The sequence below is a fragment of the Phnomibacter sp. genome (genome assembly GCF_036803085.1).
In the GTDB taxonomy this organism is placed as follows: Bacteria; Bacteroidota; Bacteroidia; order Chitinophagales; family Chitinophagaceae; genus Phnomibacter.
Window position 1 is genome coordinate 461,372 of record NZ_DAIRUZ010000002.1, and the last position, 115,343, is coordinate 576,714.

The 115,343-nt window shown below is 46.6% G+C and carries 82 protein-coding genes, 1 pseudogene and 1 riboswitch (1 of these 84 cut by a window edge); of the genes and pseudogenes, 45 read left to right on the forward strand and 38 right to left on the reverse strand.

The features are described from left to right. Positions 1-292 precede the first annotated feature (292 nt). From V7Q13_RS05795 to V7Q13_RS05805, 3 genes are all read right to left on the reverse strand, one after another. Positions 293-2,380: a T9SS type A sorting domain-containing protein gene (locus V7Q13_RS05795; RefSeq protein WP_333799734.1), complete on the reverse strand. Its 2,088-nt coding sequence runs from the start codon at positions 2,378-2,380 to the stop codon at positions 293-295. Between the two features lie 107 nt (positions 2,381-2,487). After that, the gene (locus tag V7Q13_RS05800; RefSeq protein WP_333799735.1) at positions 2,488-3,288 is read right to left on the reverse strand and encodes a hypothetical protein; all 801 of its coding nucleotides are present in this window, start codon (positions 3,286-3,288) and stop codon (positions 2,488-2,490) included. Positions 3,289-3,632: 344 nt separating this feature from the next. Next, on the reverse strand, positions 3,633-6,401 hold the full coding sequence (locus V7Q13_RS05805) for an outer membrane beta-barrel protein (protein ID WP_333799736.1): 2,769 nt from the start codon (positions 6,399-6,401) through the stop codon (positions 3,633-3,635). Positions 6,402-6,594: 193 nt separating this feature from the next. On the opposite strand from V7Q13_RS05805, the gene V7Q13_RS05810 reads away from it, so the two are divergent. Beyond that, positions 6,595-7,962, forward strand: a complete 1,368-nt coding sequence (locus V7Q13_RS05810) for a chloride channel protein (protein WP_333799737.1) — start codon at positions 6,595-6,597, stop codon at positions 7,960-7,962. A 26-nt stretch (positions 7,963-7,988) separates the two neighbouring features. Here the strand turns inward: V7Q13_RS05810 and V7Q13_RS05815 are convergent, their stop codons facing one another. The 6 genes from V7Q13_RS05815 to V7Q13_RS05840 form a co-directional block, all read right to left on the reverse strand. Then, the gene (locus V7Q13_RS05815) at positions 7,989-8,501 is read right to left on the reverse strand and encodes a hypothetical protein (protein WP_333799738.1); all 513 of its coding nucleotides are present in this window, start codon (positions 8,499-8,501) and stop codon (positions 7,989-7,991) included. Next, entirely contained in the window at positions 8,501-12,253 is a 3,753-nt protein-coding gene (locus tag V7Q13_RS05820; protein WP_333799739.1) for a DEAD/DEAH box helicase, read from the reverse strand. Before V7Q13_RS05820 ends, V7Q13_RS05815 begins: the two co-directional genes overlap by 1 nt. 236 nt (positions 12,254-12,489) lie before the next feature. Continuing rightward, complete coding sequence (locus V7Q13_RS05825) at positions 12,490-13,869, reverse strand: efflux RND transporter periplasmic adaptor subunit (protein WP_333799740.1); 1,380 nt, start codon at positions 13,867-13,869, stop codon at positions 12,490-12,492. 39 nt (positions 13,870-13,908) lie between these two features. Next, on the reverse strand, positions 13,909-15,342 hold the full coding sequence (locus tag V7Q13_RS05830; RefSeq protein WP_333799741.1) for a TolC family protein: 1,434 nt from the start codon (positions 15,340-15,342) through the stop codon (positions 13,909-13,911). A 137-nt stretch (positions 15,343-15,479) separates the two neighbouring features. Then, complete coding sequence (locus tag V7Q13_RS05835) at positions 15,480-16,655, reverse strand: trans-sulfuration enzyme family protein (protein WP_333799742.1); 1,176 nt, start codon at positions 16,653-16,655, stop codon at positions 15,480-15,482. After that, positions 16,648-17,982 (reverse strand): APC family permease, encoded by a 1,335-nt coding sequence (locus tag V7Q13_RS05840; RefSeq protein ID WP_333799743.1) that lies wholly within the window; start codon positions 17,980-17,982, stop codon positions 16,648-16,650. The genes V7Q13_RS05835 and V7Q13_RS05840 overlap by 8 nt, the downstream gene beginning before the upstream one ends. Positions 17,983-18,022: 40 nt before the next feature. Between V7Q13_RS05840 and V7Q13_RS05845 the strand changes: the two genes are divergently transcribed. From V7Q13_RS05845 to V7Q13_RS05895, 11 genes are all read left to right on the forward strand, one after another. After that, entirely contained in the window at positions 18,023-20,077 is a 2,055-nt protein-coding gene (locus V7Q13_RS05845) for a TonB-dependent receptor (RefSeq protein ID WP_333799744.1), read from the forward strand. Positions 20,078-20,165: 88 nt separating this feature from the next. After that, a riboswitch (cobalamin riboswitch) is annotated at positions 20,166-20,376 on the forward strand. 127 nt (positions 20,377-20,503) lie between these two features. Beyond that, entirely contained in the window at positions 20,504-22,438 is a 1,935-nt protein-coding gene (locus V7Q13_RS05850; RefSeq protein WP_333799745.1) for a TonB-dependent receptor plug domain-containing protein, read from the forward strand. Positions 22,439-22,496: 58 nt separating this feature from the next. Next, positions 22,497-22,724 (forward strand): cysteine-rich CWC family protein, encoded by a 228-nt coding sequence (locus V7Q13_RS05855; RefSeq protein WP_157479814.1) that lies wholly within the window; start codon positions 22,497-22,499, stop codon positions 22,722-22,724. Continuing rightward, positions 22,721-23,422: a diphthine--ammonia ligase gene (locus V7Q13_RS05860; RefSeq protein ID WP_333799746.1), complete on the forward strand. Its 702-nt coding sequence runs from the start codon at positions 22,721-22,723 to the stop codon at positions 23,420-23,422. Before V7Q13_RS05855 ends, V7Q13_RS05860 begins: the two co-directional genes overlap by 4 nt. Positions 23,423-23,456: 34 nt before the next feature. Continuing rightward, positions 23,457-24,797: an exodeoxyribonuclease VII large subunit gene (xseA, locus tag V7Q13_RS05865; RefSeq protein ID WP_333799747.1), complete on the forward strand. Its 1,341-nt coding sequence runs from the start codon at positions 23,457-23,459 to the stop codon at positions 24,795-24,797. Beyond that, positions 24,790-24,978 (forward strand): exodeoxyribonuclease VII small subunit, encoded by a 189-nt coding sequence (xseB, locus tag V7Q13_RS05870; protein ID WP_333799748.1) that lies wholly within the window; start codon positions 24,790-24,792, stop codon positions 24,976-24,978. The genes xseA and xseB overlap by 8 nt, the downstream gene beginning before the upstream one ends. Beyond that, a complete protein-coding gene (locus V7Q13_RS05875) occupies positions 24,959-25,444 on the forward strand; it encodes a GNAT family N-acetyltransferase (RefSeq protein ID WP_333799749.1) in 486 nt (161 codons plus the stop codon). Before xseB ends, V7Q13_RS05875 begins: the two co-directional genes overlap by 20 nt. 251 nt (positions 25,445-25,695) lie before the next feature. Further along, positions 25,696-27,948 (forward strand): hypothetical protein, encoded by a 2,253-nt coding sequence (locus tag V7Q13_RS05880; RefSeq protein ID WP_333799750.1) that lies wholly within the window; start codon positions 25,696-25,698, stop codon positions 27,946-27,948. Between the two features lie 163 nt (positions 27,949-28,111). Beyond that, positions 28,112-30,244: a ferrous iron transport protein B gene (gene feoB, locus V7Q13_RS05885; protein WP_333799751.1), complete on the forward strand. Its 2,133-nt coding sequence runs from the start codon at positions 28,112-28,114 to the stop codon at positions 30,242-30,244. Between the two features lie 611 nt (positions 30,245-30,855). Then, complete coding sequence (locus V7Q13_RS05890; RefSeq protein WP_333799752.1) at positions 30,856-31,062, forward strand: hypothetical protein; 207 nt, start codon at positions 30,856-30,858, stop codon at positions 31,060-31,062. A gap of 88 nt (positions 31,063-31,150) precedes the next feature. Beyond that, on the forward strand, positions 31,151-32,311 hold the full coding sequence (locus V7Q13_RS05895; RefSeq protein ID WP_333799753.1) for a TlpA disulfide reductase family protein: 1,161 nt from the start codon (positions 31,151-31,153) through the stop codon (positions 32,309-32,311). Between the two features lie 71 nt (positions 32,312-32,382). On the opposite strand, the gene V7Q13_RS05900 is transcribed toward V7Q13_RS05895, so the two are convergent. Beyond that, the gene (locus V7Q13_RS05900) at positions 32,383-32,733 is read right to left on the reverse strand and encodes a helix-turn-helix domain-containing protein (RefSeq protein ID WP_333799754.1); all 351 of its coding nucleotides are present in this window, start codon (positions 32,731-32,733) and stop codon (positions 32,383-32,385) included. A 169-nt stretch (positions 32,734-32,902) separates the two neighbouring features. Here V7Q13_RS05900 and V7Q13_RS05905 point away from each other — a divergent pair, with 169 nt between their 5' ends. From V7Q13_RS05905 to V7Q13_RS05945, 9 genes are all read left to right on the forward strand, one after another. Next, the gene (locus V7Q13_RS05905) at positions 32,903-34,570 is read left to right on the forward strand and encodes a vitamin K epoxide reductase family protein (protein ID WP_333799755.1); all 1,668 of its coding nucleotides are present in this window, start codon (positions 32,903-32,905) and stop codon (positions 34,568-34,570) included. A gap of 132 nt (positions 34,571-34,702) precedes the next feature. Continuing rightward, positions 34,703-34,921, forward strand: coding sequence for a hypothetical protein (locus V7Q13_RS05910; RefSeq protein ID WP_333799756.1), 219 nt, complete (start codon positions 34,703-34,705; stop codon positions 34,919-34,921). Between the two features lie 61 nt (positions 34,922-34,982). After that, positions 34,983-36,353 (forward strand): TlpA family protein disulfide reductase, encoded by a 1,371-nt coding sequence (locus V7Q13_RS05915; RefSeq protein WP_197428632.1) that lies wholly within the window; start codon positions 34,983-34,985, stop codon positions 36,351-36,353. Positions 36,354-36,491: 138 nt separating this feature from the next. Next, a complete protein-coding gene (locus V7Q13_RS05920; protein ID WP_157479823.1) occupies positions 36,492-36,719 on the forward strand; it encodes a hypothetical protein in 228 nt (75 codons plus the stop codon). 106 nt (positions 36,720-36,825) lie between these two features. Next, the gene (locus tag V7Q13_RS05925; RefSeq protein WP_333799757.1) at positions 36,826-37,986 is read left to right on the forward strand and encodes a TlpA family protein disulfide reductase; all 1,161 of its coding nucleotides are present in this window, start codon (positions 36,826-36,828) and stop codon (positions 37,984-37,986) included. A 99-nt stretch (positions 37,987-38,085) separates the two neighbouring features. Continuing rightward, positions 38,086-40,299 carry a peptidase domain-containing ABC transporter gene (locus tag V7Q13_RS05930; RefSeq protein WP_333799758.1) on the forward strand — a complete coding sequence of 738 codons (2,214 nt, stop codon included), beginning with the start codon at positions 38,086-38,088 and terminating at the stop codon, positions 40,297-40,299. Beyond that, positions 40,286-41,626 (forward strand): HlyD family efflux transporter periplasmic adaptor subunit, encoded by a 1,341-nt coding sequence (locus V7Q13_RS05935; protein WP_333799759.1) that lies wholly within the window; start codon positions 40,286-40,288, stop codon positions 41,624-41,626. Before V7Q13_RS05930 ends, V7Q13_RS05935 begins: the two co-directional genes overlap by 14 nt. Before the next feature lie 476 nt (positions 41,627-42,102). Continuing rightward, positions 42,103-42,306, forward strand: coding sequence for a hypothetical protein (locus tag V7Q13_RS05940; RefSeq protein WP_333799760.1), 204 nt, complete (start codon positions 42,103-42,105; stop codon positions 42,304-42,306). A gap of 41 nt (positions 42,307-42,347) precedes the next feature. Next, complete coding sequence (locus V7Q13_RS05945) at positions 42,348-43,574, forward strand: TlpA family protein disulfide reductase (RefSeq protein WP_333799761.1); 1,227 nt, start codon at positions 42,348-42,350, stop codon at positions 43,572-43,574. 262 nt (positions 43,575-43,836) lie between these two features. Here V7Q13_RS05945 and V7Q13_RS05950 read toward each other — a convergent pair whose 3' ends face one another. From V7Q13_RS05950 to V7Q13_RS05965, 4 genes are all read right to left on the reverse strand, one after another. Continuing rightward, positions 43,837-44,805 carry a class I SAM-dependent methyltransferase gene (locus V7Q13_RS05950; RefSeq protein WP_333799762.1) on the reverse strand — a complete coding sequence of 323 codons (969 nt, stop codon included), beginning with the start codon at positions 44,803-44,805 and terminating at the stop codon, positions 43,837-43,839. Positions 44,806-44,858: 53 nt separating this feature from the next. Next, positions 44,859-46,766 (reverse strand): RecQ family ATP-dependent DNA helicase, encoded by a 1,908-nt coding sequence (locus V7Q13_RS05955; RefSeq protein WP_333799763.1) that lies wholly within the window; start codon positions 46,764-46,766, stop codon positions 44,859-44,861. 77 nt (positions 46,767-46,843) lie between these two features. After that, positions 46,844-47,008, reverse strand: coding sequence for a hypothetical protein (locus tag V7Q13_RS05960; protein ID WP_333799764.1), 165 nt, complete (start codon positions 47,006-47,008; stop codon positions 46,844-46,846). 36 nt (positions 47,009-47,044) lie between these two features. Then, the gene (locus tag V7Q13_RS05965) at positions 47,045-49,171 is read right to left on the reverse strand and encodes a heavy metal translocating P-type ATPase (protein ID WP_333799765.1); all 2,127 of its coding nucleotides are present in this window, start codon (positions 49,169-49,171) and stop codon (positions 47,045-47,047) included. Between the two features lie 189 nt (positions 49,172-49,360). Between V7Q13_RS05965 and tsaE the strand changes: the two genes are divergently transcribed. After that, complete coding sequence (gene tsaE, locus V7Q13_RS05970; protein WP_333799766.1) at positions 49,361-49,780, forward strand: tRNA (adenosine(37)-N6)-threonylcarbamoyltransferase complex ATPase subunit type 1 TsaE; 420 nt, start codon at positions 49,361-49,363, stop codon at positions 49,778-49,780. A 61-nt stretch (positions 49,781-49,841) separates the two neighbouring features. Beyond that, a complete protein-coding gene (locus V7Q13_RS05975; protein ID WP_333799767.1) occupies positions 49,842-51,041 on the forward strand; it encodes an alanine dehydrogenase in 1,200 nt (399 codons plus the stop codon). 1 nt (position 51,042) lies between these two features. On the opposite strand, the gene V7Q13_RS05980 is transcribed toward V7Q13_RS05975, so the two are convergent. Continuing rightward, the gene (locus V7Q13_RS05980; protein ID WP_333799768.1) at positions 51,043-51,414 is read right to left on the reverse strand and encodes an iron chaperone; all 372 of its coding nucleotides are present in this window, start codon (positions 51,412-51,414) and stop codon (positions 51,043-51,045) included. A gap of 264 nt (positions 51,415-51,678) precedes the next feature. Between V7Q13_RS05980 and V7Q13_RS05985 the strand changes: the two genes are divergently transcribed. Both V7Q13_RS05985 and V7Q13_RS05990 read left to right on the forward strand, forming a co-directional pair. After that, positions 51,679-52,050, forward strand: coding sequence for a BlaI/MecI/CopY family transcriptional regulator (locus V7Q13_RS05985; protein WP_333799769.1), 372 nt, complete (start codon positions 51,679-51,681; stop codon positions 52,048-52,050). Positions 52,051-52,053: 3 nt separating this feature from the next. Next, positions 52,054-54,123 carry a TonB family protein gene (locus tag V7Q13_RS05990; protein ID WP_333799770.1) on the forward strand — a complete coding sequence of 690 codons (2,070 nt, stop codon included), beginning with the start codon at positions 52,054-52,056 and terminating at the stop codon, positions 54,121-54,123. Between the two features lie 127 nt (positions 54,124-54,250). On the opposite strand, the gene V7Q13_RS05995 is transcribed toward V7Q13_RS05990, so the two are convergent. Beyond that, positions 54,251-55,570, reverse strand: coding sequence for a D-alanyl-D-alanine carboxypeptidase/D-alanyl-D-alanine-endopeptidase (locus tag V7Q13_RS05995; protein ID WP_333799771.1), 1,320 nt, complete (start codon positions 55,568-55,570; stop codon positions 54,251-54,253). On the opposite strand from V7Q13_RS05995, the gene V7Q13_RS06000 reads away from it, so the two are divergent. Further along, complete coding sequence (locus tag V7Q13_RS06000) at positions 55,556-55,810, forward strand: hypothetical protein (RefSeq protein WP_333799772.1); 255 nt, start codon at positions 55,556-55,558, stop codon at positions 55,808-55,810. The two genes, V7Q13_RS05995 and V7Q13_RS06000, sit on opposite strands and share 15 nt — an antisense overlap. A gap of 38 nt (positions 55,811-55,848) precedes the next feature. Here the strand turns inward: V7Q13_RS06000 and V7Q13_RS06005 are convergent, their stop codons facing one another. Together V7Q13_RS06005 and V7Q13_RS06010 are read right to left on the reverse strand one after the other, a co-directional pair. Next, positions 55,849-58,080, reverse strand: a complete 2,232-nt coding sequence (locus V7Q13_RS06005; protein WP_333799773.1) for a cation:proton antiporter domain-containing protein — start codon at positions 58,078-58,080, stop codon at positions 55,849-55,851. 76 nt (positions 58,081-58,156) lie between these two features. After that, on the reverse strand, positions 58,157-59,272 hold the full coding sequence (locus tag V7Q13_RS06010; RefSeq protein WP_333799774.1) for an arginase family protein: 1,116 nt from the start codon (positions 59,270-59,272) through the stop codon (positions 58,157-58,159). A gap of 133 nt (positions 59,273-59,405) precedes the next feature. On the opposite strand from V7Q13_RS06010, the gene V7Q13_RS06015 reads away from it, so the two are divergent. Continuing rightward, positions 59,406-61,235 (forward strand): BatD family protein, encoded by a 1,830-nt coding sequence (locus tag V7Q13_RS06015; protein ID WP_333799775.1) that lies wholly within the window; start codon positions 59,406-59,408, stop codon positions 61,233-61,235. On the opposite strand, the gene V7Q13_RS06020 is transcribed toward V7Q13_RS06015, so the two are convergent. From V7Q13_RS06020 to V7Q13_RS06065, 10 genes are all read right to left on the reverse strand, one after another. Continuing rightward, positions 61,225-61,935, reverse strand: coding sequence for a response regulator transcription factor (locus tag V7Q13_RS06020; RefSeq protein WP_333799776.1), 711 nt, complete (start codon positions 61,933-61,935; stop codon positions 61,225-61,227). The two genes, V7Q13_RS06015 and V7Q13_RS06020, sit on opposite strands and share 11 nt — an antisense overlap. 2 nt (positions 61,936-61,937) lie before the next feature. After that, on the reverse strand, positions 61,938-62,924 hold the full coding sequence (locus tag V7Q13_RS06025; RefSeq protein ID WP_333799777.1) for a sensor histidine kinase: 987 nt from the start codon (positions 62,922-62,924) through the stop codon (positions 61,938-61,940). Positions 62,925-62,956: 32 nt separating this feature from the next. Continuing rightward, positions 62,957-63,445, reverse strand: coding sequence for a gliding motility lipoprotein GldH (locus tag V7Q13_RS06030; protein WP_333799778.1), 489 nt, complete (start codon positions 63,443-63,445; stop codon positions 62,957-62,959). An 18-nt stretch (positions 63,446-63,463) separates the two neighbouring features. Then, positions 63,464-64,351 (reverse strand): YicC/YloC family endoribonuclease, encoded by an 888-nt coding sequence (locus tag V7Q13_RS06035; protein ID WP_333799779.1) that lies wholly within the window; start codon positions 64,349-64,351, stop codon positions 63,464-63,466. 103 nt (positions 64,352-64,454) lie between these two features. Next, positions 64,455-65,594, reverse strand: a complete 1,140-nt coding sequence (locus V7Q13_RS06040; protein ID WP_333799780.1) for a SusE domain-containing protein — start codon at positions 65,592-65,594, stop codon at positions 64,455-64,457. A 28-nt stretch (positions 65,595-65,622) separates the two neighbouring features. Continuing rightward, the gene (locus tag V7Q13_RS06045; protein ID WP_333799781.1) at positions 65,623-66,456 is read right to left on the reverse strand and encodes a SusE domain-containing protein; all 834 of its coding nucleotides are present in this window, start codon (positions 66,454-66,456) and stop codon (positions 65,623-65,625) included. A 62-nt stretch (positions 66,457-66,518) separates the two neighbouring features. Further along, on the reverse strand, positions 66,519-68,105 hold the full coding sequence (locus V7Q13_RS06050) for a RagB/SusD family nutrient uptake outer membrane protein (protein WP_333799782.1): 1,587 nt from the start codon (positions 68,103-68,105) through the stop codon (positions 66,519-66,521). A gap of 24 nt (positions 68,106-68,129) precedes the next feature. After that, positions 68,130-71,096: a SusC/RagA family TonB-linked outer membrane protein gene (locus V7Q13_RS06055; RefSeq protein ID WP_333799783.1), complete on the reverse strand. Its 2,967-nt coding sequence runs from the start codon at positions 71,094-71,096 to the stop codon at positions 68,130-68,132. 258 nt (positions 71,097-71,354) lie between these two features. Then, positions 71,355-74,306: an alpha-amylase family glycosyl hydrolase gene (locus V7Q13_RS06060; protein ID WP_333799784.1), complete on the reverse strand. Its 2,952-nt coding sequence runs from the start codon at positions 74,304-74,306 to the stop codon at positions 71,355-71,357. 153 nt (positions 74,307-74,459) lie between these two features. Further along, positions 74,460-75,200, reverse strand: coding sequence for an NUDIX hydrolase (locus V7Q13_RS06065; protein WP_333799785.1), 741 nt, complete (start codon positions 75,198-75,200; stop codon positions 74,460-74,462). A 183-nt stretch (positions 75,201-75,383) separates the two neighbouring features. Here V7Q13_RS06065 and ligA point away from each other — a divergent pair, with 183 nt between their 5' ends. After that, on the forward strand, positions 75,384-77,516 hold the full coding sequence (gene ligA, locus V7Q13_RS06070; protein ID WP_333799786.1) for an NAD-dependent DNA ligase LigA: 2,133 nt from the start codon (positions 75,384-75,386) through the stop codon (positions 77,514-77,516). A 15-nt stretch (positions 77,517-77,531) separates the two neighbouring features. Then, on the forward strand, positions 77,532-78,209 hold the full coding sequence (locus tag V7Q13_RS06075) for a DUF2461 domain-containing protein (RefSeq protein ID WP_333799787.1): 678 nt from the start codon (positions 77,532-77,534) through the stop codon (positions 78,207-78,209). 51 nt (positions 78,210-78,260) lie between these two features. Here the strand turns inward: V7Q13_RS06075 and V7Q13_RS06080 are convergent, their stop codons facing one another. The 3 genes from V7Q13_RS06080 to V7Q13_RS06090 all read right to left on the reverse strand — a co-directional run bounded on the left by V7Q13_RS06080 (position 78,261) and on the right by V7Q13_RS06090 (position 80,895). Then, entirely contained in the window at positions 78,261-78,629 is a 369-nt protein-coding gene (locus V7Q13_RS06080; protein ID WP_333799788.1) for a hypothetical protein, read from the reverse strand. A gap of 69 nt (positions 78,630-78,698) precedes the next feature. Then, the gene (locus tag V7Q13_RS06085) at positions 78,699-79,688 is read right to left on the reverse strand and encodes an aspartate-semialdehyde dehydrogenase (protein WP_333799789.1); all 990 of its coding nucleotides are present in this window, start codon (positions 79,686-79,688) and stop codon (positions 78,699-78,701) included. 208 nt (positions 79,689-79,896) lie between these two features. Continuing rightward, complete coding sequence (locus V7Q13_RS06090) at positions 79,897-80,895, reverse strand: LacI family DNA-binding transcriptional regulator (RefSeq protein WP_333799790.1); 999 nt, start codon at positions 80,893-80,895, stop codon at positions 79,897-79,899. 362 nt (positions 80,896-81,257) lie between these two features. Here V7Q13_RS06090 and V7Q13_RS06095 point away from each other — a divergent pair, with 362 nt between their 5' ends. The 5 genes from V7Q13_RS06095 to V7Q13_RS06115 all read left to right on the forward strand — a co-directional run bounded on the left by V7Q13_RS06095 (position 81,258) and on the right by V7Q13_RS06115 (position 92,679). Continuing rightward, positions 81,258-81,695 carry a carboxypeptidase-like regulatory domain-containing protein gene (locus tag V7Q13_RS06095; RefSeq protein WP_333799791.1) on the forward strand — a complete coding sequence of 146 codons (438 nt, stop codon included), beginning with the start codon at positions 81,258-81,260 and terminating at the stop codon, positions 81,693-81,695. A gap of 26 nt (positions 81,696-81,721) precedes the next feature. Continuing rightward, on the forward strand, positions 81,722-84,229 hold the full coding sequence (locus V7Q13_RS06100) for a SusC/RagA family TonB-linked outer membrane protein (RefSeq protein WP_333799970.1): 2,508 nt from the start codon (positions 81,722-81,724) through the stop codon (positions 84,227-84,229). A gap of 33 nt (positions 84,230-84,262) precedes the next feature. Continuing rightward, on the forward strand, positions 84,263-85,849 hold the full coding sequence (locus tag V7Q13_RS06105; RefSeq protein WP_333799792.1) for a RagB/SusD family nutrient uptake outer membrane protein: 1,587 nt from the start codon (positions 84,263-84,265) through the stop codon (positions 85,847-85,849). A gap of 161 nt (positions 85,850-86,010) precedes the next feature. Beyond that, positions 86,011-89,346, forward strand: coding sequence for a VCBS repeat-containing protein (locus tag V7Q13_RS06110; protein WP_333799793.1), 3,336 nt, complete (start codon positions 86,011-86,013; stop codon positions 89,344-89,346). Between the two features lie 6 nt (positions 89,347-89,352). Beyond that, entirely contained in the window at positions 89,353-92,679 is a 3,327-nt protein-coding gene (locus V7Q13_RS06115) for a VCBS repeat-containing protein (protein WP_333799794.1), read from the forward strand. Positions 92,680-93,074: 395 nt separating this feature from the next. Here V7Q13_RS06115 and tnpA read toward each other — a convergent pair. Together tnpA and V7Q13_RS06130 are read right to left on the reverse strand one after the other, a co-directional pair. Next, positions 93,075-93,571, reverse strand: a pseudogene (tnpA, locus tag V7Q13_RS17415) (IS200/IS605 family transposase). 82 nt (positions 93,572-93,653) lie between these two features. Next, positions 93,654-94,562, reverse strand: a complete 909-nt coding sequence (locus tag V7Q13_RS06130) for a hypothetical protein (RefSeq protein ID WP_333799797.1) — start codon at positions 94,560-94,562, stop codon at positions 93,654-93,656. Between the two features lie 203 nt (positions 94,563-94,765). Between V7Q13_RS06130 and V7Q13_RS06135 the strand changes: the two genes are divergently transcribed. From V7Q13_RS06135 to treF, 6 genes are all read left to right on the forward strand, one after another. Next, positions 94,766-96,802, forward strand: a complete 2,037-nt coding sequence (locus V7Q13_RS06135; protein WP_333799798.1) for a glycosyl hydrolase family 95 catalytic domain-containing protein — start codon at positions 94,766-94,768, stop codon at positions 96,800-96,802. Positions 96,803-96,858: 56 nt separating this feature from the next. Then, complete coding sequence (locus V7Q13_RS06140; RefSeq protein ID WP_333799799.1) at positions 96,859-97,413, forward strand: hypothetical protein; 555 nt, start codon at positions 96,859-96,861, stop codon at positions 97,411-97,413. Positions 97,414-97,513: 100 nt separating this feature from the next. After that, positions 97,514-98,839: a vanadium-dependent haloperoxidase gene (locus V7Q13_RS06145; RefSeq protein WP_333799800.1), complete on the forward strand. Its 1,326-nt coding sequence runs from the start codon at positions 97,514-97,516 to the stop codon at positions 98,837-98,839. Between the two features lie 188 nt (positions 98,840-99,027). Then, positions 99,028-99,954: a hypothetical protein gene (locus V7Q13_RS06150; protein WP_333799801.1), complete on the forward strand. Its 927-nt coding sequence runs from the start codon at positions 99,028-99,030 to the stop codon at positions 99,952-99,954. 145 nt (positions 99,955-100,099) lie between these two features. Next, positions 100,100-101,653, forward strand: a complete 1,554-nt coding sequence (locus V7Q13_RS06155; protein ID WP_333799802.1) for a phosphatase PAP2 family protein — start codon at positions 100,100-100,102, stop codon at positions 101,651-101,653. A 111-nt stretch (positions 101,654-101,764) separates the two neighbouring features. Beyond that, positions 101,765-103,402: an alpha,alpha-trehalase TreF gene (gene treF / locus V7Q13_RS06160; RefSeq protein ID WP_333799803.1), complete on the forward strand. Its 1,638-nt coding sequence runs from the start codon at positions 101,765-101,767 to the stop codon at positions 103,400-103,402. Positions 103,403-103,406: 4 nt separating this feature from the next. Here treF and V7Q13_RS06165 read toward each other — a convergent pair whose 3' ends face one another. The 3 genes from V7Q13_RS06165 to V7Q13_RS06175 all read right to left on the reverse strand — a co-directional run bounded on the left by V7Q13_RS06165 (position 103,407) and on the right by V7Q13_RS06175 (position 107,753). Continuing rightward, positions 103,407-105,353, reverse strand: a complete 1,947-nt coding sequence (locus V7Q13_RS06165) for an alpha-amylase family glycosyl hydrolase (RefSeq protein ID WP_333799804.1) — start codon at positions 105,351-105,353, stop codon at positions 103,407-103,409. A 7-nt stretch (positions 105,354-105,360) separates the two neighbouring features. After that, positions 105,361-106,320 (reverse strand): carbohydrate kinase family protein, encoded by a 960-nt coding sequence (locus V7Q13_RS06170; protein WP_333799805.1) that lies wholly within the window; start codon positions 106,318-106,320, stop codon positions 105,361-105,363. Between the two features lie 98 nt (positions 106,321-106,418). Continuing rightward, positions 106,419-107,753, reverse strand: coding sequence for an MFS transporter (locus V7Q13_RS06175; RefSeq protein WP_333799806.1), 1,335 nt, complete (start codon positions 107,751-107,753; stop codon positions 106,419-106,421). A gap of 59 nt (positions 107,754-107,812) precedes the next feature. Here V7Q13_RS06175 and V7Q13_RS06180 point away from each other — a divergent pair, with 59 nt between their 5' ends. Both V7Q13_RS06180 and V7Q13_RS06185 read left to right on the forward strand, forming a co-directional pair. Next, complete coding sequence (locus V7Q13_RS06180; protein ID WP_333799807.1) at positions 107,813-109,543, forward strand: lamin tail domain-containing protein; 1,731 nt, start codon at positions 107,813-107,815, stop codon at positions 109,541-109,543. 83 nt (positions 109,544-109,626) lie between these two features. Further along, entirely contained in the window at positions 109,627-110,787 is a 1,161-nt protein-coding gene (locus V7Q13_RS06185) for a hypothetical protein (protein WP_333799808.1), read from the forward strand. Between the two features lie 235 nt (positions 110,788-111,022). On the opposite strand, the gene V7Q13_RS06190 is transcribed toward V7Q13_RS06185, so the two are convergent. Next, positions 111,023-111,946 (reverse strand): PfkB family carbohydrate kinase, encoded by a 924-nt coding sequence (locus V7Q13_RS06190; protein WP_157476040.1) that lies wholly within the window; start codon positions 111,944-111,946, stop codon positions 111,023-111,025. A 113-nt stretch (positions 111,947-112,059) separates the two neighbouring features. On the opposite strand from V7Q13_RS06190, the gene V7Q13_RS06195 reads away from it, so the two are divergent. The 3 genes from V7Q13_RS06195 (at position 112,060) to V7Q13_RS06205 (ending at position 114,410) form a co-directional block, all read left to right on the forward strand. Beyond that, the gene (locus tag V7Q13_RS06195; protein WP_333799809.1) at positions 112,060-112,539 is read left to right on the forward strand and encodes a cupin domain-containing protein; all 480 of its coding nucleotides are present in this window, start codon (positions 112,060-112,062) and stop codon (positions 112,537-112,539) included. A 70-nt stretch (positions 112,540-112,609) separates the two neighbouring features. Continuing rightward, the gene (locus V7Q13_RS06200; protein WP_333799810.1) at positions 112,610-113,608 is read left to right on the forward strand and encodes a DNA cytosine methyltransferase; all 999 of its coding nucleotides are present in this window, start codon (positions 112,610-112,612) and stop codon (positions 113,606-113,608) included. After that, on the forward strand, positions 113,547-114,410 hold the full coding sequence (locus V7Q13_RS06205; protein WP_333799811.1) for an NgoMIV family type II restriction endonuclease: 864 nt from the start codon (positions 113,547-113,549) through the stop codon (positions 114,408-114,410). Before V7Q13_RS06200 ends, V7Q13_RS06205 begins: the two co-directional genes overlap by 62 nt. A 16-nt stretch (positions 114,411-114,426) precedes the next feature. Here V7Q13_RS06205 and V7Q13_RS06210 read toward each other — a convergent pair whose 3' ends face one another. Further along, positions 114,427-115,343, reverse strand: the 3' portion of a protein-coding gene (locus V7Q13_RS06210) for a hypothetical protein (RefSeq protein ID WP_333799812.1). The gene runs 196 nt beyond the window's last position; the window shows 917 of its 1,113 coding nt (coding positions 197-1,113); the start codon falls outside the window, past its right edge; its stop codon occupies positions 114,427-114,429.

Here is a 115,343-nt window from a genome sequence, read left to right on the forward strand (position 1 = left end):
CTTCGGATGTGGCGACAAGCGTCGCAGCACTAGTGCATCCCCGACAGGAGTCGGGGACAATGAGCATAGTCCTCGTCTCCTGACGAGGATTCCGTGGTTAACAGATTTCATCTGGAATGTATTTGTGCTTTTGCGACTGTAGTCACAATACCAAGAATCACCGACAGGAGTCGGGGACGAGACATTACCTACAACAAAAACGTCCCCAACAATTATTGGGGACGTTTTACTGTATTGCAACTTTCTTATTTTTTATTCCTTGTTACATGTTATCTCGACATGCCCATCATTTTTAGCGCAATACTTGTAGTTTTTTTACTTCTCTGTTTGTGCCTTGCGCTACAATAATGAAATACTGACCGGAAGCAATTCCACTGGTGTTTAAGCGTAATGTTCTGAACCCTTTTTCTGTAATGCCACTAAATAGCGTCACTATTCGTTTGCCCGAAATATCCGTTACAAATACATCTGTATAACCCGCAGACGCCATATTCAATAACACATTCGTACTATTAACAGCAGGGTTAGGATAAACCAAGGTTTTGCCTGCTGTAATGCTTGTTAGCGTTGAATCAATTGTTTTCTTAATTGATTGCTGGCGGTTTGTTTTATACAGGTTGCTTGTACACATACTATCCGTTTCAGCAGCAGAGGCATGTAAAAATATATTGTTGCAAGCAGCAGGGTTGGGTGTGGTAAATGAGCTTACCATTTTGGGTGTAAGCGGATACTTCACAACTAGCAGCACATTTTGAGCATTTGCTGTATCTAATTGCCGTTTTAGATTGATGAGTAATTTTATAAAGATGGGGCCTTGTGGTAACCAATTAATATTACCTGCGGATGAATTTGCTCTGATTCTGAAAATGGTATTTTGAATACAACTAACATCTACATAGGGACTGCGGTACTGCCAATAACCAGTTTTTTGGTCTTTGGCTTCCATTTCCCAACTCATGCCAGCCGGGCCATACAAACCTGCCGAATCTCCCTGCACTACTATAGCAGCCTGCACTTCTTGAATGGTAAGCCTTGATGCAGGGTTAAGCACATATTTAATCGGGTTCTCGAACCGATAATCAATATCTGTTTTCCAATAAAAACCATCTCTTGTACTGCCCATCCGCTCTCTTTTAAATGTCTGGTTCACTTCGGGTGTTTTCAGTAGATTAAACACGCCCATGATTTCATTATAGTATGGGTAATCTTCTGGGGTATTATTACCCTGTTGGCTGCCAGGATTTTGGAAAATGATATCTCCATAAGGATATGTTGTAGTAATCGTACCATTTAAAGTCATCGTCATATCCAACGCCATGGGGGTTAATTCAACTTGCTGCGGACCTGCGGGTGTAGTCTTTTTGCCACCTGCTATAAAAAAATCCAAAAGACTAACTGCTGCACCTATATAGGGAATGGCACTCAGGCCCTGTTTGAGAAAATTATTACTTAGCAAGCCTTGCTGCAAAGCTGTTAAGCCAGCTGGTTTGTTGCTGCCGGGTATCAGATTTGGGGCTAAAAAATTGCTGACAGCAGTGGTCTGGTCAGTTTTGAACTGTGCAATGGTTTTATACGTTTTCATTGCTTTTTGTGCGCCGCCCAATAAATCTTTAAAACTTAAACCAGTGCTTGGTTGGGAAAGCTGTGCAGGTGTAATGTTTTGTGCGGTTAAGTTTCCAGTTGCAGAGCCTCCTAGCGAAACGGTAGAGGTTGTAATGAAATTAACATAGATGCCTAATCGGGAAGAGTAATAACAAGTACAGGGATCATACTGCATAGGGTAGTCAACATAAAACCATTGGTACATATTGTTATTGAAAGGTGATGGGGATTGATAGATTTTATCTTTAGTAAATACCTTATCAATCGGTATTGCACCATCGGATAAATCTAACAAGGAAGTTTGATATTGCGAAAATTCTGCAAATTGCAAAGTCACTTTTGCACTGCTAAAAGCAGGCAGGTTTGTACCTCCTCTTGCATAGAATATTCTTAATACGCTACTGTACTTATTATACATCACAATATACAATTGTTCTGGTTTTGGATTTTGCAAACTGCCGTTTTGAAGAAACCCGAATTGTCTTCGAATTAATTCCCATCCATCAGTTGGCTTCATATCAAGTGCAAGCCTCAAGTTGTCAATAATGCTATTGTCAGGCTGGTAAACGGGGTTAAAAATGGAATCATTTCCCGGGGTTGCACCTTGCGCATTGGTAAGATACTTTCGAGCCATCCAATTGAAATTGTTAATCATGGAGGGATTCTGTGTATTAATGGCAGAATCTGGCCGCGTAAAAATGCCATTTACTAAACATTGTGCTTGCATCACATTCTGAAATAACGTGAAGAGTAAAAACAAAAGGTAGATTTTTTTCAATTTTATGAAATTTGGTGGTGAATTTTATGATAAAATGGGCAAAGCATCCGCAGCCCTCTGGTCAGAAAGCACTTTATACTTTATGAATTCAATAAGTGGGAAGGAATTTAGCGTTGCCTAATTCCAATAAATTTTTTGAAAACTGGAGTAGTAGAATAGGTATAATCGTTACTGTCAGAAATGTTTGTCCTTGGCCAATGTTTATAATTTATCAATAAGGTATCCCTATTAATTAAATAGCCTCTTGCTTCTAATTCACCGCACCTCCAGGCACCTCCTTTTGAGACAAAACCATTATATGCCTGTACAGCGGCTATTCCAAAGTCATAAACGGTGTATCCTTCGGATGGATTTATGTAACCGTTGCAACCTTTTGGAAGGTTTTTTAAAAATAACCAATAATCATTTCTTTGTAAGGTAACCGTAAATGTATCAGCAGGGTTATCGGTATTGTATCCATGAAATTTTCCAATAGCTGCAGCTAAAGTTTCTGGTACAATGGTCAGGTATTTTGTGACAGTTTGCACGGTAGGAGTTGCAGGAAAACAATTGGCCCCTTTGGTATTGTATCCTGTAAACTTTACAGGTATCCGGTTTTCGAGCACATTAAAGTAAAGGCTGACGCTAGATTTTTTGAAAACGTTTTGGCTATTACCAATTTCCCATTTTACTGAGTCGTATTGCCCTATAGCTTTGAAAGTGATGAATTTAAAAACAGTTGCAGTATCCTTGACTTCAAAGGCAGTGTCTGAAACTTGTTCCAGCATCACAAAATCTGCTTTAAAAGGGGTAATATCAGCACAGGGGTCGGGTGCTTCAGGTATAGGGTCTTTGCTACATTTGGAAGAAAGCAGCATGCCCATTACAACAATAGCCAAGGCAAAACGTGTGAGGTATTTCAGTGTCATGCGTGAATGTTTAGAAAGTGTAACCGTTAATGCTTATGCAATGTAGGCACAATTACCCTCCTTTTCTACTAAAGCCCGTATAATTGAAAATAATCAAAAATGGGGGGGGTATTTTTAAAATGATTCAGCATTTTTGATACTAAGCCTATCAGTTTCACCCAATTCTTCAATAAAAGGTGTATACACAATAGTTGTTGAATGATTGCAATTGTACTGTATTTGTGTTTTGCGACGGTAGTAGCAGCACCAAAGCATCCCCCGACAGGAGTCGGTACGAGATAAAGAAATGGGGTTCAGCATCATGAATGCTGAACCCCAAACTATAAACTAAAAACAGGAAATTGCTATCTCGGCATACCCATCATCATCATGCGTTGGCCGCTGCCGCTTTGGGCGGCGCCAAACTTGCTGAGATTGAAGGTGAAGGTGAGCATGAAGTATCGCTTGAGTACCGTGTAGCGATTGTCTTCTACATAGTTGCCACTCGTTACACGGCTGATGCCGGTGTTTTGGTTGAGCAAATCGTAGGCACGTAAGCGAATTTCGCCCCGCTTGTTTTTCAATACCGACTTAGCAATGTAGGCATTCCACAACGTAAAGCTTTGGTTGAAGCCATCGGCACGGCCGGTGTTGGCAGTGAACGTCACATCGCTTCCCAAGGTGAAATTTTTAGGCAGGTACCAGTTGGTTTCAAAAGTGGAACTGTAGGTAAAGAAGTTGGTGTTTTGTGCTTCTTGCAACGAATAACGGGCACGGGTCCAGGCTACGTTTCCACCGAGGCTTACATCAAACAATTCTTTGAAATTGTAGTTGGCGCTTACACCTTGAGACAGGTTGATATTGGTGATTTCGTTCTGTGCTTTGTTCAGCAAATTCACATTTCGGCTGTAGCCGGCACCAGTGTTCAAATTAATATTGGCACGGGTTTCGCCGAGTGGCAAAGGCAAGCCAATGCTCATGTTTACGTTGGCATTGAAAATACCATTCACATTTTCGTAGGTGGTGTAGCGGCCACCAAACTGACCAATGCTATCGCTGTTCACAATGCCATTGAGCGTTTGACGAACGTTGGCAAAAACGAAGAAGCTCTTCATGGTGTAAGGATCGAAACTGGAGTAGTTAGCCCTGAAGTTGTTGGTGAAAGCCTGCTTCAAATTGGGGTTACCCTTGGTAATGTTGAGCGGATCGCTAATGTCTTCAATAGGCTGCAATTGCGTAACCGATGGGTTTTGCGTAGCTCCGTTGTAAAACAACCGGAAATTGCGATAGCGGTTCTTACCTATTTGTATTTGTGCAGCCGGCAAAATGTTGAAGAAGCTTTGTGAGATAGGTTCTGTTTTGCCTTGCACCAAACTACTCAGGGTAGCCTGTTGTGCTTTGGCACCAATGCTGTAGTTCCAGCCTGTGCGGTTTTCTTTGAAAGTCAAACCACCACCTGCATAGGTATACTCATTATCAAAAAAGTTGGTGAGGCGGCCATTTACTTTGTCGTACGCCTGTGTACCGGCATTGTAGTCAAAAGTTTTTCTATCGTTGGTACTCTCATTGGCCCGATAGAACGCATTCAGCTCTATGATGGAGCGACGACTCATTGGCTCTGTATAACTCAAATCAACACCATAATTGCTGGCAATGGATTTGGTGGTATTGATTTGCCGAATGGTATCTCTTGTAATGTTCGATCCTTTGTAGCGGTTGTTGATGGTGTACTGGCTTCCATCGGCATCGCTTTCGTTGCGGCCAAAGTTGAGTTGTGCACTAAAGGTGCGGCCGGCACGGTCGAATTTGTGGCGCCACAACGCAGAGCCACTCATATTGTAACCACTGCTGTTGCTCTTGGTGAGGCTTTCACCATCACTCAGCAAGTTGCCGCTGGAGCCAACAGTATTGTAGGTTTTACGGGTTTCACTTTCTGTATTTTGGAAAGTAACTGCAGGACGAACGATGATGGAATTGCTACTATCCATTTTCCAATCGATCGACATATTGAGGCGATGATTGTTGTTGTTGCGACCAGTGAAGCCGGGCTCTTTGTAATTCTGTGTGGTATCGCCCACATAGCTCAGGCGCTGCAGGTCGTAGTTGTTTTCCAGCTGTGTGCCATTGAAAAAATAACTGGTATTGAGGTCGAGCTTGCTGCTCTTAAAGTTGTTGTAGTTGAGGCCAATGGCTTGTGTAGCCGTAATACCCTGGGCATTGCCTCCGCCAAAGTTGGCGCCACCACGACCGCCACCACCGCTAAAGCTCAATGCATCCATTACACTAAAGCCTTGCTGGTTTACATTGTTGGCTTGTCCTATCAAAGAAATCTGTTCGCCTTTCTTAAAACTGTTGAGGTTGGTATTGGCCTGATAGCGATTGTCGGTGCCATAGCCGGCAGCTATTTTACCAAACACACCCTGGCGTTTATCATTCTTGAGTGTAAGGTTGATGGTGGGTTCTGCATTGCCATCATCAAAACCAGTGAACTCACTTTTGTCGCTTTTCTTTTCGTACACCTGCACTTTGTTTACCATATCGGCCTGCAGGTTTTTGGTGGCCAGCTTCGGATCGTCTGCAAAAAACTGTTTGCCATCCACCAATATTCTCTTCACTTCTTGTCCGTTGGCCTTAATAGTACCATCGGCTGCTACTTCTACACCCGGCAGTTTTTTCAGCAGGTCTTCAACCACGGCATTGGGTTTGTTTACCTTAAATGACGCCGCATTAAATTCTACAGTATCACCTTTAATAGCTACGGGAGCAGCCACCACCACTACGCCATCGAGTGTAGCATTGCTGCTCATAGCAATGGCCGGAAACTCAACCACTGGTTGTTCATTGCTAATGCTGAAAGGTTGTTGCACTTTATCGAAGCCGGTGTAAGTAACCAACAGCAGGTACTTGCCTACTGCCAGGCGGCCTATTTCAAAAGAGCCATTTTCCTTACTGCGGCCAAAAGAAACCAGTGTGCTGTCTTTGGCATCCAGCACATTAATGGTAGCGCTGGGCAAAAACTTTTTGCTGGCGGTGTCTATCACGTTGCCTTTTACAGTACCAATTTTTGCCTGTCCAAAGCTGGACGCTGCCAGTAAGAAAAAAACGAAACTCAACAGAAAACGAAACGACCTCATGTGTGTAGCTATTTGTTGCATATGACGGCAAAACTATATCTGCCAATCCACACACACCGTTAAGTGCCACAGAAGTATTGTTAATGAAGGTTAATGGCTACACCAGTGGATTTAAGTATGGTTCAACGGTAAGAAATAACACTATGCTGAGCCAGTAAAACAGCCTTTGAGCACAGATGCGTATTTTGCAGGCATGAAAACTCCGGCAATGCTGCAAAAAGCCTGGAATCGCTTGGCCATGCAGCTCGAAAACGGACAGGTCAAAAAGAACCTCTTGCAATCGCTACCATTTTGGATTGCCAGTATCATTACGGGTGTTATTGCGGTGCTGTATGCCAAAATGTTTGCCTTTGCCGAAAATCTATCAGTTCAATTATTACAATGGAAATGGTGGTCGTTGCTAGTTCTATCTCCATTGGCTTTTTTCTTCAGTTGGTGGCTGGTGTACAAAGTAGCTCCATTGGCCAAGGGTAGTGGCATACCACAGGTAATGGCCGCTATTGAATTATCCAATCCACGTCAGCATTTGCTTACCAGGCATTTGCTTTCATTAAAAGTGATGTTGGTAAAAATTGCATCCAGCCTTGTGGCTGTATTGGGGGGCGCAGCCATTGGCAGAGAAGGGCCCACCATTCAAATTGCAGCATCCGTATTTCGCCAGGTAAATGCATTGTTGCCTGCCAGCTGGCCAAAAAGCTCAAAAAAAAATATGGTATTGACAGGTGCTGCTGCAGGTTTAGCGGCGGCTTTCAATACTCCGCTTGGTGGTATAGTGTTTGCCATAGAAGAGTTGTCCAAAAATCACATTCGTCATTTTCGTACCGCACTATTTGTAGCGGTGATTATTGCAGGGCTTACCGCACAAGCATTTATGGGTTCGTACCTCTATCTGGGCTATCCAAAAGTAAACAGCCATTTTGGCTGGTTGCTTTTACTCATCATTCTGGCGGGTACAATTGCAGGTGTTTTTGGTGCCTGGCTGGCCAGAGGCATTCTCGCTATTTTACAGTGGCGCAGTAAACTAAACAAACAACAGCAGGCCATGCATACCATTGCGGCGGGCTTGTGTATGGCGGTACTGGCCAGTGTTGTTTCACATCAGGTGCTTGGTTCGGGTAAAGAATTAATGATTGATGTATTGTTTAATCAACAGCAGCAAGCCTGGTACGCTCCACTGTTGCGTGTTGCTGGTCCTTTATTATCGTTTCCTGCTGGCGGAGCTGGTGGTGTATTTGCACCTTCCTTAAGTGCCGGTGCAGCCATTGGCGCATCAACGGCGCAGCTCTTTACATTGGATGCTGCCACTACCAATGTGGTGGTCTTAGCCGGCATGGTGGCTTTTCTTACAGGCGTTACACGTAGCCCATTTACCAGTGCTATTCTGGTGTTAGAAATGACTGACCGGCATTCCGTAATTTTTCACTTAATGCTGGCAGCATTGGTAGCCAACGGGGTAGCATTTTTAATTGATCGCCACTCGTTGTACGACCATCTGAAACATAAATACCTGCACGAAGCCCAGCAAGAGGAGCAAAAAAGTAGCTTAACTGCAAAAGCTTGATAGTGCCTGTACAACTATGATTGAGCTTATACTATGGTAAACTTTTTCACAAGCCAGCCCATGATTTTTTGAGCCAGCTTTATGATAAGCACCGTGAGTAAAGCACCGCTGAGTACACCGCCGCCTACTCCAATCATTAATCTGTATTCGCTATTGATATTCCAATGAAAAATGCCGTTCAACGCCCACAATACCACCCAACCTGTAACGGCTGCCGTAGCGGGAATAACCAACCAGAGCAATGCTTTAAAACCTGCACTAAAAGACCGTTTCTGAAAGCCGTACAACGTGGCAACGGACACTACTCCGGCAGCAGCCAATGCCACAAATATGGCCACTGCTGCTAATATCAATATGAGCAACGCTACAAATACAGCAGAGAAGACCAGCGAAAATGAAATTAAAATGATGCTAAGACCCAATGCATAGAGTGGCCCTTCTCCGGCAGCCTCTGCTGCTTTTTGTGCACTGTCTTCCTGTGCCAACAGCACAGTGGCGCAGAGCAAAAAAAGGCTGAGTAAAAAATGTTTCTTATTCATTAGCTAAACAGGTATTCAATATCATCTCTTGTGAGCTTCTTCACAAAACCTGCATCATCTGCAATGAGCTCTTTGGCCAGCATGCGTTTCTTTTCCTGCAGTTGAATAATCTTGTCTTCCACCGTGTCTTTACAAATCATGCGGTAGGCAAAAATGTTGCGGGTTTGGCCAATGCGGTGCGTACGGTCAATGGCTTGCTGCTCTACCGCAGGGTTCCACCACGGATCTACAATGTACACATAATCGGCAGCAGTCAGGTTCAAACCCACTCCACCTGCTTTGAGTGAAATAAGGAATACCCGGCACTCCGGATTGTTCTGAAAATTTTCAATGGCTTTTTGTCGGTCATTCACATTCGTACTTCCATCAAAATATTCATACTTCACACCTTGCTCATCCAGCTTTTGGCGTATTAAACTCAGCATACCCAAAAACTGAGAGAACACCAATGCCTTGTGATCGCTAATGTTTTCAGTGATTTCACGGGCCAGTTCTTCCAGCTTAATGCTGTGGTTGGGATAACGTTCGTCTTCGTTCAGAATAGCAGGGCTGTCACAAATCTGACGTAGTTTCATAAGGCCCTGCAAAATGGTGAGCTGGCTGCGTTCCATTCCCTGCTTGTCGATTACGCCCAATACTTTATCTCTAAAGTCGTTTCTGTAGGCATCGTAAATATTGCGTTGTGCTTCGCCCATTTCGCAATACAACACGGTTTCTGTTTTCTCCGGCAAATCTTTGGCCACCTGCTCTTTGGTACGGCGCAGGATGAATGGAAAAATGAGTTTGCGTAAATGTTCTTTTTGCTCCTGCTCACCAAACTTATCAATGGGTGTAGCAAATTCATTGCGAAAGAAATCGCTGCTGCCCAGCAAGCCGGGATTGAGGAAATTCATTTGCGCATAAATGTCGAACGTATTGTTTTGCAGCGGTGTACCACTCATGCAAATACGATGCTTGCTTTGTAGCAAACAAGCAGCACGGGCTACTTTGCTATTCGGATTTTTAATGGCCTGGCTTTCATCCAGAATCACAAAATCGAAAGCAATTTCTTTCATCAAAATCAAATCGCTACGCAAGGTGCCATAGGTGGTAATGATGATGTGGTGAGGTTCCAAATCTTTCAACTCACGTGAACGCTGCCCGCCATGATGAATGAAATATTCCATCTTCGGCGTAAACTTCTTGATTTCATTTTCCCAGTTGTAGAGCAATGTGGTGGGGCAAACAACCAGTGCTTTTAAACCACCGGTTTTGTTTTCATAATGCTCCAGCATCGTAAGGGCCTGAATGGTTTTACCCAAACCCATATCGTCAGCCAAAATGCCGCCACACTCTGCATCTTTCAAAAAATTGAGCCACTGAAAACCCGACACTTGGTAAGGTCGCAACACGGGTTGCAAATGCTTGGGGGGCGCCACTTTTTTGATGCGTTTGAAATCCCGCAGCCGGTCAAATTTTTCTTCCAGTTCTACCAGCAACTCCATTTCATCGCGTTGCTCATACAACTCATCTATTACACCAAACTGATAGCGGCTGAGGCGCAACTGGCTGCCATGGCTTTCGCCCACTTTAAACAGCAGCGAATATTTCTTCAACCATTCTTCGGGTAAAATACCCAATGAACCATCGCCCAGATGCACAAAACTTTGCTTGGCTGCCAGTGCTTTTTTAATATCCGATATGCGAACGTGCTGATCGCCAAACTGTACATCCACCTTGGCATCAAACCAATCCACCCCACTACTAATGCGTATTTGTGTAGTGGGTCTTGCAGCATTAAAACGGAAATTGCGGAGCGTATCAAACCCCTGCACCGGTACTTCCATTTCCTGCATCGATTCCATGAACAGGAAGAACCAGTTGTTGCGCAGCACATCGGTGCCCTTCAGCACCAGTTGCCTGCTTCTTTCTGGTCGTATAAAATTGGTATGCAGGTTGCTCAGCTTTTGAAAAAACTGATGCTCTTTTTCCAGCATGCGATGAATGACCATAATGCGGCCATTGTGCAAGGAAGTAAGTGTAGCTTGTTCATTTTGCGGCGCTACCACACTTCCATATCTGAACTGAGGTACAAAGGCCAGAAACTCACCTTTCTCTTGCAACTGTACGCTAATACCGGGCTCTTGGTCCCGCAGCTGTGCCGTAATCGATTTATCGAAAATGACTTCGTATTCGCCGGTAATGGGCAGCAACTTTTGTTCAGCAAATTGTGGCCAGTCTTCTTTGCTGATGAGCTGTGGCTGTGCAAAGTGCATGGCCACTTGTATGTCTTCTGCTTTTTGCCAACAATACAAAGTGCCTTGCCGCAGCATAATGAGCATAGATGCCCATTCGTTATCTTCCAAAGGCCACTGTTCGCCACTGGCTTTGGCTATGCAGGTTACTTCAAATGATTCGCCTTCAGCCGTTACTGTAATTACTGGCCGTATCAGGTCTTCACTCATGTGAGCCGGTTGCAATTGACCGGTTACAAATTTTTTTCCTTCGCCCAATACAAAGCAGGGATTTGCCTGATTGTCGGCCCAAATGCGGGCCAGTTTGGGATGCAAATATTCATGAATGAGTACCCGGGTTTCATCGGGCAAATCATCGCCGTTGGTTTGTACAATGTTGTCCCAAATACCGCTAAATGGTGAGTTGCGGTTGAGGTATTTATTTACTTCACTGTCACTGAGTTTGCGCAGTTGTTGCAGCAGTTGTTTGTCTTCCTCGCCAAACACTTCTGTATCTACAAATTTGCCGAGGTCGATGCGTTCTACTTTGCCGGCAAAATTGCCTTCATCATTCAAAGTACCCTGCACCGCATCCACTACAAAAAACGGATAGTTCTGGCCTTCGGGGCGAAACACCAATCCAAGAGATTTCAAATCTCGCTGCACGGCGGGCAAGGCTGCAGGTGTTTCGCTAGCCTTAGCTATGGCAGGCTCTGCCACTGGCTTGGGCACTGCTGTATTGGGCATATTCACCCGTTTGATGGAGGCATCCAACACCCGCAAAAAAGGCTTGCCGTCTTTGTAAGTAAATTCAAACTTGCCGGTCAAATCATCATCCAACGTATAGCCATACAAGCCGAGCAGTTTTTCTTTATCCCGGTCGTAGTTGCGAATGCTGTCGAAGTAATGGGCGCCATATGCATTGAGCAGCTGCAAAAACAATGCAGTTTTATGCTTGCATAAAATGTGGTCTTCATCGTTGCAAGTACAACTGGTGTCAAAGTAGCGTTCATCGTTTTTTCGAATCACCAGTTTGTATGCTTGTCCTTCCAACACCAGTTCTGCTTCTACTTTTTCGTTGGCAGCACTGGTAATAGTAGCCGAGTGGGTACGCAAAATTTCTTCGGCTGCATCATAGTTATCATTGCCGGTAAACATGCGAATCATTTTAAGATCGATGTGCCGGATTTTGATAAGAGTGTGGGCTTGCTTATACCGCATAATTTGCCCGCCCAGCAAGCCCTGTTCACTCATTTCTTGCAGTTGAATGAGAGCAGCAGCCTTGTGCCTGCACACTTCGGTAAGGTTGTAAGGGCAGGTACAGCGCAGCGTCATGGTACGTGGCTGGTTGTAGTGGTCTATTTTCACCTTGTACCAGGTGTTGTACATATCATCTTTTATGCGAAAAGAAACCGACTCCAAAATGGGGTTGTGTTCCAGCAAATCCATTTGCCCGAGGGCATGAATGCGTTTGCCTCGCTTAATCACTTCCTCGCTGGCGTTGTTGTAAATATGCTTTATAAAAAAAGGGAGCGACATATCTGGTGGCCGGGCATGTACACCCGGCAATATCTATTTGGTTTGCTATTGTTACCTACAATTTTGAAGAGTGCCGGGTTAGCACTGCTTCGAAAAGGGCAATTGGCAAAAGTAACGGAAAAAGTGAGGCATAAACAAATGCTGTTGAATGCCCGCCATACGGGCAATAAAATACCCCGAAAGCCATAAGCTCCGGGGTATTCAACAATTTCGTGTAGTTACAATACTTTTTTGAGTTAATCTTTTACCTCAAACAGTTTTGCTTTATCTACCACAATTACTTTCATACCATCGTTGAGGGTGCGGAAAATAACGTTGTAAGGTTCGCTTACCACTTGTTGGCCCTTGGTAAGGCCGCTGGTAATTTCAATAAAACGGGTATCCTGAATACCGGTTTTTACAATCACTTTTTTTACTGTACTGGTAGCTTTATCGTACACAAACACTACCACATCTTTTTCTTCATCTTCGCTGCTGGCAGGTGCTGCATCATCCATACCCGCTCCCTTGGGCTGATCTCCTTCTTTCTTTTCGGCGGCTTTTTTATCGCCTTTATCACGGGTAGCTACTGCATTAATGGGCACACCCAGTACATTGGCTCTGATTTTGGTTTGAATATCTGCACTGGCTGTCATACCAGGGCGGAAAGGAAAGTTGCGAGGCTTAGTAGGGTCAATCAAATCGGCATAGCTTTCGGGTAACAGGCGGATGTACACTTTATAGTTTGTTACCTCATTACTGCTGGCTGCACCTGCAGTAACGGCTCCTGTATTGCTGCTGGCTATCTGGTACACAACGCCTTTGAATTTACGACCCAAATAAGCATCCACACTAATCAATGCACTATCGCCAATGTGTACTTTTGGTACATCGTTTTCTGTTACATCTACCCGTATTTCCAAACGGCTCATGTCGGCAATGCGCATCATTTCAGTGCCGGCCATTTGTGCGGTACCTACCACACGTTCGCCCTTCTTTACGTTCAGCAGGCTTACCACACCATCCATAGGCGATACAATAGTGGTACGGCTTACATCTTTACTGGCCCGCTGCAGGTTGGCCTGTGAGCTGGCTACTTGTGCTTTGGCAGCATCAATAGAACGCAAAGCGGCGTTGTAGCTTGCTTTTGCATTGTTGTAGGCATTTTCTGCTACTTCAAATTCCTGGCGGCTGATGACTTTGCCATCCAGCAATTTTTTCTGGCGGTTGTATTGCGCTAAAGTTTGTTCCATAGCACTTTTCAAACCCTGTAATTGTGCCTCTGTATTGGCTACCTGAAACTGGTTTTGATTGACAACGGCCGCAGCTTGCTGCTGTTGAATATTGTAAATATCAGCATATACCCGGGCCAGCACCTGACCACGCCGAACGCTATCGCCTTCGGCTACAGTGAGCTCGGTAATTTCGCCACTCACGTCGGAGCTCATTTTTACTTCTATTTCCGGATAAATTTTTCCGCTGGCATTCACGGTTTCAATAATGGTGCGGCTATCGGCCAGTTCTACTGCTACTTTCACGCCATCTTCGCCACCAATAGTACCCGTTTTTTTGAGTACCACCAGTGTAACCAGGGCTACTACTAAAATGCTGACAATCCAAATTGTTTTCTTCTTCATAATAATTACTTATGCGGTGTTGCAATGGTATAGACTGGCTTACAGACTGATGCCTGAGCCGCGATAGAATTCTAAGATTTTGGTACGAAATACATATTCAAAACGGGAAGTGAGCTGATCAATGAGTGCCCGCTGTACGTTGTTTTGCAATGTAATTAATTCAAACACAGGCAACAGGCCTACTTCGAAGCGCTGCTGGCCGAGGCTGTAGCTGTAGGCAGCAGTTTCATACGCTTTTTTGCGGCTGTTGTAAGTGGCCAATGCATTGATAGCATTTTGATACGCCGTGTAAATATCCTGCTTCAGGGTAAGGCTATCTGCGGTCATTTGCAGCTGAATATTTTCCTGATTAATGATGGCCCGCTTGTAGTTGGTACGTGCCTGATGGCCATTAAAAATTGGCACCTGCAAACTCAACCCCACCGACTGGCGAAAGTTGTAATCCAGCTGGCGGAAATAATTAGCATCTACAAATCGGCTTGGCACAGAAACCGGCGTATTTACAAAATAAGACTGGCCCTGTACCGATACAAAAGATTGAGTAGGCACAACTGCGCTTACGTTGGTACCCTTAGGCAAGCGTGACAACGCACTGGAATAAGCACTTTGAATGTTGCCAAATGCACTAATGGTGGGATACATGCTGGCTTTGGCTACAGCAGCATTTTTTTCTGCAGCTTGCAAACGCAGTTTGTTGGCTACTTGCAATGGACGCAATTGCACAGCAGCAGCATATACAATTTCCGGCTGCAGGTCTGCAATAGCAGCTACAGGTATTTGATCGATAGGCGGGGTAGTGATTTCGAAGGGGGTACCTGCATCCAGCATCAAAAGGGCTTTCAGTTGCAACAAATTGAGGCGGTAAGTACTTTCTGCAGTAACAATGGTTGCACTATCCCGGGCCAGTTGGGCTTCGAGTTCGGCTGCATTCAGCTCCGGAACAGAACCTGCATCTACCCGCTTACGGGTAATAACGAGCTGCTCCATGGTTTGTGCAGCCTGTACCTGAGCCGTACGTTTTTGCTCACTGCTCAGCAGCGCCTGTAAGTACGCCGCTGCTACGTTCAGCGCAATATCGTCCTGCACTTTTTTGGTTTGCACTTTGCTGGCTTCCATCGTCAGGCGGTTGGCCTCAATGGTATTTTTCTGGCTAAACCAGTTGAACAACGACACACCCGTTTGGATGTTCATGTTGCTGAATGTGATGTTGTTTTGGGTAAACTGGTTGGTGGTGGGGTCAATGCTTCGGCCAAACTGCTCACCCAGCGATGTGCTGAAGTTGAGGGTGGGCCAGCGACCGTCGCGGCTTTGCTGGTACACCAGCTCATTAAGCCGGGCCTGCACATCCGTTTGTTTTACTGAAATATTGTTGGCAATGGCATACTCCACGCAGCGGCGCAGGTCCCATTTATCTTGGGCAGCAGCTGTTTGCATAACCATGATTCCCAAAAGCAGGTATCCAAATTTCTTCATACCGCAAATGTAGCCCCGCCATGGGCTCAGCCCACGGTTTTTGGATAAGTGGCGGGTGAACCCGTTCAACGCATGATAAAACGGATGGGAATAAATAGCCAACCGCGGCCGTAAAACCCGCCCCTTAAAAATGTCTGCTACAAACCGGCATGCTGTGCTGCCTGAGTTAAATCTTGTTGTAACACCTCCGCATCTTCCAGCCCAAAGTACACCCGCACCTGCCGGTGTGTGGCATTGCTGGCATCAAAATCCGCTGCAGGCATGCCTGCACATTTTGGAATGATGAGGCTCTCGTGACCGCCCCAACTTACTGCCATGCGAAAGCGTTTTAAGGCGTTGCAAAAGGTTTCCATTTGCTGTACCGTTTTTACTTCGAGAGCAAACGTGAGCAATCCTCCGGCATCTTTCATTTGGCTTTTGGCCAATGCATATTGCGGATGCTGCGCATCAAGCGGATAAATAATATTGGACACCCAGGGCTGTTGTTTCAACCAGACAATCATGGTATGTGTGGTGCGGGTAACACGTTCTAAACGGATGGGCAACGTACGCAAACCACGGAGCAACAACCATGCATGAAAAGGAGTGGCTCCGGCGCCTGTTGTCATGTATTCGCTGTAAAAAATTTTCGACATGTGGGCTTTGCTACCGCTTACCACACCGGCTACCACATCGCTGTGGCCACCAATGAATTTAGTGGCACTCTGCAGCACCAAATCAATGCCGTGTTTGATGGGCTGCTGATACAATGGCGTACAGTAACTATTGTCAATAACGGTCACAATGTTGTGCTGTTTGGCCTGCGCCGCCACGGCCGACAAATCTTGCAATTCGTAAGTCCAGCTGTTGGGGCTTTCGAGATAGTACAACACCGTATTAGATTGCGTAGCTGCCTTCCAGTGTTCAATGGCGGTGCCATCTATGTATGTAGTGGTTACTCCAAAGCGGGGCAGTATTACTTCAAACAACCGCTGTGCCCATGTGTAAGGAGCTTTCACACTTACAATATGATCGCCACTTTTTACGTATGGCAATACCGAACAAAAGATAGCCGATGCGCCACTGTTAAATACCAGTGCATCTTCTGCGCCATCCAAAGCCGCCAGTTTTTGCTTCAGAATTTCTACTGTAGGGTTATTGCCACGGCTGTACAAAAACGCATCATACTCCGCTGCAAAAGCCTGCCGCAAATCATCAACAGTATCAAATAAAAAGTTGCTGGTTTGCACTATCGGTGGCGATACCGCATTGAAGTATTCTTCATGTTGTTCGCCCAGTTGATTGAGGATATACGACAGGTCTAAGTCAGACATCTGATTTGCTTTTTTGAATAAACACAAAATACACCGCTACAAACAGCAGCAGCAGGCCCACACCTGTGAGGGCAGCCTTCCAGTTGTCGAGCACTACAGCAGTGGCTACTACTCCGTAGGCGAGCATAAATACAATAGCGATAGCCGGAATGATTTTGCTGATAAAGCCGGGTTGCACCAGTTCATCATTTACTTTCCGATACCGCAAAATGAGCAGCGCCAATGCACAGGTGATAAAGCCCATGCTATCCAAGAAAATGGAGAAGCCCAAAATATTATCAACGCCTTTACCGAAAAAAGTAACAGCAACAGTAATCACGGAAAAAGTAATCAAGCCCGGCACCAACGCTTGTGTTTTGGGATGCTGATAACTGAATATTTTCGGCAACACACCATCCTTACTCATGGCGTACATTACCCGTGGATTACTCATCAGCAAAATATTGACGTAAGCCAACACGCTGATGAACATAGCAAAGTCGAACACCTTGCCGCCTACTTTTCCAAACAAAGCCTGAAACAACAACGATCCAATTGATGTGGCATTTTTCATGTTGTCGTAGCCAATCACCTGCACATATGCATAATTCACAGTGAGGTACAGTAAAATGATGATGATGATGCCAATGAAAATGCCTTTTTGTAACGTGCCCTGCTTGCTCACTTCACCACCAAAATTGATGGTTTGCTGATAGCCACCGTAAGTAAAAGAAACCGCCACCATACTAATCACCAACAGCAACAAACCATTGTCGCCGGTGTAGGTGCGAATGGGATCGGTGCTGTAATCGGTGGGAGTTACATGCTGGCCGGTAAACATGGCAGCAATCAACAACAAGATGAGTCCCACTTTTACAATCATCAGGATATTTTGGGTGCGGCTGCTCGTTTTCAAGCCCATCAAATTCACCAGAAAAAATATGCCCACTGCTACAATGGACAAGGTCACATTGAAAGCGAAACCCATTTGCTTATCAAACAACATGTGACTGCAGTACTCAGCCCCAATCAATGTAACCACCGCCAGCGAAGCAGCATTACTAATGAGGATGAGTGTATTGACAGTAAAGCCAACCGCAGGATGATATGCATAAGAAAACACTTTGTAGTAAGCGCCGACTACGGGTAACCTGGCGCCAATTTCTGCAAACACGAAGGCCCCCAGCATGGCCATCAATCCACCAATCAGCCAGGCACTGTAAAAAATAGTTTCGGTGCCACTTTTGGCGGCAATACCGGCAGGCGTTTTAAAAATGCCCATGCCTATCACCAGGCTAACCACAATGATGGTGAGGTCAAACAAACCCAGCTTATTCGAATTGTTCATGTACCTGTATTTTTACAACTTTCTAACTACCCGTTTTCTTATGCCACTAAAAATAGGGGTTTGCCTTATTGCATGCTTTTTTTTCCAAACCCTAAAGGCGCAGTCCATTGTCAGCGATACCCTCACCGGCACAGATAGTGCCAGCATTACGGCCAATCCGTTTGGCTTGCAGCAGCGCAGTTTGAGCACTGCCAGCATCAAGCGATATCAAACCAATGTTTTGCAACTGGCAGCACCCGGCAATCTGGTCACTGCGTTTAATACTTTGCCAGGCATTCGCATGGAAGAACGGTCGCCCGGCAGCTATCGCCTCAACATTCGGGGTAGTTCATTGCGCAGTCCCTTTGGTGTGCGCAATATCAAAATGTATTACAACAACCTGCCGCTGACCGATGCCGGTGGCAATACCTACTTCAACCAAATGACCAGCAATAGTTTTGGCACCGCCACTATTGTGCGTGGCCCCGCCAGCAGCATGTATGGCGCAGGCACCGGTGGCCTGGTGTTAATGGAATCTATCAGCAACGATCAGCCATTGGTGCAGGCAGAATACAGCACGGGTTCGTATGGTTTGCTCAACCAGATGGCGGCAGTAAACTTTGGGCAAAAAGAAAACCGCAACCGCATCAGCTATGCTCACAATGAAAGCCGTGGCTACCGTGACCAAACAGCTATGCGCCGCGACCAACTGGCATGGACCAGCCAGCTGAAAGCCAGCGATAAACAAACGCTTACAGCAACGCTGTTGTACAGTAATATGTACTATCAAACACCGGGTGGATTAACACTGGCAGAGTACAACAGCTATGCAACAGCTGCCCGACCTGCAGCGGGCGGTTTCCCTTCTGCACAGCAAGTGAATGCAGCCATTTATCAGCAGAACTTATTAGCAGGCATCAGCAGCCAGCTCAAACTCAACGGCAATTGGAGCAATACCACAGCTTTGTACGGTTCGTTCGCCACCATTAAAAACTCAGCCATCCGCAACTACGAAAACAGAAGCGAACCGCACATGGGAACCCGAACTGTTTTTGCTTATGAAAAAAAACTCGACAACTCCAGCATCAAATGGCAAAGCGGCGCAGAATTTCAGGCAGGATTTTTTAATACACAGGTAAGCCGCAACAAGCTGGGGCAAAGAGATTCTTTGCTGACGAACGACGATCAAACTTTTTATACCGGCTTTGCATTTACGCAAGTGGAATGGGTATGGAAGAATGGCTTTTATGCCAATGCCGGCGCCAGTCTCAACATCAACAAAGTGAAGATTGCCCGTTTGTCGAGCTTGCCCATTGTAACACAAGAACGTACTTACAACAATGAAGTAGCACCCCGCCTGAGTGCCGGCTACAAATGGAAAAACAATTGGGAAACACAGATAACGGTGAGCAAAGGATTTTCGCCGCCTACCGTGAGTGAACTGCTGCCCAGTACGGGTCGCATCAGCACCGATTTGGAAGCAGAAACCGGCTACAATGTTGAGCTGTCTCAAACTGTTCGGCTATTCAAAACCCTCAGCCTTACGAGTACCGGTTTTATTTTTAACCTTAACAATACGCTGGTACAACAAAGAGACCTGAGTGGTGGCGATTTTTACATTAATGCCGGCAGTACCCGCCAGGCTGGCGTAGAAACGGCAATTGATTACGTTCATGCATTTGTGCAAAAAAGTTTCATTCAATTTCTGAACGTTTCGGTAGCACATACTTACAGCGCATTTACCTACAATGATTACAACAAACTCGGTGTAAACTACAACGGCAAACAACTACCGGGTGTACCCAAAAACACGGTAGCCATGCGGGCCATGTTGCAAATGAAATATGGCTTCTACTTCAATGCCAACTATTACCACAACAGCAGCATCATGCTCAACGATGCCAATACCTTTAGGGCAACTGCCTTTCAGGTGGTGGGTGCCAAGGCAGGCTACAAAGGCAAGCTGGGCAACAAACAACGCTGGCATGTATTTGCCGGTGCCGACAATTTGCTCGATACCAAATACAGCCTCGGCAACGATATCAATGCAGCAGCCAACCGCTTTTTTAATGTGGCACCCGGCCGCTTGTGGTATGCAGGTATCGGGATTGAATAAACCATCCAACTGGTTTCGTTGCCAATTTTCCGCTACAGGTTTTACACCTGCGGGTAAATATTTATTTGCCTTTTGTTGAATGCACTCCCATATTTGCACCGCATTTGGTTCACATAGTTCAACTGTGTGATTAAAAGGGAAGTCCGGTGCAAAACCGGCGCTATCCCCGTAGCTGTAAGGCCACCCTTCTTTTACCAGAAGGCACTTCATTGCTTACACTCCATGCCACTGAACATTGTTTCGGGAAGGCAGTGAGCAATTGGCTAAGCCAGAAGACCTGCCCGATGCAATAGCAACCATAGCTTTCGGAGGAAAAGCCGGGAATGCATCGCAACCACGTGTTGACCTGCAGGCAACACCCGTTCGTGTCTTCTCATCACTTCATTTCTGAAAGCGGAATTCATCACCAACCAAACTCATTCAAACATGAGCATGAGATTCGCATTGGTGGGAGCCGCTGTAGTATTCGCTTCCACTTCTTTTGGCCAACGGGCCGACAGTACACAACCGTCAACACTTGACGATGTAACCGTAACGGCCAACAAAATGTTGCAGAAACAAAGCCAGACAGGCAAGGTTGTTTCTATTATTTCCAGAGAACAAATTGAAAAAAGTGCAGGCCGCACCGTAGCTCAGTTGCTCAATGAGCAGGCGGGCATTACCATCAATGGTGCGCTGAGCAATGCAGGCACCAACCAAACCCTGTACATGCGTGGTGCCAACAGTGGCCGCACCCTTATTTTGGTGGATGGCATACCTGTGTACGACCCTTCTGTTATCACCAACGATTTCGACCTCAACCTCATCAGCCTCAACGATGTGGAGCGGGTAGAAATATGCCGTGGTGCACAAAGCACCTTGTATGGTAGCGATGCTGTTGCCGGCGTCATCAATATCATTACCGTTAAAAAAGACGTCAGCAAACTCATCAATGTAAAAGCCACCGGCAGCTATGGCAACCTCAATACATTCAGAGGCAACCTGCAGGTATACGGCAAGGCTGGCAAACTCACTTACACCACCCGCTATGCCAAGCTGAAGACCGATGGATTTAGCGCAGCACAAGACCTCGCTGGCGATAAAAACTTTGAAAAAGATGGCTACAACAGCGATGCCGTAAATGCAGCCATTCAGTACCAGGCTTCTGCTAAGTGGTTGCTGAAAACCTTTGTGCAACGCAACCAATACACTTCTGATATTGATGCCGGTGCTTACAACGATGAAAAAGATTACACGCTGAAGAATAAAAACCTGATGGCTGGTACCGGCTTTCAGTACAAAGGCGAAAACATTACGGTAACGGGTAATTATCAGTACAGCGAAATCGATCGTTTTTACCGCAACGACAGTACGCATGTACCCGGCTTTAGCAAGTACAGTGAAGATGCATATTATGGCCGCAATCAGTTCCTGGAGCTCTTCACCAATATCAATCTGGGCAAGGGTTTCAGCACGGTGTATGGTGTTGACTATCGCTTCAGCAATATGAATAACCGCTTTTTATCCATTAGTTCTTTTGGCCCCTACACCAGTAGTTTCAGAGATACTTCGGTAAGCCAGGCCAGTGCCTATGGTTCTGTACTGTTTCAACACAAGGGTTTGTTTATTGAGCTTGGTGGCCGCCTGAATGTGCATGACCGCTATGGCAGCAACGTCACTTACACTTTCAATCCATCTTACAGCATCAACCAGCATTTTCGGATATTTGGTAGCATTGCCACAGGCTTTAAAGCGCCATCGCTTTACCAGCTGTACTCATCGTACGGCAACCTGCAATTGAAAGCTGAAGAATCGAAAAACTATGAACTGGGATTGCAGCAAACACACGGCCGCATCAGCAACCGGGTAGTGTACTTCGACCGCGATATTGACAATGGACTCGACTTCAACAACAACACTTTCCGGTATTTCAATATTGTGAAGCAGCGGGTAAAAGGATTGGAAATTGAATCTTCTGTTGGCATTACAAAAGATGTAAAATTCACTGCCAATTACACACTACTTTCAACTCAAGAAATTGCACAAAGCCGTGTTACGTTTAAAGACACCACCTACAATTATTTGCTGCGTCGCCCCAAGCATAGCCTCAACGCTACTGCGGGTTGGCAAATAACCAAACAGTTGTACGCCAGTGTAACCGCTAAGTACGCCAGCAAACGCTACGATGTGGGTGGATACAAAGTAAAAGACGTAGCACTCGACAGCTACTTTATTGTAAATGCTTACGCAGAATACAAGCTCAATGAGCAGGTACGCTTTTTTGCCGATGCACAAAACCTCACGAACAAAACGTTTTACGAAGCCCGAGGCTTCAATGCTATACCCTTTGTGGTAAACGCCGGCGTTACAGTTCAGCTTTAATTTTTATCGGGCGAAACAACAACTTCACTGTTTCGCCCGATATGTAATACCTCTCCACATGAGTAGCACACACAAACATGAACCACGCAACTGCCCCCGCTGCAACAAAACTTTTGAATGCAAAGTGGGCAATATTGCACAATGCCAATGCAGTAGTATTGTATTAAGCGAAGAAGAAAAGGCATTCATTGCTGACCGATATCAGGATTGTCTTTGTTTGGGCTGTTTGTTGGATTTACAAAACAAATACACCTTCTTTAAAGAAAAATACCGCATCGGACAATGAGCAAAATACCCATTGCACTAAGCTGGAGCGGAGGCAAAGATTGTAGCTACGCACTGCACCTGATACAACAGGAAGGCAAGTACGAAGTGAAATATTTACTCAGCACCTGCAATACCCACACCAGAGAGCTCAACATGCATCACCTGCACGAAACGCTGATGGCTGCACAAGCAGCTGCTATTGGCATTCCGCTCAAAGTGTGGTATGTAAATGCCGCTCAAAATGCTTCCTATGAAGCGGCATTCAAAACCATTGCAGCAGCACTGCAGCAGGAAGGCATTTACCACATTGCTTTTGGTGATATTTTTTTGGCAGACATCCGCCAATACAGAGAACAATTATTGCAACCATTGGGCATGCATTGCATTTTTCCATTGTGGCAAAAGCCTACCAACTTGCTTATACAGGAAATCATTGCAGCTGGTTTTAAAAGTATCGTTTGCTGTATTGCTTCCCTCCAAATGGAACAGCACTGGCTTGGCAAAACATTAGACAATACAAACATTGCAACGTTGCCAAAAGAGATAGATGCCTGTGGCGAAAATGGCGAGTACCATACCTTTTGCTATTATGGCCCCGTGTTTCGGTATCCGCTATCTGTGCTGGCTACAGAAGTAAGTTCGCAACGAATGCCACTGCATGCCAATGAATTGACCATTTTTAGCTGGGTACATTTACACTTAGTACCGCAAGGCTGAGTACAGCCACATTTTTCTGTAGGTTTGAACCACCATGACCAGAAGGCTACCATTATCCATTCTTGCTACGCTCATTCAGGAAACCATTGAACAGGTTTTTGAAGCGGAAACTTTTTGGGTAATCGCAGAAATAACGGATGTAAAAAAATACGCCCATAAACGCTGGTGTTTTCTTAAGCTCATCGAAAAAAACAAAGAGCACATTATAACTGAAATGCAAGCAGTGCTCTGGGCCAATGCATTTGCAGAGCTACAACAATTTGAACGCCGCACCGGTCAGGCATTTGCCGATGGTTTGGAAATCAGTTGTCGGGTAGCTGTTCGCTTTCATCCCCGCTACGGATTGAAACTGGAGATACTCGAAATAGACAGTGCTTTTACACTCGGGCAAATAGAACTGCAGCGACAGCAAACACTCGATTTGTTGTTGCGTCAGTATCCTTCACAAATACAACTCGTAGATGGCGATTACATTACTGCCAACAAACAGTTGCAGTGGCCGAAAGTATTGCAGCGCATTGCCCTTATAGCCGCCACCGGCAGCGATGGGGAACGAGATTTTTTACAAGAGTTGCAACACAATGCTTACGGATACGATTTTAACGTACAGGTATTTACGGCAAGTGTACAAGGCCAGCAAGCCGTGCAGGAGATAACTGCACAGCTCGATGAAATAAGACAGCAGGCTTCTTCTTTTGATGTGGTGGCCATTGTACGTGGTGGTGGTAGCAATACCGACTTTGCCGCTTTCGATCATTTCGATATTGCCCGCCGCATTGCGTTGTTTCCCATTCCCGTGTTTACCGGCATTGGGCACGACCGCAACACCAGCATAGCCGATATGATGGGCTGGCAATTTAAAACACCCACCAAGGTAGCCGCTGCCATAGTAGCCGTAAGCTTGCAGTTCGACAGCGACTTGATGCAGCTGAACCAGCAACTGACCGAAACCGTAGAAGACCGCATGGCGGGCATACAACAGCAATTGCAACACTGGCAGCAAAAGTTGTCGTTACTGGTGCCGCACCGCTTGCAGCGCCAGCGGGAAAGACTGCACGACCTGCAACTACTGATAGACCGCAGCAGCAAAGACCAATGGAAAATGGCAAATGATGCCCTGCAACAAATGCAACTGCGGGTAAAACAAAGCTGGCAACATCAGCTGCGCAATCAGCAAGTATTGCTGGAGCAAACCAGCAGGCTGATTGAACAAGTAAGCCCCGACAAAATTTTGAACCGAGGCTTTGCCATGCTCCTGCAAAACGACCGCATCATTACTGATGCCTCTCAACTCGATAAGGACAAACCCCTACAAACGGTACTAAAAAACAATACCATTCACAGTCAGATTTCAGATATTCGCCACCATGAATGAACGCACTTTCGACGAGGCCTGGCAAGAACTGCAACAGCTCGTCAGCGACATAGAAGATGAAACATTGCCGCTGGATGCATTGGCTGCTAAAGTAAAAGCTGCCAAGCAACTCATTCGCATTTGTGAAGAAAAGCTCCGCAACATCGAAAAGGATTTACACGATGCCAGTAGCGAAGCCTGATACAGCAAGCCTCATTCAGGCCATGACGCCTGAGTTGTATGCCATGGCCAAAGATCTGTTCATGGCGTATCAGCAATACCTCAACGTAGATTTATGCTTTCAAAGTTTCGAAGCTGAGCTCAACGATTTGCCCGCTATGTACGGACCGCCACGTGGTGCATTGCTGCTGGCTTTTTACAAACAAGACATTGCGGGTTGCGTAGCCCTTCGGACAAAAGCAGATGGTATTTGCGAAATGAAACGCTTGTATGTATTGCCGGCTTTTCAGGGCAAGGGCATTGGCAAGCAGCTGGCCACAGCCATTGTAGCAGCAGGCCGCCAGCTGGGTTATACAAAAATGGTGCTCGATACACTCGACCGTTTGCAACCCGCCATTCAACTGTATGAGCAGCTCGGCTTTAGTCGTTGTTCCCCCTACTACCACAATCCTTTGGAAGGCGTTGTGTTTATGGAAAAGGCGTTGTGAGCCTTGCACAAAATACCCTGTTATTTTAAGTAGAACACTGCTCCAATTACAGTATAAATACGGTTGTGGCCATGGCTACTGCCTGATACTTTTGTATTGCATACAACACGCTGCAGCCCACACATCAATACCCACACCATTAGCAAAACCCTGCCCTCCTTAAGCTCCCTTAACCCCAACCACCCTATTGAAACATGCTGGCGCATGGCAACATGCACCAGCTATTCATTCACACTTTCAACCGATACACCATGCCTAAGAAAATGCTTTCTTTTCCGGTACGCTTCGACAGCCAACCGGCAGAGCCCATCCAACTCACCGCTTTTTTATTTCACCGCAGCGGCAAGCTGTTACAAAAAACAACACTTACAAACAAAGGAATGGCCGACTTCAAAGAAGTGGACTTTCCGATGGATGAACTGCAACTGGTAATTGTACCCACCCTCGACAAACTGGTAGCCCGTGCCACCACACTGGATGAACTGGAAAAATACCGGCCTTATAAGCCCGTATTGAAATGGGACAAAGAACTGAATATTCAGCTGCTACCCATCCCCGACAGTTTGCTCAAATTCTGGAAACTCCGCTTTTGCAGGGTGCTGGGCAATGTGGCCAAAAACTTTATTATTGATGATAAAGTAGTAAAGCTGCCCCTGTGCAAAGCACGGGTGCACATTTGTGAAGTAGATAAAATTTCACTGGTACTGCCCCGCATTCCCGATGATATTCTGGTACGTATACCCGATATCATTTTCAACCCGCCCATTCCACCGGTGGTAGTACCATGGCCACCAAAGCCGCCCATTCCTATAGATCCCATAGGGCCGGTTATTTTTGATCGCCTTCGTCCGGATGTTTTCCGACCCGACATTATTCGCCCCGATGTGATCCGGCCAAACAGAGTTGCCGTTGGCACAGACGGCATAAATTCAGCTGCGTTATCGGCACCACTCAGTGCATTGCCCCCTATCAACGATGAATTGAAACGGGTGCTGGTAAGTAAAAACACTGAGCTCATTCGTCAGTCACTCATCAAGCACATTGATGTATTGCATCCTTACTTCTGTCTGGCACCATGGATATGGCCTTACCTCTACCGCTGCGATGAAATTAAAACCGTGTACACCGATGAAAATGGCCGCTTCGATACCAGTATCATTTACTGGTCGGGGGGCGATGTACCCGATTTGTATTTCTGGGTAGAGTACCTGATTGATGGCAACTGGGTAACTGTGTACCGCCCGTCTGTTCCTTGCCACACCCATTGGGATTATGCCTGTGGCACAGAAGTAAATATTTTGGTAAGCGATGGACGGGTACGTCCCGGTTGTGGCATGGTAATGGCCAAAGATGCCCTGTGGGTTCGCCGTATTGGTGCCAGCTCCATTTTAAATGTACAGCAGCAAGCCATCAACACGCCCATTCAGGGTGTGCCATTCAACCGAATGGGCTTGTTTAAATATGGCACCGATCACCGTTCGCCCTTGGGTACTACGCACAGCAGCAGCCGAATGCATTTCATCATCAAGTTTGGCAGCATGCTGCCCAATGTAAGTGCCAGCTATTTCAGGTGGGCATGTCGCAAAGTAGCCAATGAAAACATGCTGCCCGTAGCCGGCCCCGTTATATACCTGAGCGACAGCATATCCAAAGGCTACACCACCGAATGGACAGACGCGCTGGGCGACACCCATTTCCGCAGCCAGAGCATTGGCCTTGGCCCTGTAAATGTGGGTACCGGCACCGAGCTGTTTTTTATACCGCCCGCCAGCCCCATTGGTTTCCGTGGTATAAGCGATGCCACTGCCCGCTGGGATAGCACTGACACCTACACCTGCAACCTCGATACCCGCAGCCTCAGTGGCGATGGCCTTTACGAGTTTTGGCTGGAAGTATTTGACAATGCAGGTAATCAGGTAAACAAGCCGGATGCATTTTTCCAGATACCCAAAGCCGGCGATGAAGGCAACAGCGTAAATGCCACGGCACCATGGGTAGGTGTAAACAATGGTTTCAATGGCTTCAACATGGTGGTACGGATAGACAACAATGCCTGCCAGTCGGCCATTTACCCGGTACAGCTTAGCACAGTGCCGGTACGTACGGCCAACCCATGCGGGTTTATTAAGTACACCGGGCCTGCTGATAAGAACATATCCATTTCGTTCAAAGCCTTTCACAGCAATGATTTTGCCGACTTTAGCTTTGCTGTAGTACGTGGCAATACCGGTGTAGGTGGCGCAGGTACACCAGCATCAGTAAGCGGCATGGTGATTGGCCCTGTGGGCAGATATGTGCGGGATAGTGCCGGTGTATACCGCCCCGGTACCAGCCCTACCGACCTCGAGTTTTCGCCTGCAGAACTGATGGGCCCATGCCTGCCGGGAGGAAAAGCTGCCTTTGCACAAAGCCTGCAGGTAGTAGCCCTGCATACGGATGGTTACCGCCGCCTCAATGAATTGGATGCCGGCTCTTTGGCTGCTTTTGCCCTCGAAGCTCCATAAGTCAGATAAGATTTTCACCCCACACCCCCACCAACCACTCACTACGAAGCCACCCACTCTCACGGGTGGCTTTTTTTATGGTCCTTTTTCCGCATTGCTACTTTGCGTTTCCCCTATTCGCAAGTTGGGAATGGTGCAGTCAATTACCTTTGGCGCCCCCAAGATGAGCACAGTAGCAAACACCGTATTGAACATAGCCCTGGTGGGCAACCCGAACAGTGGTAAAACCTCGCTGTTCAATTCCCTCACGGGCCTCAACCAAAAGGTGGGCAATTTTCCGGGTGTAACGGTCGATAAAAAACAAGGTCGTTGCGAGATTTCGGAAAACATGGTGGCCAATATTATTGACCTGCCGGGAACCTACAGCCTTTACCCCAAGCGGGGCGATGAATGGGTGAGCTACAAAGTGCTGCTACAGCAAGACACGGACGTACAACCCGATATGGTGATACTGGTGGCCGATGCCAGCAACCTGAAACGCAACCTGCTGTTTTGCTCTCAAATTCTCGATTTGAAAATACCCGTGGTGGTAGCCCTGACCATGATGGATCTGGCCCGCCAAAAAGGTACCCAAATCGACATCAAAGGATTGGCGCTGGAATTGGGTGTACCCGTGGTGCCCGTCAATCCACGCAAGGAAAAAGGCATTCACCACCTCAAGCGGTCGATAGAAGTAATGGCAGCCAACATCGACAACTGGCAGGCCAGAACTTTTTTTGATACCGCAGCCCTGGCCGCCGAACCGGTAGCCGCCGTACAGCAATTGCTGCCCGACCTCAGCGATTACCGGGCCATCCACTACCTCATCAATCACGAACAATTTGCACTGCCCGCCGCATTGCAAGCACAAATAGAACAGGTGGAAACCGACCACCAGTTTAACCACACCAAAACGCAGGCCGAAGAAATCATGGGCCGGTACCAACGCATTCGGCAGATTATGCAGAAGACCGTGGTAGAAGCCGACCCGTTGGCGAAAAAAATGTTTACCGAGCGGCTCGATAATTTGCTCTTGCACCGCACCTGGGGTTATCTCATTTTGCTCAGCGTATTGTTCCTGTTGTTCCAAAGTATTTTCTGGCTGGCCTCTTACCCCATGGATGCCATCGACTGGACCTTTGGCGAATTAAGCGGCTGGCTAGGCTCAGTATTGCCCGAAGCCTGGTGGAGCGACCTGCTCATCAACGGTGCGGTGGCCGGCCTGGGCGGCATCCTCATTTTCGTTCCGCAAATCATGATTTTGTTTGGCCTGATCACCCTGCTGGAAGACAGCGGTTATATGGCCCGCATTAGTTTTTTAACCGACAAACTGATGCGCAAAGTGGGGCTCAACGGCAAAAGTGTGATGCCCATGATTAGTGGCTTTGCCTGTGCCGTGCCCGCCATCATGACGGCCCGCAACATTGAAAACAGTAAGGAAAGATTGCTCACCATTTTGGTAACACCGCTCATGAGCTGTAGTGCCCGGCTGCCGGTGTTTACCATTCTTATTTCGCTCACCGTTCCCAACAAATACTTCCTCGGCTTTTTGAGCCTGCAGGGTTTGGTAATGATGTTTTTGTATGTGTTTGGCACGGCCATGGCTTTGATGATTGCCTGGATTGCCAAGTGGTTCATCAACATCAAGGAGAAGAGTTACTTCATTTTGGAGCTGCCGATATACCGTGCTCCCCGCTGGAAAAACGTGGGCCACACCATGATAGAAAAGGCCCGCATTTTTGTGTTTGATGCCGGTAAAATCATCATGATCATCAGCCTGGTGCTGTGGGTGCTCAGCACCTACGGCCCGCCCACACAAATGGAGCAGCTCAATGCCCGCTACGAACAATTGCGCCAGCAGCCCAATGCCAATGCCGAAGAAATAGACAAGCAATACCAGGCCGATCATTTGGCCAACAGTTATGCTGGTGTTATGGGCAAATGGATTGAGCCCGTGATAGAACCGCTGGGCTACGATTGGAAAATTGGCATTGCCCTCATTACCTCTTTTGCTGCCCGTGAAGTGTTTGTGGGCACCATGGCCACACTCTACAGTGTAGGTGCCGATGCCGATGAAAACGATCAGACACTGCGCAACAAAATGCAATCGGCCGTACGTGCCGATGGCAGTAAAGTGTACACGCTGGCCACGGCTTTATCGTTGATGGTGTTTTACCTGCTGGCCATGCAGTGCATGAGTACACTGGCCATTGTAAAAAGAGAAACCAAAAGCTGGAAATGGCCCGCCATACAACTGGGCTACATGACTGTGCTGGCCTACAGCATGAGCTGGCTGGTGTATCAGATTTTTAGCTAGCGTTTTTTTGAACAACAAAGGTATTTTGAACCACGAAGGCACTAAGGGCACACAAGGGGCACGAAAGGTTTGTGCCTTTCTCGTTTATGACTTCTCCTCTTCCCTTTTCCTCCTTATTTCTTATTCCCATTATTCATACTGAATTTACCATTTCTCTATTCTAGTCTTGTGCTGGGGTAGTTGTACAAGCTGCACCGTAATTGCATGTTCGCATTGCAACATTTATCGCTGATGACTTTGTGCTATAATGGAAGGAATATGCTAAATTCATAAGTAAAAGACCTCCCGCAACACAACTGCATGTACATTACCTACACTTAAGGTGTAGGTAATGTACAGTTTACATGCCCGCTCCGGTTATGATGAATGATTTTTTATATCGACATTTAACCAACGCATCCATAGCACCAATCTGCAACCGTTAGCAATGGTATTGCAGTGTGTGATAGGATGGTCTTCCATTTTCCGCAGGAGTAGTGCCCTGTGGAAAAAAGCCCGGGAAGCACTCATTTGCAATGCATGGCAAATGCCCGGCGGCCCAGTACCCTGTATGGCCATAAATACGAGGGTAATAAACCAATTTTAGAAACCGTTTTAAACTGGTAATAACCATGGAAACAAAAAAAATGAGCCTCGCTACTGTTGCAGGCAAACTCAGCCGGGCTGAGATGAAAAATGTGATGGCAGGTAACGATCAAACAGATGGCAGCATTGACAACCCCAAATGCCTACATAGTTGCGATACTGATGCCGACTGTGGTACAGACTGCCCAAAATGCAAAAAAGGTGCAACTGCTAACTTTTGCGAAATGAGTTAACCTCAAGATGGGATTGTAAACAGCAATTGCTTACAATCCTATCTTTTTATTAAAGTTTATATAACGAGATTTCAATATTTATAATACCATGTCTCAGCGCACTTGGCTATATTACTGCATTTGCTTTGCGGTGAATATTGGCATTTCAAGCAATGTTATAGCTCAACAAAAAGCCTACCAGATAGAAGGGCATGCAAATGGTTTGAATGGCAAAAAACTGATACTATATATACCTGATACAACTGGTGTATATCAAAAAGATACTTGCTTGATTACCAATAATCGATTTGCTTACAGTGGGAAGATACCACATAGCGTATTATGCTTCTTGAAGATGCCTGATGACTCAAATGCACTAGAATCCCGTCAGTTTTTTATTGACACGGGCAAAGCACTTGTAGAAATCACAAAAACCTATTTTGAATCCCCTAAAATATCAGGAAGCAAAACGGATTCACTATTTCAGCAATACTTCATCCGTAAAAACAACCTTAACATTGAAATAAAAAATAAAAGGAATTCGCTACAAGAGAGAGGCTTGTCTGACTCCTTGATAGATTCATTGCTTTCTCAAGATTACTTGTCTGTTATGCAATTAGCAATGGATGTAGTAAAAGCAAATACAAACAATGTGTTATCAGCATATTTATTACGCTATTACATGGATGATATTAACGATGTCACATTAGCTTCATTTTTCAACTCCCTGGATGCAACTATAAAAGCAACCTTTTATGGAAAAATGATAGAAAAAAGAATACAAGTTAGTAGCGGGGGCGTTGCGCCATTATTTGATGGCTTCACAATCGATAACGTGTATTATTCTTTAGAAAAAAACATCAAGGATGGAAAAGTTATTCTGTTGATGTTTTGGGCAAGCTGGTGCAAACCCTGTAGAGAAGAGATGCCTTATTTCTTGAATATGCTATCCAAATATAGTCATAACGGTTTTGAAATTGTGGCTATCGCTAATGAACGTAGCAGTATAGATACATGGAAACAAGCTATAGAAAAAGATCACTCAAAACCCTTTATTCATCTGTTGCAACGAACAACTATACCAAAAGATGCGGGTGAAATGTATTCTGTAATGCCTATTCCTACCATCATATTAATTGACAGAAAAGGCATCATAAAATACAGAAAAACAGGTGGCCCATACACAGGATTAGAAGATATTCTTTTATCTTGTTTAATTACTAATAACAAAATTGTCAATCAAAATCATCACAAAAAAGCCGTCAATTAGGATGGCCAATACAATTATTTGTGTACTTCCAGCATTGCTGCCATACCAGCAAAGCAAACAATTGTAAAGACCTACCCATTAGAGGAAAGTGTTTCCGTATGTTGCGGGGGGGGCGTCTTCTTTAGTTCGGCTTCTATTTGCGCCACAAATTCGGCAGCTGACATATTTAATATAGGAGCCAGCCTTATAATGTCCGTCAGTTTAATATGATACACCCCTTGCTCCATCTTATCTATGGCGCTTTTACTAATATTGAGAGATGCTGCCAGTGCCTCTCTTTTGAGTTTTGCTGAAATACGTGACCGACGTAAAATTGTTGCGGCTATTTGTTTCAGGATAGCATCGCTGTGCATGATTAAAAGTGTAAGGTGTATAGAGCGTAATAGCATAAATATAGGTGGTTTAAAAAAAAATTCGTTCACCACAATACTTTTTTTGACAAATGTCAAACCAACTGCAGGTAACCTACAGTTAAGGTGTACATAAGCTACAGTTTTTGCATGCTTAAAAAGATTGTTGTATTAGTTATATGCCTGACATTCACAGTAGGTTATCAGCATCACTCCAGAACTGTGAAAATTGTTGCTTTGTATGAACAAATTGACGACACACTTACAACACCCAAATGTACAAGCTACCGACTGCCTGCTGCGGCTGCTCCAAGTGCCAGTACACAGCTTTACTGTAGAGCAGCAATTAGAAGAACACCCCGACTGGCCCAGCCTGCTCTGCATTAGCGATGCCCTGCACCAATGGCATATACCCCATCTGGCTGCAAAAGCTGCCGACCAACAATTGCCCGATACTCATTACCCCTTGTTGGCAGTAACCAATCATCCTGAGCGGCCCTTAGCCGTGGTAGTGGGGGTTCACAATGATGTGGTTCACTTTTACCAATACAGCTACCGCCAACAGCATCAGGAACCGCTGAAAGACTTTTTGCAACGCTGGACGGGTATTTACCTGATAGCCGAAGCCACCCCGCAAAGCGGCGACCCAGAATATGCTGCTGCTGCCCGCAAACGCCGCTGGCAACTGGCGCTGCCCATTACAGCTTTGCTGCTGGCCCTCACAGCTTTGGGCGGCTTGTGTTGGCCACGGCTGCAACACCTGACAGGATCTGCGAACCTGTCAGGCGGCGGAGCCACCATTGCAGCCATCATCGCCATCTTTATATTGTACTTAGCAGGCCTTGCCGTTAGCCTCATGCTGCTGTGGTACGATATAGACAAACGCAACCCACTGCTGCAAAAAGTGTGTACCGGCCTTGTTAAAACCAATTGCAACGCCATCCTCAATAGCAGTGCCAGCAAACTGTTTGGCTGGCTCAGCTGGAGCGAAATAGGCTTTGCCTATTATGCAGGTGGCCTATTGCTGATGGCCTTTCCCACCCAGGCCCCTTGGGCCTTGCAGTGGTTGGGCTTAGTGGGCGTGGCTGCCTTGGTGTACCCCATCTTCAGTATTTACTATCAGTGGCGCATTGCCAAGCAGTGGTGCATGCTTTGCCTTGCCGTGCAAGCTGTATTGGTGCTGCAAGGCACAGCCTTATGGATGGGCAATTACTTACCTGCATTATCGTTAGACACCCTCACTACATTCCTCATTCCTCAATCCGCATTCATCATTGCTACCGTTTACATTCTCCCGCTATTAGCTTGGCTCTTCCTCAAGCCCTGGTTGCTGCGGCACCAAACCGCTCTGCGGGAGCAGCGGGCCTACCGACGCCTCAAGTTTAACCCCGAAGTATTTACCAGCCTGCTACACAAGCAAAAAGCCATAGCCACCCCAACCAATGGGTTGGGTATTGTATTGGGCCCTGCCAATGCCCCGCATAAACTGGTGAAAGTATGCAACCCATACTGCGGGCCCTGCAGCAAGGCACACCCCAAAATAGAGCAACTGCTGCACCGCCACCCCAACCTGCAGGTCCAAATACTGTTTATGGTGCCCAATGTACCCGGCGAAAAATACCATACCGCTGCCAGCCACCTGATGGCCATAGCGCATACCGCTGCCGGGCAGGCGCAGGTGCAGCAGGCATTAGACGATTGGTACCTGCCAGAAACAAAAGATTATGAAGCCTTTGCCACCAAATACCCGCTGAACGGTGCCGTAGCGGCTGCTGCGCCAACTATTACCGCTATGGAGCAGTGGAGCAAGGCCAATGACATACGTTATACCCCCACCCTATTTTACAACGGCTACGAGCTACCGCCGGAGTACGATTTGGAGGACCTACCGTACTTTCTGCAGGAGTAGTGACCTGTGGAAAAAAGCCCGGGAAGCACTCTTTGGTTACACCATAACCAATGCCCGGCGGCCAACCACCTCGTATGGCTCAAACTACCGGGGTAAACACCTATTTTTAAAACCGTTTAAATTGTACAAACAATGGAAACAAAAAAAATGAGCCTCGCTACTGTAGCAGGCAAACTCAGCCGGGCTGAGATGAAAAATGTGATGGCGGGGAATTCATCTTTTGAAGATACTGGGGATGAAACAATTGAATGCAACGATACTTGCCTGACAACAGCTGATTGTCCACGAGATAGAAAGTGTACAACAGGAACATGTGGTGGGAAATCAATCAAGGCTTGTTTCCTTTATTAGTAATTAATGAATACTTCGACAAATGATTTGTCGAAGTGTTCATTTAATATTAAGATACTCCATGCAACAAAAATTAATACTGATTTTTTTAAAAGTAACAGCCATAATTCCACTATGGTCTATTTCATCATTTGGACAAAAGAATATAGATAATGTAATTATCAAGGGGAACATAGTCAATATTAGCAATCAAATTGAATTGGAGGATATGTCTGCAGTGGGAAGGATTTCCGCATCTAATCCTGAACGTTATTTTTTGCCAGATAGTCTTGGGAATTTTTCAATCAAAACACATGTAAAAAGTCCAGGATATTTTCGACTAGGCAGAAATATTATTTATTTGAGCCCTGGAGATAACATAAATGTACAAATCGACTTCAATCTTCCTGAAAAGGCAAAGTTTGAAGGGAGTAATTGGAAATTAAATGATTATTTAAAAAATACAGCCTTCCCAAAAGCAGGGTCCTATTGTGAATATTCTAGTTTAATAAAATCTACAGTTAATGAGACTATTGACGCTTTCGTTGATTATGGCAAAAAAAGGCATCAAAGTTTATTAGCCCTGCCAGATGCTAGCCCTCTATTTATTGAGCTTGAAGAAGCCAGAATAAAAGCAGATATCATCAACAGTATAGTGAGTTTAACTTGGTTTTATCCAGAGAGACACAAGTTATCTATGGACTCGAGTAAACGCTTCCAACAAACGTTTATGCCTCAAATTGGTAAACTAATAGAGCCGTTCATTAACAAATTCGTCAACAGTGACTATCTCGATCTTGTAGTTTATCAAAAAATTGCCGGGTATGTAATCAAATACAATAAGCAAGACTCTGCTAGCACATCCTCTTTAACTATAAAAGAATGGATTACGGCTAGTTCAATTTTTGCAGAAATGAATTACCAGTATGAAAATGCTGACTTTGAAAAGATAAATGATCGTATTAACCTAATAGTTAAAGAAGAATATCGTTACCCATTACTTGAATTTCTAAAGTCAAAATCAATTTTCGCAAATGGGAGTCAAGCCCAAGATTTTGCAGCACTCAACATTAATAAAAAGTCGGTCAAATTAAGCGATTTAAAAGGTAAAGTCATCTTACTCGATTTTTGGGCTACATGGTGTGGCCCTTGTATTCAAGCATTTCCACAAATTGAGGCAATTAAACAACACTTTATCAATGACAGTAACGTAGTCATTCAATCTGTTTCTATAGATGAGAATACAGCTAAATGGGAATCGGCAGTATCAAAATATAATCTTGGAAAAAATACTTGGATTATAAACAGGTATGCTATCCCTGAATATCAATTGTACTCATTACCCCGTATTGTAATTGTAGATAAAAACTTCAGGGTGGTCTCATTTAGCGGTTTCGAACCGAGCGACAAGGAAGGATTAATTCAATTCATTGAAAAATTATTAATAGAATAATCAGACATCATAACGATTGGTCAATGCACATGATCTACTACCAGATCATTTTTTTGAAAACTTAAGCTGAAATACTTGGTACTCTAATGATAAGAGACCTGAAATCAACTTTTACTAAATCAATAAATATTAAACACCATGGAAGCAAAAAGAATGAGCCTTGCTAATGTGCAGGGCAAACTCAGCCGGGCTGAGATGAAAGATGTATTGGCGGGAAATTCAGGGGATTCATCACTTGAATTTGAAGACGATTTAAAGCCAATTTGCACAGCTTGTACTAGTGATTCACAATGTGGTATCAAAGTATGCAGAAGTTCACCATCTTGCATAGAACTTAAGGTTTGTGCAAAGCCTCTTATTTGTTAATCCTATTGGGGAGTTTCATTCATTCTTATAAATGAAACTCCCATTATTCAGATGAGACAAGAAAAAAATCGGCAGTAAACGTATTCAAAATTATTAATATTCAACTTTGAAAAAATCAATAATATCTCTGGTTCTCTCTTTGAATTTTGCTATCTGCATTTCACAACCATTAGATTATATCATTGAGGGTTATGTAAGCAATGTAGATTCTGGAATGATTTACATAGTGCCGGTGATAAATGAAGCAAAATATTACGGCCCTAATAGCATGAAAGATTCTGCAATAATAAAAGATGGATTATTCAAGTTTAGAAGAATACATAACAATAATAATACATATGCTTACAGGTTGTATATTCAAAGTAATATTTCCAGTGGGTCTACAGATTTTGTTTTCATTAATGGAGAGAATGTTTTTATAGAAATCGACTCGATTGATGAACACATTTCTCCAAAAATTGCTAACTCTACATATCAAAATGAAATAAAATATGAATACAATGATTTCTTTGAAAAATTTATTGTAGATGTAAATAGATATTTCGAATACGAAGAAGGCATTTACAATAAGTTTGATGGCAATATACCTAAAGAAATTGTTCTTGAATTTGAAGCAAAGCAAAAGCTGATATCGCATCAGTCAGACTCATTATTTCAATTGTATGCAGAATTACATCCAAACTCTCATGTAACCTTATGGAAAATGATTGAGAGACTCAAGAATATTGGGCATAACAGTTCTTACAGAAGCATTTTCAATAAGTTCCCTGTTGAAATTCGAAATTCACAAATAGGATTGATCTTTTTACAAGATCTATATGCAAGTGAATTGCTTAGCATTAATTCGGTTTTTCCAGAACTTCAATTTCAAAATATACAGGAAGAAATTACAGTTATAGATAAATCTAAACTAGGGAGTTCATTTACCTTGGTTGACTTTTGGTTTACAGATTGTATACCTTGTAGAAAGCAGTTTCCAGAACTTAAGCGCTTATTCAAAATATACAGACAATATGGTTTTCAAATCATCGGAATTTCTATTGATGAAGAATCCAAAATTGACACTTGGCGCAATTTAATTCAGAAAGAGTCTCTCAATTGGCTACACTTATTGGATAAAAGCGGTAAGACTACAACAAAGCTTGCAATCAACTCTTTCCCTACGAACTTCTTGCTAAACAGTGATGGAGTGATACTTAAAAAAAATATTACTATTTCGGACTTAGCAACATTACTGTTAGAGAGTTATAAAAAAATAGGCAAATGATTGCTTTAAAGCTATTATCAAAAAAAAGCCTGTGCACGACTATTAAGTCCAGTCATTTCATAATTCGAATGTTAGCTCTCAATAGTAATTATTCATCCCATGCCCTTCCCCCTCTACCGCCAGCTCGATGCCATGGATTGTGGCCCTACCTGCCTGCGCATGGTGGCGCAGCACTATGGGCGTAGTGTAAGCTTAGAGTACCTGCGTAGCAAAACGGAGTATGGCAAGCTGGGTGCCAGCCTACTGGGCTTGGCCAATGCGGCAGAGGCGTTGGGCTTTCATGCAGTGGGGGCCAAGCTTACCCTGGAGCAGTTACTGCAAGAGGCGCCACTGCCCGCCATCTTGCATTGGGATCAGCAGCATTTTGTAGTGCTTACACCGGCCACCAAAAAGGGGCAGGTGCAAATAGCCGATCCGGCCAAGGGGCTGCTGTGGCTTAGCCATGCACAACTGCAGCAGCACTGGCTCAGCACCCAAGAGGGCATGGAGGCCAAAGGCATTGCCCTGCTGCTGGAGGCTACACCCGCCTTGCATACCCAGCAAGAAGATGATGCTGCGGAGGAGCAAGCCGCCCCCAAGGTATTTGGCTGGTGGCACATGGTGCAGCAGTTGGGCAGGTACCGCCGCTACCTGCTGCAAGTGGGGCTGGGCCTGCTATTGGGCAGCCTGTTGCAGCTCATCTTTCCTTTTCTTACCCAAAGCCTGGTAGATACGGGCATCAACACCCGCAACCTCCATTTTATCCAAATTATTTTAGCGGCACAGCTTATGCTGCTGCTCAGCCAAACACTGGTAGAGTTCATCCGCAGCCGCATACTGCTGCATGTAAGCACACGGGTAAACCTGCAATTGCTGAGTGCTTTTTGGGCCAAGCTGCTGCGCCTGCCCATTCATTTTTTCGATACCAAGCACCCCGGCGATATTTTGCAACGCCTCAGCGATCAGCAGCGGATTGAGCAGTTTCTCACCGGCGCTGCACTCAGTACCCTGTTTAGCCTTTTTAATTTGCTGGTGTTTTCGGTAGTGCTGCTGCAATACAACGCTCAAATATTTATGATTTTTGCCGCAGGCAGTTTATTGTACTTTTTATGGATTCGCTTGTTTTTGCGTTTTCGGCGCCGGCTCGATTATCAGCGCTTTGCCATTATGGCCCGTGAAAGCAATGCCAGCATGCAATTGGTGTATGGGGTGCAGGAGATAAAGCTGAACAACGCCGAGCACAGTTTCCGCTGGAAATGGGAGGGCTTGCAGGCGGCGGTATTCCGGCTCAATTTCAAAAGCCTGTCGCTCAACCAGTATCAGCAGTTTGGTGCCTTGTTTATCAATCAGGGTAAAAACATCCTCATCACTTTTTTGGTGGCGCAGCAGGTGGTGGAGGGCAAGCTAAGCTTGGGGGTAATGCTGGCGGTGCAGTACATTATTGGTCAGCTCAACGCTCCCATTGAGCAGCTCATTGGCTTTACCCAGCAGGCGCAAGATGCCAGCATATCACTGGAGCGGATGAACGATATACAAGTGCTGCCCGATGAAGAACCGGCAGCGAAGCAATTTCAACACCGGCTACCGCAGGAGTACAGCATCCACATCAACAATCTCAGTTTTACCTATCCCGGGGCGGGCAATGAGCCGGTGCTACGCCAGCTATCGCTTACCATACCGGCACAGCAAACCACCGCCATAGTAGGCATGAGTGGCAGCGGCAAAACCACCCTGCTCAAGCTACTGCTTCGCTTTTATGAAACGTACAGCGGCAGCATTACCATTGGCGCTACCGCTTTTAGCAGCATTAGCCCAAGGTATTGGCGCAGCCGCTGCGGGGTAGTCATGCAGGATAGCTATGTATTCAACGATACCATTCTCAAAAACATAACCGTAACCGAAGAACCGGTAGATATGGAACGGGTGTTGGAAGCCTGCAGAATAGCCAACATACTCGACTACATAGAAGCCTTGCCACTTGGCTTTTATACCAAGCTGGGGGTCGAAGGGGTAGGCATGAGCGGCGGCCAGCGGCAACGCTTGGCGCTGGCAAGAGCGGTGTACAAGCAGCCGCAATTTATTTTTTTAGATGAAGCCACCAACTCGCTGGATGCCAACAATGAAAAAGTAATTGTAGAAAACCTGCAACGGTTTTTTGCCCACAAGACGGTGCTGGTAGTAGCGCATAGGCTGAGCACGGTGAGGCATGCCCATAAAATAGTGGTGATGCACAACGGAGCCATAGCCGAAGAAGGCACTCATGAAAGCCTCGTAAGCCTTCGGGGCCGATATTATGAACTGGTAAAAAACCAATTAGAACTTGGCAACGAATAACCACGATACAGAAAGTCCGTTACAAGCCGCCCCGGCCGTGCATACCACACCGGCGATGGAAGATTCTTTTACGGCCTTGCTGAGCCACCGGCCACCGTGGTTGGTACGCTGGGGTATCGTGTTGTTTGGGGCATTGCTGGGCTTACTACTGGCCGCAACCTGGTTCATTCACTATCCCGACAGGGTGCAGGCTACGGGTACGCTTATGGCTACCCATTTGCCGCAAGAGCTGGTGGTGCGTACCGATGGCCGCCTGCAGCACCTGTTTGTGTCCGAAGGCGATAGTGTGCCACAAGGCCGGCTGATAGCTGTCATGCAAAGCACTGCAAATTATGAGCACCTGTTGCGGTTGCAGCAAATGACGGATAGCCTGCACCATGAAATGGCCAATGCCAACCCTACAGCAGCGCTGCATTGGTACCATCAATTCCAAGAAATAGCGGGCAGCTTTCGCATGGGTGAAGTGCAGGCCGATTTTCAACAACTGATGGCTGCGTTACAAACCTTTACACAATACATGCAGCAGGGGTACTATCAGCAAAAAATGCAGATGCTTCGGCAAGACATTGCTTTTTTACAAGCACAGCAAAAAATACTGCAACAGCAGCAGCAACTTACCCAACAAGATATTGCCCTGGCAGCCGACAATTTTGCTGCCAGCAACAAATTGGCCAACCAGCAGGTAATAGCGCCGGTGGAGTTTCGCAACGAGCAGAGCAAATGGGTAAACAAACAACTGCAAGGCCCACAAGTTTCGGCAGCACTGCTCAACAACAACATGCAGGCCCACGATAAGCAAAAAGAAATAGCCCAACTGAACAACGAGATAGCCCAACAAACAGAAATTTTCAAACAGGCACTGCAGCAGTGGCAGGCTAAGCTGGCCGCATGGCAGCAGCAATACCTGATAGTGGCCCCCTGTAATGGGCGGCTGTCGCTGAACGGCTTTTTGCAAGCAGGTGCCAACATGCAGCGTGGCCAATCCATTGGGAGTGTAGTGCCGCCCAATGCGGGCTATTACGTAGCGGTCACGCTTTCGCAATACAACTTTGGCAAGCTAAAAATTGGTCAACAGGCAAGGCTGCGTTTTACCGCCTACCCGTATGAAGAATTTGGTACTGTAGCTGCCCAACTTACCGGCATTAAAACCCTGCCCACCGATAGTGGCTATATGGGCAAATTAATGCTGCCCAATGGCCTTGTTACGGATAAGCATATTGCCCTCAGCTACCGGCATGGCCTGCAAGCGCAGGTAGACATTGTAACCGATAACAGGCGCCTGCTTCAGCGGCTGCTGGATGGCATTGATAAAGCAGTACGGAGATAACTCATTTGTTATGTGCTAAAAATATCCTCATGCATCTTGCTCTCTGTAAAGTATTGCTGTCTTCATCCCTCATAGCAGACGTACAAATATGCATTGTAACACTTTGCACTCATCACTTTATTGAACAAATGAAAGCGACTATCAGAAGCATCTACAAAACAACCTTTCACAACACAACTGCATGTACATTACCTACACTTAAGGTGTAGGTAATGTACAGTTTACATGCCCGCTCCGGTTATGATGAATGATTTTTTATATCGACATTTAACCAACGCATCCATAGCACCAATCTGCAACCGTTAGCAACGTATTGCAGTGTTTGATAGCATGGTCTTCCATTTTCTGCAGGAGTAGTGCCCTGTGGAAAAAGCCCGGGAAGCACTCATTTGCAATGCATGGCAAATGCCCGGCGGCCCAGCACCCTGTATGGCCAAAAACTAACGGGGTAAACACCTATTTTAAAACCGTTTAAATTGGCAAAAACCATGGAAACAAAAAAAATGAGCCTCGCTACTGTAGCAGGCAAACTCAGCCGGGCTGAGATGAAAAATGTAATGGCGGGAAATGACTCATCTCTTGAGCCTGGTGATGGCAAATGCGTTGAAGATGGAAAAGATTGCCCCGTTTTTGGAAAATGCTGTAACGAGTGTAAAGCAACTTTCAAGTGTGGTAAATAACATCCACAATTGTTCCCGACACTAATAGCAATGATCAGCCTATGCTGGTCATTGCTAATTATAATTCATCAATACGCTATTCACAGCAAATGCGAACACTAATCAATCATTGCATTTATTGTATTTTCCTTTTTTTATCTCTTTCAACGGGGGCGCAATCGGGCACATTTTATGCTCAAATATCAGGTAGTTTTTCAGGCCTTGATAGTGGAACTGTTCAAATTTTATCGGAAGATGCTGATGACACTTTATGTCAATCTGTAATACTTGCAGGGCATTTTAAAATTCAACATCAGTTTGCTACAGCCAAGCAATATTTGTGGCGGATAACACCCGGTAACTGGCATTTTAAAGCATTTGTAGAACCAGGCAATAGCACATTACATATAGATACAACCGGTGCAAAAAGAAACGGTAAAGGTGTAAATGACCCCAATGCTTGGGCACTTATTTGGCAGGTGGAGCAAAGCGGCACACCTATGGCAACTGACTATAGCAGATACCTGCAACAAACCCGGCAGCAATGGTTTAGGGAACAATTGCTAAAGGCAATGGCTCAACAAGACATAGCAGTAAATAAAAAAAACTACACCCGGTTGATAGATTCTCTACAAAAAGAAGCCCAACAAACTCAACTTCTTTGGATAGAGCAATTTATGACAACCAAACCTGACGTACCATCAGCGTCCTTTATCATCTTACAATACATCATGCAAGCAATCCAACCCGATTGGACTGTTTGCAACCGTTGGTTCCATCAATTGAAAGTTGATGAAACGCCAACATATTATTACCAACAATTGAAAGAAAAATTGCTGGCGCAGCACAATCAATCAGCTGGTGCAATGATGCCTGATCTCCGTTTACGCCAAGCAAATCATCAACCATTCTCTTTTAGTTCACTACAAGGCCAATACGTATTATTGGATTTTTGGGCCAGTTGGTGTGAACCATGTAGAAAAGAAATTCCTGCCTGGAAAAAAATCTATGAAAAATACCGGCCTCAAGGTTTAGAGATAGTGGGTATATCAGGCGACAGATATGATAAGGACTGGCGAAAGGCTTTAGCCAAAGAAAAAATGCCTTGGATACAACTGATAGACTCCTTCCCTTCAAAAAATCAAAGCGCCATGCTGTCTGATTATTTTGGTATTCGGCTCATTCCTCATTACATTTTACTTGATAAAACCGGTAAAGTTCTGTTGTCCACTGATGATCCCGCTCTAATCAGACAAAACATTACTCAACTCATAGAGAAAAAGGATTGAAGTAATCGTATCATCCCATGCCCTTTCCCCCACTACCGCCAGCTCGATGCCATGTACATACGCTATACCCCAACCTATTTTACAACGGCTACGAGCTACAACCGGAGTAAGATTGGGATGTCTTCAATTAAACAATCAGTACTCCGCTATTTCGAAGATTTCGAAAAATAGAAAACGAGTGATATCTAACTGCACTTTGCCTTGTCTAATCCTTACTCAATAGTTGCCTTTACCTACTTCCTTATTCATCATTCCCCATTCATCATTCCGCCTTGTGCAGCTTGTAGCACCAGCGAAACAATTTACCTTCAAAATCGAACGGCGTGGTGGCACGGGTAATGTCTTTGATGTGTGCTGCCTTTAGCTCATCGGCCGCCAGTTGAAACCGGCGAAAATTGGTGCTGAAATACAACACGCCTCCCGGCGTAAGCGCCTGCATACATTGGTTGATGAGCCGCACATGATCCCGTTGTATGTCGAGGAAATCTTCCATGCGTTTGCTGTTGCTAAACGTAGGCGGGTCCATCACAATCAAATCAAAAGATTGCGCAGGAATGCTTTGCAAATACTGCAACACATCAGCATGAACGATCTTGTATTTGTGTTCATCAGTAAAACCGTTCAGTTGCAAATTGCGTTCGGCCCAGGCTAGGTAGGTTTTGCTGAGGTCAACGGTTTCTACATAGCTGGCGCCACCTGCAGCCGCATACACGCTAAACGAGCCGGTGTAGGCAAACAGGTTCAACACCTTTTTGCCGGCACATTGCTCCCGCACCATTTGGCGGGTCAGCCGGTGATCGAGAAACAAACCGGTATCGAGGTAATCACTGAGATTGACGATGAACTGCAATCCGTTTTCTGAAACTGCAAACCCGATAGCTATCGGGTCATGTTGCTGCGCATCTACTTTTTGGTATTGGCCCAACCGACCCGGCTTGCGTTGGCGCAGTTTCAAAAACACATTTTCTTTTTGCACACTCAGTACGCTGCAAATGGTTTCGATGCAAGCTTCCATCCAATCGTCGTGGGCTTCATCGGTCATGCCGTGGTTGCGTTTGTATTCGGCTATGTACAGGTTGTCGCCATAAAACTCTATGCACAACGGAAATTCGGGCAGGTCGTGGTCGTACACCCGGTAGCAACTCACCTGCTGCTTGCGGGCCAACTTGCCCACATGCTTGTACACCTTGCTCAGGCGGTTGATAAACATTTGTTGTTTGGCGGCATCCATGTGGCAAAGATGTGGCAGCGGGTTGAATAAAAAAGAATGAGGATGGCCACAGCTTACCGCTGCACAAAACTGCCATCCGCCGTTTGCACAATCAGTTCTTCTTCCAGCAATTGCTGCAGGGCGGCATCAAATACCTGGCTGCTGATGTGCAGGCAACTGCGTCGCAACTGCAATGATGTAACCGGTTTGTGCAACAGCGCTACAATGCTGGCTTTAGCGGTTTGCAAAGCTTCGTTGCTGGCGGGTTGTTGCTTTGCCGCCAGGCAGTTGTCACAAATACCACAATCGGTAATATCGGTATCGCCAAAATACCGGCGGATAATGCTGCTCCGACATTGCTGCTCAGCCCGTGCATACTCCACCATTGCTGCTATCTGCGCTTTGTACAACGCCTTGCGTTGCGCATACAATGCCGCATCAATCACTACCTGTGCAGCGGGTACACGGTTGTATAAAAAATATAACTGTGGTGTATCCCGCAAGGGTTCGTATTCCAATACCTGATAGCCCGCCAGTTGTTTCAATTGCTGTTGTACAGCTTCTACCGAAATGCGTAAATACGAAGCGAGTTGTTTTTCGCGGATGCTCACAGGAAAATCAAGAATGCCTTCGTAAGTACGCAGCAGCAGTTTGATGAGTGGCTCCAGTGCAGGCTTGTCATTTTCCAACTGTTCTAAATACACCCGGCCCGCAGTAATTTGCACCCGGCTTGGAATGAACACCTGTTCGGCAAAACTTACGTAGCCAGCGGTTTGCAAGGTTTGCAGGGCATGCATCACTTGCGTAGCATCCAGCTGAAAGCTGTCACAAAAGCGGGTCAAATCGAACCCGAAATATTGCTGCTCTCCCTGCCCTACCGGTAGCTGCAAATAGTTGCCTATCTGCTGGTAAATGTTTTGTATTTGTGCAATGGGCAAAAACTTTTGTTCGGGTAGTTGTTGCAACCGGTCCAGCTCTTCCAGATTGTACAGCAGCACGGCATAGGCCCGTTTGCCATCACGCCCCACCCGACCCGCCTCCTGATAGTAGGCTTCCAAACTATCGGGCACATCCATGTGTATCACGGCCCGTACATCTGGTTTGTCGATACCCATGCCAAAGGCATTGGTACACACCATTACCCGCACTTTGTTTTGTATCCAGTCGTCTTGCCGGCTGCTGCGTTCTTCGCTGCTCAATCCTGCATGATAGTAGGAAGATGCAATGCCTTGCAGCTGCAACAACTCTGCAATTTCACGGGTACGTTTTCTGTTGCGGCAATACACCAATGCCGTACCCGGCACCGACTGCAGCACCTGCAGCAACTTGTTTATTTTTTGCGGCAGCGCAAATGCACTGAACGATACATTGGGCCGTGCAAATGATTGCTGAAAATGCTGGCGGGCCATGGAGAACTGCAGCTTCTCCATTATGTCTTGCTGCACGGTAGGCGTGGCCGATGCCGTAAGTGCCAGTATGGGCACGGTAGGCAACTCTTCGCGGAGTTGTGCAATTTGCAAATAAGAGGGCCTGAAATCGTAGCCCCATTGCGATACGCAATGCGCTTCATCCACAGCTATCAGGTTGATGTCCATGGCGGGCAGGTACTCTTTGAAGAGATTTGTTTGCAACCGCTCCGGCGATACATACAAAAATTTGAAGTGACCACTGGCTGCATTTTCCAGTGCCTTTTTTACTTCGAAAAAAGCCATGCCGCTATGGATAGCCAGTGCTGATACATTGCGCCGGTGCAGTTGTCGCACCTGGTCTTTCATGAGGGCTATGAGCGGGGTAACAACGATGCAAATACCAGGCATAGCCAAGGCCGGCACCTGATAACAAACCGATTTACCGCCACCTGTTGGCAGCAGTGCCAGCGTATCATTGCAATCGAGTACCGATTCTATAATGGCCTGCTGCCCCGGCCGAAACTGATCGTACCCGAAAGTGGATTGTAAAATGGAATGAATGGAAGCGGACATGTAATCAGGGCTCAATCAATAAGAGAGGCAGTTGTTGTAGAGCAAAATGTTGATGTCGGCAAGAAACTTACTTCCACTCATTTCTTACTTTTTTTTTGATAAGCCAGTGGATTGGTTTCTTGAGGCTCCGCACCAAAGAAATCAGCCAGCGTTTTTTTCTGCTTTCCAAACTGCTGCTGCATAGCAACAGCTTGTTGTATCAAAGCGGCTTTCTTTTTCTTTGAATACTTCTTTGATTTCAATCACCATACCATTCATTTGCTCACAAATTACAACTTCTACTTCAACTTTCTGACGCCCAGCCACAGGCTGTTGATGGCCAGCACCACATCGCTACCGCCCATAATGAGGGCACCGAGTGTTGGATGCAAAAAGCCAAATGCCGCTACAGGTATAGCAATGCTGTTGTAGAAAAATGCCCAGAACAAATTGCTCTTTACCGTGCCATAGGTAAGCTTACCCAACTGCATGGCTTTGGGCAGGTTTTTCAGTCCGTGGCTGGTGAGCACCACCCCCGCACTTTGTATGGCCAGCTGCGATGCTTCGCTCAATGAAACACTGATGGTAGCCTTTGCCAAAGCCGGTGCATCGTTGATGCCATCGCCTACCATTACGGTGGGTTTGGCTGCTACCAGCTCATCAATGATCTGCAATTTTTCTGCAGGGCTTTTGGCTGCATGCACTACATCAATACCCAGTGCGTTAGCTACCACAGCGCATTTTTCTTCACTGTCCCCACTCAGCAAAATGGTAGTGATGCCTTGTGCTTTGCAATAGTTGATGACGTCTTTTGCCTCGGGCCGTATTTCGTCTTCAATATCAATCCAACCAATGAGTGCATCGTTTTTAGTTACATACAAACTATGGATTTGTGCAGGCACTTCTTTCAATATTTTGGCCGAACCAATGCGGTACACATTGCCCTCATTATCGGCGGCTTTCATGCCCTCGCCTTTTACTTCTTCTACCTGCTGCAAACGAATGGCATCTTTACTGCGCCAGGCATCCGCAATGCTTTTGGCAATGGGGTGATTAGAAAATTTCTCGAGTGAAAACACCAGCTTTTTAAATGCAGCTTCATCACCTTCGAGTGCTGCAAATGCGGCAATGGAAAACTTGCCCGATGTAAGGGTTCCTGTTTTATCAAACACCATCTGGCGAATGTCTTTAAACAGCTCCATGCGTTTTACATCGGTGTACAAAATGCCGTAGCGGGCTGCACGGCCAAGGCCTACTGCAATAGCGGCCGGCGTAGCCAAGCCCATGGCACAAGGACAGGCAATCACCAACACGGCTACACAGCGCATCAAACTTTCTTTGAAGGTTTGCTCACCAATGAAGTAGTTACCCAACAAGGTAATCAAGGCAATGCCCAACACAATAGGAATAAAAATGCCGCTGATTTTATCGGCCAGCTGTTGCACCGGTGGTTTTTCTGTCTGGGCTTTCTTCATCATTTCCTGAATGCCGCTCATCACCGTGTCTTTACCCACCGCCGTTACATAGGCTTTCAGGTTACCATTTACCACTACACTTCCGCCCACCAATACATCACCCTGTTTTTTTAATACGGGTGTGGCTTCACCACTCAGCAAAGCTTCACTTACTTCGGCTTCACCACTTAGCATTTTGCAGTCGGCGGGCACTTGTTCACCGGTACGTATCAAAATCAAATCGCCGGTACGCAAAGCCGTGCTATCCACCTCAAATACTTGTTCCTGATGCTGATCGTCGTAGGCAATCATGTTAGCTTTTACTACCTGCGTTTTGGTGAGTTCCTTGATGACTTTTTGCGTACGGTTTACACTCACATCTTCCAGCCAGTTGCCAAAAAATACAATGGTGATAATGCTGGCGGCTGTTTCAAAAAACAGGAAGTCTTCGGGCTTCGGAGTAAACAACCCATAGGTACTATATGCAAATGCCGACAAAGAGCCAATGGTAATGAGCACATCCATGTTGGGAACGCCACTGCGAATGGAGTTGAAGGCGCTTTTACCAAAATACTCCATGCCAATTACAAACACAGGCAAGGCCAATCCAAACTGCACCCAGGGCTGCATCAGCCAATGCACATGCACACCAGGAATCATGTGCAGCATCAGCAGCAATGTAAACGGAAGGCTTATCCAAAAGCGCAGCATGTATTTGCTCATGCTGCCATGCTTGTGGCCGTGGTGGCTATGGTCGTGAGCCGCTTCACCACTGTGCACTTTATAGCCCAATCCTTCTACTTTTTTAATCAGCTCTGTTTCTACTGCGGCATCTACCGTTTCAAAACTTACATCGCCGCTAATAGCATTGACTGAAATATTCGTCATGCCTTTATTGGCCAGTGTTTTATTGATACTCAGTGCACAGTTGGCACAGGTCATTCCATCTACTTTCCACGCTATTTTTTCCATACGTCATCCTCAACTGCGCATGGCTGAATTGCTCATGCCACATGTTGCAAATTTACCCCTTCCTGTTGCAAAAAAGCTGTCAAACATGGGCGATTACTGCAACGCCGTGGCAGATGCACCACATTTATCCGTATTTCGAAAAAGCGGAGGCTCAATCATTTACCCGCATTTTCTACCGAAATTGCACCCATGGAATTGCTGTACCAACAACACGAAATTCAAAAGGCTGCGCAATGGCTGCTGCAACAGGCAGGCCACCGCAAAGTGCTGGCTTTTTTTGCGCCCATGGGTGCCGGCAAAACCACGCTGAGTGCGGCGCTGTTGCAACTGCTGGGCAGCACCGACCATGCGGGCAGTCCTACCTTTTCCATTATCAATGAATACGTCCTTCCCAACGGCGAAACCTTGTACCACATGGATTGGTACCGCCTGCGGGATGAAGAAGAAGCCATAGCCGCCGGCGTAGAAGATGCCCTGTACAGTGGCCACCGCTGCCTGGTAGAGTGGCCCGAAAAAGCCCCCGGCCTGCTGCCGCTCGATACACTTTCGGTACGCATAGAGCCGGTAGATGAAGAAAGCCGTCGCTTAGTTGTGCTGGCAGAACAGTAATTTTATAGCCCTGCGGGAAATAGTCCGCAACCCATCACCAACATTTTAGTCAACCGTCGCCATGTCGAAACCAATCATTAGCGGATCGTTCAACTACGAAACACTCGAAGAAACCCTCGATATTAAAGCCAAGGGTGCCGACTTATTTATTGGTGTGCCCAAAGAACATGCCTTTCAGGAAAACCGCGTAGGCCTCATACCCGAAGCCGTAGGTGTACTCGTAGCCAATGGCCACGATGTGTGGGTAGAAACAAAAGCCGGTGCCGAAAGCGGCTACCACGACAAAGACTACGCCGAGGCAGGTGCCAAAATAAAATACGATCACAAGGAAATTTACAACTGCGATATACTGGTGAAAAGTGCCCCGGTAGTGGATGATGACCTGCCCCTGCTGAAGCCCAACCAGATTGTGATTTCGCCTATTCACCTGAGTGTGATGAAGGCTTCCATTTTGCAAAGCATGATGGATAAAAAAATAACCGGCCTCAGTTTTGAAAACCTGAAAGACGACAGCGGCACATACCCCATTGTACGCAGCATGAGCGAAATAGCCGGCAGTGCCAGCATGCTCATTGGTGGTCATTACCTCAGTCAGGGCAAAGGCATTTTGCTGGGCGGCATTAGCGGCATACCGCCTACCAAGGTCATTATTTTGGGCGCCGGGGTAGTGGGCGAATTTGCAGCCCGTGCAGCCCTTGCCATGGGCAGCAGTGTAAAAGTGTTCGACAATAACGTGTACCGATTGAAGCGGCTGCAAGACACACTCGGTCATCGGGTGTGGACCTCAGTAATAGAACCTAAAATTTTGGCTAAGCAACTCAAGACCTGCGAAATAGCCATTGGCGCATTGGGCTCTGCCAATGGCCGTACACCTGTAGTAGTAAGCGAAGACATGGTAGCCAACATGCGCCCCGGTAGTGTGATTATTGATGTAAGTGTAGACCGTGGCGGGTGCTTTGAAACCTGTGAAATAACCAGCCACGAACGCCCCACGTTTATTAAGCACGGGGTAATACACTATTGTGTGCCCAACATACCGAGCGGCTATGGCCGTACTGCCAGCCATGCGGTGAGTAATGTGCTCATGCCCTTGCTGCTCAACATAGCCGATGCCGGCGGTTTAGATACTTACGTGTGGAATAATTTCAACATCCGTACCGGCATTTACATGTTCAAAGGAGCCCTCACCAATTTTCATTTAAGCGAACGCTTCGAACTCAAATACACCGACCTGAATTTGCTGATGGCGAGTATGGGTTAGGCTATTTTTTCTTGGTTGGTTTACTCAAATTTTCCAGCAACCGATACTTGGTGATCTGTGCTACCAACCGCTTGGGTATGGGCTTGCTCAGCGGAAATTGTATAGCACCTTTTGAGGTAGTATACACTTGCAGTTCATCGGCAAACGCTTGTATGCCAGATGATGTTGGGTAAAACCCGATGTGCTTTTTTTGCGCTGCAAAATACACCAACACTCCAGCCTGTTTGTAGGCCGGCATACAGTAGCTGATGCACTCTTCTGCCAGCGGTACAGCCTTGCGAATCACCTGCCGCATCGTCTGCAATTTTGCTTGCACCTCCGGCACCTGGTCGGCTATGTACTCATCCACCGAGGTATATTTTTTGTTAATCATGACCAACCCTTTTATAGCGGGTAATTTAATCATTCCATTGCTGCTTGCTTCATACACACCAATAAAACTTTAACAACTAAAGAATTAGTTATTTCACTAAGAAATTAGTTATATTCGGTTTGGAATTCCAATCGGGTGGTTGCAAACGCCCGAAAAAAAGTACGAAGTACGAAACAGGAAGTGCGAAGGAAAACATTTGAAAATGCAACAACAACTTCTTGCAACCACATGTGTTATGCCGACGCCTTTTAGTAAAATGAAACCATGGCAAAATCAACCGTAAAGACACTGACCAAGGCCGAAGAACAGGTAATGCATGCCCTGTGGCAAATAGGCGAAGGCTTTTTAAAAGACATTATAGAAGCCATGCCGGCACCACAGCCGCACAGCAATACAGTGGCTACGCTGCTCAAAATTTTGATGGACAAAGGCTTTGTAACCTCACAAGCCGTAGGGCGCAACAACCTGTACCAGCCAATCATGAGCAAAGCGCAATACAGCAAGCAAAGCCTGGGCTCATTGGTAAGCAGCTATTTTGATGGCTCATACAGCAGTGCCGTCAGCTTTTTAGTAGACCAAAAAAAGCTGAGTGTGCAAGACCTCGAAATGTTGTTGAAGGAACTCAAAAACAAGTAGCCTATGCATCCGGTATTGGTATACCTCTTGAAAATGCTGCTCTGCAGTGCCATACTATTGGGCTATTACTGGGTAGCCTTGCGCAACGAACGGTTTCATCAATGGAACAGGTTTTACCTGCTGAGTGCCATGCTGCTGAGTGTGCTGGTACCATTGATGAACATACCGCTGCTGCAACCGGCCAAGCCAACCGCTGTGGTAGATATGGTAGCAGCCTTGCCCTGGAACAATGTGGTGTTGAAGTATCAACCCAACACTGCCTGGGGCTGGAAGGAATATGCCAGTTTGAGCATGCTCATCGTATCGGGCTTGCTACTGCTGCATTTGCTGCGCAGTGTATGGAAGGTGGTGCGTTTGTACTGGCGCAATACACCCACTTATTTTCACGAAGTAAGTGTGGTGATTACAGAAGAACCTTCAGCACCCTTTTCATTTTTTAAGTGGCTGTTTTGGCGCAGCGATATCGACCCCGATAGCAGCAATGGCCAACGCATGCTGCAGCATGAACTCACCCACATCCACGAAAAACACAGTGCCGATAAATTGTTTGCCGAACTGCTCTTGATTGTGTTTTGGATGAACCCGTTTTTTTGGTTGATGCGCCGCGAATTGTATGCCATCCACGAATTTTTAGCCGATCAGCAAGCTATTGAGCGTTATGATGGCGCCGCGTTTGCCGCCATGATATTGCAAGCGGCCACCGGCACACCCGCACCTGCACTCAGCAATCCCTTTTTTACTGCTCATCTCAAAAGAAGATTACACATGATAACCGCTTCTCATGAACCGAAATACAGTTACCTGCGCCGCATCAGCGGACTGGTGCTGATGATTACTACTGCCGCCGTATTAGTTGTAAGTATTGATAAGGCTTATGCGCAAGACAAAAAGAAAGGACCGCCACCTCCACCGCCACCCAAGGCACCAGCAGCTACGGTCAAAAAACAATGGATAGCTATACCAGATAGCACCCGCAAGGCAGAAGTGATTGAAAAAAACGGCCTCCCTTACATCATATACGAAATGAAAGATGGTCGACAATTCACGTACCAATTGGATACTGCCATCAAAAAGGGCTATTTTATTCCACCACCTCCTCCACCAACTGCACCCAAAGCACCGGCTGTGCCTGCTGAGCAACCCACAACGCTCAAGCTCACTGGCATGGGCAGCGATCCTGAAAAACAACCCTTGGTGATTTATGCAGGCTTAGAAATTACGCAAGCTCAACTACAACAAATCGATCCCAATACCATTGCCAGTATTGATGTGCTGAAAGGCGAAAGTGCTACGAAGCTGTATGGTGAAAAAGGGAAGAATGGGGTAATTATGATTCAGCCAAAAACGGTAGCCGGAGCTATGCAAAATGAAGTGGTGGTTCAAGGTAAACCACTCACAAAAAACAGCAAGCCGGCAACAGCCAGCAACGGACCAGGTGAAGTAGTAGTGGTGGGCTATGGCAAACCAAGTGTACAAGTGCAGGGGCAGACTACAACCCTTCATGCAGATGAAGTAGTAGTCACCGGTTATCCATCTGCCAAAAGTAAACCAACAGTTGTACTGCGTGGTGAGGCCACTTCAGGCAATATGCCAGCGCTTATTTTTCTGGATGGCAAACGTATTACCGCAGCAGAAATGCAACAGATTTCTCCCGACCAAATTGGCAGCATCAATGTATTGAAAGATGGTACAGCAGTAGCCAAGTATGGTGCAGAAGCAGAGAAAGGGGTGATAGAAATTTACAGCAAAAAAGCTGGTACTGTGTTCTCTGAAACTGAGACACCACCTACCTTTCCGGGCAACTACGATGGTTGGAGAAGATACCTGGAGCGGAATTTACAATACCCGAATGAAGCTCAAGAAAAAGGCATACAGGGTAAAGTAGTAGTACAGTTTGTAGTGGATACAGAAGGTAACCTTTCTGACATTTATGCTATGAACGACCCTGGTGGCGGTTTGGCGCAAGAAGCGGTACGCATTATTAAATCCGGCCCCAAGTGGGTACCTGCTGTACAAAACGGACAAAAAGTAGTAGCACGTACTTCGCAAACCATTACTTTCCGTTTGGAGTAATCCTGTCATCTCTATTCTAATGCATATAAAAGGGACCGCATGATGTGGTCCCTTTTATATTATGGTTACATCAAATCACTTGGTACTCTTCGTGTTTTACTTTGTGCCTTCATGGTTCAAAAAATCGCTAGTTATGCTCCCACACATGCAGCAGGTATTTTTCTACCGCTCTTCTCACAGCTGCTGCCGAACCATTGTGATTGTTAACTTGTACACTCAGCAGTAACAGCCGCCCTTGCTTGCTGGTCATATAGCCGCTTAGGGCTACTACCCCAGCCAGTGTGCCGGTTTTAGCAAACAGTTTTCCTTCCAGTGGTTTGTAATAATTGGTGAGTGTACCATTGTTGCCGGTAGGCAAAATATTTTGTAAGCGAGCCATGGAAAATTCGCTGCGGCATTGCTGCAACAGCCATATAAAATCGGCAGGTGTAAACAAGTTGTACCGACTCAATCCACTGCCATCTACCCAACGCGGTTTATCTGGCATGGCCTGCAAATCAGTTTGCAGCAAACTATCAATTACATCTCCTTCATTCATGTAACCAAACCACTGCTGACTAATCATGAGTAGGGTTTGCTCTGCAAAAAAATTATCGCTGCGATGCATCAGTGGTTTCAGCATGCTGTCGGTTGGTTGCGAGTATATCTTCTGCCAGCGCAGGTTATCGGGCACTGACGAATGCTCGAAATACCAGTCGTTACCAAAATGTGTGGAAGCCAGTTGTGCCGTAGATAACGGCGTCATATACAAAGTAGTATTGGCTCTCTTGGTTTTGCCCGGTTGTAGGGTAAACTCCGGTTGATCAAACAGTCGCTGAATACTGAAGCCAGTATCTTGAAACTGGTTAATGTTCGTCACCAATCCAGCCACGTTTGCCGGGTTGCTTTTTACATAGCCATTGGTCTGCAATGTAAAGCTGGCCACATTGCTGTACATAGGCATACTGCTGCGGGGTGCCATGTAGGTAGCATCGTAATCGTTCCAGCTCCAGCCATTGCCATAGGCGGTGGTGGCCATGCCGGCATTGTACCAATTCACTTGCTTGTATTGCTGCAGCACAGTTGCCAATGGTTGATGCTTGTAATCGGGATGCAGAAAAGTAGGATCGGCATGCGAACGGAAATGCACAACACTGTCGTTGGATTTGGCCACGTAGCCAGCTATCAGACTATCGCCGAGGTATTTCAAACCGGCGTACATAGTCCAGAGTTTGGTATTGCTGGCGGGTACAAAATATTTGTGCTCATTGTGTGCAGCTACTACTTGTTGTGTTTCGGCATCGGCTATCATTACACCCACATGTGCGTATTGCAAGGTGCTATCTTCAAGCAATGTTCTTATGGCATCTTGCCGCTCCGTAGCAGGTTGCATTTGCTTACCCGTGGCACATGCCATCAACAGCAAACTCATCGCCAACACCTGAATAATAACATGCCGCCTGTTCATATTCCCGCTTATTTTTATGTGAGTCAAACTAACAACAAAAGCCTTACAACGCTGCTGCCGTGTCAAAAAAAAATAACCAGATGGCTATTGCTCCGCAAGTTTATTGCGCCGGTGTTATTGCTGGCAGCATTAACCGTGGTGGGAACAGTGGGTTATGTGTTTATAGATGGCTATAGTTGGATTAATGCGTTGTATATCACCATCATCACCGTTGGTACAGTAGTGTTTGGGGAAAGATGACAACAAATAACCAAGGCCAAAAAACATTCGCAAGAACGTTACACATGACTGAGCTGTGCAATTTTATGTCTGTCGCCCACCAGCCATATCACATCGTTCCATTCAAACGTAGTAGCCGATGATGGATTCAACATACGTTCTCCGTCCCGCTCAATACCCACTACCAAGCCATTCGTCATTTCACGAATGCCACTATCCCTAATACTCTTGCCCCGAAGGCCGTTGTGTTCATCCACCACTACCTTTTCCAAACTTATTTGCTGTGCCAGCAAATCTGCCACAGGCGCTTCTTCATTTTGCTCTTCTACCAATACGGTAAACTTCTGCAATTGATGGTCGTTACCTATCACTCCAATTTCATCGTAGGGAAATAATTTTTCGAAACGAGAAGGAGCATACAAGAGTTTGTTGCCCCTTTCTATAAATGCAATGTTGACGCCGTACTGCTCCCGCAGGGCCAGCTCTTCCAGCGTTTTGCCAATAAAGGGCGAAGTAGCACAAATACGGATTTTACTCAAGTGAGCATCCCAAGGCGTTAGCAGCTTGGGTGCCTGTTTGGCTGCTTTTTCTTTTTCGTGCAGGTTGTTTAAAAATCGTTGTTCTATGCGTTGGTAAAAACGCTGCAACCGCTGGCGAAAAACAATCATCACCACTGCAATAACCGCAATGGTAACGCCCACAGCTACGGTCGTACTAAAATGCTGTGCCAGCAGTACCGCTACAAATGATACCGCCAAAGCATTCCTGAAAACTTCCACTGCTACCAACGGCCCATGGTTGTATTTGCTATCGAGCCACAACTGTCGGTAAGCACTATGCTGAATTTTTTTAGCCATGAGTGCCCACACAAACGGCATCATAGCCATGAGGGTAATGGCAATAGTGACCAAACTGGCAACGAGCTGCTTATCAATCATGGTATGCATAAATGGATACAGCAGGTATTTGGATGCCAGCAATATAGCTATGATGACCACCACATTGATGAGTACCATTTGCATGAGTAAACGCACCACGATGCGCCAATCGCTTTCACCCTTCAGTACCTGTGTACCGGCACTGTACTCATGCAGCCTTTGCTGCCAGCTGTCTGGCAATATTTTTTCGAGCCAGCCAATCAGCGGATCGGCCAGGCGTATCATGTATGGAGTAGTGAATGTAGTGAGTACCGACACCCCTACAGCGATGGGATACAAGAACGAGCTGGTTACTTTGAGGGTTACGCCCAACGTAGCTATGATGAATGAAAATTCACCAATCTGCGTCATGCTGGTACCCGCTTGCACAGCTTGCTTCAGCGGCCGGCCGGCTACCAATGCACCAGTGCCTACAAAAATGATTTTACCCAAAATAACAGTGAGCGACAGCAGCAATACAGGGCCTGCATTTTCCCACAACAAGGTTGGATTGATGAGCATGCCCACCGATACAAAAAAGATAGCGCCAAACAAATTTTTCACTGGCTCCAGCAAGTGCTCAATCTTTTCGGCATACACAGTTTCTGCCAAAATAGACCCCATAACAAAAGCACCCAAAGCCGCACTAAAACCCACTTTATCAGCAAACACCACCATGCCCAGACAAAGCGCAATGGCCGCCACCAGCAGGGTTTCGCTGCTCAATAATTTTGAAGCTCTTTTTAAAAAAGTGGGGAGAATGAAAATGCCGGCCAAAAACCAAAGACTTAAAAAGAACAAGAGTTTACCAATAGCCATCAGCATTTCGCTACCGGCAAATTCTTTGCTCACGGCCATGGTACTCAGCAATACCATCAGCAATACGGCCACTAAATCTTCTACAACTAAAATGCCCATTACCAAGCCGGTAAACTGTTTCGTTTTTACAACCAGCTCATCAAAAGCCCGAAAGATGATGGTGGTAGAAGAAATGGCAATGATGCCCCCTAGAAAGAGGCTATCCATAAACGACCAATCCATGAGCTGGCCCATGCCAAAGCCTATAGAGACCATGGCCAAAATTTCGATGGTACCTGTAATACCGGCCGTAGGACCAATCTTAGCCAGTTTTTTAAAGCTAAATTCAAGACCGAGGGCAAAGAGTAAAAAGATAACGCCGATCTCGGCCCATGTTCTTACACCTTCTAAATCGGTAACCGTTGGAAAGACCGAAAAATTGGGTCCTACCAGCAATCCGGACAGGATATAGCCCAATACAACGGGCTGTTTCAACCGCCGAAAAATCAAAGTAGTAATACCTGCAGCACCCAAAATGAGTGCCAAATCTGTAATAAGGTTTGGCAAATGGCTCATCCCCAAAAATAACCAATACCGTCAGATAGCAGCCAAGAGCTTGTTCCATACCCTTGGAAAAAAACTATGCTGATTGTCACATCCGCTCTTGTGCACGAAGCCAGCGTTCGGGCAAATCGTTGTGACTGGCCACCAGGTAGTCGGCGTAAGTGCATGGAATGAATGTTTTATCGGGCAGTTGCATCCACCAGCGGCCGGTGTTGCGGCTTTGCAAAAACAGGGTTTCTATTTCGGCACACATCAGGTGGTATTCGTTGTAGCCGGTGCGGTCGTCCAACAGCACTTCGTGCTTGTCGCGTTGCATGCCATCAATAAAATACCAAATCATGTGGGCCACCTGCATGGCTGTAAGGCCCATGGGGTCTTTGGCCATAAAACCGAAAATACCTGCTACCCGGTTGGTGCCACTCATGCCGGCATACTGCATGAGTTTGCAAGCTTCTTGTCCGGTAAAACCATTGGGCGATAAAGTAGTAGCCGGCGCAAATGCATGTGCGATAGCGGCAATATCAAATGAGACCAAATGACTGCTGCGGATGGCAGGCTCCACTTCATCCATTTTTTCCTGCACCTTGCCTACTCGGAAGCAATCGAAACGCAACTTATCGATGGTTTCGAGCAACTGCGGATTTACAAAATAGCTTTGAAAGCCAATGAGGTTAAACTGCTTTACGTAGTTAGGTTCGCTGGTGAGCATTTCCAGCAAAAACTTATGTTCCGGAAAAGGACTTTCACTATCCAGGTCTATCAATGCATCTACTGCTGTAGCTTCGAGCAACATTTTTTCTTCGGCAAATGCCTGGTACATGGCCAGCGTAATATCGTGGCTGCCACCAAACAACAATACCCGCTTGCCGGCTTTCAGCAATTCACGAATCACCATTTTCACTGCAGCATAAGTGTCGGCCAGTTGTGCACCGGGCTTTACATTGCCGGCATCTGCAATGCGAATGGCATTGTGCCAGAGGTATAAATTGTAGAGTTGTTTGCGTACCGCATCGGCACTGCGTGGGGTAGCTTTTGAACCTTTTCCCCGCCATTCATCGCAACCGAGCAACACCAAATCTGCTGCATCAAAATCGTTGGCCTCCAGCAGCATGCCGCCAATTTGCCCCGGCTTATAGCCTTCGTCTTCCGAAATTTCAAATGGGTTGGCCAGCTCTATCAGTTCTTGTATTTGATGCAGTAACATGTGGTGCGTTGCTTGTATTACTTTGTCGAAAAAAAAATCGGGGTGAAGATAACAGCCTGCATGTGGCTATGTGCCATGCAGTTTTTTAACAAGGGTTGATAATACATTGCTGCGGTGCAGCAGCTGGTTAAAAATGATACACAAGCAGCGAGTAGCCCCGATTTGCGCTATTTTGCCAACCATGTTTGCGGCACCTGATTCTACTTCATTTTTACAGCGCTGGTTGTGGTACCTCTGTTGCAGCCTGCTGCTGCCACTGGCCGGCATGGCACAGCCCGATTGGCAGCTGCTCACATCGGCCAATGCCATAGCCAGCCATGAGCAAATTACCATCAGCTACACCTTGGTAAATGCATCCGGCACGGGGGTAAAATTTCCTGCCTTTAAAGATTGGGATGTACTCAGCGGCCCCATGACCACTACCAGTACCAACATCTTCAACGGTGTACAATCAACAGCGCAGCAATACAGTTTTCAACTGGCGCCACGGCGTACCGGTAGTTGCACCGTACCCGCTGCCAGCATTGTAGTAAATGGCAAAAGCTACCAAACCAACACACTGGTTATAGAAGTAACCAAAGGTGCTCAGCACAACAACAGTCCTTACCCACCCAACGAGCACGGATTTACGTACGATGCATTTGTGCTCTATAGTAAAGAAAATGCACAGGAAAAAATAAAACGCAACCTGCTGCTGAAAACCAAACTCAGCAAAAACACTTGCTACGAAGGAGAAACAATAGTGGCAGAATACCTGCTGTACTCCAGGGTAAACCTGAGTGCAGAGCTCGACAAACGCCCAGGTTTCGAGGGCTTTTCTTCTATTGATTTACCGGCCGAAGACCCCGGCAGCGAGTTTCAATATGCTACGGAAAATGGAAAGGTATACAAAGTGTATACCCTGCGCCGGGTGCAATTGACAGCACTGCGGTCGGGTGAGCTCAAACTGGCACCCATGAGCATTTCGGGTACTGTTTCATTTTTACGCACCCACAACGGACAACCCATTGCTGCAGACCCCTATGCACAGCAGCGTTCTGCAGAAGAACCATTTTCGGTAGCAGGAAATGTAGAAACCGTGCAGGTGACGCCTCTCCCTGCCAATGGCCGGCCTACTGATGGTGCCATTCCTGTGGGTGAATTTGCATACAGTGTACAAATGCCCAAGCAGCCACTGGCTGCAGGCGATGCGGCCGAGTTAATTGTGGCGGTAAGCGGTCTCGGACAGTGGAGCATGCTACAGGCGCCACAGATTGAATGGCCCAAAGGCATTACCGGTTACGAACCCCGCATGGATGAGCAACTCGATAGTCAACGGGTACCGGTGCAGGGTGTGCGGCGGTACATTTATCGCTTTGCAGCCGATAGCATGGGTGATTATAATATCCGCATCAAAGGCTTTCATTATTTCAATCCATCCGAAGTAGTATACAAGCAAACGGCCGATAGCGATGTGAACCTGCACATTGGCGCAGCGGTGGCTCGTTCCTCTTTTGCCAATGATCCGGTGAATGACCCAAGCAGTTTTAAACTCACCGAATGGTTTACCCGTTTTATGCCTGTAGTGGCATTGAGTGCTGCATTGATACTGGTGATTGTACTCATGCTGTTGGGCAGGGCCAAACGTAAAAAACGATTCGCAGATCAGGTACTCGATCCCATATTTACACAAGGCCTAGATGACCCCATGTATCAGGTAACAACTGCTGCTGGCAACCGGCCATTGGTGGTAGAAAAAAGAGGCGTTGTAAAAAACACAACCTTGCAGCAGGATACTGCTGATATCAAAGCTTTGGCTACACGTATGCTGGCAGAAGTACAGCAAGAAAATACCGGAGACAATGTGGCTGCACAACAATTGTTGCAGTTATGCAACGATGTATTGTATGCTCCTTTCGGGCATCAGCACAGCGTAAATGATTTGCAGCAGGCCTATGCCGAATGGAAGCAGACTAAGGCGTAAACTTATAACCTACACCACGTACACTGTGGAAGTATTGCGGATTGCGGGAGTCTTCTTCGAAGTACTTGCGAATGTTCAACAGAAAATTATCGATGGTGCGGGTGGTAGGAAAAACGTTGTAGCCCCACACTGTTCTTAAAATCGTTTCTCTTGTAACGACCTCGCCACTATGCTCAATGAGCAGTTGCAGCAGCATGGCTTCTTTTTTACTCAGCGCCACGGTTTCACCATTTTTCAGCACGGCTTCCTGTGCTTTAAAATTGATGGTATGCCCGCCAAAACTATACGTACTGGCAGGCGTATGATCGGCCTGCTGACGTTTGTTTTTGAGCAACAGTTTTTCAATACGCAGTAGCAGCTCTTCGAGGGCAAATGGTTTGGTGAGGTAATCGTCGGCACCTTTTTTTAAACCGAGAATGCGATCGTTGGTAGAGTTGCGGGCACTCAGTATGAGCACCGGCGAATCAATCTTTTTAATGCGCATGGTTTCCAATACGCCAATGCCGTCTATTTCGGGCAGCATAATATCGAGCAGCACCAAATCGAAATATTCGCCATCCAGTTTTTCGAGTGCCTGTTGGCCTGTGTACGCCGACACCACATCGTAGCCTTCCAGCCCAAGGTTCATCTTGAGTGTTTCGTGCAATGCTTCTTCATCTTCTACCAACAATATGGAGGCAACTGGTGCAGGAATTTTCATGTCTAAACTGTTGAATCGTCTAAAGGAAAACGGATGGTAAAAATACTACCCTGTGGCACATTGTCGGTTATTTCTACCGTGCCATCGTGCCGCTCGGCAATGCGCTTTACCAGGTACAAACCCAAGCCTGTGCCCTTGGTGTTTCTGGTTTGCTCATTGCCCATGCGGTAAAACTTATCAAATACTTTTTTCTTTTCTTCTGCCGGAATGCCCTTGCCCTGATCGGCTACTCTCAATTTGGCTACCTGATTTTTGAGCTTCAGCGAAACATCAATGGTACTGTTTTTTGGCGCATACTTCATGGCATTATCAATGAGGTTGTTGAGCAACAACCGAATCAAAAACGGATCGCCATACACCCATATTTGCGGTTGCACTGTACACGAAAAATCACGGTCAGGAAAACGCATGTTGTACTGGTCTACAATATCATTCACCAACTGATCGAGGGAAAATCGTTCTTGCTGTGCACTTTGCTGACCACTATCAAAACGGGAGGCCAGCAAAATATTATCGCACAAATCGTTGAGTCGTTCGGTTTCGTTGAGGGTCATTTGCAAGAGCCTGTCCCGTTGTGCATCGTCGAGCTTGCGGCGTTGCATGGTTTCAATGTTGAGGCGGGCAACAGCAATCGGAGTTTTCAATTCATGCGTCACCGCCATCATAAAATTTTGCTGCTGCTGGCCCAATCGTAAATACCTTCTCGTGGCTAAATACACAAACAACGCACCTACCCAAATGAGCAACATAAAAATGATGCCCTCGCCTACATACTGACCATGCTTTCGACGTTGATAATCGAGCACATCTGCTTTACGGGCAGCATAGTTTGCTTCAGCAGGGTTCAGCTCCGATAAACGCAGCAGAGCCATGTCGTTGTTTTGCTGATCGAGGCTTACAAACCACCACACCAAAGCGGCCATAATGTAGGCCAGCAAAAACCAGAAAATGACCGTAACAAAGGCGAGTTTCTTTTTTGCTGATTGCATACACTCAGGTGTTGAAGAAAATGTGGATGCGATTATTCGGCCACGGGCTCAACCCGTATGCCGGCCTGCAGTATATGCGGCAGCGGATCGATGCGCATTTGCTGTTGCAGGGTAAATTCTATACTGCCGGTTTTATTAAATTTTACAGGCCGTGGCAGCAAGAGCACCCGGCGTTCAAAAATATCATCCATACCTACGCCCAGCCATTTGTCGCTGGCGGCCAACGGCAGGTCGAAGGCTTGTGTACGCATGCTATCCTGCGGATTGCGAATGCCCACATTCAACCAGATATTTCTGTAGGGATAACTATTGCTGTGCCGCAGCACTACAAATACTCTGTAATAGCGGGTGGTATCAGTAATATCGAACTTATAGGTTGGCACAAAACTGCGCTGCCATTGGGCACCGGGTATATTGGTCAATCTCTCGTACAACTCCACTTGTTTGCAACTGCACAACAGCAAAGTCGTTACGAGCAAACTCAGCACACTTATCTTCCAGTTGATTCTTCTCTGCATCATGTGGTATTGCCAAATGGCTTACAAAATATTCAATACCTGTTCTTTGGCTTTTTCCAGTTCGTCTTTCATCAGCACTACCGATTTCTGAATTTCAGCATCGTTGGCTTTAGAACCGGTGGTATTTATTTCGCGGCCTATTTCCTGCAAAATAAAACCAAGCTTTTTGCCCTTGGCAGGATCGGGCTCAGCCAAAATGCTGAAGAAATAATCGCAGTGATTGTTGAGGCGCACCAGTTCTTCGCTGATGTCAATTTTTTCGATGTAGTAAATGAGTTCCTGTTCCAGGCGGTTGGCATCTACGTTTTCCTTCCCCACCCATTCTTCGAGTTTACGTTCGAGGGTTTCTTTCAAACGCACTTGTCTTTGTGGTGCCAGTACCGCTATCTCCTGTGCCAGCTGCCCTATGTTTTGAATGCGGGTGCTGATGTCTTGCTGCAATACGGCACCTTCTTCAGCACGGTGTTGCAATACATCGTTTACCGCCAGTTCAATGGTTTGCATCACCATTTGCCAGCTGGCATCATCGAGCACTTCGTTTTGTGGTGTTACCACTTCGGGTAGTTTCAACAGTGCCCCGAGTATTTGTGAGGTATCGAGGTTGAGCTCCTGTGCCAGCCCACTGATATTTTGATAGTAAAAACGGATGAGATCGGGGTTGATACTGACGGGTTTACTGGCACCATTCATTTTGAGGGTAATGGAGCAGTCCACACTGCCGCGTTGCAATTTGCCCGAAATAAAATTGCGGATATCGAACTCAAAAGATTTGAGCAATGGCGGCAGTTTCAGGTTCATGTCGAACTGTTTGCCATTCAGCGATTTTATTTCGACCAGTACATGGTTTTCGCCGGCTGATTTTTCGGCACGGCCAAAGCCTGTCATGGAGTGCAAAGCATTTTCAATCATAGTGCGGTAAAAATAAGGCAAACGGCTGTCGGGCCAGCATGTTGCACAAGAAAACGGCCCACCCCATTGGGCAGGCCGCATCCGTTATGTATCGTACCAATTGTTATTGCTTGGTAAGGGTGTATGTCATTGTGTAGAAGTTCACCTGGATTTTATACGTTCCGCTTGATGGAACTGAAATTGCACCAGGGTCATTGCCACCACCATAGTTATATCCCAATTCACCGTCTTTTGAGCCTTTGCCAAATTGAGGTTGCCATTGAGACACTTGAGAAATAAATTTCACATTAGCGCCGCCAGTTAAAGTTTGAGTGCCTTCGAAAACCCATGGACTTACACGTGTCAGATATTGTGATTTCAATGTAGTATTTGAGTTTACATTATCCCAACCACCTGCTGTAGCATCACCAATAGTATAGATACTGTCAGGCAAAGCTACACTTGAGGACACCTTAAATTTTCCTTTTTGAAAATCAAATACCAGCTTGTACCAACCATCTACCGGAGGTGCAGGGAAATTGTCTCTCAGTTCGCTACCGAAATCGCCACCTTCCCACAAGCCAGCCAAATCACCTTTGGCTACAGAGTACTTGCCCCACTGTCCGTTTTCGGGCAGAATGAGGTATGAAGCACCACCAAAGAGATTGAATACGCCACCAAACGTCGTCTCATCAATTCTGCTTAATTCTTGTGATGGCACAGGAACCGGATTTGACCAGCCACCCTGTGTAGCATCACCTATAATAAACAGTTTACCGCTGGCAGGCAACACCACTTTAGGTGGAATTTTATACGGCGTAACTTTCAGGGTTACTACGTTGCTGTTGTACTGCTCGTTGTTGTTGCGGTACGAAGAAATGACCCGCACATCTACAGAGTATTGCTTATTGAATTCAAAGCCATAGTTCAACAACATGGTGTTGAGGTCTTTGGCAATGAGGCTATAAGAACGAACCGCATTAATCTCAATAGAATTGGCCTTGCTGAAGTTGCGACCTGCAGAGTCGATTTGCAACACATACTTGTAGCTGCTGGAATCGGTAGAGTACAAGGGACTGGTCCAGCTGAACGTTACTGCGGTTTTGTTGCTGTCTGCAGCAGTAGGCGCAATAGTGGTAGCTGAAGCAGACAACACCGTGGCTGTGCCCTTGGCATAGTAAGGCAGGTTATCGGTCTTCTCGCAAGAAGCCAAACCAACCACCAATGCCAGTGCCGCCAGTTGTATTTTTTTGAAAAGTTTCATGATTCAAAATTTTTTGGTTGAACAGGCATTATTGACGGGTGATAGAAAAGCGTCCGGTTTGGAAATCAACTACCAGTTTGTACGTTCCATCAGCTGCTGGCACTTTAATGTCGCCACCACCTCTGCGCAGTTTATCGCCTTCGGCAATGTTTTCATTGTTGTTGCCATCAAAACCATACTTTTCGCCCCAGTCGCCATTTACTGGCAAAAAGAGAATGCTACCACCAGCTGTCAACGGAATAGTGATTTCATATTTGGTGTTGCTGATTTTGGTGAATTCCTGGTTGGCAGGTACCGGGTTGCTCCAACCGCCGGGTGTAGCACCACCTACCAAAAACAGTTTGCCAGATGCTGGCGGAATAACAGCAGGAGGAGGACTGTATGGCTTAGCGGTAAAGGTTACCACGTTGCTCTCCAGTTGTACTGAACTGTTGCGCAGTGAAGAGATAACACGTGCCTGGAATGTATAGCTGCGATCTGGAGCCAGGTTCATAAAGTTGGCGCCGCTCAACAACACGTTGAGATCATACACTGTGTATGATTTCGCCAGGTCGTTAGAGATAGCCACCACTCCTTTAGACGCACTGCCGAAATTGGCACCCAGGGTATCAATTTCCAACCGGTAGTTTACATCATGTGAGCTAATACCGGTGGTAAAGCTGTAGTTAGGATTGGTCCAACGGAAGCCGATGGCCAAATCCTGCTCTTTGGTGGGATCGAGCACCGGAGCCGTGTTGCTGAGTGAAAGCACCGGAGCCGTACCGCCTTCAAAAAAGACTTTGGCGTCTTTCTTTTCGCAGCCGGCAAGCGCAAACACAGCGAGAGCTACTCCCATGTATATGTAGTGAATGAGCCGTTTCATAGTTGCAATTTTTGTGGTTTTCTTTTAAGAAATCGTCATCAACCATTTAGGTGTCCGACGGCTTAGTATCCGGTGTTTTGTTTAAGGTTCGGATTGGCAGAAATATCGATGGAAGGAATGGGGTACAAATTGTACTTCGCATCAACAGCAGTACCGTTTCTTACACCCCCTTTCCAAGCCCACAAATACGTGTTCGTGGTAAACTGTCCAAAGCGGATCAGGTCGGTACGACGATGACATTCCCACATCAGTTCACGACCTCTTTCATCAATCAGGTAAGGCAGGGTGAGCTCTACAGATGCTGCAGCGGCAGGATCGTTGGGGCGAGCCCTGCGAGCCAATGCCTGCAGGTAACCAACAGCTGTGGAAGTAGAACCACCAGTACCACCACGAAGTACGGCTTCAGCATAAATCAGATAGATTTCTGCCAGGCGGAAAACCGGAAAATCGATATCGGCAAATGTGCCACCAGCATCCATGTTGGGTGCTGCAGCGCCGGTCTTGGTTTTGTTGGTAAACTTGGTGCTGCTGTAGCCTTTTCTGGCATCGCCCAGCAATACATCCATGGTTTTGGTTTGGCCTGTTGTCCAAAACTGACCGCGAATGTCTTGAGCGTTGAACTTATCTACAAACTGCTCGGTAATGCGGATACAATCCCAGGTACCATTGCTACCACTTACGCTACCCGGTACACCTGCAGGGCCATGCACCAGGAAGGTAGTGCCGCTGTAAGATTGTGTATTGGTACCGTCGTAGCGAATGGTCCAGATGAACTCATTGGTGAGTGTATGGTTGTCGGCCAGCATCAGCTCATTGTAATTGCTGTGCAAAGTGTAACCAGCACCAATTACTCTGTTGGCATAAGTGATGGCTTCTGTATACTTGGCAGCGCCGGTATATACTTGAGCGTTGAGATACAAACGAGCCAGCAATGACCAGGCAGCAGCTTTATCAGCACGGCCTGCAGGTGCAGCTTTGGGTTCATTCAAATCGGCTTCAACAGCTTTCAGCTCATTTTCGATGTAGGTAAACAGTTCTGCACGGGTAATTTGCTTGGGCAATACACCACTACCGATCTGGTAGTTTTCATCGGTAAATGGAACGTTACCAAAGTTGTCGAGCAGTATCCAGTAAGCATAAGCTCTTACAAAACGGGCTTCTGCACGGAACTTGCGGATTTCAGCAGCATCTGCGCCACCAATACCACGGTCAGACAGTTTTGCATCAGAAGCTTCTTTGATGAAGTTGTTGCACAGAGTAACAATGAAGAAGCTACGGTAATACAAACCGGCAACTACCTGAGTGCTGGGCGACCATTCCATTTGGTGAATGCCAATGGGGTCGGTATTGCCACTGTAGGTCCAGCCAGCTTCGTCGGTAGACAAGCACTGCAGGTACCAGAGAACACGCAAGAAGCCGGTGTTACCTTCATCACTTACAATTTCGCCGGGAATGTCTCTGGAAGGGCTGCCCGTAACCGCCATGCTGGCGTATACTTTAGCCATGGCTTGCTTATAACCGGCAGCCGTAGCAAACACCTTTTCGTTGGTGATGTCATTGGTAGGTGTGAGGTCAAGCTTCTTTTGACAGGCCTGCATCATACCCAAAACAGCCACCAGTAAGATCCATATTTTATTATTGATTTTCATAACAATAGTATTTCGGTGGTTGAATTAAAAATCAAGGTTTACAGAAAGCGAGAAAATGCGTGGGCGTGGGTACAGGTTGTTGTCGATACCACCACCGTGTTCAGGATCGGTGCCCTTGTACTTCGTAACTGTAAACACGTTTTGTACAGCCGCATTTACACGCAGAGAAGTGCCATTCTTCATCACTTTACCAAAGTTGTACCCTACAAACAGGTTGTCCATTCTCAGGAATGAAGCATTCTGTACGTAGTAATCACTCATCATGGCGATGTCGTTGCCACCTCTGAATGCTGTTGTCGTATAGTTGGTAGAAGCGTTGCCCAGTACATAGTTGCCCAATACCTGATTGAGGCGACCACGGTTGGCAAACGTACCGTTGAATACGTAGTTGCCCAGGCTGGCACGCAGTACTGTTCCGGCAGTCCACTTCTTCCAGTTTACATTGGTACTGAAACCAAACAACCAGCTGGCTACGGCACTGTGGCGCAGGTAGCGGTCGTTATCGTTGATGATGCCATCTCTGTTTCTGTCTTCAAACAGCCCTTCAATGGGGTTGCCCCAGCTGTCATAAATCTGCTGATAGAGATAGAAAGTATTACGAGAATAACCTACAGAATGCATTTGCACAAAACCGTTAACACCTTCTGAACCACCAGTAGGTAAGCCTTTGTAAGTAGGATCATCAGGTACGACAGTCAGGTTCAAAATCTTGTTTTCATTGTAGGTAGCGTTCATGTTTACATCCCAGCTGAAATCTTTCTTCTTAATGATGGTGCTGCTGAGGGTCATTTCTACACCACGGTTTTCGAGGCTACCAATGTTAGCCAGTACAAACGGGCTAAAGTTGGTACCGGTGGCTTGAGGAACACTGTTCAGCAGGTCGCGGCTTTCACGCTTGTAGAAATCAACACTACCAGTAATACGGCCATCAAAAAATCCGAAGTCCAAAGCGGCGTTGTAGCTCACCAGTTCTTCCCACTTCAGGCCACCGTTGTAGCCAAAGGGTCCGTAGGTAAGTACATATTCATTACCCAACTGATAAGCAGAGCTAAGACCACCCAAGCCATAACGGGCCTGATAATCGTAGTTGCCGATACCATCCTGCTGGCCAGTTTTACCATAACCAACACGCACTTTCAAATCGCTAACCACTTTGCTGTTCTTCAGGAAGGCTTCGTTGGCAATGCTCCAGGCCACACCCACAGATGGGAACCAGCCCCAACGGTTTTCTTTAGCGAAACGGCTTGAACCATCACGACGCAAAGTAGCGGTGAGGAAGTAGCGGCTATCATAGTTGTACAGCAAACGACCCCAGTAAGACATGAGGGTGTTTTCGGGAATATCATACGCAAAGTTGGGAGGCGTAGAACCTACAATGGTATCCTTGTTGGCATTCAAACCACGGTAGAAGAAGTTCTTCGTCCAGAAATTGTTGTAAGAATAACCAGCGGTGAAATCAACACGGCTCTTAATAGATTTGAAATCTTTTGCATAGTTCAGATAGAAGTCTGCAATAGTGTTTCTGCGGATTTGCTGGTTTTGAGAGAAGCTACCTTTTTGGCGATACTGACTGGCAGCACTATCAGGCACTAAATAAGTGCCGGTGTTTTTAGCTACGTCGAAACCCAGGTTTACGTTGGCACGCAGTTCGGGCAGAAAATGAAACTTATAATCCAACTGCAGGTTACCAATAGCACGACGGGGCTTTTGATTGTCGAATGTTTGATACAGCATACCCAGTGGGTTGCGGCCGGCATTCAATTCTGGCAATCCGTCTACACCAACCCATTCCTGATAGCCGCCAAAGCGCTTACTGTTGCTGTATACAGGTTGTGTAGGATCGTAGTTGGCTGCAGAACCAATGGCACCTTCGTTGGCAAAACGAGTTTGCTGCATAGAGCCCTTCAGGTTCAAATCAACCTTCAGGTGATTGTCGAAGAAAGATGGGTTGAGGGCCAAAGCTGCAGAAGTACGCTGCAGGTGGTCGGTTTTGAGCAAACCGGTTTGATCGAGATAACCTACAGAAAAACGGTAGGGCAAACCCACAATACCACCGCTCATGCTGATGTTGTTGTCGGTACCAAAACCAGTTTGGTAAATCACATCCTGCCAATCGGTGCTGGCAGTACCTACCTGACGTTTTTGGGTAGCATTACCCTGCATCGCTACAATAGCTCTTACCTGATCGGCATTGAGCAAATCGAGTTTTTTGGTAATGGTAGAAATAGAATTGACTGAACTGAAATTCACTTTCAGCTTGCCGCCCTTACCTTTTTTGGTGGTAATGATGATAACACCGTTGTTGGCACGAGAGCCGTAGATAGCCGCTGCAGATGCATCTTTCAACACGGTATAGCTTTCAATGTCGTTGGCATTGATAAAGCTCAGCGGATTGGCAGCACCGGCTACGCCGTTGTTGTCCAGCGGCACACCGTCAATTACAATCAACGGGTCGTTGCTGGCAATGAGCGAAGAACCACCACGAATGCGGATGGTAGAACCAGCACCGGGACGACCACCGTTGGACGTGATTTGTACACCCGCCACCTTACCGGCAATCATTTGCTCGGGGGTAGTAATGTTACCTTTCTGGAAGTCTTTTGAAGAAACAGTAGACACGGCACCGGTCAGGTCTTTTTTACGTGCCGAACCATAACCAATCACCACCACTTCGTTCAATGCAGTTTTAACATTTTCCAGTGTCACAGTCATGGCTTCTTTAGTAGCAGGCATTTCTTTTGATAAATAGCCTACATACGTAAATACAAGGGTTGCTCCTGGCGTAGTGCGGAGCGAAAAGTTACCGTTACCATCGGTAGCGGTACCATTGGCAGTACCCTTTACAGCTACAGAAACCCCAATGAGCGGCGAACCGTCTTTAGAGTCACTCACTTTTCCGGATACCAAAATGGTTTCCTGGGCTGCAGCGGCAAAGCCGATGAGCAGCAATACAGGAATGACCATTCCTTTCAGCAGTCGTCGTAAGGTCATACAATTCAGTTTTACAAGTTGAGATATATGTTGAGTAGAATTCAACCTAATGGAAGGCCAAGGCAAAAGGGCAATCGTTTTCATGGCGTGGCTGGCAAATCGTTGTAATCAAGACACCCAGGTGTTGCAATATGCTGCAACTAAGTGTGTATTTTTTACATGGTAAATGTCCGTATTTTTCATTCACCCTTTTTATGACTTAAATCAGTTATAGCAGTGCGTCAGGTTACGCAGCCGTTCGGCTGCAATTGTGTTTTGTTATTGTCTTATGAGGTTGCCGGTTATGCGCAGTGTTTTACCCGCAGCTACCTGTAGCGTAGCACCTTGCTGCACGGTCAGGCTTACATCCAGCACACTCTCACCACCTGCCGTTGGATTGACAGTGATGGTAGAACCTGCCGGCAACACCGATGGTGGAATATTGCCTCCCTGCCAGTTGGCCGGGTTGCTCCAGTTGCCATTGCCTGTAAATGTGAATTGTGTAACCACCGCCGTTACATCCTTATCAGTAAAAATGATAAAGGCACCTGCCGGCAAATTGAAGGTTTGTGATTCAGCCCCTGCATTAATGGTTATTCCGGAAGCAGACAGCCCCGCATTTACGGCTGTAAAAGTTTCGAAGGCCTGCAGGTTGTGGGCATACACATACCAGGTACCGGTAGTTGGAAACTGAACAATGCCCGACTGAGCCTGCACATCAAAATTGCCCATTACTACCAGCTTCAGGGCATTGCTTTTTATACGCTGCCATTTAAATGCCCCGTTCAGGCTAAAGTCCACATCGTTGGTTACAAACGTGGGCAGGTAAGACGGGTATTTGGTACGCAGCGAAATGATTTTTCCAAACATATCCCGCTGGGTACGCCTAAAGGTGTTGGCGTTGTAATTAATGGGCGAAGCAGGAGCAAGTGGGTTGGGCATGGCCCATGCCGGCGGCTTGGGTGAGGTTCGGCAGTCGCCAATGGTAAAGTTTTCGCACATGTTGATGCTGCTGTCATAAGAGAGTTCTCCAAACTGCCACATCATTTTTGGCCCTGGCGTGGTAAATAAAAATGCCGCTACTGACTGCATTCTGCGGGCATACACCGACAGCGATTTGGTATTATGGCTCGGTCCAGAGTTGCCAAATCGCACATTTTTAAATGCCAGTCTTTCTTCATCGTGGCTTTCGGCATAGGCCATCAGGTGTGGGGTATTGTTGCCACCAAAGCTGCTCCAGCGGGTGGTATGAAACGCCCGATCAAAATTGGAACTGCTACCGGTGTAGCCCATGCTGGCTTCATTGTATTGGTCGGTCATTTTGCCCCACAACAGCATACCCATATTGGCCAGCGTAGCTTCTTCCTGATCTACACCTAAGTGTTCCAAAATCATGTACGCATTGGGCGAAATGGCCTGAGACTGGTTATAGATGCGCTGCCAAATGTTTACCCGGCTTTGGTCGTAAGCACTCCAGGTGCCTACGTTACAGTTGCCGCCGTTATTGTCGCAGGTTTGGGTTTGGGTAAAGCCTTTACTTAAATCCCACCGGAAGCCATCAAGCTTAAACTTGGTGAGCCAGTGGCGCATCACGTCTTCTACAAACTTGATAGTAGCAGGCGCTTCATGGTTCATATCATAGCCCACATTAAAGCCATGTTTTGGCACAGGGTTAAACCATGGACTGTTGTTTGCAGGGCGGTTATTGGCAGCATCCCAATACATCTGCACCATGGGGCTTTGGCCAAACTGGTGGTTTAGCACCATGTCCAAAATCACCGCAATACCTCTGCCATGGCAGCTATCAATAAATTCTTTCAGGGTGTTTTCGGGGCCATAAATCTTATCGGCAGCAAACATGAACATGGGGTTGTAGCCCCAGCTGTTATTGCCTTCAAACTCGGTAAATGGCATGAGGTGAATAGCATTAACCCCAAGGCGGCTAATGTATGCCAGCGTATCCCGCAGGGTGTTCCAACTGCTGTTGGCCACAAAGTCGCGGAGCAGCAACTCATACACTACCAGATTTCGCTTATCTGGCTTTTGAAAGTTGGTGGTGGCACTGCTCCAGTTGTAGCTGGCTTTGCCCGGCTCCAACACACTTACAATACCCGATGCCTTACCCGTTGGATAGGCTTTCAGATTGGGATAGCGGTTGGTATATGGTGCCTGATTGATAAAAGGATCGTTCCAGGGGTCGAGCACTTTTTCGGTCATGTAATCGGCCACCCGAAGGTTGTTGTCAATCACATACTGGTAGGCGTATTCATTACCCGGCGTCAATCCGTTGATTGTTACCCAATAACGCAAGCCATCAGGGGTACGTTTCATTTGGTGCTGCAGGGTTTGCGTCCAGTTATTAAAGTCGCCCACTACTGCCGCACTTGTTTTATTAGGCGCATAGAGTACCAGTGTTACACTGGTTTGATCGTTGGAATAATTAGCACCATCTTGCATGCCTGCGGGCAGTGCTTCTACCTCAGTAGCTGGAGCTACGAAAAATGAAATACTATCAACAACAGGAGCACCGCCGTTGTCGGCTTCTACTTTTATTACCTGCTGGCCGGCAGTAGTTATAGTAGGCGTAGCAGTAATAGTGGTAACGCCGCTTTGCGATGCTATTTGTAAGCCGTTGTACAACAACCGCATATTGGCCGCTTGGCTGGCAGCCGCCGATACAGCAATGCTTTCACCCAAATTTTTATTGATAGACTCTGTGCTGGGAATGAATGTAGGAGCCTTAAAGGGATTGGTAATGGTTGTTTGCAAACCACTGCCGTACACCTGAATGTACATGTCGCTTCCATCAGCATTGCGCTGCACCTGAGTGCCGGCACCATTTCTGAAAAGGATGGAAATTTTTTGGATTTGCTCACCGGCAGGTACGCCGTAAAAGTTGCGGATGTCTGTAATGGTAAACTGCCAGCGGTTGTTGCCCAGTGAGGTAGCCTGCAGGCTGGGGTTAGGCTGGTTGAAGTTTTGATTAAACTTCATGTAGCGCCACGATGTAGGCGAAGTACTGAGATTGGTGATAACGCCGGTGTGCACATACACATCCGATGCGGTGGCATTCAGCAGGCCTTTGTTGCCAAAGTTGGCATCCATGGTTACGGTGATGGTAGCAGATTCGCCGGGAAACTGGTTGGACAACGACAGTAGTTGCGCACCAGACACCAGACCGAGGGTCATAAACAATACTACCAGGGATAGTATTCTTCTGATTTTCATCATAACAGGCTTCCTTTTTAGGAGGTATAATCGTTGTTAGGCACCAGCTGCAATCGTTTGCGAGTTGGGATTACAAAAATGTGTATTTTTTACACAAAAGCAAGAAATATTTCACCCCTCAGGCAAAATTTGCCCTGCTGCTTACACAAAACCGGCTTAGAAATCAATGCCGATCCACTTGCGTTTGCTTTTCTCGTACTTCTCAAAATTGAATTGGTACAGCTTTCCCGGGCGGTGTTTTACGTCTTCCTCCAGTTCGCCGGTGTCGATCAAAAAGTCCATGCTGAAAAACTTTTTGCGGAAGTTGCGCCTGTCCAGCTCTAAGTTCAGGATGGCTTCGTACAGGTTTTGAAGCTCCCTAAGCGAAAACTTTTCGGGCAGCAGGTTGAAGCCCAACGGATGTTCCTGAATACGCTTTTGCAACCAGTTATAACAGGCGTCAATGATTTCTTTGTGGTCAAAAGCCATGTCTTTGAGCGACCGAACGTTTTGCCAGTGCAGTTCGTTGTCGGTAATCTGCAGTTCGTGGTGGCGAATATTGAGCAGTGAGCAGTAGGCTACTGTAACTACCCTGCCACCGGGGTGGCGGTTGAGGCTACTAAACGCCTGCACTTGTTTCAGGTACACATCGGTCATTCCTGTTCTTTCCCGAAGCACCCGGTAAGCGGCATCGTCCAGCTCTTCGGTTTGTTTTACAATATCGCCCAGCAGCGACCATTTGCCTTTGTACACTTCCAAATCACTTCGTATGAGCAACACCTTGAGCTTGTTTTCATCAAACCCAAAAATCACACAGTCCACGGTAAGTGGCATTTGCGGATACGAGTGTACCAGTTCAACGGCATCGGCTATTAAATGCGGTGCTGCACTGCCTGCAGCTGGAGTAGAAGTTTTCATGTCAGCAATCTGTTCGTAAAACGGGCTAATATGTTGCGAAGCTAAATTGAATGTGTATTAATTACATGAATTTTCCAAAAGGCAGTTTTTTGCCCCTCTGGTAGCGTGGTAAAAAACAATTGCTGGCTGTTTTGTTATTTCGCTTCACATCGCCTTTTTCAAATAAGGCTTTACCACATCACCATGCAATTATCATCAACAGAAAATATCGCTTTTTATACCCGGCTTACCAGCCAATGGATGCAGCCGGAAACGCTTGCAGATACTACTGCCAAAGCAGAGGAGCTCCGCCAGGTGTTGCGTTTTCATGAGCACCGCTACTATGTGCTGAATGATCCGCTGATAGCAGATGTGGAATACGACATGCTGTACAAAAAACTCCAAGCGGCCGAAGCGGCCAATCCTGATTGGATTACTGCCACTTCGCCTACGCAGCGGGTGGGCAGCAGCCTCAACCAGGGCTTTGAAACAGTAAGCCACCTGGTGCCGATGCTGAGTTTGGAAAACAGCTATGATGCTGATGACCTGCAAGACTGGGACCGCAAAGCCCGTGAAATTTCTGGCCTCAGCACCTTGGAATATTGCATTGAACCCAAGTTTGACGGCGCCAGCATCTCCGTCATTTTTGAACACGACCAGCTCAGCCGTAGTGCCACCCGTGGCGATGGAGTGCAGGGCGATGACATAACGGTAAACTCCCGCCAAATCAGGAACATGCCACTCACGGCAGCCTTCTCCAACTTCGGCATTGAAACCATAGAATTTCGCGGTGAAGTGCTGATGAGCAAGAAAAATTTTGCGGCATACAATGATAAACTGGCCGAAGAAGGCGTACCGCCATTAGCCAACCCTCGCAATGCTGCTGCGGGTTCGCTCCGCATGAAAGACCCCGCAGAAGTGGGCAAGCGCAACCTCGAAGCTTTCTTTTACCACGTGAGCTATACCACGGGCAAAGCTGCAGCCGACACGCCAAATTTGTTTGCGCCAGCAGGCACTCAAGCATTGCCTACTACGCACCAGGGCATGCTGCAAATGCTGTGGCAGTGCGGCTTTCGCAGCCCCGTACAAGAAGTAAAAGTGGTAAAAGGTATTGACGCCGTGATTGAACACTGCGCCTGGTTTGAAGCCCACCGCGATGATCTGCCCTACGAGATAGACGGACTGGTGATTAAAATAAACGATCTGGCACTGCAGGAAAAAATGGGCATGACCACTCACCATCCACGATGGGCCATAGCGTATAAATTTAAAGCACGGCAAGCTACCAGCACCTTGCAGGCGGTAGAGTTTCAGGTAGGAAGAACCGGCGCTGTAACGCCCGTGGCCAAAATAGCACCTGTGCATATTGGTGGCGTTACAGTAAGCAGCATTAGCATACACAACGAAGATTACATACGGGAAAAACAACTCATGATTGGCGACCGGGTACTGGTAGAAAGAGCCGGCGATGTAATTCCGCAAATTGTACGGTCGCAGCCAGAGTTTAGAAATGGCAGTGAACAAGCCATTCGTTTTCCTACCGAATGCCCCGTGTGCAACAGTAGCTTGTTTAAAGAAGAAGGTGAAGCTGTGTGGCGTTGTGTAAATGCCGAATGCCCAGCCCAATCTGTAGAACGCATCATTCACTTTGTGAGCAAAGATGCGATGGATATAAAAAGTTTTGGAGAGCAACAAGTGCGTCGGTTCTACGAGCTTGGATTGATGCAAGACATTCCAGGTTTATACCAGTTAGATTTTGGTAAAATCTCCAGCCTTGATGGTTTTGGCAAAAAATCTATCACTAATCTGGAAAGCTCCATTGAGCAATCGAAGCAACAGCCACTGCACCGGCTGATTTATGCGTTGGGCATTCGCCACGTGGGTGAAACTATGGCCAAAACACTGGCCCGTTCCGTAAAACATTTAATGGAGCTGCAACATAAATCTGTTGACGATTTAATGCAGTTGGAAGACATTGGCCCCAAAGTAGCAGGCAGCATTGTGCAGTTTTTTGGCAATACGCAAAATATACACATGCTGCAGCAACTGGAAGCATTGGGCATCAGTATGCAGGCATCAGAAACCAGCCAACCTGTAGCAGGCAACCTGAGTGGCAAAACCTTTTTGTTTACCGGTACGTTATCTAAATTCAAACGCAGCGAGGCAGAAGCCATGGCAGAAGCCAAAGGCGGACAAATACTGGGTGGCGTAAGCAGCAAGCTCAACTATCTGGTAGTTGGCGAAGATGCCGGCAGCAAACTGGAAAAAGCTAAAAAGATTCCGAGCATCAACATTCTTTCTGAAGATGAATTTCTGGCCATGATGGAAGCTGAATAAAACATCAATACAAACATGTTACAAGCAAGTACCATACAATTTTTACAACAGCTCAAGCTCAACAACAACAAGCCCTGGTTTGATGAGCACCGCAAACAATACGAAGCAGCCCGTGCTGATTTTATTAACCTCAGCAGCGAAGTATTAAAAGGCATTGCCGCTTTTGATGCATCCGTAGCGCATTTGGAAGCGAAGGAGTGCATCTTCCGCATCAACCGCGATGTTCGGTTTAGTAAAAACAAAGCGCCATACAAAACCAATATGGCCATGTACATTTCTAAGGGTGGCAAAAAAGCCATGAATTGTGCTGGCTATTATGTTCACATAGAACCCGGCCAGGCTTTTATGGCTGGCGGTATATGGATGCCGATGGCGCCAGAGCTCAAGAAAATCCGGCAAGAAATTGATTACTCTTTTGTCGACCTGAAGAGAGTACTGCAACACAAAAGTTTTGCCAGTACGTTTGGCGATTTTGAACGAGGAGAAGGCGTTGTACTTTCACGTCCACCAAAAGGGTATGAAGCGGATAATGAAGCCATTGAATACCTGAAACTGAAAAGCTTTATTGCCAGTGCTCCCCTGCCCGATACGTTGCTCACAGACAAAAACATGGTTGCAACGATTGTCAAACAATTTAAAGACCTCTATCCGCTGGTGCAGTTTATCAATCAGGCGCTGGATACAGACGCATAAAAAAGAGGAACCGGTTGGTTCCTCTTTTTATAATGGTTGTACTAAAATCGATTACATAGATTGTTTCAACAAGAGATAGATAATTGCGGCCAGTGCCAAAATCACAATAAAGCCCCACAAGCCAAATAAGGCAACACCAATTGCTGCAGCTGCAACTACCAATAATATGAACAGCCAAGGCGCCATGCCTGCAATCTGATCTTGCTTGTTTCTAAACAAACGATTCAGTTTCTGTTTTGCGGCCATCCAAAATGCCTTACGCATCATGCTGCGGTATTGCTTCCGCATTCTTTTCGACATTGCTGTTCCTGCAAATGCTGCCGTCATAAGTATGGCCATTTCTGCTGAAAAATTATCAGCACCTGATGCAGATTGAGCTGGAGTAACCTGAGTAGAGGCTATGCTGGAATGTGTTGCCATATTGATTAGTTTAACAGAAAGTGAAAGACTGAAAATATTCAATTATTTCCAGTCTTTCATACCATCAATTTACAATAAACCAACTGACTGCAAATGCTCTGCAATTTGCACGGCATTAGTAGCAGCACCTTTGCGCAGGTTATCGCTTACAATCCAACAGTTGAGGGTGTTGGGCTGCGTTTCATCGCGACGAATACGTCCAACAAATGTTTCATCTTTATCGTGGGCATTCAGCGGCATGGGATACACCTGGTTGGCAGGATCATCTTCTACTACTACACCAGGTGCAGCTGCCAGTATAGCCCGTACTTCGTTCAGGTCGAAATCATTTTCAAATTCGATGTTGACGCTTTCGCTGTGGCCACCCATTACAGGAATACGAACTGTGGTAGCAGTCACCCGAATGCTGTCGTCACCAATAATTTTCTTGGTTTCATTCACCATCTTCATTTCCTCTTTGGTGTAGCCATTTTCGAGAAACACATCGATTTGAGGAATCACATTTAGGTCAATAGGGTATTTGTACGCCATTTCGCCTTCTTTTCCTTCCCGTTCGTTCATCAGTTGGTTCACCGCTTTTACGCCAGTGCCCGTTACACTTTGGTAAGTGCTTACCACCACCCGCTTAATGCGGTACTTATCGTGCAGGGGTTTCAACACCAGCACCATTTGAATGGTAGAGCAATTGGGGTTGGCAACAATCTTGTCTTCGGCTGTGAGCACGTTGCCGTTTACTTCGGGCACTACCAGTTTTTTAGTAGCATCCATGCGCCATGCAGAGGAGTTGTCGATAACCGTGATACCAGCTGCTGCAAACTGCGGAGCCAACTGCAATGAAGTGCTGCCGCCGGCTGAAAACAAAGCTACATCGGGCTTAGCGGCAATGGCATCGGCAAAGCCAACCACCTTGTAGGCTTTTCCTTTGAAAACAACTTCTTTACCAATCGATTTCTCGCTGGCTACGGGAATGAGTTCTGTAACGGGAAAATTGCGCTGCTCCAATACCTGCAGCATTTTTGTGCCCACCAATCCTGTGGCGCCTACTACGGCTACTTTCATTTTGTTTTGTGTTTTTAAATGTGATAAACGATGGCTTGTGATACAATGAAAACAGCCTCCCGTTGTTGACGGAAGGCTGTAGTTATATTCTTACACATACACACAGGTTACCTTCCGTCTATTGTCGGTTTCTTGGTACGTTTTGTATGTTTCAAATTCATCATTGTAGCGGCAAAATAAAATTAAAATAATGGCTTCGGCAAAAAAATTACATCGAGCCTCCGGGATAATAGCTGCTGGTGAGAAAATTTTCCCGCACAAATTTTTTGCCTCCCATTATTTCTTGCATGCGTACAAAGCTGAGCTTACCCAAATCGTAACCACTCGTTTTTACAAAGCTTATATCAGGTGTAAAAAGAGTGGGCAAAAAACCATTACTGATGGTAAGCAATTGTATGTCCTTAGGAATTTGCAGTTTGAGGGTATGAATGGCCTTGAGCACACCGCACATAATTTCATCACTCATCGAAAAAATAGCAGTAGGCGTGTTTTTGTTGGCAGCAAAATAATCCAGTACCGCTTGTCTGGCTTCTTCTATATGATCGGCATATACCACCGCCAGTTTCTTTTTGCATTGGTGCTTGTGATAGTAGTCGGTAAAGCCTTCTTCTCTGCGTCGGGTGATTGACAATTTGTTGTTGCCCATTACCAGCAATACATGTTTTGCTGTGGCGGTCAGCAGGTGTTCGGCTGCCATCCAGCCACTTTCATAATCCGCAATACTAACTTTATTAAAAGTATCGTCGGTAGGTACTTTATCAAAAAAAACCAGCGGTATATCAATGGCCTCCAGTTTTTTAAATGGTGTGAGATCGGTGGTTTTGTTGGTAATAGCTACAAAAATACCTGCCACATGATTGTGCCTGCACAGGCGCAGGTTTTGCTCTTCTACTTCGGGATCGTTCATCGATTGTAAAATCATCACTGAGTAGCCTATTCTCCGGGCGTCTTCTTCTACTGCCTGCACAAAAGAATGGTAGAAGAAATTGCTGATTTCCGGCACAATGATGGCAAATACATTTGAGTGTTTCTTGCGAAGATTTACTGCAAAGGCATTGGGCTCATAATCCATCAGCATGGCTAGTTCTTTTACCCTTTTTTTAGTATCTGGCGAAACGTCCGGATGATCCTTTAATGCACGGCTTACAGTCGATATACTCACATTCAGGTGATCTGAAATCTTTTTCAGGGTGGCGTTATTTCTCATAGCAAGTCTTGATAAAAGCTGGTTTGAAGAACCAATTTGGGGAAGTAGTTCTACCCCAAATTAGGATGTTTGGCTTTTTTGCACTGCAATTATTTTCGCAAACATTGCCACAAACGTTTGCAGTCATCGCAAGAATCTTTTATTTGTTTTTCCTCAAGCTTCTGTTAATTTTAAAATAATTTCAAAAGCGAACGACTGCTGCCATTACTGATTACTGCTTGAGATTGCTGCCTGTACCAGGCTTTTTTTCTGGCTTATCCATAATGTGTATCAGGAACACATGTGCCCACCATGTGGCTTTGAAAGTCCAAAAGGCGTTCCATCATTGTTCACATAAAAAAAAGACCAAACAATTCTTGCTTATGAAACGTACAATTGCGCCCCTGCTGCTGGGGCTAATTGCCGGGTTACTCTGCATGTCAGTGCCGGCATTTGCACAAAACAAGACGGTAAGCGGTAAGGTGACAGACGCCCAGGGAGGGGCCAGTCTGTCAGGTGTTTCCGTTATCGTCAAAGGTTCTAAAACGGGTACTTCTACCGATGGTAGTGGTTCCTATTCGCTATCGGTACCAAACGGTGCCACACTGGTGTTCAGTTCTGTAGGGTTTCAAAATGAAGAGGTGGCTGTAGGCGACCGCACTACCGTTGATGTGGTAATGACTGCAATGGCAGGCAGCAACCTCAACGAAGTGGTTGTAGTAGGTTATGGTACCGTTCGTAAGCGTGACCTTACTTCTGCCGTGACTTCTGTAAAGGCTAAAGACTTTAACCAAGGCGTAATGGCTGCCCCGACCAACTGATTCAGGGTAAGGTAGCAGGCTTGCAGGTGGTAACCAACAGCGGTGCTCCCGGTGCTGCTACTACCATCCGCATTCGTGGTAACAGCTCTATCCGTAGCGGCAACAACCCACTGTTTGTAGTGGATGGTATTCCGCTGGATGGTCGTTTGGCCCGCCCTGGCTTTTCTCCCCTTGGCCTCGGTGTTACGCCAGAATCTAACCCCTTGTATTTCTTCAACAGTGCCGATATCTCTGGTATGGAAGTGTTGAAAGACGCTTCTGCCACTGCTATTTACGGTTCTCGTGGTGCCAATGGTGTTATCATGATTACTACCAAGCAGGGTAGCTCTGGCGCTGCCAAGCTGGATGTAAGTTCATCAGTAGCTGTGAGCAGCATTGCCCGCAAGTTTGATGTATTGGATGCTGGCGGCTATCGTAATGCGCTTAAAGCGTACAACCTTACCACTGGCGACCTAGGTGGCAATGCTGATGCCCTCAGCGAAATACTGCGTACTGCTGTTACACAGAACTACAACGTAGGCATTAGCGGTGGTAGCGAAAATGGTAAATACCGCATCTCTCTCGGCTACCTTGGCCAGCAGGGTATTGTAGACAAAACTGATATGAAGCGTTTTACTGTAAACGCTAACGGTCAGTACAAGTTTTTGAAAAGCCGCCGCCTCAGCCTCGACTTCAACGTTTTTGCCGGACAGGCCAAAGAAAACATTGCGCCTATTACCAACAACGCCGGTTTTCAGGGCAACCTGATTGGTATGGCTTTGCAGTGGAACCCCACGCAAAACCTGATGAACACCAATGGTACGCTCAACATTATCCCCGGTTCTACCATTGTAAACCCATTGGCTATGCAGCGTGGCTACACAGACATCTCGAATATTTCGAGCCTGTTTGCTATTGCTGGTTTGGGCTACAAAATTGCTGATGGTTTGGACTACCGTTTCAACGTGAGCCTGAACAGACAAACTGGTGTACGCCAGAGCGAACTGAAGCGTTACATTACCATTGTAGGTGTAGAGGGTTTAGGCCAGGGATATCAGGGCAATACACAAATGAATACCACTGTATTGCAGCATACCCTCAGCTACAACAAAGACCTCACAAAGAAAATCAACATGAACGCTTTGTTGGGTTACGAATATCAGGACTTCAAGTTTAGCGGTGCAGGTACTTCTGCTATTGGTTTTGCCAATGATGATGTGCCTTTCTACAACATTTTGCAAAATGCCCCTGCAGCCAACCGTGCCATCAGTTCTTTCGAAGATCCTGATGCATCACTGCAGTCTTACTTCGGTCGTATTGGTTTCAACTACGACGATCGCTTCATCATCAGCGGTACACTCCGTGCCGATGGATCGAGCAAGTTTGGTGCTAACAATAAGTATGGCTACTTCCCTTCTGGTTCAATAGCATGGAATATTACCAACGAAGAATTCCTGAAGAACAGCAGCAGCATTCAAAACCTGCGCCTCCGTGCTTCTTATGGTTTAACGGGCAACCAGGCTTTCCCTGCAGGATCTGCTCAAACCCAGTATTCGTACCTGCCCAATGCAGGTGGCATTCAATTGACTACATGGGCAAATGCTAACCTGAAGTGGGAAACCACCAAACAGCTGAATATTGGTCTTGACTTTATTTTGGCTAAAGGCCGTGTGTTTGGTAACATTGATTACTTCAATAGGGTTACCAGCGATGTTTTGTTCTCGTTTACAGCCATTCAGCCTGCACCGGGTGCTGTTATTTGGCAGAACATTAAAGATGCTACCATAACCAACTCTGGGTTGGAAGTATCGTTGGGTACCAACATTATTCGCAAAAAGGACCTGAACTGGAATTTTACTGTGAATGCAGCCTTCCTGAAAAATGTGTTTGACAACTACAGCGGCCCGCCAATTTTGACTGGCGAAATTAACGGACAAGGTTTGACTGGTGCATTTGCGCAGCGTAATGAAAATGGTCAGCCGCTTAATGCATTTTACACTCGTCGTTTTCTTGGGTTAGATAAAGACGGTTTGGGTACGTACGCTGGTGGCTCATTAGAAACGCCTGAGTTTGTTGGCGATCCTAACCCTTCTATGCTGTTGGGTTTGAGCACCGATCTGAACTGGAAAAAACTAACTTTGGTTGTAAATATGAATGGTGCATTTGGCCATGAGTTGTACAACAACACGCTGAATGCCGTACTGCCAGTTGGCAACCTGGGCACCCGCAACATTGCTTCTTCTTTGATGAGCCTCAATCCGAGAGAAGCATTGGCTAACCCTATTAAGGCATCTAGCCGATATCTCGAAAAAGGCAACTTCCTCCGCATGGCCAACGTTTCGCTGTCTTACAACCTGGGCAATATTGGTAAGGAAATCAAAAATGCCAATGTGTTCCTAACGGCCCAAAACCTGTTTGTAATTACCAAATTCACCGGTTTTGATCCTGAAGTAAATACAGACAAAAACATTGGCGGCGTTCCTTCGTTTGGTATTGAATACCTGCCTTACCCTGCTGCCCGTACTATTCAGGCTGGCTTCCTGTTTGGCCTTTAATTGTGATTGTAGAACCAAATTAAACAGGAAAAAATGAAACATAATATTCAACAACTAAGTTTGATTGCTGTAGCAGCAGCCTTATTGGGTAGCGGTTGTACCAAACTCGAAGAAGGCTTGAACAGCACCGCTACCAGTGATCAAGCCAACGCATTTATCCAAGCGACTGTGGATCTCAACAGTCTGATTCAGGGTGCCTACGACGGTTTGCAATCAATGCAAACACAAGAATTAGTAACCTCACTGATGGAAAACAGCTCTGACGAATCGCTGGTACCCACCCGTGGTGGCGACTGGGATGACAACGGTGTTTGGCGTGTGATACACACCCACAACTGGAATGCAGACCATCAGCAAGTGCTGAATGTTTTCAACAATCTTTTGCAGCAGGTTTTTAATACTACCAATATCATCGGCCTGGCTCCTACCAGCACTGCTTCTAACAAAGCAAGTATTGAAGCACAAGCAAGATTTCTGAGAGCATTTGTGATGTTTACGGTACTTGATTTGTATGGCCAGGTACCCTTCAGAGAACCCGGTGAAAACCTCTTAAATGCACCCAAAGTGTACAAGGGGTTAGATGGTGTAAACTTTATCATCAGTGAAGTACGTGCCGCAAAAACCAATTTACCAGCTTCAACCGGCCGTGCTACTGCCACCCGTGCTACCAAAGATGCAGCCGATATGTTGTTGATGAAATTGCTGTTGCAAAAAGGCACTTATGCCAACCGTCAGGCACCTACATTTGCAGCAGCCGATATGGCCGAAGTAATCAGCCTGGCTGATGGCATCATCAACTCAGGCCGTTACAGCCTGTCGAACAATGTATGGGACAACTACGCACCCAACAACGGTGCTATTTCTACTGAAAACATCTTCACCAACGAAAACATTGGTGGTGCACGTGGCGGTAACCTCCGTTCTGCGTGGTACAAAACCAACCACTACAATATGAACAAGAGTGGCTGGAATGGTTTCAGCACGTTGGCCGATGTGTATAACAAGTTTGAAGCCGGCGACCAGCGTCGTGGCGTAGCTTATCCTACAGGACTAGCATCTTTACCTAACACAGGCAACCGCATCAACACTGGTTTCCTCGTTGGACAGCAATACGACCTGGCCAACGACACAGCATTGAAAGATCGTAAAGGTGCTCCTTTGGCCTTCACGCCTACTGTAGCTATACAAGAGTCGGGTACCAACCTGGAAGTAACGGGTATTCGTGTATATCGCTACCCTATCGATTATGGCCCTGCAAACGATGGACAGGCCGATAACGACTATGTAATTTATCGGTTTGCAGATGTTTACCTGATGAAAGCCGAAGCACAATTCCGCAGTGGCAACGCCAGCGGTGCTCAAACCACCATCAACTTGGTGCGTGCCCGCCGTGGTGCAACTCCGTTAACCGGCACATTAACCGCTGCCCAAATTCTCGATGAGCGTCAGCGTGAATTCTACTGGGATGGTTGGAGAAGAATGGACCAGATTCGCTTTGGTACTTTCCTTGCTGCCCGTGCCTTGAAGCCTGCCGCTTCTGATCCTAAGTATTTGTATTTCCCTATTCCGAATGCAGCGTTGGCCGTAAACCCCAACCTCACTCAGAACCCCGGATACTAATCGATTGTTCATAAGCATTGTTTTTTTACAGAGCCACCTTCGGGTGGCTTTGTTTTTAAGTAGAAGCGCTTGTGTGTTTATGAACCGGCTACTGTAGATTCATGCTGTTGGCTCCTTATCTTTCAGCCTTGTTCAGTAGCCCCAAGAATTGACTGCTTATCATGATGAAAACTATCTTTCAGGCCTGTGTGGTTTGTGCTGTGCTTTTGACTGTTGCCTGCAAATCATCTTCTACCAAAGAAGCCAATACGCTTTTTAAAAAAATGGATGCGGATAGTACCGGCATCCACTTCACCAATACAATAACCGATAACGAAGAGTTCAACATATTTAGTTATCGGAATTTTTACAACGGTGGTGGTGTGGCCATTGGCGATATCAACAACGATAGCCTGCCCGATGTATTCTTTACTGCCAACATGGGGCCCAATAAACTGTACCTCAACAAAGGCAATATGCACTTTGAAGACATCAGTGAAAAGGCTGGCATAACCGAAACCAACAAGTGGAGCACCGGTGTAGTAATGGCCGATGTAAACGCCGATGGCTGGCTGGATATTTATGTGTGCAATGCCGGCTACGAAAAAGGCCGCAACACGAATAATGCCTTGTTCATCAATAACAAGAACGGCACATTTACCGACAGTGCAGCAGCTTATGGATTAGAAAACGACGGTTACACCACGCATGCCGCCTTTTTTGATTACGATCTCGATGGCGATTTGGACTGCTATATTCTTAACAACAGTTTTATGCCGGTGAATACGCTAAACAACAGCAATCGCCGCGACTTACGGGCCAAAGACTGGCCGGTGAAAGATCAGTTTAAGGGCGGAGGCAGCTACCTGATGCGCAACGATGGCGGCCGCTTTACCGATGTAAGCGAAGCAGCAAATATTTATGGCAGCCTCATCAGCTTTGGCCTGGGCGTAACAGTGGGCGATGTAAACGGCGATCACTATCCTGATATTTATGTAAGCAATGATTTCTACGAAAGAGATTACCTCTACATCAACCAGCAAAACGGCACTTTTCATGAAGAGCTGGAAGACTGGACAGAACACATTAGCCAAAGCAGCATGGGTGCCGACCTGGCGGATGTAAACAACGATGGCTATCCCGACATTTTTGTAACCGACATGCTGCCCGGCGATGACCAACGCCTCAAGACGACAACAAGTTTTGAAAACTATGATGTGTACAACCTCAAACTCAATTTGGGTTTCTATCATCAGTACATGCAAAACACTCTACAGATCAACAACCGCAACGGTAAGTTTACCGATGTGGCGCATTACAGCGGGGTAGCAGCTACCGACTGGAGTTGGGGCGGTTTAATCTTTGATGCCGACAATGATGGCTTTAATGATTTGTATGTGTGCAATGGCATCACCCGTGACCTCACCGATCAGGACTTCATCGACTTTTTTGCCAACGATGTAATACAACGCATGGTACAAACCGGCAGCAAAGACAAAGTGCAGGAAGTGATTGATAAAATGCCGAGCAGGCCACAAAAAAACAAAGCCTTTCGCAACACAGGCAACCTGCGCTTTGAAGATGCCGCTGATACTTGGGGCTTTAGCGATCCATCATTCAGCAACGGTGCCGCCTATGGCGACCTTGACAATGATGGCGACCTCGACCTGATTGTAAGCAACGTGAACGCACAGGCATTTGTGTACCAGAACAACAGCCGTCAGCAAAACCAACAACAATACATTTCGTTTGCGCTGCAAGGAAAAGGCAAGAATACTTTTGCAGTAGGCTCCAGCATACAAGTATTTCAAGGCGATCAAATCATCAGCCGCGAAATCATTCCCAGTCGTGGCTTTCAGAGCAGCATTGATTACAAAGCCGTGATCGGACTGGGCAACAAAGCGGCAGATAGTGTACACATTATTTGGCCCGACAAAACTTTTACCCGCATTATTCAACCAGCTGCAAACCGTACGCACCATATTACGTGGCCAGATGATGCACCGGCTTACATACCACCGGCCCGTAAACTGCCGCCACCGGTATTGCAAGCAGTAGCTACCAACTTCGATAAGCATCAGGAAGACAACTATGTAGATTTTTACATAGAAAGAAACATGCCCATTATGCAGAGCAAAGAAGGGCCCAGAGCTGCAGTGGCCGATGTAAATGGCGATGGCAAACAGGATGTATACATTGGTGGTGCTGCCGGGCAAGCAGGTCAACTGTACATCAATAACGGTTCTGGATTTACGAAGAGCAAACAGCCCGCTTTTGAATTGATGGTTCAGTTTGAAGATGTAGCCACACTTTATTTTGATGCCGATAAAGACGGCGATCAGGATTTAATGGTAGGCAGTGGCGGCAATCATTTGCAAGCAGGCATTCGGGAAATGCAAAACAGGTTGTACCTCAATGATGGCAAAGGCAACTTTACCTTGAAGGCAGACGCTTTGCCTCCGAATGATGGCAATACCAGCAGTATTGTGGTGCTTGATGTTGACAACGACAATAATCCTGATGTATTTGTAGGTAGTAAATGTGCTCCTCAAAATGTAGGGGCTCCTACCCGTCATTATTTGCTGCGCAATACCGGCAATGCAACGTTTACAGATGTAACAACTGAATACTTTCCGCAGGCAGCTACATTGGGCTTTGTGAGTGCCGCCAGTGTAGGCGATATCAACGGCGATGGAAAACCAGAATTGATTACTGTGGGTGAATTTTCATCGGTAAATGCATTCTCTTTTACTAATGGAAAAGCCAGTGTAGTAAGCACCGGATTGGAACAGCAATTTGGCTATTGGCAAAGCATGGCCATTGCTGATGTGGATGGTGATAAAGATTTGGATTTAGTTTTGGGCAACATGGGTGAAAATGGCTACCTGAAACCCTCTGCCAGTGCTCCTATGAAATTATGGTTTGGCGATTTTGACAACAACCAGTTGTACGATAAAATACTTACTCGTACCGTGAATGGTAAAGATGTGCCCGTATTCCTGAAACGTGATTTGACCGATCAGATGCCTTCGCTCAAAAAACAAAACCTGCGGTTTGAAGCTTTTGCCAGCAAGAGCATTCAGGAATTATTTAGCCCAGAGCAATTGGCCAAAGGCAAACAATACACTTGCAACTATGCGCAATCAGCAGTAGCCATCAACAATGGCAGCGGTAAGTTTGCCCTGCAGGCATTGCCCATGCAAGTGCAGCTCTCCAGTGTGCATGCTATTTGTGTAAGCGATGTAAACGGCGACAGTTTTCCGGATATCATTATGGGCGGAAACCAATACGCCACCATGCCGCAGTTTGGACGCTTTGATGCCAGCTTTGGCCATGTGCTCATCAACAATGGTAAAGGTGCTTTCACCTGGATTGAACCTGCCATCAGTGGCATACAAATTCGGGGTGCCATTAAAGACATTCAACCCATTGCCGGCAAAACCATGCAGTACCTGGTGCTGCGCAACAACGATACACCGGTGATGATTCAACGCAATAACAAGCCTGCAAAAAACTAACCTGTTATGATGAAGGCTCGTTCTTTACATGCATTATTGATGGTATTGCTGACAACATTGCTGGCTTGCAAAAGCAAACAGCAAGAAACTACAGCAACCCAATTGTCGTTTACACTCCGTACTACCGATGAAACGGGTTTGCAATTTGCCAACACCCTCAAGCCGACTGCAGATTTCAACATGTTTAACTACATGTATTTCTACAACGGTGCCGGTGTAGCTACAGCAGACTTTAATAACGATGGGTTGCAGGATGTTTTTTTTGCCGGCAATCAGCAGGCCAATAAAATGTTTCTCAATAAAGGCCAGCTGAAATTTGAAGACGTTACAACTGAAGCCCGCATTCCAAACGATGGTGCCTGGAGCACAGGTGTAAGTGTGGTAGACATCAACAGCGACAGCCTGCCCGACTTGTATGTGTGCAGGGCCAGCAACTATGAAATTCTCAAAGGCAAAAATCAGTTGCTGGTGTGTAAAGGCATCAACAATGGTGTGCCTGTATACGAAGATGAAGCGGCTGTTTACGGGCTCGACTTTGCCGGACTAAGCACACAAGCTGTTTTTTTTGACTACGACATGGATGGCGATCTGGATATGTTTTTGCTGAATCATGCGCCGAGTCACGTAGGCAGATTTGCGCAGCGCAGTCAGTTTCTCAATACCTACGATGACATTAGCGGCGACCGCCTGTATCGCAGAGATGGCAACCGGTATACGGATGTGACCAAAGAAAGCGGCATCAACAGCAGCGCCATTGGTTACGGGCTCGGTGTGGCCGTGAGTGACATCAACCTCGATGGCTGGCCCGACATTTACGTGGGCAACGATTTTCATGAAAACGATTACCTCTACATCAACTCCGGCAATGGCAAGTTTGTAGATGAAATTGAAATGCGCACCATGCATACCAGCCAGTTTACCATGGGTGTGGATGTGGCCGATGTAACCAACGATGGCTTTCCGGAAATCATCAGCATGGATATGCTGCCCGCCGATCATTACATGCAAAAGCGAAGTCTTGGTGAAGACAGCTACGACATTTTTCAAATGAAACTGAGCTACGGGTATCACCCGTTTTTTACCCGCAACAATTTGCAACTCAACCGGCGCAACAATCTCTTTAGCGAAGTGGGTTTGTACAGCGGCATAGCAGCTACCGACTGGAGCTGGAGTTGCCTCTGGACCGACTTTGATAACGATGGTTGGAAAGACTTATTCATCAGCAATGGCATTCCGAAAAGATTGAATGATATCGATTGGGTAAACTTTATTTCCAACGATAACATGCAGCGCAAGATGAGCAGCAATCAACTCACCGACAGCGACTTTGCCGTGATAGATCGCTTCCCCGAAATAAAACTGCCCAACTATTTTTTCCGTAACACCGGCGATGCCAAATTCAACAATGAGTCATCGGCCGTAAGCAACAGCAAACCCACTTTTAGCAATGGTGCTGCGTATGCAGATTTTGACAATGATGGTGACATCGACATGGTAGTGAACAACATTGCAGATGCCGCCATGCTCTATGAAAATACCTTGAGTGAAGACAAGCGTAAACAGCATGCATCATTGGTATTGAAAGGTGCACCCGGTAATGAAAAAGCGTATGGTGCCAAGTTGGTATTGTATCAACAACAGCAAATACGTACGTACGAAAAGCAGCCTGTGCATGGCTACATGAGTTCGATGGATGTACCGCTGCATGTGGGGCTGAATGGCCCTGTTGATTCGGCCCTACTCATTTGGCCCGACAGAACAGTGCAACGCATCCAACTAAAACCCGGCGAGCAAATCATACAATGGCAAGCAGGTTTGCCGCGTTTCAATTTTACACAACTCTCCGGTGCGTTCTCCAATCCGACTTTTCCTGTTGAAGACCTAACGGTATCATCGGGCTTGTGGCACGTTCATACAGAAAACCTATTTCAAGAATTTAACAGGGAGCAACTCATCCCACACATGACCAGCACCGACGGCCCGGCATTGGCTGTAGGCGACCTCACGGGTGATGGTTTGGATGATGTTTTTTTTGGTGCATCCCGTGGTTTTAAAAATGCGTTGTTTATACAGCAGGCCAATGGTCGGTTTGTGCCTTCGCCACAAGTAGCATTGGCAGCCGATAGCATGTGCGAAGATGTAGATGCCTGCATGGCCGATGTGAATGGCGATGGTAAAAAAGATTTGATTGTGGCCAGTGGCGGCAATGAGTTTTATGGCACTTCTCCCATGATAGCACCACGGGTGTATTTGAATACAGGCAATGGCTTGCAGAAAAAAGAAGATGCATTCAACAATGTGTTTTTGAATGCGGGCAGCATGGCTTCTGCCGACTTCAACGGCGATGGAAAAATTGATTTGTTTATTGGTGGCAGGTGCGAACCTTTTGCCTATGGCAAAACACCCCGCAGTTATTTGTTGCAAAATGATGGCACCGGAAAATTTACCGATGTAACAGCAACAGCAGCACCTGACCTCGCCACAGCAGGCATGGTAACACATGCCCGCTGGGCAGACATGACCGGCGATGCACAACCCGATTTGCTCATCAGCAGCGAATGGCAACCCTTGCAGATGTATGTAAACAACAAAGGCAAACTCATGAAGCAACTCATTGGACCCGAAACCGGGTGGTGGAATATGATGTTGCCTGTAGATGTAAATACAGATGGTCAGCCCGATATTATTGCCGGCAATCTGGGTCTCAACAGCCGGCTTACGGCCAGCAGCAATCAGCCCCTGCGTATGTACGTTACAGATGTAGATGGCAACGGCACCACCGAGCAAATTCTCACCTACTATCTCGATGGAAAAGAAGTACCCTTTGCGGCCAAAGATGAATTGCAACGCCAGCTGCCCATCTTGAAAAAACAATACCTCTATGCCGAAGATTTTGCCAAGGCCAATTTGGCTGACATCTTTCCGAACAATGCATTGAGCAAAGGCCTTCAACTCTCCGCTACCTCGCTGGCCAACAGCTTGTACCTGAGCAAAGGCAAAGGCCAATACGAGGCTGTTGCATTGCCGTGGTTGGCGCAATTGAGTTGTTATAAAGATGCCTGTGTAGTGGATGCCAATGGCGATGCACTTCCCGATGTGTTACTGGTGGGCAACTTCTATGACAACACGATGCAACTCGGTAGAAACGATGCCGACTTTGGCACCCTGATCATCAACGAAGGCAAGGGAAAGTTTCGTTGCGAGTTGCTCAATGGAATGATTGTAGCCGGCGAAAGCAGAAAAATATTGCCCATCAAAGTTGGCGGCAGGCAGGCCTTTGTTATTGCCCGCAACAACGCCCCGGCCGTACTCATGGCTTTCGGCAATCGGTAAGCGTTATTTTTTATTGATTGCTGCATGTAAAGTATGTCACCCCTTCGGGGTTGGTGGTTTACATAGACGGCTCTTGTCTACAATCATGCCATCCCTTCGGGATTAAATACAAATGGCTGTAAAGTGTCCCGGTCTTATGGCATAAGAAGATTGACAGGAAAATGGGTAAGAAACAATTATGCTTTTATCTATTATCACTGAAATGCAATTACCATCGGTCAACCCCGAAGGGGTGCTATGATTGTAGCACTAAAATCACACTTGGAGATTCAAACCCCGAAGGGGTGATAGGATTATAGAAATCGAATCACAACATGCAAATCAAACCCCGAAGGGGTGACAAGATTATAGAAGGAATAGCAAAATGAACTTCAAACCCCGAAGGGGTGACATAACTAATCCAACCAGTCGAATAAATATCTTTCGTTGTAGGCTACCTCAAATTTTTGAAGAAAATCAAGGTACTCATCCTTGAATGTTTTCTTCTTATGATGCTCTTCTTGATTGGCGATGTATTTATATACCTGTTCAATTTGAGAATGGGCATAAGAAAATGCACCGTATCCCTCTTGCCATGAAAATTTACCTTTAAGAAATTGTTGATCATTGATAAAATTGGAAGAATTGTTCTTAATATCTCTCACCAAATCTGATATACACATGATGGATTCAATCCTACAAAAACATGAACATGGTCTGCCACACCATTCACGATGATTGGTTTCTGGTTTTTCCCCTTGATGATTCCAGCTATAAACTTGAAGACTTCATCACGCCAAGGTTGTTGCAACAGATTTTCTCTGCCCTTTACTGCAAATACATACTGAATATAAATCTGAGAAAAAGTGCCCGCCATATTTTCCAATGATTTCTTGACAGTAAGATAATCCATTAGAAAATAATGATGCCTAAGTGAATGTTGAACTCAATTTACTTTTATGGTAATGGGGCAAACACCAAAATTTGATATGGCACTATTCCATAATGGGAAAATATACCCGTGTTCGCCATGCACTGCTATCGGTGGTAAGGCGGTTGTTGAGCAACATTTCGTAGGGTATACCGGGCATCATGCGGTTGTAATCTGCCACATGCTGATACATGGCTGCAAAGCAGGCACGAATTTGTTGCTGGCCACCTGCTACCTCCGCCGTCAGGTTGTTGCCCAACACCATGCGTTTGGTTTTATACACCGGATGTTCGGGTAACCTTTTGTTCACCGGCAGAGCTACCTGTGTTCTGTATGATTGTCCATCGGTTTGTACAAACAACATGGGCGGATTGGTGAAGCCTGCACCGTTGGATGTAGCAAATTTTTCCAACTCAGCCAGCTGCGCATAAATCATCGGAAGGTCAGGCCGCGAAGCGGTTTCAAAAGATTTGGTCACCACAATGCTGTCAGTCATTTGGCCTTTTACAATATTGAAACCGTAAGCTTGCTGTGTGTTTTCCAGATAAGCTTTTAGCTGTGTAGCCAAGTGTTGTTGTGCAGCTTGCAAAGCTGCTGCATGATTGCGCTGCTGCCAATGTTGCCAAAACCAGTTGCTGGCAGGCAATGGCGTTTCCCAATTCAGAATCACAGAATCATTACCCAACTCCACCAGCAATATTTGCGACAGCGTATCCAGTGCTTCGTGTTTTACCCGCAGTACTACCTGCCCCATGCCAGCCATTACCGGTTTCATGTCAACAGCATTTGGCGTAGCGGTAGTGGTTTGTATTTTTTGCCAAATGGCGGTGTCGCCCAACAAGCGGTTGGCGGCGGCAGCACTTACTTTAAAAGAAGCTTGAGTCGTTACATTTTTAGGTGCAGTCCAAACAAATTGCAACAGCAATACCAGCACTAACAGCAACACACTTACAACGATGATTCCTTTTTTCATACAACAATCAACAAACGATTTAATTCAACAGCAACATTTTCGAATGTCGAATATACAATGCTGCATGGTTGCGTATGCGGTTCTCATTGGGTTGCTGTCTTCAAACCTTTGCAGTGAACAATATCTTGTTTGTAAAGAACAGCCAATTCGTTTTACAGAAAACCGTTGTATTACTTTAGCAACTGAACCAGTTATTGCTTGCTATGAAAAAATTACTGCATGCCGCTACGGCCTTGTTGTTGTTTGCTACCAACAGCCAACCGTTGGCTGCACAAGACCCTTGGAAAATTTCGGCCAATAATATTCAGGCTTCCAATTACTACGGTATTACGGCTGCCAATGGCATGATTGGTATTGTGAGTGCTCCGGAACCTTTCAAGGTAAAAGACGTAGTGCTGGCCGGTGCTTACGATACCTATGGCCGTGGCAGGGTGAGCAATTTCATCCCCAGCTTCAACCTGCTGAACATGCGGGTTGAAATTGATGGCCGCAGCATTGATGCCAACAACATCAGCAATTTTACCCAAGAGCTCAACATGCAGCAGGCGGCTTTTACCGGCAGGTTCGATCATGCCGATAAAGCCAGCATCAGCTACACGTATTATGCCTTGCGTCATTTGCCATACACCGTGTTGATGGACGTCACCATCACCCCAAAAAAAGACATTCAACTGGGTGCCGCCAGTGTAATGGCAGCGCCGGATTTGCTGAAAGACGTACAGAACTATTACAACGAAATCGACCGGCCGCATGTGGTCATTTCATTGCTCACCTCATCGGCCCAAAGCCCCACGGGTAAAATGCAAATGTGTGCCAGCAACAGTTTCATTTTTAGTGAAACGCATGGCCACGAACCACGAGTGATTCATGAAATGTGGGACAACAACATGCACCTGATGAAGTTTAGCAAAACGCTGAAAGCCGGCGAAACCTATCGCTTCTCCATCACAGGTTCTTCCATCACTTCGGCGCATCACGATGATCCGCTGAATGAAGCGGAACGCCTCACCATTTTTGCTAAACTCGAAGGCCGCGACCGCTTGTTGCAGCGCCATTTACAAGCATGGCAAGAGCTATGGAAAAGCGATATTCAAATTGAAGGCGATGCACAAAGTCAGCAAGACATTCACAGCATGTTGTATCACCTGTATTCTTTTACCCGTGAGGGTACAGCACTCTCTCCATCGCCCATGGGCCTGAGCGGACTGGGCTACAACGGCCACGTGTTTTGGGATACCGAATTGTGGATGTATCCTGCATTGCTGGTAATGCAACCCGCCATTGCCAAGAGCATGGTGGAGTACCGTTTTAAAAGATTGGAAACGGCCAAACGCAATGCTTTCAGCAAAGGGTACAAAGGCGCTATGTTTCCTTGGGAGAGTGCCGAAACAGGCGTAGAAGAAACACCGGTGTGGGCACTCAGCGGTCCGTTTGAACAACACATTACTGCATGTGTAGCCATTGCTGCATGGAATTATTACCGTGTAACGCAAGATAAACAGTGGCTACGAGAAAAAGGCTGGCCCATCCTGAAAGAAACGGCCGACTTCTGGGCATCGAGAGTAGAGCGAAACGGGCCCGGACATTACGACATCAACAATGTAGTAGCTGCCGATGAGTGGGCCGAAAATGTAAACAACAATGCTTTTACCAATGCCGCGGCCAAAGCCAATTTGCAGTTTGCCACACAAGCAGCTGCATTGCTGGGCATACCTGCTAACAATGACTGGGCACAGGTGGCCGCCAACATTCCCATCCTGCGGGAAAATGGTATTACCAAAGAACATGAAGCGTACAAAGGTGAAGGCATCAAGCAGGCGGATGTAAACCTGCTGGCCTATCCGCTGAAAGAAGTAACCGACCCGAAGCAAATAAAAGCCGACCTCGACTACTACAGTGCCCGGGTACCCAACGAGGGTACTCCCGCCATGACGCAAGCCGTATTTACGCTGCTGCATGCCCGCCTCGGAAATGCCGACAAAGCCTGGTACTGGTTTAAAGATGCGTACCTGCCCAACCTCAATCCGCCCTTCAGAGTGATAGCCGAAACCAAGGGCGGCACCAACCCTTATTTTGCTACCGGTGCCGGCGGCATTTTGCAAAGTGTACTCATGGGTTTTGGTGGATTAGAAATAACTGACAACGGGATTGTGCAACAAAAAGGCTTGCTGCCATCCCATTGGAAAAGCCTTACCATTACTGGCGTTGGACCCAACAAACAAAGTTTTGTAGTGAAGTAAAAATGCCAGCAACAAAATCGGGCTTGCTACTGATAAAAAACCTATTTTGCTTTTAATTGAAACGACTAGCTGCCATAGGAATATTGGGCATACTACTGTTTAACAGTGTAGGCTATCAGGGGCTCACCCGTTGGTTGCAGCACCGTGCCGATGTGCAGTCACAAGCTCGTATTGATGAAGGCCAATTTGCACCGGAGGAATTGATTGAGATGAGTGTTGCCATGGACATTCCATACGCCACCAATTGGGGCAACTGGGAGCACTTTGAAGGTGATGTGGTGATTGATGGCATTCATTACCGCTATGTAGAACGCAAGTTGGAAAACGGCCGCATGTATGTTCGCTGCCTGCCCAATACACAAAAGCAAACCGTACTCAATGCACGGGATGCCTTTTTCAAACTGGCTTACGATGCCGACCATGCCGGCAACAGCAAAAAATCAACCTCGATTTTCGTTAGCAATTACATAGGCGACTACGACGATGCCAGCAATCAATGGTCGCTGGCACATTGGGTAGCAGCCCAACATTCGCCCATCGCCAAAGAGCCGGCCAGTCATCAACAACTGGTTATTGGCAGCATCATTATTCCTCCGGAAAGCCAATCTTAATTATGTTTTGCTTTTTGCCGGCTGTCTACTTTGCAGCGACCCGATGCATTGTGTAATGCATCAACATTTCTTGTTTTATTCTACTATCGATCCCGACATTATGAAAAAGCTTTTTGGCGGAGTACTGGCCATTGTGTTCTTGGCAAGCTGTACTTCTTCTTCTACTGAATATAAAAGTTACCTGAGCAATCCGCAACTGTTTAGCCAGGTGGTATACGAGCTCAACAGTGTGGTAATGGGCAATAACTTTCCACCCATTGTAGCATCACGCAACTACAGTTATGCTTCCATTGCTGCATACGAAGTAATAGCAGCGGGCAACCCTGCCAGATTCAATTCTCTTGCAGGTCAAATCAATGATCTCACCGCCATGCCCAAACCACAAGGCGATAAAGTGAATTTTGAACTGGCAGCTATCTTAACTTTCATGCAAGTAGGTGAAGCCGTTACTTTTCCTGAAGGCAGCATGAAAGAGTACCGCGACAGCATATTGCAGGTAGCCCGAGACAAAGGATTGCCCAAAGAAGAAGAAAAACAAAGCGTAGCATTTGCCGATACCATTACCAAAGCACTTATTGCCTGGAGCAAGGGCGACAACTATGCCAAAACAAGAGGTGCACAAAAGTACACGGTGATGGATGTGCCCGGCCGTTGGGTACCCACACCACCTATGTATGCCGATGCTGCCGAACCCAACTGGCGCATGATTCGTACGTTGGTGATGGACAGTGCCAACCAGTTTACGCCACCACCACCGCCGCCTTTTAATATGAACGATAAAAATGGCCCCTACTACAAACAAGTAATGGCCATTTATGATAGTAGCAAAACAATGACCAAAGAACAGGAACACATTGCCTGGTTTTGGGACGACAACCCTTTTAAACTGAACGTAAGCGGCCACGTCATGTTCAGTACCAAAAAGTTTTCGCCTCCCGGCCACTGGATGGGCATTGTGGGCATAGCTGCGCAACAAGCAAAAGTAGATTTTGCCGAAACCGTGTATGCATACGCCATTACGGCCATTGCCAATTTTGATGCATTTATCCAATGTTGGGATGAAAAATACCGCAGCAACTATGCAAGGCCCGAAACAGTCATCAACAAATATGTTGATCCGGAATGGCGGCCATTATTGCAAACACCGGCCTTTCCCGAGTACACCTGTGGCCACAGCACCACCAGTGCTGCTGCCGCCGAAGTATTAACAAAAGTGTTTGGCGACAACTTCGCCTATACCGATACTACCGAACTGGAATTTGGCATTGACAGCCGCAGCTTCAAATCGTTCCGACATGCTGCGGAAGAAAACAACCTGGCCCGTTTTTATGGTGGTATTCACTTTCATCCTTCGTGCCTGGTAAGTACCGATTACGGCAAAAAAGTAGGTGAGCTGGTAGCAACCAGGCTCAACATGAAAAAGTAAGTTTTACAGAAAACAAACGGGTGCAATGCGCTATTGGCACAAACTGTATATGTAGCTTACATTAATAAGCATAACATATATTAAGGCACACAACGCACATGTATGTATGCCCACCATCATCATGTATCGGCCATCTTGCAGGCATTTGTTTGTTTTCTCCTTTCATCCATCAGAAAAAAATTACCATCATGCAACACATACGCATGGGCATATTATGCCTGTTGCTGTGTGCAACACATAGCCTGCAGGCTCAAATGGATATCGATGCCCTGTTTATGGGCAAAGGCCAATTGTGTACCGGCCCTATGTATATGCACAACAGCTGGAAAAATTATTGGGAAGGCACTCTCAAAAGAGACAATCCCAACCTTGGAACTGTTACCACACAATCCATCAGCCTCATGGGCATGTATGGCATTCGCAAAAACGTGGCCGTGTTTTACAATCTTCCTTACGTTATCACTAACCCCAGTGCCGGCCAATGGAAAGGACAACGTGGCTTTCAGGATGGCAGCCTCTGGCTGAAATACAAACCCGTTACTAAACAATTAGGCAAGACACAACTATCAGTGATAGGCTTGCTCGGCGTAAGTACACCCCTTAGCAATTACAGCAAAGACATGTTGCCTTTTAGCATTGGCATGGGCAGTACCAATGGCCATGCCAGGTTGATGGTAGATGTAATCCGCAACAAGTGGTTTGCTACCGCCAGCATGACCTACGTGTTGCGCAGCAATGCCAGGCTCGACAGAACAGCCTATTACACCACGCAAATGCATTACAGCAATGAGGTAGCCATGCCCGACGTAACGCAGTGGAACCTGCGCCTCGGCTATCGTACCAACAAAATGGTAGCCGAAGCCGTACTCGACAACATGACCACACAGGGTGGTTTCGACATGACGAGAAACAACATGCCCTTCATCAGCAACCGCATGAATGCTACCAGAGTTGGTGTACACTTTAAGCAAGAAGAAGTGGGCCTGAAACCCTTGACTGTATTGGCTGGTGGTAACTATACCATCGCCGGACGTAACATGGGGCAAAGCACCACGCTGTACGCCGGCCTTGCCTGGATTTTTCAGTTTGGAAAAAACAACAACACAAAAAAATGATGAAGCACATCAGTTGTGCAATCCTCTCCTTTCGTTGCCTGATGCTACATGCACTGTAGCACAAGGGTCCCGATAGCTATCGGGAGACACAACGAAGCTGATAGTATTGCTTCTGCTTGTTTCAAAAAAACTCAACCAAATTACCATGCCTCAAAAAATATCCTTTACATCATCTGCCTTGCTGGCTTGCTTGCTTTTGCTGGTCGGTTGCAGCAAAGAAGTGACCGATGTAAGCCAACAATTTCCTGCATTAAACCCTGCCCGCACAGACATCAATGCAGGCACTTGGAAAACCATTTTGCTCACTGCACCAGATGAAGTAGCTGTGGCAGCACCTGCTGCACCAACCGGCCCCGATTATACCGCACAAATCAATGAGATAAAAAGTGTGCAGGCTGCCATGAAAGCCAACGACAAAGAAGCGTTGCAATACTGGAGTGCCGGCGCCGTATTGCGTTGGAACGAACTTACCCGCCAACTGGTAGCCAAATACAATTTGCCACCGGTAAACAATGCCGATGGCCTGTACCCTGCTCCCGATGCTAACAATCCGTTGGCCTATCCTTACTTTCCTTTCAGCAATCCACCGTATGCAGCCAGAGCGTATGCGTACATCAGTGCAGCCACCTACGATGCATTGGTAGCTTGCTATCATTACAAAAAATTGTATAACCGTGCAGCACCGTATAACGTGAACACAACTGTGCAAGCGTTAGTGCCCACCAGCGACCTACCCAGCTTTCCCAGCGAAGATGCTACTGTAGCTGGTGTAATGTGGGAAATGATGAAGCTGTTGTTTCCGGGTGAGCAGGCATTTGTACAAAATAAAATCAATGAACATTTACAAAGCCGCCTGGCCAGTGGTGCCAATGTACGCAGCGATCTGGATGCCGGTTATGCATTGGGCCGTGCAGTAGCCCTCAAGTTTGTGGCCCGTGCCCGTGCCGACCGTGCCGGACAAGCAGCCGGTAGTTTGCTCATAGAAGACGGCATGCGCCAGGCAACTATTGCCCGTGGCGAAGTGCCCTGGATTAGTCAGGAAAGCCCCAAGCGCCCCGGCATGCTCATGCATTTTGGTAGAGTTCGTACCTGGAATTTCGACAGCGCTACATTGGTAGCTATTCGTCCTCCTGCACCACCCAGCACCAACAGTCCGCAGTTCAAACAAGAGTTGGAAGAGATTTACAACTTTGCCAAAAATCCTAGCCGTGAGCAAATTCGCATTGCGCAGTTTTGGGCCGATGGTGTAGGCACGTACACACCTCCCGGCCACTGGAATGCCATTGCCTGCGAAGACTTTGTGAGCATGCAACTGAGTGAAGTACGCTGGGCACGTAACCTGGCTCTGCTCAACACGGCCATGATGGATGCAGCCATTGCTTGCTGGGATGCCAAATACACCTACTTCAATCCACGTCCGTTTCAAATGGATAACAGGATAAAAACGGTGGTGGGCTTACCCAACTTTCCTTCGTATACCAGTGGCCACAGCACCTTTAGCGGATCTGCCGCCACAGTGCTAAGCTACCTCAACAGCAAACGCCAAAGCGACTATGAAGCCATGGCACAGGAAGCGAGTGTGAGCCGCATGTATGGTGCCATTCACTACCGGAGCGACTGCGAACAAGGATTGGTTTGCGGCAACCGTGTGGGCGGCTTTTCAGTAGAACGAGGCAAAGCCGACGGCGCTGGTCTGTAAACATTTTCCCTTTCGTCTTTTTATAACAGCATGGGCAATACGGCCCATGCTGTTGTGTTATTGCCCCTTACATACATTACCTTCATGGCTTATCTATCGAATGCCTGACCTATGAAAAACATTGCTCTTGCTATGGCCCTGATGACCGGCTTTTCTGTTGCAGCACAACCAATCATTACCCCCGATCAGTTGTATGGCAATCTGTTTCACGAAGTACAAATGCAGCGCATTTTTCCTGATGGTAAAACCTTTGTGGACTGCACACCCAAGCGACCAGTGAAAGACATCATGTACGACTACGGCTTGCAGAAAGGGCCCAACATGAATTTGAAAAAATTTGTGGAAGACAATTTCAACCTGCCTGTGGTACCACAGCTGAATTATGTAACGCAGGAAAAAGATGTGGTCATGCACATCCAAAATTTGTGGAGCGTATTGAAAAGAGAACCAAATTCTATTTCCCCCGGCGGGGGCAAGGGGGCTTCATCTTTGTTGCCATTGCCACATCCCTACATCGTTCCTGGTGGCCGCTTCCGCGAAATTTATTATTGGGATTCCTACTTTACCATGCTGGGTTTGAAAGAAAGTGGCGAGGTGCAAACCATCGAAAACATGATTGACAATTTTGCCTACCTCATTCAAACCTATGGCCACATTCCTAATGGCAACAGGTCGTATTATGTAAGTCGTTCGCAACCGCCCTTTTTTGCATTGATGGTAGAATTACTGGCAGGCATCAAAGGCAAAGAGATGTACAAAAAATATTTACCGGCATTGCTGAAAGAATATCAATACTGGATGCGGGGCAGCGATAGTGTAACCACCGGCAACGCAAAGTTTGCGGTGGTAAAAATGGGCAAAGACGAAATACTCAACCGCTACTGGGATGACAACGCCACACCACGGCAAGAAAGCTACCGCGAAGACATGCTAACGGCTGACACATTTGCGATGAACAAAATGATGACCATGCGTTTTGCTTCGCAACAAGCTGCCGATAAAATGCGGCGTCAGTTACGGTCGAATGCCTTCCGCCACCTGCGGGCTGGTGCAGCCAGTGGCTGGGATTTCAGCAGCCGTTGGTTTGCCGATGGCGAACACATTCACAGCATCGAAACCACCAATATCATTCCGGTGGATCTCAACAGTTTGTTGTATCAGTTAGAAATAGTGATAGCCCGTGCTTACCAAGTGAGTGGTGTGCAGGCACAAAGCACGGCCTTTCTCAAAAAGGCCAACAAACGGGCATTGCTCATCAACAAATATTGCTGGAACAAAACGCTGGGCTACTATGCCGACTATCATTTTGCCAACCAAACGCAGCTTGAACGCATTACAGCAGCTGGTATGTTCCCCTTTGCATTGTTGCCCCTGCAATTATTGGAAGGAAAAATGTCAACCGCAAAATCAGTATTGCAAAACCACTTACTGAAAGATGGCGGTATATTGACCACACCTGTGAGCAGCCATCAGCAATGGGATGCGCCAAATGGTTGGGCACCGCTGCAGTGGATGAGCATTTGGGCGCTGGACCGCAACAATGAAAAAGCGTTGGCCAAAGACATTGCCCAACGTTGGTGCCAACTCAACGTAGGTGTATTTATGCGCACCGGCAAGCTCATGGAAAAGTACAATGTGGTGAATACCCAACTCGATGCCGGCGGTGGTGAATATCCTTCGCAAGACGGCTTCGGCTGGACCAACGGTGTGCTACTGGCGCTGATGAAGAAGTATGGGATAACACAGTAAGCCCCTAATCCACCCCCTCCAACAACATATACCCATAGGCAGGCAATACCAGGTATTCCCTGTCGCTGCCTACGGGCAACTGCTGGCCCGACACATGATCTTTCATGCGGGAAAAATGCATGCCCTTTTCCCGAAAAGCATACCAGGTAAGCCAGGCATCTTTATCTGAAAAATTGAAGACGCAATACAAACGCCGATTGGGTAAATGCCGTACATAACCCGCCACATGTATGTTGTGCGGCGTCATCCATTCCAGGTTGCTTCTATCGGCAACTATCTCCAACTGTTTGCGCAAAGCAATCAACTGCTGTGTAGCGGCAAATACTTTACCTGCCACAGTTGCTGTATCATCAATGTCGATGCTGTCCCATTGTATCATGGGCCGATGCATCCATCGGTTGTCGTAACTCTTGCCGCTATCGTTGAGATAAGTATAATCGTTGATGCAACCAATTTCATCGCCATAAAACAGCATGGGCAAACCACCCATGAAAAAATGATGCGCCTGCATGAGTACAATTTTGCGCAGCGACATGTCGATAGCAGCGGCATCGTTGTTGCGGAGTGCTGTTTCCAAACCACAAAGCGAAGCCAGCGAACCACTGATGCGGGCATCCTGTGTTTTCGGATTCACGGCAAATAAGGCACCCGTAGCAGGTGAACCCTCATACACACCCGAAAAATAATCTTTCAAAAAACGGCGATGCTCCCATGGATTGAAGCCTGCCGCATGTATCATGTAATCATCATAGCCCAGCCCAATATCATCATGACAGCGGGTGTAGGTAATCCACGAAGTACCGTATGGTTTGCGCAGCAATTCATGCTGTGCCGCCAGCATCACTCTTGTATCGCCGGTAGCAATGGCATCCCATTGCAATGCCATGTGCGTAGCGTTGTATGCAAAATCACATTCCCGGGCAGTAAACCTGTCGGTGCCAAAATACTTCATGATTTCAGCAGGTGCTACAATGGCTTCACCCAGTAGTGCCATACCCGGTGTTGCGGTTTGCACACAAAGTTTGATGAGACGCAACAACACATGTGCCTGTGGTAAATTTTGGCTCGTAGTGCCCAATTGTTTCCAGATAAATGCTGGTGCATCAATCCGAAGTACGTCAACACCCAAGTTGGCGTAAAAGAAAATCGTATCGAGCATGGCCACCAACACTGCAGGATTACTATAATTCAAATCCCACTGGTAGTTGTGAAATACCGTCATCACCCACTCGTTCAGTTCGGGCACCCATGTAAAACTTCCGGGGGCACTTTCCGGAAAAATTTCCGGCATGGTTTGTTCGTATTGATCGGGCAGCGTACGATCGGGGAAGAAGTAGAAAAAGTCTTTGTAGAATGGATCGCCTTGCTTGGCTTTTTCGGCCCACTCGTGGCGATGCGACGTATGGTTGAGCACAATGTCCAGCATCATGTACATGCCCCGCTGCTGCAAGGTTTGCTGCAACTGTTGCAGGTCTTTCAACGTGCCAAAACGGGTATCTACTTTTCTGAAATCAGACACCGCATATCCACCATCACTTTCATTGGCAGGACTTTCAAAAATGGGCATCAGGTGCAGGAGGTTTACACCCAGTTTTTCCAGATAATCAAGTTTGGTTTCCAACTGTGGCAGGCTACCTGCAAACCGGTCTACATACAAGCTCATGCCTACCAGTTCGTTGCTGATAAACCAGGCCTCTGCCGCTTGCTTTGCGGCATCCCGCATTTGCAGGGCCGCACTGCGTTGCTGGTGTGCCGCCACTATTGTTTGCAACAGTGCACCAAAGTGCTGGCCGGTATCGGCACGGTGGCCATACAATTGCTGAAACAACTGCTGCATATCGGCCGCATTGGCTATGAGCCGCACTGCCATATCATTATCTGCCTTTGCATTTGCCAAAGCAGCTTTTTGCAACACTTCTTTTACCTGCTGATGAAGGGGATGGTTGTACATGAGCTCTTTATCCGAATATATTTTTATTGAGGTGTTTAAAAGCTTCCATGGCACCCATGTACTCACAGGTTCGGGCTCCGGCTTTGTTGCCGTTGCGTACAATTTGTTGCCATGCTGTTGCATCCAGTGATTGTTGCTCTTGCGTCGATAGCTGCGATAACTGATACAGCACAGCACCTACAAAAGCATCGCCGGCACCGGTTGTATCCACGGGCTTCACGGGTATGCTACCTATGAGTTGCGTTTGTCCGTTGATGCCCAGCAAAGTACCTGCAGCACCAAGGGTAATGGCAAATACACCGCTGGTTGTTTGCAACAAATGCGCAGCGGCTTCTTCAACAATATTTGTATTGGTGAGCAGCATTGCTTCTTCATCGCTGAGTTTGAAAAAATGTGCTGCTTTTAAAAATGGCCACGACTGCTCTACAAACGAAGGCTTGTTGTGCCCAAACAATAGCTCCCGATAATTGGGATCAAAGCTTACCAAAATGTTTCGTTGCAATGCCTGCTGCAGCAGGTGTACATATGCCGCCTGCAATGGCCCGGGCAAAAAACCAGTGGCGCTGCCAAAATGAATGATGGAAAAATCATCGAGGTTAATCTGTGCTAAATCATCAATCCTCAACTGACCATCGGCACCACGATTAAAATAGAAATCACGTTCGCCATTTTCCATCAACGATACAAAAGCAAACGTGGTAAAATGCGCTGCATCCCGAAACACGTACCTTGTATTTACGCCCATGTCATGCAGCATGTCTACCAGGTGTTGCCCAAAAGGATCGACACCTACTTTGGCGGTCATGTCTACGCTGCCGCCCAACGCTGCAATGGCCGCAGCCACGTTGGCAGGTGCACCACCCGCTTTTTTTAAAAAGTTTTCGCCGGCCGATAATGGTTTGCCCTTGTCGGTGCAAATCATATCAATCAGCGCTTCTCCTATGCACAATACAATTTTTTTATTCATCGTATTCGTTGTTATAAAAGCACAAATAATGGCTTTGTGTCACCCATCATCAATAAAGCGAAAAATGTTTTTTTCATGGCAAAAAATAAAGAGATGAATCAATGACCGCCGCCAACTGGCATCACAATATCGCCGGTTGGTTGTTTAGGTTTCATGAGCAAAGTGGCAGCTGCAGCCAGTAGCAACAGCACACCTGCCAGTGCAATGGCTTTGCCCGGATCATTGTTTAAAAAATGTTTGAGCACATAGCCAAATGTGATGTTTTGCAAAATCATCGGAATAACGATCATCATATTGACGATACCCATGTACACACCATAGCGTTCCTTCGGAATATTGCTCACCACCATCAGGTAAGGAATACCCATCATGCTGGCCCAGCCAATACCAAAACCAGTAATGGCAGGAAAAAGCAGGTATTTATTTTCTATAAAAGGAAAAGCGAGAAAACCAATGCCAGCCAACATGAGGCAGGCAAAATGCACCAGCTTGGGCGAATATTTTTTAGCAAACCACACCAAGGCAAAAGCCGATAAAAACGTCACAATATTGTACCAGCCGTTTACCAGGCCTGTCCAGCTCACCGCTTCTTCATACAAGGTTTGATTTTCGGATGGCGATGTATGAAACACGGATTGTGCAATACTCTTGCTGCTGTTTTGCCAGTAACAAAACAAAGCATACCACTGAAACAAATACACCAATGCCAGCTGCCACATAATGCGGGGCATGTCTTTAATGGCGCTGATAATTTCTACAAAAGGAGAGAATACATTGAGTGGTGTTGCTTTCATGTGTACCAACTCTTCTTCAGTAGGCGGTATCTCCGGTGTGGTGCGGGCACTCCACCAAATGGAAGCGATGCTGCACACCGCCCCCAGAAAAAATGAGGCATACACCCAGGTGGGCAGCTTGCCCGTTGTGCCTACAAAAATCATGGGGAAAATGAAGAGCGACAGGTTGGCCAATGTTTGCCCGAAGCCGGTGAAAAAACTTTGTGCCTGAAAGCCTGTGGGCTGTTGCGATACATCCAGTTTATCGGCCACAAAAGCACGATAAGGTTCCATGGCGGTGTTGTTGCCGGCGTCTAAAATCCAGAGCAAACCTGCGGCCATCCACAAGCTGCTGCTAAACGGATATAGAAACAACGCCAGACTACACATGATGGCGCCAATAAAAAAATACGGCTTGCGTCGGCCAAAACGAGGGCTCCATGTTTTATCGCTGAGAGCACCAATGATGGGCTGCACCAGCAAGCCCGTCATAGGACCGGCTAGGTTGAGCAGTGGTATCTCATCAGGACTGGCGCCCAGCATATCGTAGATGGGATTGACGGCGCTTTGTTGCAAACCAAAACTGTATTGAATGCCGAAGAACCCGACATTCATGTTGATGATTTGCCAAAACGATAAGCGGGGCTTGGTGATGGACATAAGCAGGCAATCAAAATTTAAAATTGAATATACCTAAGTGTGCTATTTTCATACGGACTATGAAAGGAAAATTCCCATGGCTGTTGCTGGTCATCGTTTGCACAATCGTTTGCAGTGAAAACATTTTGGCACAGTCTCGTTACAGTATTGTGATATCAGAAATAATGGCCGATCCAACGCCACAAATAGGCTTGCCCAATGCGGAGTGGATTGAGCTGCGCAATGCTTCTTCAACGGCCATCAACCTGCAAGGATTTCGGTTGCAAAAACCTGGCAGCACTGCCAGTGGTGCCATGCCCTCTTTGCTATTGGCACCCGATAGTTGTGTGGTAGTGTGCACCGCTTCACAAGTTGCCGGTTTGAGTGTGTTTGGCCGCACCATCAGCGTCACCAGTTTTCCCAGTTTGAGCAACGATGCAGATGAGCTCATGCTGTTGGCACCCAATGGCAGTGTGATGCATGCGGTATCGTACAGCAGCAGTTGGTACAACAATGCGATAAAAGCCGATGGCGGCTGGACGCTGGAAATGATAGATGTAAAAAATGCCTGCACCGGCACCGGCAACTGGACCGCCAGCACCGATGCGAAAGGTGGTACGCCCGGTGCCATTAACAGTGCCAATAAAGTGAATGCCGATAGCCGTGCTCCGCGGTTGTTGTATGCTGCAGCCTCCACCGTGTTGGTAGCGCAATTGGTATTTGATGAAACCATGGACAGCAGCCGGTTGGCTACCAGCAGCAATTACCAAATTTCCAATGGCATAAATGTAATAACCGCTACTCCGGTAGCACCATTCTTCAACCGGGTAAACCTGTTGCTGAGTGCTCCGTTGATGGGCAATACCATTTACACCGTAGATGCCAACAACGTAACTGATTGCAGCGGCAATGCGGTAGATAATAATTTCAGCCGGGTGAAGCTGGGCAGCTTTAGCACTGCCGACAGCAACGATGTGGTGGTAAATGAAATCCTTTTCAACCCCAACCCGCAGGGCGTAGATTATGTAGAGCTCTACAACCGCAGCAACAAGATTATTAACGTGCAGCAATTGGTGCTGGCCAACCGCAGCAGCAATGGCAGCGTTGGTACTTTCGGCAGCATCCTCACTGATAATTTTCCATTGTTTCCGCAGGAGTATTTGGTGGTGAGTGCTGACCCCGCCATTGTAGCACAGCAATACACGGTGATGAAGCCGGGTCTATCGGTGAAAATTGCGGGCAGCATGCCTTCCTATCCCGATGACAAAGGCACGGTGCTGTTGCTGAACAACGCCGGCCGCATACTGGATGAAGTAACCTACGACGACAACTGGCATTTTGCCCTCATCAACAACAAAGAAGGCATTGCACTGGAACGCATTGATGCCAATGCCACTTCCAACAACAAAGACAACTGGACGAGTGCTGCCAAAACGGTGGGCTATGGCACGCCTACCGCTGCCAACAGCCAACAAAAAACAGCCGTAGCCAACACGGCCAGCATCAGCATTCAACCTGTCATCTTTAGCCCCGACAATGATGGCATCGAAGATTTTGCATTGATTCAATATCAGTTTGCGCAGCCGGGTTATGTGGCCAACATTACCATTATGGATGCTGCAGGCCGGCCTGTAAAAGTGCTGCAGCGCAATGCCACCTGCGGCATCAGTGGCAATTTTCGTTGGGATGGATTGAATGACAAACTGCAAAAAGTACCCGTGGGCACCTACATTGTTTTTACAGCAATATTCAATCTGCAAGGCCAGCGGCAGGTGTTTAAAAACACCGTGACCATTGCCAAAAAATTCTAACCAAATTTGTAGAGAATACTGATCCTTAACAAGGCCGTAACTAACAACCGCGGCGTTGTTGCGTCTTTCAAAAAACTACCTGCATGAAATACTTCTACACTTTCATCTTTGCGGCATTGCTGATGGCCTGCGGCGGCAGCAAAAGCATTTACGAAGACAAAAACATCACTGAGAAAAAACTCGAAAAACTGATTCGGGAATACAGCGCCAATCCTTCGGATAAATACATAGCCGACCAGGTAAAATTTGCCTACGATTATCTGCACAACCAATACCAGGCAGGCATTACGCAGTACCAATACAGCAGCACTTTAGAAGGAAAAGAATCTTTGCTGGGCTACTACATCAATCTGCAATCGTTTTATGATCGCATTCGTGGTTACAGCACCGTGAGCAACCTGCTGAAGCCCGGCACTGTGGGTGCTGAAATTGAAAAAACAAAACTCGAATTGGTGAGCGGCCATTACGAGCAAGCTGCGGAGTGGATGGATGACAACAACTGGCGCAGTGCCCGCCGTGCCTACCGCTCACTCACCAAAGTACAGCAGTGGATGCCCGATTATAAAAACACCCGCCAACTCATGCGCCAAGCCAAAGAGCAAGGCATCATAAACGCTGTGATACTCCCGCTGAGTGCAGAAGGATTTTACTACAACAACCGCTATAGCAACAACAATTTTGGCAACAACAATATGGGTAGCACACCCCGCCTGAGTGAGCAACTGGTAAATGATTTAGGCCGTAGCTACAACAGTGGCGGCTGGTACCGGGTGTACAATAGCTGGGATATACAGCGGCAAAACGTTCGCCCCAATTGGACCGTGCAACCTGTGTGGACGCAGTTGCAAATGGACAATCCCCGCAGCAACCGCTACGACCGCACCGTTGAAAAACAAGCAGAAATTGGTAAGGATACCGCTGGCCGGCCCATCTATAAAAAACTGACCGCTACTTTAACTGTTACAGAAGTAACGTACACAGCTACTGGCAGACTGGAGCTCCGCATTATGGACGATGACAATAACGAACGCATCAGCAACCGCAGCTTCCACGAGAACTACTCGTTTAAAACCAGCTGGGCTACTTACAAAGGCGATGCCGGTGCCCTGAGCAACCAGGATTGGGAACTAATTAATGCGCCACGCAACAGCAACAACCGCGATGAAGAACTAATGGAACAACGCCTGATTGAAAAAATGTATCAAAACATATTGAGCCACTTGCGAGGGCAGCTGAATAATTGATGAACAGATTGTACAAAAAGAAGAGAGCAGCCCATCAATAGCTGCTCTCTTTTATATTGGCGGATACTCGCCTATTCACTTTTTCTGAACCACTAAAACGCAAAGCATACACTAAGCAGCACAAAGGAGTTTTACCAATCACTCGTTAACCAGTTAACCAATCAACTCATTCACCAATTCACTCCCCTATATTCCATTAGCACATTTGCTAATTAGCCAATTGGCACATTAACTCCTACACCAGCTCAATATCAAACTGCACCAAATTCACAAACTGCTGAATGCGGGCATCAATTTCTGCTTTGGTGAGTTCCTGCATGCGTTGGGGGCCAAACTTTTCTACGCAGAAAGAAGCCATGGCCGAACCTACGATGATAGCGGTCTTCATATTTTGGAAGCTTATGTCGCCGGTTTTGGCTAGCCAGCCCATAAAGCCACCGGCAAATGTGTCGCCGGCACCAGTGGGGTCAAACACATCTTCCAGCGGCAGCGCCGGTGCAAAAAACACATGGTCTTCGTGGAAGAGCAAAGCTCCATGTTCGCCCTTCTTAATGATGAGGTATTTCGGACCCATGTCCATGATTTTGCGGGCCGCTTTTACCAGGCTAAACTCATTGGTAAGCTGGCGGGCTTCGCTATCATTTACCAGCAGTACGTCTACCAATTTCAGGTTTACCATCAAATCGTCCCAAGCGGTGTCCATCCAAAAGTTCATGGTGTCGAGCACAATGAGTTTGGGGCGGGTGGTCAGTTGGTCTATCACTTGCTTTTGCAGCTTGGGCATCAGGTTGCCCAGCAGCAAAAACTCGCTGCCCTGATACGATTCGGGCACCTGCGGGTTAAAATCGGCCAGCACGTTCAGGTCTGTCACCAGCGTGTCGCGGCTGTTCATGTCGAGGTGGTAGCGACCGCTCCAAAAGAAAGAAGGCTTGTCGGCCACTTTTTCTACACCGTCGGTTTGTACACCGCGGCTGTGCAGGTCGTCGAGAATGGCTTCTTCAAAATCATTGCCCACAATGCTGATTTGCTGTACGGGCTGTACAAAGTTGGCAGCGGCATAGGCTGCATAAGTGGCGCTTCCGCCTACAATTTTGTCTACTTTTCCGAAGGGCGTTTCAAGGGCGTCGTACGCCATGGTGCCTACCACAATTAATGACATAGAGTAAATGTTTTACCGGCCGTTTTGAAATTTGGCCGTGCAAAGAAACTACTTTGAAGCCAAAGCCTTTCAGGATTGTGCCGCGGCCCCGATTTTTTGTGCAAATTGCCGGCATGAACCGCATCGACACCCTCGTACAACAGCTGCAACTACTGCCCCATCCCGAAGGCGGCTTTTATGCCGAAACCTACCGCAGCGCCACGCTGGTGGCCACGGCCAATGGCCCACGCCCCATGAGCACGGCCATTTATTTTTTGCTAACGGCGGGCAATTTCTCCGCCTTTCACCGCATAGCCAGCGATGAAGGCTGGCACCACTACGAAGGCGATACGGTGCTGGTGCATGTGCTATCGCCGGAGGGCAATTACAGTTGCATTAAACTGGGCAAGGGCGATGGCGAGCAACAGCAGGGCATGGTACCCGCCGGGCATTGGTTTGCCAGTGAAACAAGCGGCCCGCTTGGCTATGCACTGGTGGGCTGCACGGTGGCACCCGGTTTCGATTTTGCCGATTTTGAACTGGCAACCGCTGCGGCATTGAGCAGCGCTATGCCAGCACATCGGGTGTTGATTGAAAGACTGACCCGGCAATAAAAAGACAAACTGTTATTGAATAAATAGATATTTGTTTGCTAATATTGTTAGCAGCCCAAAAATCAAACGAATGACTTCATTAGAAATATGTGCAGGAGGTGGCGGACAAGCTCTAGGGCTAGAAATGGCAGGATTTGAGCATGTAGGCTTAGTAGAGATTGATGAACACGCTTGCCAAACATTGGTTTTAAATAGACCGCATTGGCATGTTGTTCAAGGCGACTTACGTAAGTTTTCTGGAAAACGTTACAAAGGGGTAGACTTACTTGCTGGTGGAGTTCCATGTCCTCCTTTCTCTGTAGCAGGTCAGCAGTTAGGAAATGACGATGAAAGGGATTTATTTCCCGAAGCATTACGATTGGTGAATGAAATTCAGCCAAAAGCTATCATGCTTGAAAATGTGAGGGGACTTTTTGATCCGAAATTTGAATCATACAGGAAAGCCATCATTGCTCAACTTGCAGACTTAGGTTATTCATCTTCATGGAAGCTCATTCAATCATCAGACTTCGGGGTTCCTCAATTAAGACCCAGAACAATCTTAGTTGCTTTTAAAAGGAATATCATTAAACATTTCAATTGGCCTGAAAATATTGTTGAAGCCCCAACAGTGGGAGAATGCCTGTACGATTTAATGGGTGAAAACGGATGGAAAGATGTTGAAGCTTGGAAAAAGATTGCAAATACAATTGCACCCACATTGGTTGGCGGTTCAAAAAAACATGGAGGTCCCGACCTTGGCCCAACAAGAGCAAAAAAATCTTGGGCAGTTTTAGGAGTTGATGGATCAGGCATAGCCGACCAAGCGCCCCTAAAGGATTTTACCGGCAACCCCAAACTTACAGTACGTATGACAGCAAGAATCCAAGGCTTTCCTGATTCTTGGCGTTTCGCTGGTAAGAAAACCGCATCCTATCGGCAAGTAGGAAATGCATTTCCTCCTCCTGTTGCTGCCTCAATTGGAAAAGAAATTTTCAAAGCTTTGGTATCCTCGCTAACTCAACAAAATGAAAAGAAAATCAACACTGCTACAGCAAGAAAGAAGCAAGTTTCACCAGTCGCTTCTTAATGATATTTTGACTATAGATAAAAATGGTATCCCAAGTAATGCTGATAAAGACCAAAAATCTAGTGTTGATTTTGCCACTAGTATTGCAAACCAATTATCTGCAAATAATGGAGCGAGATTATCCGGCCAATCATCGGGTAACAAGTTTGAAAATGCGGTTGCAAGTTTCCTGACTAACACATTCTTAAAACTTGAACATTTAAGGCCAGGAAAATGGGATATTATAAAAGTTGGTTCTCGTAGAAGAGACGTAATTTCTTCCTACACTCAATATGAACATTTAGAGACTTTAAGCAAGCTCTCTAAACAAAATGTTTCTTTAGCGGCCTCATTAGGCAATGACTATTCCATATCTCCAGACGTGATAATTACTAGAGAAAGAGAAGCTGACAGCAATATCAATAAACCATTCCCAATTGTAGATGAGCATCTTGCGCTACTATCTGATTTAAGGTTGATTTCTGGGGTCTCGCATTTTCTTCATGCAAGCATTTCAACCAAATGGACGCTAAGAAGTGACAGGGCTCAGAATGCAAGATCAGAAGCATTGAATTTACTTAGAAACAGAAAGGGAAGGTCTCCTCATATTGTTGTGGTTACCGGTGAACCAACACCTAGTCGATTAGCATCCATTGCATTAGGAACAGGTGATATCGACTGTGTTTATCATTTTGCACTTCCTGAATTGCAAAATGCAGTCTTACATAGTCAAAACGATGAGGCTTTGAATATGCTAAACATTATGGTAGATGGGAAAAGACTTAAGGATATTGCTGATTTGCCATTAGACCTTGCTGTTTAGTTCCAAGATTTTCCACTCAGCTACCCGCTTTCACATTCCGCATCATGTCTGCTTCTTTGGCGGCATCGTAGTCGGGCATGCTGCGGTAGGCCCTGAAAATTTTCTTGGCTTCATCCACATCGTCATCTACCCACTTGAGACCGGCGAGGTAGAGCAACACATCGCCAAAAACTGCCTTAGTAGGATATAGTTTTTCGAGTAGTGCAATGCAGGTTTTGCGGTCATCATTATTTAGCGCCATAATAGCCCGGTGAAAATCCAATGACGGGTCTTTGCCCACCAGCGAATCAAGTTGGTTGACTTTAACCATCGAACTATCATAATTGTAGCGAAACGAATGATAAATCAGCTGAAGCATACACCTGTCGGTAGGGGTATGATGGTAGGACTGATATTGCTGCAGTAGTTTGGTTTCACGGGCAGTATCGCCCAATAAACGGCTGGCTTGTATGGCGGGCAGCAGGGTCGTTTTCCAGGCTTGCACAGCACCGGGCAAGGCATCAAATACCGCCAGCACCCCCTCGTTATCACCTTCTCTTTGCTTTTGCTGCATGTCTTCTTTCAGTTCCATGTAGTAAGCCTTGTGCTGATTGATTTTGCCGCCACCGCTATGCAAAAATTTGGTTTCCTGAGCAAATGTTTCGGCCAGTGTTTCACCTGTCATAAAAATGAATACATCTGCCACTTTCACTTTGCCGTCCCGCTTCATCAATATCATGTCGTGATAGTTGAGGCCGCCTTCAGGAGTGTATAACCTAAACCGGGCTACTTGCTTGCCATCTTGCTGTACCATACGCAGCAATCGGTAATGACCAGACTTTCCTTTTGATTGTACAATAGTAGAACCCAACTTTTTGGCATCTCTGAAAATATCGAGGTTGCGGATATCCGGATGGTTAGCTTCCATATACAGCGCATCGGCAAAGCATTGAC

Bases quoted from the DNA above. Each gene is read 5' to 3' on its own strand.
- V7Q13_RS05800 (WP_333799735.1), bottom strand. From the start codon at position 3,288: ATGACACTGAAATACCTCACACGTTTTGCCTTGGCTATTGTTGTAATG.
- V7Q13_RS05805 (WP_333799736.1), bottom strand. From the start codon at position 6,401: ATGAGGTCGTTTCGTTTTCTGTTGAGTTTCGTTTTTTTCTTACTGGCA.
- V7Q13_RS05810 (WP_333799737.1), top strand. From the start codon at position 6,595: ATGAAAACTCCGGCAATGCTGCAAAAAGCCTGGAATCGCTTGGCCATG.
- V7Q13_RS05815 (WP_333799738.1), bottom strand. From the start codon at position 8,501: ATGAATAAGAAACATTTTTTACTCAGCCTTTTTTTGCTCTGCGCCACT.
- V7Q13_RS05820 (WP_333799739.1), bottom strand. From the start codon at position 12,253: ATGTCGCTCCCTTTTTTTATAAAGCATATTTACAACAACGCCAGCGAG.
- V7Q13_RS05825 (WP_333799740.1), bottom strand. From the start codon at position 13,869: ATGAAGAAGAAAACAATTTGGATTGTCAGCATTTTAGTAGTAGCCCTG.
- V7Q13_RS05830 (WP_333799741.1), bottom strand. From the start codon at position 15,342: ATGAAGAAATTTGGATACCTGCTTTTGGGAATCATGGTTATGCAAACA.
- V7Q13_RS05835 (WP_333799742.1), bottom strand. From the start codon at position 16,655: ATGTCTGACTTAGACCTGTCGTATATCCTCAATCAACTGGGCGAACAA.
- V7Q13_RS05840 (WP_333799743.1), bottom strand. From the start codon at position 17,982: ATGAACAATTCGAATAAGCTGGGTTTGTTTGACCTCACCATCATTGTG.
- V7Q13_RS05845 (WP_333799744.1), top strand. From the start codon at position 18,023: ATGCCACTAAAAATAGGGGTTTGCCTTATTGCATGCTTTTTTTTCCAA.
- V7Q13_RS05850 (WP_333799745.1), top strand. From the start codon at position 20,504: ATGAGCATGAGATTCGCATTGGTGGGAGCCGCTGTAGTATTCGCTTCC.
- V7Q13_RS05855 (WP_157479814.1), top strand. From the start codon at position 22,497: ATGAGTAGCACACACAAACATGAACCACGCAACTGCCCCCGCTGCAAC.
- V7Q13_RS05860 (WP_333799746.1), top strand. From the start codon at position 22,721: ATGAGCAAAATACCCATTGCACTAAGCTGGAGCGGAGGCAAAGATTGT.
- xseA (WP_333799747.1), top strand. From the start codon at position 23,457: ATGACCAGAAGGCTACCATTATCCATTCTTGCTACGCTCATTCAGGAA.
- xseB (WP_333799748.1), top strand. From the start codon at position 24,790: ATGAATGAACGCACTTTCGACGAGGCCTGGCAAGAACTGCAACAGCTC.
- V7Q13_RS05875 (WP_333799749.1), top strand. From the start codon at position 24,959: ATGCCAGTAGCGAAGCCTGATACAGCAAGCCTCATTCAGGCCATGACG.
- V7Q13_RS05880 (WP_333799750.1), top strand. From the start codon at position 25,696: ATGCCTAAGAAAATGCTTTCTTTTCCGGTACGCTTCGACAGCCAACCG.
- feoB (WP_333799751.1), top strand. From the start codon at position 28,112: ATGAGCACAGTAGCAAACACCGTATTGAACATAGCCCTGGTGGGCAAC.
- V7Q13_RS05890 (WP_333799752.1), top strand. From the start codon at position 30,856: ATGGAAACAAAAAAAATGAGCCTCGCTACTGTTGCAGGCAAACTCAGC.
- V7Q13_RS05895 (WP_333799753.1), top strand. From the start codon at position 31,151: ATGTCTCAGCGCACTTGGCTATATTACTGCATTTGCTTTGCGGTGAAT.
- V7Q13_RS05905 (WP_333799755.1), top strand. From the start codon at position 32,903: ATGAACAAATTGACGACACACTTACAACACCCAAATGTACAAGCTACC.
- V7Q13_RS05910 (WP_333799756.1), top strand. From the start codon at position 34,703: ATGGAAACAAAAAAAATGAGCCTCGCTACTGTAGCAGGCAAACTCAGC.
- V7Q13_RS05915 (WP_197428632.1), top strand. From the start codon at position 34,983: ATGCAACAAAAATTAATACTGATTTTTTTAAAAGTAACAGCCATAATT.
- V7Q13_RS05920 (WP_157479823.1), top strand. From the start codon at position 36,492: ATGGAAGCAAAAAGAATGAGCCTTGCTAATGTGCAGGGCAAACTCAGC.
- V7Q13_RS05930 (WP_333799758.1), top strand. From the start codon at position 38,086: ATGCCCTTCCCCCTCTACCGCCAGCTCGATGCCATGGATTGTGGCCCT.
- V7Q13_RS05945 (WP_333799761.1), top strand. From the start codon at position 42,348: ATGCTGGTCATTGCTAATTATAATTCATCAATACGCTATTCACAGCAA.
- V7Q13_RS05950 (WP_333799762.1), bottom strand. From the start codon at position 44,805: ATGGATGCCGCCAAACAACAAATGTTTATCAACCGCCTGAGCAAGGTG.
- V7Q13_RS05955 (WP_333799763.1), bottom strand. From the start codon at position 46,766: ATGTCCGCTTCCATTCATTCCATTTTACAATCCACTTTCGGGTACGAT.
- V7Q13_RS05965 (WP_333799765.1), bottom strand. From the start codon at position 49,171: ATGGAAAAAATAGCGTGGAAAGTAGATGGAATGACCTGTGCCAACTGT.
- tsaE (WP_333799766.1), top strand. From the start codon at position 49,361: ATGGAATTGCTGTACCAACAACACGAAATTCAAAAGGCTGCGCAATGG.
- V7Q13_RS05975 (WP_333799767.1), top strand. From the start codon at position 49,842: ATGTCGAAACCAATCATTAGCGGATCGTTCAACTACGAAACACTCGAA.
- V7Q13_RS05980 (WP_333799768.1), bottom strand. From the start codon at position 51,414: ATGATTAACAAAAAATATACCTCGGTGGATGAGTACATAGCCGACCAG.
- V7Q13_RS05985 (WP_333799769.1), top strand. From the start codon at position 51,679: ATGGCAAAATCAACCGTAAAGACACTGACCAAGGCCGAAGAACAGGTA.
- V7Q13_RS05990 (WP_333799770.1), top strand. From the start codon at position 52,054: ATGCATCCGGTATTGGTATACCTCTTGAAAATGCTGCTCTGCAGTGCC.
- V7Q13_RS06000 (WP_333799772.1), top strand. From the start codon at position 55,556: ATGCCGCCTGTTCATATTCCCGCTTATTTTTATGTGAGTCAAACTAAC.
- V7Q13_RS05995 (WP_333799771.1), bottom strand. From the start codon at position 55,570: ATGAACAGGCGGCATGTTATTATTCAGGTGTTGGCGATGAGTTTGCTG.
- V7Q13_RS06005 (WP_333799773.1), bottom strand. From the start codon at position 58,080: ATGAGCCATTTGCCAAACCTTATTACAGATTTGGCACTCATTTTGGGT.
- V7Q13_RS06010 (WP_333799774.1), bottom strand. From the start codon at position 59,272: ATGTTACTGCATCAAATACAAGAACTGATAGAGCTGGCCAACCCATTT.
- V7Q13_RS06015 (WP_333799775.1), top strand. From the start codon at position 59,406: ATGATACACAAGCAGCGAGTAGCCCCGATTTGCGCTATTTTGCCAACC.
- V7Q13_RS06020 (WP_333799776.1), bottom strand. From the start codon at position 61,935: ATGAAAATTCCTGCACCAGTTGCCTCCATATTGTTGGTAGAAGATGAA.
- V7Q13_RS06025 (WP_333799777.1), bottom strand. From the start codon at position 62,924: ATGCAATCAGCAAAAAAGAAACTCGCCTTTGTTACGGTCATTTTCTGG.
- V7Q13_RS06030 (WP_333799778.1), bottom strand. From the start codon at position 63,445: ATGATGCAGAGAAGAATCAACTGGAAGATAAGTGTGCTGAGTTTGCTC.
- V7Q13_RS06035 (WP_333799779.1), bottom strand. From the start codon at position 64,351: ATGATTGAAAATGCTTTGCACTCCATGACAGGCTTTGGCCGTGCCGAA.
- V7Q13_RS06040 (WP_333799780.1), bottom strand. From the start codon at position 65,594: ATGAAACTTTTCAAAAAAATACAACTGGCGGCACTGGCATTGGTGGTT.
- V7Q13_RS06045 (WP_333799781.1), bottom strand. From the start codon at position 66,456: ATGAAACGGCTCATTCACTACATATACATGGGAGTAGCTCTCGCTGTG.
- V7Q13_RS06050 (WP_333799782.1), bottom strand. From the start codon at position 68,105: ATGAAAATCAATAATAAAATATGGATCTTACTGGTGGCTGTTTTGGGT.
- V7Q13_RS06055 (WP_333799783.1), bottom strand. From the start codon at position 71,096: ATGACCTTACGACGACTGCTGAAAGGAATGGTCATTCCTGTATTGCTG.
- V7Q13_RS06060 (WP_333799784.1), bottom strand. From the start codon at position 74,306: ATGATGAAAATCAGAAGAATACTATCCCTGGTAGTATTGTTTATGACC.
- V7Q13_RS06065 (WP_333799785.1), bottom strand. From the start codon at position 75,200: ATGAAAACTTCTACTCCAGCTGCAGGCAGTGCAGCACCGCATTTAATA.
- ligA (WP_333799786.1), top strand. From the start codon at position 75,384: ATGCAATTATCATCAACAGAAAATATCGCTTTTTATACCCGGCTTACC.
- V7Q13_RS06075 (WP_333799787.1), top strand. From the start codon at position 77,532: ATGTTACAAGCAAGTACCATACAATTTTTACAACAGCTCAAGCTCAAC.
- V7Q13_RS06080 (WP_333799788.1), bottom strand. From the start codon at position 78,629: ATGGCAACACATTCCAGCATAGCCTCTACTCAGGTTACTCCAGCTCAA.
- V7Q13_RS06085 (WP_333799789.1), bottom strand. From the start codon at position 79,688: ATGAAAGTAGCCGTAGTAGGCGCCACAGGATTGGTGGGCACAAAAATG.
- V7Q13_RS06090 (WP_333799790.1), bottom strand. From the start codon at position 80,895: ATGAGAAATAACGCCACCCTGAAAAAGATTTCAGATCACCTGAATGTG.
- V7Q13_RS06095 (WP_333799791.1), top strand. From the start codon at position 81,258: ATGAAACGTACAATTGCGCCCCTGCTGCTGGGGCTAATTGCCGGGTTA.
- V7Q13_RS06105 (WP_333799792.1), top strand. From the start codon at position 84,263: ATGAAACATAATATTCAACAACTAAGTTTGATTGCTGTAGCAGCAGCC.
- V7Q13_RS06110 (WP_333799793.1), top strand. From the start codon at position 86,011: ATGATGAAAACTATCTTTCAGGCCTGTGTGGTTTGTGCTGTGCTTTTG.
- V7Q13_RS06115 (WP_333799794.1), top strand. From the start codon at position 89,353: ATGATGAAGGCTCGTTCTTTACATGCATTATTGATGGTATTGCTGACA.
- V7Q13_RS06130 (WP_333799797.1), bottom strand. From the start codon at position 94,562: ATGAAAAAAGGAATCATCGTTGTAAGTGTGTTGCTGTTAGTGCTGGTA.
- V7Q13_RS06135 (WP_333799798.1), top strand. From the start codon at position 94,766: ATGAAAAAATTACTGCATGCCGCTACGGCCTTGTTGTTGTTTGCTACC.
- V7Q13_RS06145 (WP_333799800.1), top strand. From the start codon at position 97,514: ATGAAAAAGCTTTTTGGCGGAGTACTGGCCATTGTGTTCTTGGCAAGC.
- V7Q13_RS06150 (WP_333799801.1), top strand. From the start codon at position 99,028: ATGCAACACATACGCATGGGCATATTATGCCTGTTGCTGTGTGCAACA.
- V7Q13_RS06155 (WP_333799802.1), top strand. From the start codon at position 100,100: ATGCCTCAAAAAATATCCTTTACATCATCTGCCTTGCTGGCTTGCTTG.
- treF (WP_333799803.1), top strand. From the start codon at position 101,765: ATGAAAAACATTGCTCTTGCTATGGCCCTGATGACCGGCTTTTCTGTT.
- V7Q13_RS06165 (WP_333799804.1), bottom strand. From the start codon at position 105,353: ATGTACAACCATCCCCTTCATCAGCAGGTAAAAGAAGTGTTGCAAAAA.
- V7Q13_RS06170 (WP_333799805.1), bottom strand. From the start codon at position 106,320: ATGAATAAAAAAATTGTATTGTGCATAGGAGAAGCGCTGATTGATATG.
- V7Q13_RS06175 (WP_333799806.1), bottom strand. From the start codon at position 107,753: ATGTCCATCACCAAGCCCCGCTTATCGTTTTGGCAAATCATCAACATG.
- V7Q13_RS06180 (WP_333799807.1), top strand. From the start codon at position 107,813: ATGAAAGGAAAATTCCCATGGCTGTTGCTGGTCATCGTTTGCACAATC.
- V7Q13_RS06185 (WP_333799808.1), top strand. From the start codon at position 109,627: ATGAAATACTTCTACACTTTCATCTTTGCGGCATTGCTGATGGCCTGC.
- V7Q13_RS06190 (WP_157476040.1), bottom strand. From the start codon at position 111,946: ATGTCATTAATTGTGGTAGGCACCATGGCGTACGACGCCCTTGAAACG.
- V7Q13_RS06195 (WP_333799809.1), top strand. From the start codon at position 112,060: ATGAACCGCATCGACACCCTCGTACAACAGCTGCAACTACTGCCCCAT.
- V7Q13_RS06200 (WP_333799810.1), top strand. From the start codon at position 112,610: ATGACTTCATTAGAAATATGTGCAGGAGGTGGCGGACAAGCTCTAGGG.
- V7Q13_RS06205 (WP_333799811.1), top strand. From the start codon at position 113,547: ATGAAAAGAAAATCAACACTGCTACAGCAAGAAAGAAGCAAGTTTCAC.